At 47.2% G+C, this 115343-nt stretch carries 111 protein-coding genes, 11 tRNA genes and 1 pseudogene (2 of these 123 only partly in view); 41 read left to right on the forward strand and 82 right to left on the reverse strand.

What is annotated here, in order from left to right; genetic code table 11:
* Window positions 1-913, forward strand: the 3' portion of a protein-coding gene (locus tag OM978_RS16060; RefSeq protein WP_264343282.1) for a relaxase/mobilization nuclease domain-containing protein. The gene continues 443 nt to the left of window position 1, outside the view; the window shows 913 of its 1356 coding nt (coding positions 444-1356); its start codon lies off the left edge, out of view; its stop codon occupies window positions 911-913.
* A gap of 355 nt (window positions 914-1268) precedes the next feature.
* On the opposite strand, the gene OM978_RS16065 is transcribed toward OM978_RS16060, so the two are convergent.
* The 4 genes from OM978_RS16065 to OM978_RS16080 all read right to left on the reverse strand — a co-directional run bounded on the left by OM978_RS16065 (window position 1269) and on the right by OM978_RS16080 (window position 7771).
* The gene (locus OM978_RS16065) at window positions 1269-3017 is read right to left on the reverse strand and encodes a hypothetical protein (protein WP_264343284.1); all 1749 of its coding nucleotides are present in this window, start codon (window positions 3015-3017) and stop codon (window positions 1269-1271) included.
* A gap of 42 nt (window positions 3018-3059) precedes the next feature.
* Entirely contained in the window at window positions 3060-4712 is a 1653-nt protein-coding gene (locus tag OM978_RS16070; protein WP_264343285.1) for a phosphoethanolamine transferase, read from the reverse strand.
* Entirely contained in the window at window positions 4705-5514 is an 810-nt protein-coding gene (locus OM978_RS16075; RefSeq protein ID WP_264343287.1) for a phosphatase PAP2 family protein, read from the reverse strand. The genes OM978_RS16070 and OM978_RS16075 overlap by 8 nt, the downstream gene beginning before the upstream one ends.
* 268 nt (window positions 5515-5782) lie before the next feature.
* Complete coding sequence (locus OM978_RS16080; RefSeq protein ID WP_264343289.1) at window positions 5783-7771, reverse strand: LTA synthase family protein; 1989 nt, start codon at window positions 7769-7771, stop codon at window positions 5783-5785.
* 114 nt (window positions 7772-7885) lie between these two features.
* On the opposite strand from OM978_RS16080, the gene OM978_RS16085 reads away from it, so the two are divergent.
* Genes OM978_RS16085 through OM978_RS16095 form a run of 3 tightly spaced genes read left to right on the forward strand, consistent with a single transcriptional unit; the run spans window position 7886 to window position 10304 of the window.
* Window positions 7886-8242 (forward strand): diacylglycerol kinase, encoded by a 357-nt coding sequence (locus OM978_RS16085; protein WP_264343291.1) that lies wholly within the window; start codon window positions 7886-7888, stop codon window positions 8240-8242.
* Window positions 8243-8260: 18 nt separating this feature from the next.
* Window positions 8261-8929 (forward strand): response regulator transcription factor, encoded by a 669-nt coding sequence (locus tag OM978_RS16090; protein WP_233010363.1) that lies wholly within the window; start codon window positions 8261-8263, stop codon window positions 8927-8929.
* Window positions 8930-8942: 13 nt separating this feature from the next.
* Window positions 8943-10304: an ATP-binding protein gene (locus OM978_RS16095; RefSeq protein ID WP_264343292.1), complete on the forward strand. Its 1362-nt coding sequence runs from the start codon at window positions 8943-8945 to the stop codon at window positions 10302-10304.
* Between the two features lie 355 nt (window positions 10305-10659).
* On the opposite strand, the gene OM978_RS16100 is transcribed toward OM978_RS16095, so the two are convergent.
* The gene (locus OM978_RS16100; RefSeq protein WP_264343294.1) at window positions 10660-10887 is read right to left on the reverse strand and encodes a helix-turn-helix domain-containing protein; all 228 of its coding nucleotides are present in this window, start codon (window positions 10885-10887) and stop codon (window positions 10660-10662) included.
* A 183-nt stretch (window positions 10888-11070) separates the two neighbouring features.
* Between OM978_RS16100 and OM978_RS16105 the strand changes: the two genes are divergently transcribed.
* From OM978_RS16105 to OM978_RS16115, 3 genes and pseudogenes are all read left to right on the forward strand, one after another.
* The gene (locus tag OM978_RS16105) at window positions 11071-11409 is read left to right on the forward strand and encodes a hypothetical protein (RefSeq protein ID WP_264343295.1); all 339 of its coding nucleotides are present in this window, start codon (window positions 11071-11073) and stop codon (window positions 11407-11409) included.
* Window positions 11410-11623: 214 nt separating this feature from the next.
* Window positions 11624-12178, forward strand: a complete 555-nt coding sequence (locus OM978_RS16110) for a recombinase family protein (protein ID WP_264343296.1) — start codon at window positions 11624-11626, stop codon at window positions 12176-12178.
* Between the two features lie 838 nt (window positions 12179-13016).
* Window positions 13017-13199: pseudogene (locus OM978_RS16115) on the forward strand (UV protection and mutation protein); the annotation flags it as partial.
* Between the two features lie 135 nt (window positions 13200-13334).
* Here the strand turns inward: OM978_RS16115 and OM978_RS16120 are convergent.
* Both OM978_RS16120 and OM978_RS21530 read right to left on the reverse strand, forming a co-directional pair.
* Window positions 13335-13637, reverse strand: coding sequence for a hypothetical protein (locus OM978_RS16120; RefSeq protein WP_264343297.1), 303 nt, complete (start codon window positions 13635-13637; stop codon window positions 13335-13337).
* Window positions 13638-14030: 393 nt separating this feature from the next.
* Window positions 14031-14126 (reverse strand): SEC-C metal-binding domain-containing protein, encoded by a 96-nt coding sequence (locus tag OM978_RS21530; RefSeq protein WP_413691239.1) that lies wholly within the window; start codon window positions 14124-14126, stop codon window positions 14031-14033.
* A 71-nt stretch (window positions 14127-14197) separates the two neighbouring features.
* On the opposite strand from OM978_RS21530, the gene OM978_RS16125 reads away from it, so the two are divergent.
* Window positions 14198-14419, forward strand: a complete 222-nt coding sequence (locus OM978_RS16125; RefSeq protein ID WP_123015328.1) for a hypothetical protein — start codon at window positions 14198-14200, stop codon at window positions 14417-14419.
* 285 nt (window positions 14420-14704) lie between these two features.
* Here the strand turns inward: OM978_RS16125 and OM978_RS16130 are convergent, their stop codons facing one another.
* Window positions 14705-14941, reverse strand: coding sequence for a heavy-metal-associated domain-containing protein (locus OM978_RS16130; RefSeq protein ID WP_092797183.1), 237 nt, complete (start codon window positions 14939-14941; stop codon window positions 14705-14707).
* A 164-nt stretch (window positions 14942-15105) separates the two neighbouring features.
* Between OM978_RS16130 and OM978_RS16135 the strand changes: the two genes are divergently transcribed.
* On the forward strand, window positions 15106-17472 hold the full coding sequence (locus tag OM978_RS16135; protein ID WP_264343299.1) for a heavy metal translocating P-type ATPase: 2367 nt from the start codon (window positions 15106-15108) through the stop codon (window positions 17470-17472).
* A gap of 13 nt (window positions 17473-17485) precedes the next feature.
* Window positions 17486-17890: a Cu(I)-responsive transcriptional regulator gene (gene cueR, locus OM978_RS16140; RefSeq protein WP_147904809.1), complete on the forward strand. Its 405-nt coding sequence runs from the start codon at window positions 17486-17488 to the stop codon at window positions 17888-17890.
* Window positions 17891-17967: 77 nt separating this feature from the next.
* On the opposite strand, the gene tnpA is transcribed toward cueR, so the two are convergent.
* From tnpA to OM978_RS16175, 7 genes are all read right to left on the reverse strand, one after another.
* Entirely contained in the window at window positions 17968-18402 is a 435-nt protein-coding gene (tnpA, locus tag OM978_RS16145; protein WP_147904810.1) for an IS200/IS605 family transposase, read from the reverse strand.
* Between the two features lie 170 nt (window positions 18403-18572).
* The gene (locus OM978_RS16150) at window positions 18573-19088 is read right to left on the reverse strand and encodes a DUF411 domain-containing protein (RefSeq protein ID WP_215398801.1); all 516 of its coding nucleotides are present in this window, start codon (window positions 19086-19088) and stop codon (window positions 18573-18575) included.
* 20 nt (window positions 19089-19108) lie between these two features.
* Window positions 19109-19594, reverse strand: coding sequence for a YybH family protein (locus tag OM978_RS16155; protein WP_147904812.1), 486 nt, complete (start codon window positions 19592-19594; stop codon window positions 19109-19111).
* A gap of 38 nt (window positions 19595-19632) precedes the next feature.
* Window positions 19633-20538: a CopD family protein gene (locus tag OM978_RS16160; RefSeq protein WP_229670537.1), complete on the reverse strand. Its 906-nt coding sequence runs from the start codon at window positions 20536-20538 to the stop codon at window positions 19633-19635.
* Between the two features lie 14 nt (window positions 20539-20552).
* A complete protein-coding gene (locus OM978_RS16165; RefSeq protein ID WP_147904813.1) occupies window positions 20553-20951 on the reverse strand; it encodes a copper resistance protein CopC in 399 nt (132 codons plus the stop codon).
* 17 nt (window positions 20952-20968) lie between these two features.
* A complete protein-coding gene (locus OM978_RS16170) occupies window positions 20969-22144 on the reverse strand; it encodes a copper resistance protein B (RefSeq protein ID WP_264343303.1) in 1176 nt (391 codons plus the stop codon).
* Window positions 22141-23952: a copper resistance system multicopper oxidase gene (locus OM978_RS16175; RefSeq protein ID WP_288739441.1), complete on the reverse strand. Its 1812-nt coding sequence runs from the start codon at window positions 23950-23952 to the stop codon at window positions 22141-22143. The genes OM978_RS16170 and OM978_RS16175 overlap by 4 nt, the downstream gene beginning before the upstream one ends.
* Window positions 23953-24118: 166 nt before the next feature.
* Between OM978_RS16175 and OM978_RS16180 the strand changes: the two genes are divergently transcribed.
* Together OM978_RS16180 and OM978_RS16185 are read left to right on the forward strand one after the other, a co-directional pair.
* Window positions 24119-24805 (forward strand): heavy metal response regulator transcription factor, encoded by a 687-nt coding sequence (locus tag OM978_RS16180; protein WP_026349545.1) that lies wholly within the window; start codon window positions 24119-24121, stop codon window positions 24803-24805.
* On the forward strand, window positions 24798-26189 hold the full coding sequence (locus OM978_RS16185; RefSeq protein ID WP_264343305.1) for a Cu(+)/Ag(+) sensor histidine kinase: 1392 nt from the start codon (window positions 24798-24800) through the stop codon (window positions 26187-26189). Before OM978_RS16180 ends, OM978_RS16185 begins: the two co-directional genes overlap by 8 nt.
* 950 nt (window positions 26190-27139) lie before the next feature.
* Here OM978_RS16185 and OM978_RS16190 read toward each other — a convergent pair.
* The 7 genes from OM978_RS16190 to cadR form a co-directional block, all read right to left on the reverse strand.
* Complete coding sequence (locus tag OM978_RS16190; RefSeq protein WP_264343306.1) at window positions 27140-27493, reverse strand: copper resistance protein CopC; 354 nt, start codon at window positions 27491-27493, stop codon at window positions 27140-27142.
* A 47-nt stretch (window positions 27494-27540) separates the two neighbouring features.
* Window positions 27541-30657, reverse strand: coding sequence for an efflux RND transporter permease subunit (locus OM978_RS16195; protein ID WP_233010358.1), 3117 nt, complete (start codon window positions 30655-30657; stop codon window positions 27541-27543).
* A 9-nt stretch (window positions 30658-30666) separates the two neighbouring features.
* Complete coding sequence (locus OM978_RS16200) at window positions 30667-31911, reverse strand: efflux RND transporter periplasmic adaptor subunit (protein ID WP_233010357.1); 1245 nt, start codon at window positions 31909-31911, stop codon at window positions 30667-30669.
* Window positions 31912-31915: 4 nt separating this feature from the next.
* Window positions 31916-33193: a TolC family protein gene (locus tag OM978_RS16205; protein ID WP_147904819.1), complete on the reverse strand. Its 1278-nt coding sequence runs from the start codon at window positions 33191-33193 to the stop codon at window positions 31916-31918.
* Window positions 33194-33244: 51 nt separating this feature from the next.
* Window positions 33245-33559 (reverse strand): hypothetical protein, encoded by a 315-nt coding sequence (locus OM978_RS16210; protein ID WP_233010356.1) that lies wholly within the window; start codon window positions 33557-33559, stop codon window positions 33245-33247.
* Between the two features lie 47 nt (window positions 33560-33606).
* A complete protein-coding gene (locus OM978_RS16215; RefSeq protein ID WP_233010355.1) occupies window positions 33607-34491 on the reverse strand; it encodes a cation transporter in 885 nt (294 codons plus the stop codon).
* A gap of 68 nt (window positions 34492-34559) precedes the next feature.
* Window positions 34560-34979, reverse strand: a complete 420-nt coding sequence (cadR, locus tag OM978_RS16220; protein WP_264343309.1) for a Cd(II)/Pb(II)-responsive transcriptional regulator — start codon at window positions 34977-34979, stop codon at window positions 34560-34562.
* Between the two features lie 268 nt (window positions 34980-35247).
* On the opposite strand from cadR, the gene OM978_RS21535 reads away from it, so the two are divergent.
* A complete protein-coding gene (locus OM978_RS21535; protein ID WP_147904863.1) occupies window positions 35248-35361 on the forward strand; it encodes a DUF3703 domain-containing protein in 114 nt (37 codons plus the stop codon).
* Between the two features lie 482 nt (window positions 35362-35843).
* Here the strand turns inward: OM978_RS21535 and OM978_RS16225 are convergent, their stop codons facing one another.
* On the reverse strand, window positions 35844-36167 hold the full coding sequence (locus OM978_RS16225) for a helix-turn-helix domain-containing protein (RefSeq protein WP_264343310.1): 324 nt from the start codon (window positions 36165-36167) through the stop codon (window positions 35844-35846).
* 535 nt (window positions 36168-36702) lie between these two features.
* On the opposite strand from OM978_RS16225, the gene OM978_RS16230 reads away from it, so the two are divergent.
* The 3 genes from OM978_RS16230 to OM978_RS16240 all read left to right on the forward strand — a co-directional run bounded on the left by OM978_RS16230 (window position 36703) and on the right by OM978_RS16240 (window position 40488).
* Entirely contained in the window at window positions 36703-38892 is a 2190-nt protein-coding gene (locus OM978_RS16230) for a Calx-beta domain-containing protein (protein WP_264343311.1), read from the forward strand.
* A 372-nt stretch (window positions 38893-39264) separates the two neighbouring features.
* Window positions 39265-39480, forward strand: coding sequence for a DUF4224 domain-containing protein (locus tag OM978_RS16235; protein ID WP_264343312.1), 216 nt, complete (start codon window positions 39265-39267; stop codon window positions 39478-39480).
* Window positions 39481-39495: 15 nt separating this feature from the next.
* Complete coding sequence (locus OM978_RS16240; RefSeq protein ID WP_264343313.1) at window positions 39496-40488, forward strand: tyrosine-type recombinase/integrase; 993 nt, start codon at window positions 39496-39498, stop codon at window positions 40486-40488.
* Window positions 40489-40580: 92 nt separating this feature from the next.
* Here the strand turns inward: OM978_RS16240 and OM978_RS16245 are convergent.
* The 13 genes from OM978_RS16245 to hemA form a co-directional block, all read right to left on the reverse strand.
* Window positions 40581-40656: transfer RNA gene (locus OM978_RS16245), tRNA-Phe, on the reverse strand.
* 10 nt (window positions 40657-40666) lie between these two features.
* A tRNA-Thr gene (locus OM978_RS16250) sits at window positions 40667-40742 on the reverse strand.
* A 50-nt stretch (window positions 40743-40792) separates the two neighbouring features.
* Window positions 40793-40868, reverse strand: a tRNA-Phe gene (locus tag OM978_RS16255).
* 121 nt (window positions 40869-40989) lie between these two features.
* Window positions 40990-41841 carry a 3-deoxy-8-phosphooctulonate synthase gene (gene kdsA, locus OM978_RS16260; protein WP_233010775.1) on the reverse strand — a complete coding sequence of 284 codons (852 nt, stop codon included), beginning with the start codon at window positions 41839-41841 and terminating at the stop codon, window positions 40990-40992.
* A 46-nt stretch (window positions 41842-41887) separates the two neighbouring features.
* A complete protein-coding gene (locus OM978_RS16265) occupies window positions 41888-42673 on the reverse strand; it encodes a tetratricopeptide repeat protein (protein WP_264343314.1) in 786 nt (261 codons plus the stop codon).
* Between the two features lie 63 nt (window positions 42674-42736).
* The gene (locus OM978_RS16270; RefSeq protein ID WP_264343316.1) at window positions 42737-43111 is read right to left on the reverse strand and encodes a SirB2 family protein; all 375 of its coding nucleotides are present in this window, start codon (window positions 43109-43111) and stop codon (window positions 42737-42739) included.
* Window positions 43112-43194: 83 nt separating this feature from the next.
* A complete protein-coding gene (locus OM978_RS16275) occupies window positions 43195-44748 on the reverse strand; it encodes a response regulator (RefSeq protein ID WP_264343318.1) in 1554 nt (517 codons plus the stop codon).
* 254 nt (window positions 44749-45002) lie between these two features.
* A complete protein-coding gene (locus OM978_RS16280; protein ID WP_264343319.1) occupies window positions 45003-45986 on the reverse strand; it encodes an alpha/beta fold hydrolase in 984 nt (327 codons plus the stop codon).
* A gap of 85 nt (window positions 45987-46071) precedes the next feature.
* Window positions 46072-46476, reverse strand: coding sequence for a DUF1801 domain-containing protein (locus OM978_RS16285; protein WP_264343320.1), 405 nt, complete (start codon window positions 46474-46476; stop codon window positions 46072-46074).
* A 152-nt stretch (window positions 46477-46628) separates the two neighbouring features.
* Complete coding sequence (locus OM978_RS16290; protein WP_264343322.1) at window positions 46629-47207, reverse strand: hypothetical protein; 579 nt, start codon at window positions 47205-47207, stop codon at window positions 46629-46631.
* A 245-nt stretch (window positions 47208-47452) separates the two neighbouring features.
* Complete coding sequence (gene prmC, locus OM978_RS16295) at window positions 47453-48340, reverse strand: peptide chain release factor N(5)-glutamine methyltransferase (RefSeq protein ID WP_264343324.1); 888 nt, start codon at window positions 48338-48340, stop codon at window positions 47453-47455.
* Window positions 48327-49418 carry a peptide chain release factor 1 gene (gene prfA, locus OM978_RS16300; protein WP_264343325.1) on the reverse strand — a complete coding sequence of 364 codons (1092 nt, stop codon included), beginning with the start codon at window positions 49416-49418 and terminating at the stop codon, window positions 48327-48329. The genes prmC and prfA overlap by 14 nt, the downstream gene beginning before the upstream one ends.
* Window positions 49419-49437: 19 nt before the next feature.
* Complete coding sequence (gene hemA, locus OM978_RS16305) at window positions 49438-50685, reverse strand: glutamyl-tRNA reductase (RefSeq protein ID WP_264343326.1); 1248 nt, start codon at window positions 50683-50685, stop codon at window positions 49438-49440.
* A 99-nt stretch (window positions 50686-50784) separates the two neighbouring features.
* Between hemA and lolB the strand changes: the two genes are divergently transcribed.
* The 12 genes from lolB to OM978_RS16365 all read left to right on the forward strand — a co-directional run bounded on the left by lolB (window position 50785) and on the right by OM978_RS16365 (window position 61055).
* The gene (gene lolB / locus OM978_RS16310) at window positions 50785-51396 is read left to right on the forward strand and encodes a lipoprotein insertase outer membrane protein LolB (RefSeq protein ID WP_233010751.1); all 612 of its coding nucleotides are present in this window, start codon (window positions 50785-50787) and stop codon (window positions 51394-51396) included.
* A complete protein-coding gene (gene ispE / locus OM978_RS16315; RefSeq protein ID WP_264343327.1) occupies window positions 51384-52229 on the forward strand; it encodes a 4-(cytidine 5'-diphospho)-2-C-methyl-D-erythritol kinase in 846 nt (281 codons plus the stop codon). The genes lolB and ispE overlap by 13 nt, the downstream gene beginning before the upstream one ends.
* 80 nt (window positions 52230-52309) lie before the next feature.
* Window positions 52310-53245, forward strand: coding sequence for a ribose-phosphate pyrophosphokinase (locus OM978_RS16320; RefSeq protein WP_233010809.1), 936 nt, complete (start codon window positions 52310-52312; stop codon window positions 53243-53245).
* A 204-nt stretch (window positions 53246-53449) separates the two neighbouring features.
* Window positions 53450-54052 carry a 50S ribosomal protein L25/general stress protein Ctc gene (locus tag OM978_RS16325; protein ID WP_264343328.1) on the forward strand — a complete coding sequence of 201 codons (603 nt, stop codon included), beginning with the start codon at window positions 53450-53452 and terminating at the stop codon, window positions 54050-54052.
* Window positions 54052-54642 (forward strand): aminoacyl-tRNA hydrolase, encoded by a 591-nt coding sequence (pth, locus tag OM978_RS16330; protein WP_008899749.1) that lies wholly within the window; start codon window positions 54052-54054, stop codon window positions 54640-54642. Before OM978_RS16325 ends, pth begins: the two co-directional genes overlap by 1 nt.
* A gap of 68 nt (window positions 54643-54710) precedes the next feature.
* Window positions 54711-55802: a redox-regulated ATPase YchF gene (gene ychF, locus OM978_RS16335; protein WP_264343330.1), complete on the forward strand. Its 1092-nt coding sequence runs from the start codon at window positions 54711-54713 to the stop codon at window positions 55800-55802.
* Window positions 55803-56021: 219 nt separating this feature from the next.
* Window positions 56022-56354 (forward strand): hypothetical protein, encoded by a 333-nt coding sequence (locus tag OM978_RS16340; RefSeq protein WP_264343331.1) that lies wholly within the window; start codon window positions 56022-56024, stop codon window positions 56352-56354.
* A 222-nt stretch (window positions 56355-56576) separates the two neighbouring features.
* Window positions 56577-57632 carry a hypothetical protein gene (locus OM978_RS16345; protein WP_264343332.1) on the forward strand — a complete coding sequence of 352 codons (1056 nt, stop codon included), beginning with the start codon at window positions 56577-56579 and terminating at the stop codon, window positions 57630-57632.
* A gap of 91 nt (window positions 57633-57723) precedes the next feature.
* On the forward strand, window positions 57724-58983 hold the full coding sequence (locus OM978_RS16350) for a hypothetical protein (RefSeq protein WP_264343333.1): 1260 nt from the start codon (window positions 57724-57726) through the stop codon (window positions 58981-58983).
* A 248-nt stretch (window positions 58984-59231) separates the two neighbouring features.
* Window positions 59232-59864, forward strand: coding sequence for a DUF6058 family natural product biosynthesis protein (locus OM978_RS16355; protein WP_264343334.1), 633 nt, complete (start codon window positions 59232-59234; stop codon window positions 59862-59864).
* Window positions 59865-59986: 122 nt separating this feature from the next.
* On the forward strand, window positions 59987-60379 hold the full coding sequence (locus OM978_RS16360) for an MbcA/ParS/Xre antitoxin family protein (RefSeq protein WP_264343336.1): 393 nt from the start codon (window positions 59987-59989) through the stop codon (window positions 60377-60379).
* Window positions 60363-61055, forward strand: a complete 693-nt coding sequence (locus OM978_RS16365) for an RES family NAD+ phosphorylase (RefSeq protein ID WP_264343338.1) — start codon at window positions 60363-60365, stop codon at window positions 61053-61055. Before OM978_RS16360 ends, OM978_RS16365 begins: the two co-directional genes overlap by 17 nt.
* 91 nt (window positions 61056-61146) lie before the next feature.
* On the opposite strand, the gene OM978_RS16370 is transcribed toward OM978_RS16365, so the two are convergent.
* Window positions 61147-62694, reverse strand: coding sequence for an oligopeptide:H+ symporter (locus OM978_RS16370; protein ID WP_264343339.1), 1548 nt, complete (start codon window positions 62692-62694; stop codon window positions 61147-61149).
* A 254-nt stretch (window positions 62695-62948) separates the two neighbouring features.
* Here OM978_RS16370 and OM978_RS16375 point away from each other — a divergent pair.
* The 4 genes from OM978_RS16375 to OM978_RS16390 all read left to right on the forward strand — a co-directional run bounded on the left by OM978_RS16375 (window position 62949) and on the right by OM978_RS16390 (window position 63369).
* Window positions 62949-63025: transfer RNA gene (locus OM978_RS16375), tRNA-Met, on the forward strand.
* A 23-nt stretch (window positions 63026-63048) separates the two neighbouring features.
* Window positions 63049-63133, forward strand: a tRNA-Leu gene (locus OM978_RS16380).
* Window positions 63134-63160: 27 nt separating this feature from the next.
* Window positions 63161-63235 (forward strand) — tRNA-Gln (locus tag OM978_RS16385).
* 59 nt (window positions 63236-63294) lie between these two features.
* Window positions 63295-63369: transfer RNA gene (locus OM978_RS16390), tRNA-Gln, on the forward strand.
* A 98-nt stretch (window positions 63370-63467) separates the two neighbouring features.
* Here OM978_RS16390 and OM978_RS16395 read toward each other — a convergent pair.
* The 15 genes from OM978_RS16395 to OM978_RS16465 form a co-directional block, all read right to left on the reverse strand.
* Window positions 63468-64988 carry a glycoside hydrolase family 43 protein gene (locus tag OM978_RS16395; protein ID WP_319633880.1) on the reverse strand — a complete coding sequence of 507 codons (1521 nt, stop codon included), beginning with the start codon at window positions 64986-64988 and terminating at the stop codon, window positions 63468-63470.
* 127 nt (window positions 64989-65115) lie between these two features.
* Window positions 65116-67278, reverse strand: a complete 2163-nt coding sequence (locus OM978_RS16400) for a hypothetical protein (protein ID WP_264343340.1) — start codon at window positions 67276-67278, stop codon at window positions 65116-65118.
* Between the two features lie 4 nt (window positions 67279-67282).
* Window positions 67283-68503, reverse strand: coding sequence for a DUF3142 domain-containing protein (locus OM978_RS16405; RefSeq protein ID WP_264343341.1), 1221 nt, complete (start codon window positions 68501-68503; stop codon window positions 67283-67285).
* A 72-nt stretch (window positions 68504-68575) separates the two neighbouring features.
* A complete protein-coding gene (locus tag OM978_RS16410; RefSeq protein ID WP_264343342.1) occupies window positions 68576-69994 on the reverse strand; it encodes a M16 family metallopeptidase in 1419 nt (472 codons plus the stop codon).
* Window positions 69991-71316 (reverse strand): M16 family metallopeptidase, encoded by a 1326-nt coding sequence (locus OM978_RS16415; RefSeq protein WP_264343343.1) that lies wholly within the window; start codon window positions 71314-71316, stop codon window positions 69991-69993. Before OM978_RS16415 ends, OM978_RS16410 begins: the two co-directional genes overlap by 4 nt.
* Before the next feature lie 165 nt (window positions 71317-71481).
* A complete protein-coding gene (locus OM978_RS16420; protein ID WP_264343344.1) occupies window positions 71482-72468 on the reverse strand; it encodes a family 43 glycosylhydrolase in 987 nt (328 codons plus the stop codon).
* Complete coding sequence (locus OM978_RS16425) at window positions 72452-73396, reverse strand: SMP-30/gluconolactonase/LRE family protein (protein ID WP_264343345.1); 945 nt, start codon at window positions 73394-73396, stop codon at window positions 72452-72454. Before OM978_RS16425 ends, OM978_RS16420 begins: the two co-directional genes overlap by 17 nt.
* Complete coding sequence (gene yjfF, locus OM978_RS16430) at window positions 73393-74364, reverse strand: galactofuranose ABC transporter, permease protein YjfF (RefSeq protein ID WP_264343346.1); 972 nt, start codon at window positions 74362-74364, stop codon at window positions 73393-73395. Before yjfF ends, OM978_RS16425 begins: the two co-directional genes overlap by 4 nt.
* Complete coding sequence (locus OM978_RS16435; RefSeq protein WP_264343347.1) at window positions 74364-75482, reverse strand: ABC transporter permease; 1119 nt, start codon at window positions 75480-75482, stop codon at window positions 74364-74366. The genes yjfF and OM978_RS16435 overlap by 1 nt, the downstream gene beginning before the upstream one ends.
* Window positions 75479-77014: a sugar ABC transporter ATP-binding protein gene (locus OM978_RS16440; protein WP_264343348.1), complete on the reverse strand. Its 1536-nt coding sequence runs from the start codon at window positions 77012-77014 to the stop codon at window positions 75479-75481. Before OM978_RS16440 ends, OM978_RS16435 begins: the two co-directional genes overlap by 4 nt.
* Before the next feature lie 47 nt (window positions 77015-77061).
* The gene (locus OM978_RS16445) at window positions 77062-78009 is read right to left on the reverse strand and encodes an ABC transporter substrate-binding protein (RefSeq protein ID WP_319633881.1); all 948 of its coding nucleotides are present in this window, start codon (window positions 78007-78009) and stop codon (window positions 77062-77064) included.
* 80 nt (window positions 78010-78089) lie between these two features.
* Window positions 78090-79136 (reverse strand): aldose epimerase family protein, encoded by a 1047-nt coding sequence (locus OM978_RS16450; RefSeq protein ID WP_264343349.1) that lies wholly within the window; start codon window positions 79134-79136, stop codon window positions 78090-78092.
* 1 nt (window position 79137) lies between these two features.
* Entirely contained in the window at window positions 79138-80736 is a 1599-nt protein-coding gene (locus OM978_RS16455; RefSeq protein ID WP_264343351.1) for an aldehyde dehydrogenase (NADP(+)), read from the reverse strand.
* A gap of 62 nt (window positions 80737-80798) precedes the next feature.
* Entirely contained in the window at window positions 80799-81569 is a 771-nt protein-coding gene (locus OM978_RS16460; protein WP_264343352.1) for an SDR family NAD(P)-dependent oxidoreductase, read from the reverse strand.
* A 71-nt stretch (window positions 81570-81640) separates the two neighbouring features.
* A complete protein-coding gene (locus OM978_RS16465; RefSeq protein ID WP_264343353.1) occupies window positions 81641-83380 on the reverse strand; it encodes an IlvD/Edd family dehydratase in 1740 nt (579 codons plus the stop codon).
* Window positions 83381-83621: 241 nt separating this feature from the next.
* On the opposite strand from OM978_RS16465, the gene OM978_RS16470 reads away from it, so the two are divergent.
* Window positions 83622-84575, forward strand: coding sequence for a glycoside hydrolase family 43 protein (locus tag OM978_RS16470; RefSeq protein WP_264343355.1), 954 nt, complete (start codon window positions 83622-83624; stop codon window positions 84573-84575).
* Window positions 84576-84671: 96 nt separating this feature from the next.
* The gene (gene araD1 / locus OM978_RS16475; RefSeq protein WP_264343356.1) at window positions 84672-85667 is read left to right on the forward strand and encodes an AraD1 family protein; all 996 of its coding nucleotides are present in this window, start codon (window positions 84672-84674) and stop codon (window positions 85665-85667) included.
* A 41-nt stretch (window positions 85668-85708) separates the two neighbouring features.
* Here araD1 and OM978_RS16480 read toward each other — a convergent pair whose 3' ends face one another.
* Window positions 85709-86440 (reverse strand): FadR/GntR family transcriptional regulator, encoded by a 732-nt coding sequence (locus OM978_RS16480; RefSeq protein ID WP_264343357.1) that lies wholly within the window; start codon window positions 86438-86440, stop codon window positions 85709-85711.
* Between the two features lie 340 nt (window positions 86441-86780).
* Between OM978_RS16480 and OM978_RS16485 the strand changes: the two genes are divergently transcribed.
* The 3 genes from OM978_RS16485 (at window position 86781) to OM978_RS16495 (ending at window position 90592) form a co-directional block, all read left to right on the forward strand.
* Window positions 86781-88034, forward strand: coding sequence for an HD-GYP domain-containing protein (locus OM978_RS16485; RefSeq protein ID WP_264343358.1), 1254 nt, complete (start codon window positions 86781-86783; stop codon window positions 88032-88034).
* Between the two features lie 233 nt (window positions 88035-88267).
* Window positions 88268-89443 carry a GGDEF domain-containing protein gene (locus tag OM978_RS16490; RefSeq protein ID WP_264343360.1) on the forward strand — a complete coding sequence of 392 codons (1176 nt, stop codon included), beginning with the start codon at window positions 88268-88270 and terminating at the stop codon, window positions 89441-89443.
* A 96-nt stretch (window positions 89444-89539) separates the two neighbouring features.
* A complete protein-coding gene (locus OM978_RS16495) occupies window positions 89540-90592 on the forward strand; it encodes a glycoside hydrolase family 16 protein (RefSeq protein WP_264343361.1) in 1053 nt (350 codons plus the stop codon).
* On the opposite strand, the gene OM978_RS16500 is transcribed toward OM978_RS16495, so the two are convergent.
* Window positions 90565-91746, reverse strand: coding sequence for a serine hydrolase domain-containing protein (locus OM978_RS16500; protein WP_264343362.1), 1182 nt, complete (start codon window positions 91744-91746; stop codon window positions 90565-90567). The genes OM978_RS16495 and OM978_RS16500 overlap by 28 nt on opposite strands.
* 3 nt (window positions 91747-91749) lie before the next feature.
* The gene (locus OM978_RS16505; RefSeq protein WP_264343363.1) at window positions 91750-92769 is read right to left on the reverse strand and encodes an oxidoreductase; all 1020 of its coding nucleotides are present in this window, start codon (window positions 92767-92769) and stop codon (window positions 91750-91752) included.
* 213 nt (window positions 92770-92982) lie between these two features.
* Here OM978_RS16505 and OM978_RS16510 point away from each other — a divergent pair, with 213 nt between their 5' ends.
* Window positions 92983-93210: a hypothetical protein gene (locus tag OM978_RS16510; protein ID WP_264343364.1), complete on the forward strand. Its 228-nt coding sequence runs from the start codon at window positions 92983-92985 to the stop codon at window positions 93208-93210.
* 180 nt (window positions 93211-93390) lie between these two features.
* On the opposite strand, the gene OM978_RS16515 is transcribed toward OM978_RS16510, so the two are convergent.
* The 6 genes from OM978_RS16515 to dnaQ form a co-directional block, all read right to left on the reverse strand.
* Window positions 93391-93467, reverse strand: a tRNA-Asp gene (locus OM978_RS16515).
* A gap of 42 nt (window positions 93468-93509) precedes the next feature.
* Window positions 93510-93586, reverse strand: a tRNA-Asp gene (locus OM978_RS16520).
* A gap of 28 nt (window positions 93587-93614) precedes the next feature.
* Window positions 93615-93691, reverse strand: a tRNA-Asp gene (locus OM978_RS16525).
* A 19-nt stretch (window positions 93692-93710) separates the two neighbouring features.
* Window positions 93711-93787, reverse strand: a tRNA-Asp gene (locus OM978_RS16530).
* 108 nt (window positions 93788-93895) lie between these two features.
* The gene (locus OM978_RS16535) at window positions 93896-95323 is read right to left on the reverse strand and encodes a TIGR03503 family protein (protein WP_264343365.1); all 1428 of its coding nucleotides are present in this window, start codon (window positions 95321-95323) and stop codon (window positions 93896-93898) included.
* Entirely contained in the window at window positions 95311-96015 is a 705-nt protein-coding gene (gene dnaQ, locus OM978_RS16540) for a DNA polymerase III subunit epsilon (protein WP_264343366.1), read from the reverse strand. The genes OM978_RS16535 and dnaQ overlap by 13 nt, the downstream gene beginning before the upstream one ends.
* A gap of 65 nt (window positions 96016-96080) precedes the next feature.
* Between dnaQ and rnhA the strand changes: the two genes are divergently transcribed.
* Window positions 96081-96551: a ribonuclease HI gene (gene rnhA, locus OM978_RS16545; RefSeq protein ID WP_233011066.1), complete on the forward strand. Its 471-nt coding sequence runs from the start codon at window positions 96081-96083 to the stop codon at window positions 96549-96551.
* Between the two features lie 15 nt (window positions 96552-96566).
* On the opposite strand, the gene OM978_RS16550 is transcribed toward rnhA, so the two are convergent.
* From OM978_RS16550 to OM978_RS16560, 3 genes are all read right to left on the reverse strand, one after another.
* Window positions 96567-97313: a sulfite exporter TauE/SafE family protein gene (locus tag OM978_RS16550; RefSeq protein ID WP_264343367.1), complete on the reverse strand. Its 747-nt coding sequence runs from the start codon at window positions 97311-97313 to the stop codon at window positions 96567-96569.
* Between the two features lie 136 nt (window positions 97314-97449).
* Window positions 97450-98004: a glutathione peroxidase gene (locus tag OM978_RS16555; RefSeq protein WP_264343368.1), complete on the reverse strand. Its 555-nt coding sequence runs from the start codon at window positions 98002-98004 to the stop codon at window positions 97450-97452.
* 165 nt (window positions 98005-98169) lie between these two features.
* Complete coding sequence (locus tag OM978_RS16560; RefSeq protein WP_127025572.1) at window positions 98170-98523, reverse strand: DUF2750 domain-containing protein; 354 nt, start codon at window positions 98521-98523, stop codon at window positions 98170-98172.
* 163 nt (window positions 98524-98686) lie between these two features.
* On the opposite strand from OM978_RS16560, the gene ettA reads away from it, so the two are divergent.
* Entirely contained in the window at window positions 98687-100348 is a 1662-nt protein-coding gene (gene ettA / locus OM978_RS16565) for an energy-dependent translational throttle protein EttA (RefSeq protein ID WP_264343370.1), read from the forward strand.
* Between the two features lie 53 nt (window positions 100349-100401).
* Here the strand turns inward: ettA and glnB are convergent, their stop codons facing one another.
* A complete protein-coding gene (gene glnB / locus OM978_RS16570) occupies window positions 100402-100740 on the reverse strand; it encodes a nitrogen regulatory protein P-II (RefSeq protein WP_053425941.1) in 339 nt (112 codons plus the stop codon).
* 7 nt (window positions 100741-100747) lie between these two features.
* Complete coding sequence (locus OM978_RS16575) at window positions 100748-102361, reverse strand: NAD+ synthase (protein ID WP_264343372.1); 1614 nt, start codon at window positions 102359-102361, stop codon at window positions 100748-100750.
* Window positions 102362-102523: 162 nt separating this feature from the next.
* Here OM978_RS16575 and OM978_RS16580 point away from each other — a divergent pair, with 162 nt between their 5' ends.
* Window positions 102524-103042 (forward strand): GspH/FimT family pseudopilin, encoded by a 519-nt coding sequence (locus tag OM978_RS16580; RefSeq protein ID WP_264343374.1) that lies wholly within the window; start codon window positions 102524-102526, stop codon window positions 103040-103042.
* Between the two features lie 10 nt (window positions 103043-103052).
* On the opposite strand, the gene OM978_RS16585 is transcribed toward OM978_RS16580, so the two are convergent.
* The 16 genes from OM978_RS16585 to ileS all read right to left on the reverse strand — a co-directional run.
* On the reverse strand, window positions 103053-103457 hold the full coding sequence (locus OM978_RS16585; protein ID WP_264343376.1) for a type IV pilin protein: 405 nt from the start codon (window positions 103455-103457) through the stop codon (window positions 103053-103055).
* A complete protein-coding gene (locus OM978_RS16590; RefSeq protein ID WP_264343378.1) occupies window positions 103454-105016 on the reverse strand; it encodes a hypothetical protein in 1563 nt (520 codons plus the stop codon). Before OM978_RS16590 ends, OM978_RS16585 begins: the two co-directional genes overlap by 4 nt.
* A complete protein-coding gene (locus OM978_RS16595) occupies window positions 105003-105386 on the reverse strand; it encodes a hypothetical protein (RefSeq protein WP_264343380.1) in 384 nt (127 codons plus the stop codon). Before OM978_RS16595 ends, OM978_RS16590 begins: the two co-directional genes overlap by 14 nt.
* A 12-nt stretch (window positions 105387-105398) precedes the next feature.
* On the reverse strand, window positions 105399-106340 hold the full coding sequence (locus OM978_RS16600; RefSeq protein ID WP_264343381.1) for a PilW family protein: 942 nt from the start codon (window positions 106338-106340) through the stop codon (window positions 105399-105401).
* A gap of 1 nt (window position 106341) precedes the next feature.
* Window positions 106342-106857: a prepilin-type N-terminal cleavage/methylation domain-containing protein gene (locus OM978_RS16605; protein WP_264343382.1), complete on the reverse strand. Its 516-nt coding sequence runs from the start codon at window positions 106855-106857 to the stop codon at window positions 106342-106344.
* Window positions 106858-106896: 39 nt separating this feature from the next.
* Window positions 106897-107322: a type IV pilin protein gene (locus OM978_RS16610; protein WP_264343383.1), complete on the reverse strand. Its 426-nt coding sequence runs from the start codon at window positions 107320-107322 to the stop codon at window positions 106897-106899.
* Entirely contained in the window at window positions 107322-109685 is a 2364-nt protein-coding gene (locus OM978_RS16615) for a pilus assembly protein (protein WP_264343384.1), read from the reverse strand. Before OM978_RS16615 ends, OM978_RS16610 begins: the two co-directional genes overlap by 1 nt.
* Window positions 109658-110776 carry a hypothetical protein gene (locus tag OM978_RS16620; RefSeq protein WP_264343385.1) on the reverse strand — a complete coding sequence of 373 codons (1119 nt, stop codon included), beginning with the start codon at window positions 110774-110776 and terminating at the stop codon, window positions 109658-109660. Before OM978_RS16620 ends, OM978_RS16615 begins: the two co-directional genes overlap by 28 nt.
* A gap of 18 nt (window positions 110777-110794) precedes the next feature.
* The gene (locus OM978_RS16625) at window positions 110795-111319 is read right to left on the reverse strand and encodes a PilX N-terminal domain-containing pilus assembly protein (RefSeq protein ID WP_264343387.1); all 525 of its coding nucleotides are present in this window, start codon (window positions 111317-111319) and stop codon (window positions 110795-110797) included.
* A 2-nt stretch (window positions 111320-111321) separates the two neighbouring features.
* Window positions 111322-112254, reverse strand: coding sequence for a PilW family protein (locus OM978_RS16630; RefSeq protein WP_264343388.1), 933 nt, complete (start codon window positions 112252-112254; stop codon window positions 111322-111324).
* Window positions 112251-112673, reverse strand: a complete 423-nt coding sequence (gene pilV / locus OM978_RS16635) for a type IV pilus modification protein PilV (RefSeq protein WP_264343389.1) — start codon at window positions 112671-112673, stop codon at window positions 112251-112253. The genes OM978_RS16630 and pilV overlap by 4 nt, the downstream gene beginning before the upstream one ends.
* 12 nt (window positions 112674-112685) lie before the next feature.
* Entirely contained in the window at window positions 112686-113213 is a 528-nt protein-coding gene (locus OM978_RS16640) for a GspH/FimT family pseudopilin (protein WP_264343390.1), read from the reverse strand.
* A 160-nt stretch (window positions 113214-113373) separates the two neighbouring features.
* Complete coding sequence (ispH, locus tag OM978_RS16645; protein WP_233011051.1) at window positions 113374-114303, reverse strand: 4-hydroxy-3-methylbut-2-enyl diphosphate reductase; 930 nt, start codon at window positions 114301-114303, stop codon at window positions 113374-113376.
* Between the two features lie 2 nt (window positions 114304-114305).
* Window positions 114306-114737 carry an FKBP-type peptidyl-prolyl cis-trans isomerase gene (gene fkpB / locus OM978_RS16650; RefSeq protein WP_127688106.1) on the reverse strand — a complete coding sequence of 144 codons (432 nt, stop codon included), beginning with the start codon at window positions 114735-114737 and terminating at the stop codon, window positions 114306-114308.
* The gene (gene lspA / locus OM978_RS16655; RefSeq protein ID WP_233011049.1) at window positions 114734-115240 is read right to left on the reverse strand and encodes a signal peptidase II; all 507 of its coding nucleotides are present in this window, start codon (window positions 115238-115240) and stop codon (window positions 114734-114736) included. The genes fkpB and lspA overlap by 4 nt, the downstream gene beginning before the upstream one ends.
* Window positions 115240-115343, reverse strand: partial view of an isoleucine--tRNA ligase gene (gene ileS, locus OM978_RS16660; protein ID WP_264343393.1) — the final stretch only. It continues 2725 nt past the right edge of the window; 104 of the gene's 2829 nt are visible here — the last part of the coding sequence; its start codon lies beyond the right edge, outside the window — the gene reads right to left on this strand; its stop codon occupies window positions 115240-115242. The genes lspA and ileS overlap by 1 nt, the downstream gene beginning before the upstream one ends.

A 115343-nucleotide genomic window follows, 5' to 3' on the forward strand; every position in this document is an offset into this window, starting at 1 on the left:
CTGTATTAATAACTACCCCGCGTTAAAGAGCAAGCAGAAGACTTCTAAACTACATAAACATAAATCAAAGGTCAGTTCTAATAAACCCACCAAGCCAACTTACACGGAAATTGAATTAAAAACTGGTTTTGAAAATACGGAAACGACCCTCAGTACAATTATTGCGCCTATTGTGGACTCTTCTAGAACATGGGGCTATCTGCATCTGCAACTTCGTGAACTGGGCATGTCACTTTCGAAAACTAGGTGTGGGTTTGTAATTACTGCGGGCAGCCATTGCTTAAAAACAGAAATCATTAATCAGCGTTTTTCTAAGGAAAATCTTGAATCAAGATTTGGAACCTTCGTTAAACAATTAACGCCAATAACCACACAATTCAATTTAGAACTTCCAGAAACACCTATTCAGTTGATCACTGATGACAAGCTGAGGAGAGTTGTTTTTCAGATTTATTTGCAAGAGCGGGAAGCTTTTTTTAACCTAAAAGCGTTTCTAGACAAAAGTGACTCTGAAGCATACGAAAAAGAAATTGAAGACTACAAAATCGTTATTAATTCGAAACTTAAGCAGCTTGTCTCAGTAAGCAAGTCGAGTGGCGATGAAATTGCAAAAAATCTGAGCGAACAACTAGAATTTTATAAAATCGAACGCCAAGCTTATTGGCAAAAAAATTCAATTAAACTGTCATCGGTACAAGCTCACCACTTCGACAAATGGTGTGCTAAACGAAACATAGATTTTAAGCTATTTTATCAACTCTCTGCGAAGAAAAACTTGGACGAACAACGATTGAAAATACGGCTAGATCGAGCCAAAGAAACCCCTCTTGATAGAATAGACTATGACTTGTCAATTTTGCCCGCTCCAGAACCAGAGGTTTTATTTGGGTGGATTAATTCCAAAGTTGGTTAACCCACAGTTTTATATAAAGCTGTCTCCATGCAGATATAACTGCACTACTCACAATCACGACTGGCTTTCAATCGAACATTTTTAGTAACCAAGCGTGATTTACTCTGACAGTCATCTGAGAGTGAGAAGCCGTTTTTCAAAACTGGGGATATTGAAAAAACAAATGTCGGCTTTGCCTTATTTGCAGACATTCGATTTTTTGAGGACTGATGAGCGTATTGATCACTGCTATGGACGAATCCATCAATTTATAAGATCGAACGTTAAGATAACAACGTCTGGTTCAGTTCAAAGATAGCTTCAACTGTGCTTACAGTTGAAGCTCTGTAACATTAACTTGAAAAGTACAAATCAATTAAAACCTCTCTTCAACTTTCAACTGAATTTCCCACGAGTTCACATCTTTTGCTCCACCCACAGGTTTTGACAAATCAACATGAATGACATGATTATTGCTTGAGCGTGAGGAGTAAAAACGAGCGCCAATACCGACAGAACCAATCCACTGATCTGTGAAGTTTTCAGCCAGTAAATCGGCCTTAGAACGGAAGCCGTTCAGCTCGGCATTTTGTTCGATATCGCCACCACTGGCTCGCCCAGCATCTGCGAACGCCACAAATCCCAAATCGAGGAGTTGGTAGATGTTAATCTGTGGATACCAGCGAAGCTCTGCTGTACTTAACCAGCGCTGAGTGCCTTGCTGGTATTGAACAGGATAGCCACGCAACCCTGTTTCACCACCCAAATCAAGAGGTTGATCCAGGTAGTTGCGGCTGCGTTGATCGTATTGAAGTTTAGTGTAAAAGGTAAACTCTTTACTCAGACGATAAAAGTCCTCGGCTTTTGCTGAGGCGATGATCTGATCACCGCCGCGTACACCTAACATGGCATCCAGTTGCAGTGCGAGCAGTGTTAGGTGTTCTGAATCTCCAAAGCCTTTTTCAGAGAGCCAATGTGCTTGATAGCCAAGTGTCTCATCGTTTGCCAAATCAGATGTTTGGACACCAATCCTTGCCTGATGGTGCCAGCCTAAATTGATATCCTCACTGTGATTAATCAGATAAACATCAGACAGCACCTGGTATTTATGTTCTTTGTAGTCGAGACCTATCCAGGGGTACTGGTAACTCCTGTCCTCTGGTAAAGCCAACGAAGGTTGAAACAGGTCGTCTGTAAACTGCCATTGCTGCGAACTATAACCTGCCAATAGCCTTAAACTGGTACGCTCCCGATAATCCAGAAGCCAACCCGTTTGAAGATCAATCTCTTTTTGCAGGGTAATGAATCGGTTCTCAAGATCACCATTGTGATAAATTTGGTCTAGTCTTTCATCGCTGAGCCAGCCTGCTTTATACATCCGCTCTGTACTATCCTGATAAAAGGGCTTTTCAAGCTGGAACTGAGTTCGACGGCCATCGTTATTCTCTGTCCATTCAAGATCGACATAGCTGTGATCCAGTTCAGGATACCCGAGCAAAGACAACGGACTCGATACTTTAAATTCATAGCCCTGGCGTAAATAATCGGATTGATATTTTACGGAAGTACGAACTCCATACCCCAAGAAATTATCTTCTTTAAAACCAAAAGAGTATTTATTTTTGCCACTGGTGCGGCCCAGTCCAAGGTTGGGTAGCAAGCTCCAGTTATCCCAGGTTTCTACTTTCACGCTTTTACTGCCATCAGGATGACAAGGCTCAACCACACTAACTCGCGCATCACGTACATAGGATTTCTCACGCAGTAGACGCTCCGCTTCTGCTAAATCATCCGTCGTGACTTGTTCACCAGGTTTAATACTTAACTCTTTTCGCAGTGCAGATTCTTTACTATTGATATGTAGCCAGTTGGCAAAGTGGTGCAACCAAATCGTATCGGGTGCGTTTTCATCAAAAATAGGATTGGAGACAATTTCAATCGAATGCACCTGAAAAGGTGGTCCAGCAAGTTCCGCCGCTCCGGTCTTCTCATCCGCAGACTTTTCCGCTCCGGAGTCTTTTTTAACAAACTCACATAAGTGTTCAAAGGTGACTTCCTGAGCCTGTGCTGCGTTACCGGCTAACGCGGCCAGTAAAGCGAGACAAAGCCGACTTAAATTATGCATACCAACTCCACTGGCACCAGGCCTGTAATGGACACCTAGGGATTAGCAAGAACGGAACATATCTTTGCTTGCTTGATACAAACTGGTTTTGATTTGAAACATCCCGAGTAAGCTATGAAATACGTTGTCGTGACTGAAACTATCCTGCTGTTTGGACGCGACACATTCAGGCGTCAGTTTCGCAGAGGATGCATAAGGCTCAGACATCCACCAAAGCAGCGGAACCTGAGTTTGCGCTTTAGGTGCCATCCAATAAGGTAAGCCGTGCAAGTAGATGCCATTTTCACCTAAAGATTCACCATGGTCAGAGACGTAAAACATGGCGGTCTGGTAGTTCTTTTGGCTGTTAAGGCGCGCAATCACGGCGGCTAACAAATGGTCTGTCGCGACGATACTGTTGTCATAGGCATTGACGATGTCTGAAGGGGCACAGAGCTGAAGTTGCTTATCAGTGCATTCCGGTAAAAAGGCTTTGTCTTTAGCGCTGCTGCGTTTGAAATACTCAGGACCGTGACTTCCCAACTGATGTAATACAATCAACTTATCGGACGATTGCGGTGTTTTCAGTTGCTGCTCCAATGCATCCAACAGCACTTGATCCAGACATTGTCCTTCCTGGCACAGTGGATTTTGCTGCTGCTCAAATACAAACTGAGTTGGAACCCTATCGCATACCCCTTTACAGCCCGAGTTATTGTCCAGCCAGCTCACGTCGATACCAGCGTATTGCAGAATATCCAGCACATTGCTGCTGTTTTTAGCCTGTGACTCTTTATAGAGATCTCTGCCCATATTGGAAAACATACAAGGCACAGAATGTGCTGTAGCAGTGCCGCATGAACTTACGTTAGTAAAACTGTAGACAGGTAAATGACTGAGTTGCGGATTGGTTGAGCGAGTGTAGCCGTTGAGCTGAAAGTGATCGGCCCTGGCTGTTTCTCCCAATACCATCACGATAAGACGTGGCTTCTCTGTTCTCACGGACAAAGGCTGCATTGCATCCTGCCCCAACTGCATAAATTGAGTCGGGAATTGTTTTTTGACCAAATCGGATGACAACGATACCGCTGCGGCCACAGGACTGACAGGTAAAGCAAAATGCTTTATTTCTCTGTAGTTACGAAAGAAAGGCGCGAGTTCGGAGTAGCCAGAAGCGACCAGGCTAAACAGGCTCAGCGTCACTAAAACCAGCGCAAGCAGCCAATGCCGGAAAAATTGTTTCAGAGGCAATGCACGAACCTTCATAAGACCAATGCAAAGCAAAGGGAACAGCATGACGCCAATCACTTGCCATACCATGCCAATGGTTAATACTCCGGCCGCTTCAGCAGCGTCAGTTTCTACGGCGTTTTGCAGCATGGATTTATCGACAACAATGCCAAAACTATCGATGAAGTAATAACTAAAAGCACCGATGGCAAACAGTGCCACCACAACAGGCTTTTGTAGACGATGAAAACTAAAAATCACCAGAAGCAGCAGGTTTAGTAAAAACAATATCGCCATTAAGTTCAGCTGCAAACTATATTGTCCTGGAACTTTGGCCTGTACCGCAGCCAAAAAAGGACCATTGAGCAGTAACGTCATGCCAAGAGCAGAGATCAAAGCAAACCACAGCGGATGCCATACCCGCTCCTGTCCTGTACTCAAAACTGAAGACGTTGCTTTTGATTGCGATAAAATAGCCTCAAACATCAGGGGACTCCATAGAAGTAGCAAAGAGTACAGGTTTGGATTGTTCCAACGGCAGGTCCGCAGAGGTAGTCCGTTTAGAAGTGAAAGCTGGCTCTGATTTGAATGACAGTTCAGAGGCGCGAGCATGCTGAAATAAACCATACAGCACAGTCGACACAGTCCAGCATACCGCCGCTGTGGCGATATCGTGTGAAAGGAAATGAGCACCGCGCAGTTGCTGCACAAAGCCGAGTAACAGGCCGAGTGTTAAGCCAATTACTATGCCTCGCAGCGCTAGATGTGGTTTCAGCTCTCGCCAATAGTAATAGAGTGCTAGCCACGCAAACCCTATGCTGGCATGTCCGGCTGGGAAACATTGGTTGGGAGACATCGTCTCAGGGCGAGTATCAAACAATCCCCAAAATTCGCTGTGGCCACCAAATTGCAGCAAATCCCATGGACATTCCATAGGTAGCAACCGTTTGAGCACGGCTACAGATGCAAAGCTCATCATCAAACTAAGTAACAACACACCTAAAGCACGTTGGTTCTTGCTACTTTCGCGTATAGCAACATGCCGCCATGCCCAGTACCCGAGTAAACCCAAGACAAGGATTTCATTGATGGCTCTGACTGAGTTATGTAGTAGAGTTTCTGTCAGCCAATGATGCTGTAAAGCCCAGGTTCCGCCTTGCCAATCAAACAGCAAGGAGGCCAAACCAAAATCGAATGAAGTGCCATAAGCCAGAATAAAAAGCGCAGATGCCCCAGCGATAGGCGCAATCAGATGGGTGAATAGGCTGGGTCGTATTGGTTCCGCCACTGCAAACCTGCTTTCAATACAATTGGGTAAGTATGGCTAGACTAACGGGTGAAACTTAAGAGAGACTTAAGTCTGAAAATAATTTATCAATTCATTCGGAAGTAAGTTAAGCCTTTGTATTAGTTTGTTATTTTTAGTCAGCAAAGGTGTGAATGTCCCAATTATTATGCAGGCGGCATCGGTTGATTGTATGTGGAGTGACTGTCCTTTTGGGGCACTAGAAGCAAAAATAGAGTGTCCCAAAACCGAGTTCCAAGATTTCGCTCATTCAGTGAAGCAGACAAGCAACCTGACTGGAGTTTTTTCTTTCTCTGTACAAATACGATGGGAGTTGCACCTGAGCTAAGGCTTTTTTGTATTGGACTGCTGAGGCTTGACGATCCAACAGCTCAAGTCGTTTGGTAGGTTCATCATAGTGCGCAATGACAGTCTCTTCATTGGGTTTCAAAATCGTTAATGAGTCCGGTTGCATCAGCGCGAAGTAGTTTTCAAACTGTAGCAAGGCTCTGCCAGGACTTGTTTTGTCCAAAGTTAAATCACGGCCTGTCATGGTATGGCAGGAAGACACACCCGCCAGGCTCAGCAAAGTGGGAGCTAAATCAATCTGACTACTCAGCGTTTCGAGGACTTCAGGTGTGATATCGGCTCCTAAGATTAGTCCAGGAATACGAAACTTCTCTACAGGGATGAGGTTATTGCCATAAACACGGTTGTCATGATCCGCAACAATTAAAAATACCGTGTCTTGCCAGTAGTCGCTTTGTTTTGCTTTTTCGAAAAACTTTCCCATGGCCCAATCTGCATACTTTACTGCATTGTTTGCCGTATTTTTGGGTTGTTCATTCAGAGTGATCCGATCATCTGGAAACTCAAATGGCTCATGATTGCTTGATGTAAAGATAAGACTGAAAAATGGCTTTCCCTCTTGATGTAAAGCGTTCAGCTTTTGGTGTGCTGTATTAAATAAGTCTTCGTCACTGGCTCCCCAACTGCCTACAAAAGCTGGGTTTTTAATTTGGCTGATATCGACTATGTCATCAATGCCGTTGCCGGTAAAAAAGCTTCTCATATTGTCAAAATGTGCTTCGCCACCATAAATAAACTGGGTGTGGTATCCATTGGATTTTAATACAGAGGCAAGTGTTGTGAAGTTTTGCTGGCTATTCGAAAGCTTCACCACGCTTTGTGCGGGGGTTGGTGAAAAGCCTGCAACCACTGCTTCGATACCACGCACTGAGCGTGTACCAGTGGCATAGAGATTCTGAAACCACATGCCTTGAGTTTTTAACTGCTCAAGCTGCGGCGTAACTGGCTCGCCTCCAAGGGATTGAACAAAGGTTGCCCCCAGACTTTCCTGCAAAACAATAACAACGTTTAAGGGTTTCTCTCGTTTTTTTGTAGCCGTTTGAAAATGCAACGTCGGATAGTCTGGATCGGTAAACCTGTAGGTTTTTAACCAGGGCCAATCCAAACCGTATTGCAACATATCCTCAGTCGATAACTTGCCGTACATTTCCGTCGAACGCGCTTCATGCTTCATGCTGTATAGGGCATAAAGCACGGAATAGCCTGAGCTTATCACCAAAGAATTCACCATAGAATCTCCGGTGATCGCAAACAGGGCTGGATTAGCGGGTCTGTGATCTGTGGTTGAGCGGACGCCAGCAAAGACCAGAAATACAGCCAGAGGCCATAACACAATGGTGTGCTTGACTGACCAAATTCGAAGTTTTACGAAGGGAAGCTTAAGCAATAGAGCAAGTGCAAACCCAAACAGTGCGGTAAACAAAAAACCAGCTAAAAAAGGCAGACGAAAGCCATGCCATAAGGTAGAGAAAACTTCTTTGGGGTACTTCAGATACTCGATAAATAAGCGGTTGGGCCTGACGTCGTATTGCAGTATAAATGCCGGAGACGCAAGCTCCATAAAGAGCAATCCAATTAAACCAGCAAGACTCCACAGGTAGGTGAATTTAAACCAACTGTGTTGTAAAAAACGGTTTGCAAACAGTGGCACTAAAAGGACGGGAATCGATGCCCACAGGCACAAGACAATGAGATCAGCCCGAATACCTTGCAACAAAATCTCTGACATTTTTCCGGTTGCCAGCACCCGCTCATAATGCCACAGCACTAAACCAAGGCGACTCAGACTGAGCACTACGATGCCAAGCAGCAGCATCCTCAATAAATGGGTGTAGGGACCACAGACAATAGATGGAAAAAAAGAAGGTCGTTTCTTATTAGTATTGGTCATTACTTCGCCTTGTCATCCTAAAACGCAATGCAGAATAACGAGCGAAACTTAAGAGTCTCTTAAGAAAATAAAGTTATTGTGAGTTTCTTTATAACGACCTTGACGGACCCTGACATGAAATCGAAAGCCACTGGATTCAACCGACTTTATTTTGCGACGCTGTATTCATGGCAAGGGCTTCGCAGCAGCTGGGCCTCTGAAGCAGCCATCAGGCAGGAAGTTATTGCTTTAGCACTGCTGCTTCCCATATCCCTTATGGTGGAGGTATCCGCGGCTGAGCGGGCTTTATTGGTATTGAGTCTGTTTCTGGTTTTTATTGTGGAGTTGCTGAACACTGGCATCGAAGCTGTTGTGGACAGAATTGGCAGCGAATACCACGAGCTGAGCGGTAAAGCGAAAGATATCGGCTCTGCGGCAGTTCTGGCCAGCCTTATCACCACCGCTCTCGTCTGGTTTATTATTCTGTACTAAGTACCAACAGGTGTTGCCATGCGAATTTTACTGGTAGAAGACGACCTACTACTGGCTCAGGGACTGAGTACGGCGCTGACGCGAATGAACTACCGCGTGGAGCTATGCACGACCGGAAAACAAGCGATCCAGGCGGCCAGTGAAAGTCAGTTTGAACTGATGATTTTGGATTTAGGTTTGCCAGATGGTCTGGCACTCAATGTGATTAAATCGTTGCGAAATTTAAAGCACGGCATCCCAATACTGATCCTGACTGCCTGGGATCATTTAGAAACAAAAATAGAAGCATTAAACGCGGGGGCTGACGATTATGTGCTAAAGCCCTGTGATAGCAGGGAAATTGAAGCAAGGTTGCGTGTGCTCGTACGGCGTCATCAACAGCGCCAATTGGATCAGTTGCAATGCGCGGACTTAACGATGGATTTAACCGTGCATGAATGCCGCTACCAAGACCGTTTAATATACCTAACCACCCGCGAATTTCTGTTGCTAAAAGAGTTTATGTTGCATCAGGGTAAAATTCTATCCCGCCAGCATCTGGAAGAGCTGAGCAACGGCTGGACCGGAGAGACAGAGAGTAATTCGATAGAGGTGCATATTCACAACCTGCGAAAAAAAACTAAGCCTGAGTGTATTAAAACGATACGGGGTATTGGTTACATGATGGTAAATCAGTATGAGGATTAACAGCATACGCCGAATGATTTTACTCGGTGTGAACAGCGTTGTTTTACTTCTGATGGTGATTACTGGATTCATTACGTACTCCAGCACTCACCACGAATTGGATGAGCTTTTTGATGCCCAACTGACTCAATATGCACGTCTTTTAGACCAACTGCTGATACAAAACTCGCTCTCTCTTGACCACACAGATCCCCTGATTGTTTATGTCCCTCAGATTGCCGAAGATGGTATTGAGCGAACTTCCGCAGAGGAGCGCAGGCCAGAGGGGCACAAATACGAAAACAAAGTGGCGTTTCAGGTGTGGTCAACGGATGGGAAACTGCTGATGAAGTCAGCGAACGCCAGTGATCGGGAGCTGGCCCCCAGAACATCAGGCTATCACGAAGTGTTTCATGATAACCGGCGCTGGATTTGTTATAGCACCTACAACAGCGAGCATGGCTATTGGATATTCACAGGACAGAGAGAAGATGTTCGTGGAGAACTTAGTTTTTATCTGGCGTTAGATCAGTTGATCCCGCTGAGTATCGCGCTGCTCCCTATTACCATCCTGATTTGGATAGCTGTGTACTGGGGCATTAAACCCATTCGGGATTTATCGAAGGAACTGGCCACAACTAAACCGTCTATGCTGACTCCCATAGATATAACCTTACCTGTCGAATTAAGGCCCTTTCAAATCGCGATTAATCAGCTTTTGAAGGACTTAAAAAGCTATTTAGTCAAAGAGAAACGCTTTATAGCCGATGCCTCGCATGAACTCAGAACACCGCTCAGTATTTTGTTGGTTCATGCAGACAATATTAAAAAATCGACGTCCAAAGAAGAAACCGACGCCGCTGCTAATGCCATTCTTATCAGCACAAAACGTCTGTCACATCTGGTCAGCCAATTGATGGAAACGGAAAAGCTGGAACACTCAGGGCAACTGAAACTTACCAGTCTTAAACTGATTTCACTTATTGAAGAGAGCCTTGCTCTGGTTGACGTTGGCTTATTGGACAAAGTGGAATGGGACCTTGATATAGACCCGGCACTTGAGCTTCGCGCTGAACCTGGTTTGTTGGTAGCAGCCCTTCGAAATCTGTTGGATAACGCTGCAAAGTACGCGAAAGTACAAAGCCATGTCAGGATCACTGCGTACGTAGTTGAAAACAAACTTGTATTAACGATATGCAACGAACTACCTGAAGGTATTGATGTCGATTTAGAACGAATGGGAGAACGTTTTTATCGCCATCAGAGCAATCAACACATCAGTGGTGCAGGTCTTGGTATCTCCATTACCACAAAAATACTGGAGTTGCATAACGCTGAGCTGTCTTATGCGCTTGAGTCCAGATTCGTTATCACCACTGTGATATTTAGTGCTTAAGTTTAGATGTTTCTGAAGTCTCACAGAAGTATTGTGTTGGTTCAGATTTTGTTTGAAGTGCTTCGAAATGGATATGAGTACGTCAAGCCGATTGTCTGCTTTCAGTGAGTTCCTGATGCTCGGACTATCTAGATGCCCAGCATAGACAGTCTCATTTGCCTTAAATACGGACACTCTATTTTTCAATAACCCCGCAAGTCATTACTCTTCTAATCAGACGGCCAAATTCATTGGCGCCACTACAGTGATAAAAAACTAGGCGGAACAACTTATATGCTACAACCAGTAACTTAAATTGCCTTTTGCAGCTTACCTCTATTGAGCAATTCGTTCGATGAAAAATTATTGAAGCAATTTAACTCACATCCGTGAACCTCTGCGCAATAGCTTCCAGAGGGACAGAAAAATATTCACAGAGTTTATCTAAAACATCCGTTGTCGTGTTGTAGCCTTTTTGATTAGCAATTTTTGACAATGTTGTTCTATGAATCCCAGTCGAACTTGATATCTCCTCCAAGGTAACACGTCGGTTTTCACGAAACTCCAAATCTGCGATCAACTCCTTCAACCTGAAACGAATCATACTTTCTCCCTCTACAATTGGCCAAAGCTTACCAGAAACCACATTAAAACATCAAATGATGATTAAAAGCTACAAAACACCATTGACACGCACTCTAATCAGTATGACAATAAAAACATCAAATGAATCATTAATAAGTCAAATGACTCGTATAATCATCAAAATAATCTATGGAGTGTAAAAATGAAAAAATTTGGCGGTACTTTAGAAAATTGGTTTGAATACAAAATTGGCGATTGCACCGTAGTTTTTGGTGCAGCGATGAACGATCCACATTTCAGGTTTTATCCTGGCCAAACGATGCGGACATCAATGATCTGTGCGATCGACCGCCAGAACAGCACGCTCGAAACTTACTATTCCATATATCAGTTAGGTACCGAAGATACTTCATTTGCAAATGTACGCGCTAAGTTGAGCTTAATGTTTGGCGGTTTCGAAACTCCGATGGGCACTGTGAATGGAGATATGCATGCTGTAGATATGGACAAAGTTGTAGTTTCGCCAACCAGTAAACACTGATGCACTTATTACCGTTCTGTCGTCCCATTAAATGGAACTCCAGATAAATACATAAAATCAGTAACGAGTGTTGAAGATACTCATCTAGGGTAGTTATAAAACGGTCGTTTACTTTACATTTTGAGTGCCAAATCGATACAGCGGCTTATCACCCAGAAAAGTGTAAAGAAACTCATAAAACAATCATCGTAAAGATAAAGCAGGTTTGGTTTACATGAAGATTGGATACGCTCGAGTCTCCACTGACGAACAGAACAACAGCTTGCAAGTTGACGCCCTTAAAAAATATGGCACCGACCGTATATTCATGGAGCAAGCATCTGGCAAAACGAAGAACAGGCCAGAACTAAAACGCATGCTCGATTCGCTGCGACCGGGTGATACGGTAATTGTATGGCGGCTAGATAGGCTTGGGCGATCCCTAAAAGATCTGATCGAACTAATTGAAATTTTTCGTGTAGGACAAGTGACGTTTATATCTATATCTGAACAGATTGATACAGGTACGGCAGTTGGTGAACTGACGTTTCATATTTTTGCTTCTATCGCTCAGTTTGAACGACAGCTAAATTCTGAACGCACCAAAGCAGGCCTTGCGTCCGCTCGCGCCAGAGGTAGGGTTGGCGGACGCAAACCAGCACTAACTGATAAACAAATTAAACTCGCTCAATCAATGCTCATGGATGAAACCATAACCATAACTGAGGTTGCTAAACATTTTGAGGTGTCCCGCCCCACCCTTTATAAAGCTTTGCAAAAGTCGATTTAACTCGACTGTTAGTTACTCGTGCAAAAACAATCTTAAGGCTGGATTCGGTTTCGACAGATATGCAGCGTGGCTTAGGCGAGAAAACCCCAATATTGGGTAGAAGTTAGTGATGGCATTGCCAAGAGAGCGTGGCTGTGTTCACCCCAAAGCTACAATTCACCTCGTGTGTGGCCCACATCTAAACGGTTGTGGCCAGAATACACCTCGTGCGTGGCTCACATCTAAACGGTTGTGGCCACAATTTACCTCGTGCGTGGCCCACATCTAAAAGGTTGTGGCCAGAATTCACCTCGTGTGTGGCCCACATCTAAACGGTTGTGGCCAGAATTCACCTCGTGTGTGGCCCACATCTATACGGTTGTAGCCACAATTCACCTTGTGTGTGGCCCACATCTGAACGGTTGTGGCCACAATTTACCTAGTGTGTGGCCCACATGAAAAACCATCCTAGTGCGGTGTGGCTATAAAAGTATCTAATAATAGCCACAGAACATATCCCTATGCCGACTCTCAGCTGTTGTGGCCACAGTGCGATCACACGGCCACTACCATCATTTGTCTAATTGATCGTGTATGCGATCACGTGCAGATGAATCACCCATAGATGTTTAGTTTTGGCTGTTGTCTGAGCAAGGGGCAACTATCAAACAATTGATAAATTTAGAAATATCTGAATAATGGCTACAAGTGTGGGCCATCGGCTATATCCTTTGTCTTCTGGCAGGAAGGGACAAAGTGAATTCCGGTGGCCTTCGCTTTTGATTCGTCCACAATCCAGCATTGACATTCTGTAAAAATCAGCGATGACTGGCTGTGTTTATATACCGTAATTGGCGCTATGAAAATTCAGTTTATCGGGTTCGCAGAACCAACCATTCATTACAACATTCCGTTTTTCCAAAGCAAAATCCCTGCAGAATTCCCGTCACCTGCGCAAGATTATGTTGAGCAAACGCTCGATTTAAACGAACTCTGTATTAAGCGCCCAGCGGCCACATATTTTGTTCGGGTTGAAGGTAATTAGACGGATGTAGCAAAGCTAAGACTTCGCATGTGACGTTTTGCAGTTTGATGCCGATAGGCAAGATTGATGTGGATTTTGGGGAGAGGGCGAGCAAGTTTCACAGACTCGCCCTGAATCTTCTACATGTAGAATTCACATGTTTGCAGAAAGAAGCTCTTCCCAATCAATTTCTCTAAAATGCGTCGGCAATTCAATGTTAGCTGGATCAGGCATGTTACCTGTACCAACCAAATGCCGGGTGATCTTGCCGGTCGCACCCTCAAGCCTGATATATCTGGTTTTGGGATGAGAATCTTCATAATCAGAAAAATGAGACCTAACTAAATACTTTAAAACGAGTCGAGCCAGTGTAATGTCTGAAGCATCAATGTTGATATGAATATCAGAAAAACCAGTATCACTAAACCCTATACAAACAATGAAATGTTTTTTCATAAGAAACCCACTTAAGTTAATCAGGGTTAATTATTCTAAAGGCTTTTTTGCTATACATTTAAAGGGAAAAAAATAAAGTTCCGTCCACAAATGCTAAATGGCATTTGATTTACAACCCAACCGCTCCCTGCAACTCGTTTCGGCTGCCGAGATCAGTATTATCAACCAACTGACCACTGGCCAAAAAGTAACTGAATGCAAAAACAGACAAAGGGTCTTACTATTGTCGTCCCCTGCTTTTCACTGAAAGCGGACATTACTGGAAACAAAAAATGTCAGCTCTCGAAAATTTCGAGACGCACCTCTTACCATAACGTTAAAAAGTGAGTTATTTATTCATTTGTTGCTTCATGAAACAAGTGTTTAAAACCATACGATCCATCAAGTTAACAATTACGACTTTCCAACTGTCAAAGCACAACAACGCTTAAACTTTAGTCCTGAGCCACATTGACAGAGTTCATTTCTTCCCTGATTGACGTTTTGCAGCTAGCTTTTAAAAACATACCATTCGAGTTAAGTTTAATCATTTAGTAAAAGCTGTTACACAGAGGGATACCATGAGCTACTCCGTTGAAATTATCAATAATAACCTTCTGCCTCTGCCTGATGAGCTGTGTACTGAGCTAGGTTTTTCCGTAGGAGATATTTTGGTTTGTGAGATGAATAAAGACCGCTCAGAAATGAGGATGGTAAAGCATACAGACCAGACATTAACTGATGAACAGATCTTAGCTGCTGGGAATTTAACGCGCGTGATAAACACCATGCCTGACGAATGATGGCGGTACTAAAGACTGTCGGAAGCCAATAAACTCCAAGCCGATTTTTTCATTAAGCTCTCTTACTGGCCTTTTTGTCGCTTTTTTACTGCCTAAATTGCACTTTAATCGCGCTTAAAGTGGCTTTGACGAGTCCGGTTGAGGTCGATAACTTGAAAACTGAGTGGATGGTGGTAAAAAGACAAAAAGCGGCAGGGTAAAGATCACAGTCTTAAAAAAGCAAACCCCAGTGTTAAAAACCGGGGTTTGTCATTAATCTGAAGCCACCTTAAGGTGGCTTTTTCGTTAGGCGCTGTGGCAGGTGTTCGCCGGATTACAGCAGCTGGCTTTGACTTCTGTCGCCGGATATCCCGCCTCTGTTAAGACCTCCATTACCTCTGCAGAGCTCAGTTCCGTGCTGAGCTGCAGCGTTTTGTCGGTCAGGTTAGTCTGTATTTTTGCATCACCATCTGCTGTGAGGATGGCTTTGGTAACCATGCTAACGCAGTGGCCACATGTCATGTCAGCGATATGGAACTTCATAGTGTTTCTCTCCTGTGGTGTGTTCATGACACAAGCTAATGCTTGCCACTGTGGTACAGTCAAGCCGCTATTTTAAGTTTTTTTGAAAGTTGTTTGACCTTGCCATAATGGTAAGGTTTAGTCTTGTTATGCCTGATAACATTTCTCAACCTGGAGTTACGGATATGGCAGCAACAATACAACTTGCAATAAAGGGCATGACCTGTGCGTCCTGCGCGAATCGGATTGAAAATGCACTGCGCGCTGTGGCCGGCGTGACCTCAGCCAGCGTCAACCTGGCAACAGACATCGCAACGGTAGCAGGCGATGCCCGCTTTGACGAGCTTAGTGCAGCGGTAACCCGTGCCGGCTATGAACTGGACACGGCTAACCGGCAATATGCGGTAAAGGGTATGACCTGTGCGTCTTGCGCCGGCCGGGTGGAAAAAAGCCTGTTAAAGGTGCCTGGTGTGCTAAGCGCGTCAGTAAACCTGGCTACAGAGCAGGTAAGCCTGACCCTGTTACCCGCCACAGAAGACCGCGCCCTGAAACAGGCCGTTGCCGATGCCGGGTATGAGCTGATCCTCAGCCAGGCTTCGCCTGAGGCTCAAAATTCCCCTGCTCAACCACGACGTTTTTATCAGCGTGACAGCTGGCCAGTGATCGGTGCTGCCTTACTCACCCTGCCGTTAGTATTGCCGATGGTGGGCATGCTGTTCGGTGCCGACTGGATGTTGCCTGCCTTGTGGCAATGGCTGTTAGCAACACCGGTACAATTTTACTTTGGCGCGCGCTTTTACAAAGCCGGCTGGCATGCACTGAAAGCGAGCACCGGCAATATGGACCTGCTGGTATCAATGGGTACCAGTGCCGCTTATGGCTTATCGCTCTATCTGTGGTACAGCTTTGATGGGCATCATGGCGCACCACACCTGTACTTTGAAAGTGGCGCGGCAGTATTAACCCTGGTACTGCTGGGTAAGTTACTGGAGAAACGCGCCAAGCGGCGTACGACCGATGCGCTGCAAGCACTGGAAAACTTAAAACCGACATCAGCAAGGGTCTGGCGCAATAATAGCTGGCACAGTATTGCAGCGGCTGAGCTGCTCAAAGGTGATCGCATTCAGGTGCTGCCAGGAGAACGGATACCGGCCGACGGCATAGTGACAGAGGGCAGCAGCCACGTGGATGAGGCACTAATCAGCGGCGAAAGTGTGCCGCTGCATAAAACCTCTGGCGATAAAGTGACGGGCGGCTCGGTTAATCTCGATGGTCGGCTGGAGTTCGAGGCCAGCGCCTTAGGTGCAGAATCCACCTTGTCAAAAATTATCCGCCTGGTAGAGCAGGCTCAGGGCGCGAAAGCACCAGTGCAAGCCCTGGTGGATAAGATAAGCAGTATCTTTGTACCGGTAGTATTACTGGTCGCCTTAGCCACCGTGCTGATTTGGGGTCTGGCGTTTGCCGATTGGCAGCAAGGTATTCTTAATGCAGTAGCGGTATTGGTTATAGCCTGTCCCTGTGCTTTGGGTCTGGCCACTCCGGCGGCCATTATGGCCGGTACCGGCACAGCGGCGCGCCAGGGTATTTTGGTGAAAGATGCTGTCGCGCTGGAGCAGGCGACAAAAATTGATTATGTGGTGTTTGATAAAACCGGCACCCTCACCGAGGGTAAACCCGTATTAACGCAGCTGAATGCGCTTAACAACGAAACTGAGTTGGCCGCACTGGCCTATGCGTTATCACAGTACAGCGAACACCCACTGGCCAAAGCAATTGTTAGCTATGCTATCAACCACAATGTCGATTTATTGGCAGTATCGGATTTTGCTGTAGTGGCCGGAAAAGGCGTGAAAGCTAACGTCAAAGGCCGTGCGGTAATGCTGGGCTCAGGTAGCTGGATGAGAGAGATGGGGCTGACATTACCGCAAGACCTTATCGCAGTGCCGGGCGCCTCGGTATCCTGGCTGGCAGAGAAAACTGCTCAGGGCACGACATTGCTCGGTTTGCTGTGTTTTGCCGATAAAGCCAAAGCCCAGGCAAAAAATGCGGTACATAAATTACAAGCTGCCGGTATTCAGGTTGCCATGTTAACGGGTGATTCAGCGGCCAGCGCCGAGTATGTTGCCAAAGAGCTGGGGCTGGATAACTTTAACGCCGAAGTGCTGCCGCAGGGTAAAGCACAAGCCGTAGCGGCCTATCAGCAGCAAGGCTATAAAGTAGCGATGGTGGGCGATGGCATTAATGATGCCCCTGCTTTGGCTCAAGCTGATTTAGGTATCGCGATGGCAACAGGTACCGATGTTGCGGTCAGTGCGTCTGCATTTACGCTGATGCGTGGCGACCCGGAACTGGTTGCGACAGCACTGCTGCTCGCCAGTGCAACCTACCGTAATATTCAGCAAAATCTGTTCTGGGCCTTTGCCTTCAATACTATCGGTATACCGCTGGCGGCGCTGGGCTTTTTAAACCCGGTGATTGCCGGCGCAGCGATGGCCTGTAGCAGTGTGCTGGTGGTAACCAATGCCCTGCGTTTGCAACGCATGTCTTTTTAACAAGGAGCAGCAAATGGCGACCTTACTAACCATTGGTGATGCGGCAAAAGAGAGTGGCTTAAGCGCCAAAATGATCCGGCACTATGAGCAATCCGGTTTGCTGAGAAAATCACCACGCACTGATTCCGGTTACCGGCTTTACAACAGTGAGCAAATTAACCAGCTACGTTTTATTCGTCAGGCACGCAACCTGGGGTTTTCGTTACACGATATCCAGTCGCTGCTGGCATTATGGCAAGACCCACAGCGTGAAAGCCGGGTGGTAAAACAGCTGGCTCAGCAACACCTGGATGAAATTGCCGGCAAAATTGCCGAGCTGCAGCATATGCAGCAGGTGCTGACGGCGCTGGCCGACAGCTGCCGGGGCGATGGCAGCCCACATTGCCATATCTTGCAGCAACTGGAGAAACCCGGCTGACATTATCGTGCTTCAGTAAAGAATCCACCTTCTGAAGAAGGTGGCTTTGCGTGAAGCCCCTCAAAGGGGCCTTTTGTCTAGTCCAGTGCTAGTTCCGCCTGTTCCTGACGTTCCATTTTTTCCTGATGTCTTACATAGCGCCTAATTATATCCTCGTTGATCCCCACTGAATCTACGAAATAACCACGTTGCCAGAATCGATTACCCCACATCTTGTTCTTTCTCAAATGCGGGAATTTACTGAACAATTTCAACGCTATTTTTCCCTTCAATGCACCCATTAACTTCGATATTGATATCTTCGGTGGGACTTTTATCACCAGATGCACATGGTCTATCTGCACATTAAGTTCTACGACTTCACAACCCAACTGAGCACTGTATACCTGAATACAACGCCAGACCTCCTTGCCTACATTATCTTTCAATATCCTGAATCTGTACTTCGGCGTCCAGACTATATGGTATTGACACCGCCAGAACACATGCGATGCTTGCTGATATCTACTCATGCTTTTTACCTCTTTGACTCTGCGAAAAATCAAAGCGGCAATTAGCATGAGTAGGTCTTTACAGGCAAAGCCTTTTGGATGATAACCACCTACTGAAGTAGGTGGTTTTGGGGCTGAAAATAAAAAAACACCACTTTAAAAGTGGTGTTTTTTTAAGCGCCTATTATTGGCTACTGCATCGAAGCATCGCTGATGTGGGCGTAGACGCTGGCGCTGCCATCTTTGTTTAGCAGCAGAATGTCGTACGGCATAAAGCGGTCTTCGACCTCCATGCCCGGTGAGCCGAGCGGCATCGCCGGTACACTCAGGCCAATCGCATCCGGATGCGACTCAGCGAGGAATTGCCGGATGTATTTAGCAGGGATATGGCCTTCAAAAGCATAGCCCTGCTCCGATACGGCGGTGTGACAGGAATAATACTGTGGTGAGATACCGTAGCGGGCTTTAATGCCACTTAAATCATCATAATTTTTCGTGTGTGCAACCACTCCCTGCTGTTCAAGGTGCAATACCCACTTTTTACAGCAACCGCAGCTTGGCGTTTTGTATACCGTGAGGGTTAGTGCTGCCGCATTGCCAGCACTGTCGGACAAAGCTGTAGTTTCCGGTTTAGCCGGGCCGGCGTCTTTACAACCAGCCAATAGCGCAGTGGCTGCCAGCATTGCCGCTATCAGAGTTAACTTCATAGTGCTCTCCCGCTGTTGCCTTAGTGCGACCAGTGCACATGCACGATCTTCCAACCGTCGCCGTTATCTACCAGCACCAGCGTTTCTTTACTGATAACGTCAACCGGCTTGCCTTTATAGTCGCCAGTCAGTTGGCTGCGGCTAACCGAATAGGCCACCTTGCCCAGCACCTTGGTCTGATGTTCCAGCGCCTCTACCTGTACCGCCGCCATAAATTTCATATCGGCCAGCATATGGTGACTGGCATACTCATCTGCCGAGCGCTCTACGCCATTACCTTCGACAATCAGTACGTCATCTGCCAGCATGGCGCGGGCAGCATTGGCATCACCAGCGCGTAACGCCTGATGAAACGCTTTTACCGCCTGAGCGGCAGCGGTGCTTTCGCCGACAAACAAGGCCGGGGCGGCATGCTTTTCATTGCCGTGCGCCTGCACACTAACGGGGCATAGCAACGCCAGGCCCAGGCTGATGGCAGACAAGGTTTGAATTTTATTGCGAAACATATTAGGTATCCTGTTGTAATTATTCGAATAAGGCTGACTTATTCTGCTAAGCCAACCACAGTGGTAAAGCTGCTGCTGGTGGCCAGTACCAATAGCGCCAACAGCATTTCGATAAAAATAGACCGTGCCAGCAACCGGCTGTTCTGCTGCTGCGCCAATGCTTTGACCAGGTTAAATTTATGCCAGGCTGCCAGCAGTAACATGGCCGCGACCAACATCAGCTTTAACAGCATTAAACGACCATAGTCGGTTACAAACAGCGCTGCAGGCGAATCGAGTAGCTGCAGTAAGATCAGCACGCCACAGCTGATAAGCACTAACACCACAATTACCGCTACGCGGCCAAACTGCTGCATCAGTGCCAGTAACCTATCCGGGGCTAAGCGGTAACAGCTTTGCCACAGCGGCAGCAACGAACCTACCCAGGCCGAAATGGCCAGTACATGCAATGTCAGTAATAGCTGCCATGTCCATGTCAAACTGGCCACGTGGCCGGTTTGACTAAAGCTGGCAGCCAGCAATAAGGCGGCGATACTCACCAGCGCAATGCTACCCGCTTTACCACTGTGGCTAAAGCGCCAGGCCCAAAGCGACAGCGTCGCAAACCCGCATAACAGTAATAGCAGCTGGGTGCGCATTGCCGATTGCCAAACCATCTGCAGCATCAGGCTATCGGCCATTCCTGCTATACCGGCCTCGGCTAGTGCGCCTGCCTGTAGCGGCAGATACAGCAGCGCAAGTAGCATACCCACAGCCGACCAGCCCAGTACAAGGCGTTCTAACCACAGCCGAAATGCAAGGCAATCAGACTGTCGCTGTGATTGCCGCTGAGTTAAAGCCGGTAACAGCAGCAAAAACGCTGCAGCAATACTGCCGCTAACCGCAAGATAACTCAGCAGCTTGTGGGCAAATAAGGCTAACACCCAGGCATCGCTAAACATCATCAAACCTCGTTTATTTAGTGCTGATGTGCGTGCGCGCTATCAGCTTTCACTCCGCTGTCCTTGCTAGCGTGCAGCATAAAACTGAAATCACCTTTCATTTTATGATCATCGTTACCCAAGCCGACCCAATTCACCTGATAATTGCCCGCGGCAAGCGGCGGTAGCGGCCAGCTATATTGAGTTGCGGCTTCAAGGCTTGGCGTGAACGCAAATGCAATTGCAGTAGTCGCATCTTGCAATAGCTCAACTTTGATCAGCTTGATCGGGCCGCTAAAACTGATGCTCAGTGTGGCCGGAGCCTGCGTCAGCATGGCATTATCTGCTGGCACCGATGCAGTAAGCTTAACATGTGCCAGCACCGGCGTGGCTGCGGCCATACTGAGTACCGCCAGCAAAGTTATTACTTTTTTCATAATCATGTCCTTCACGTTTAAAACCAAAACCTGATGCCGGCAACCCAGGATGTTTCTGCTGTCGATGCATCCTGCAGGCGGGCAAAATCTGCCGTGTTACCATATTTGTTATGCCACTCTACCCCGACATAGGGTGCGAACTGGCGGGAGAATTCATAGCGCAGCCGAAGCCCTGCCCCCAGTGAAGACAGGCCTTTACCCAGCTGATTGACCTCATCGTCTTTGCCATAGGCCGTCAGTTCAGCCCGCGCCTGTAAAATCAGGCGCTGAGTTAACAGCAGCTCGTATTCGGCTTCGGCACTTAGCGCAGTGCGCCCACCACTGCCCAGATAAGCCGTTACGTCCACTTCAAACCAATACGGCGCCAGGCCCTGCACACCCAATGCCAGCCACTGCCGGTTTGTACCATCGGCAACCTGGTCAACCCGCAGCCCAAGCTGACGGTCCCAATAGGCCGCTATCGCATGACTCCAAAGCAACTCGGTACTGCTTTGCTCCAGCTTACCCTCACTGACTTCAGCTTCGGTTTTCAGCACCAGCCGCTCATAGGTTGTGCCATACCAGGCTTGCAGCTCCAGTTCGCCAGCTCCACTGTCAGTGACATATTCCAGCCGGTCGCCCAGCACCGACCACTGTGGATGTTCAACGCCGTGCTTTAAATGGCGTGAATCGGCCATGCCATAGGGCCCGTCAGTCAAGGTGTATCCGTTTGAGTAAGCATGTGGATCGCGGGCATTAGCCGGCGCCTTACCGCCTTGCATCTGCATATCGGCATGGTTCATCGTGCTGTGATCCATACTGCTGTGATCCACGGCCTGCTCAGCATGGGTCATTTCACTATGGTTCATCTCGGTATGATCCATTTTGCTATGGTCCACTTCGCTGTGGTCCATCTGGCTATGGTCTACGGCCTGCTCAGCGTGGCCCATTTTACTGTGGTCCATGCCGCTATGATCCATCTGACTGTGATCCATGTCACTAGGGTTCGTCTGGCTATGGTCAACCGCCTGCTCAGCGTGGTTCATCTTGCTATGATCCATTTTGCCGTGGTCCATTTTGCTGTGGTCCATGCCACTGTGCGTTGGTACCGGCGGTTTCTCAGTGGCGTTCTGCGCTGCCACGCCAGGGCTGAGCGCCACAGTACAGGCCAGCGCCAGCAGCGACAAGGTTAGCGTTACGTTGGCTGTTTTCATGACACCACCACTTCTCTGAACATACCCGCATCCATATGGAACAATAAATGACAATGCCAGGCCCAGCGCCCGACATCATGCGGCGTGGTTAAAAAGCTGATGCGCTGCGCCGGTTGCACCGGAATGGTATGGCGGCGTACCTGTACGGCACCGTTGTCACTTTCCAGATCACTCCACATACCGTGTAAATGCATCGGGTGGGTCATCATGGTGTCGTTTTGCAAGATCACCCGGATACGCTGATTGTGCTTCATATGCACCGGTGTGCTTTTACTAAACTCTAAGCCATCGAATGACCAGGTGTAGCGCTCCATATTGCCGGTCAGATGCAGCTCAATTTCCGCCTCCGGGCCGCCCGGTTCAATAATACCGTCCAGCGAATGTAAATCGGCCAGGGTCAGCGCGCGCCGCCCGGTATTGCGCAAACCAATGCCCGGATCGTCCAGGTTGGTTCTTGGCATATCCACCCGCATATCCACCGACGGGCCATACTCGGTGCTGGCATGACGCACAGTTGAACTGGCTTTGGCATAAGGCACCGCCGGGCCATGCTGACTGTGATCGATAGCCATAGCACCATGCTGGCTATGATCTTCCGCGCCATTGCCGTGCGCCATCGCGCTGTGGCCGTGGCTGTGGCTGTCGCTTGCGCCATGGTTCATATTGCCCATCATGTCAGCCATCGTCAGCCATTCCACCGGATCCAGCGCAGGCACCGGTGCATTTAAGCTCTCGGCCACGGCCAGGGTACCGCGGGCATAGCCACTGCGGTCCATGCTCTGGGCAAAAATGGTGTAGGCATCATTTTGCGGCGAGACGACAACATCATAGGTTTCGCCCGGGCCAAAGCGGAACTCATCTACCGTTACCGGGTGTACATTCTGGCCGTCAGCCTGCACCACAGTCATTTTCAGCTCGGGAATACGCACATCAAAAAAGCTGTTGCTGGAGCCATTGATAAAACGCAGCCGCACACGCTCACCGCGCTTAAATAGGCCGCGCCAGTTTGCCAGCGGCGAACTGCCATTGATTAAATAGGTAAAAGTGGCCGCGGAGATATCCGCCAGATCGGTGGGGTTCATCCGCATTTGCTGCCACATCTGCCGTTTCGCCAGCGCCGCGTCCAGCCCTCTGTCAGTGATATCGCGCAGCATGTCCTGCACTGTTGGCTGATTAAAATTGTACAAATCACTTTGCACTTTTAATTTGCGAAACACCGTATGTGGATCTTCATCGGTCCAGTCTGACAGCTGCACCACATATTCGCGATCGGCGGCAATTACATCCTGCGCTTTGGGTTCAATGATCAGCGCGCCATACATGCCGGTCATTTCCTGAAAGCCACTGTGCGAGTGATACCAGTACGTGCCGCTTTGCTTTAACGTAAAACGATAGACAAAGGTTTCGCCGGGCATAATGCCTCTGAAGCTCATGCCGGGTACGCCGTCCATCTGGTAGGGTAAAATAATACCGTGCCAGTGAATTGAGCTGGGCACCGACAAGGTATTGGTTACCCGTATGGTCACGTCATCGCCTTCTCGCAAGCGTAAGGTCGGTGCCGGTATCGAACCATTGATGGTGGTGGCTTTACGGACCACGCCGGTAAAATTTACCAGCGCTTCGCCGATGGTTAAATCAATCACGTTACCGCTGAGCTCAGTGGCATAGCCGGTAAAGGCATTATCTTTAAAGGCGCTACCCGCCCTGACGATATGCGGAAAAGTGGCCAGCACGCCGCCCACCGCCAGCCCCTGAACAAAACGGCGCCGTGAAACAGATAACGGCATCATGGTTTTGGCTTTTGTCATTTGGAACCTCCAATGCATTTTGTATGCTAAGCAGTGTAGTGTGCGAAACTGTCAGCAGCATGACCTGAACATGACAAAGTTGTAATCTTAGCGTCATGTTGCTGTTTGCTGCTTTATGGCGTAATACTGCCAGAGCTATGCCAGATCCATGTTTGGGGAGAACAAGGTGCGTTTGCTGATTGTAGAAGATGAACAAAAAACCGGTGACTATTTAAAGCAAGGCCTGAGCGAAGCCGGTTTTCAGGTGTCACTGGTCAGAAATGGCCTGGATGGCCATCATCTGGCGATGACAGAAGATTTCGATTTAATCATGCTGGATGTGATGCTGCCGGACGTCAGCGGCTTACGTATTGTTCAGGCGCTAAGAGAAAATCATAACCATACGCCGGTACTATTTCTGTCGGCCCGCGACAGCGTCGACGACCGGGTAAAAGGCCTGGAGCTTGGCGCCGACGACTACCTGATCAAACCCTTTGCTTTCTCAGAGGTGCTGGCAAGGGTCAGAACCCTGCTACGCCGTGGTCAGGCCGCACCGCAGTCAGAATTATTACAAGTTGCCGATTTACAACTGGATATTGCTAAGCGTAAAGCTAGTCGTAGCGGTGCCAAAATAGCGCTGAGTAATCAGGAATTTAGCTTGCTTGAACTGCTGATGCGCCGCCGTGGTGAAGTTCTGCCGCGCTCGTTAATCGCCTCGCAGGTATGGGATATGAATTTTGACAGCGACACCAATGTGATTGACGTTGCTATTCGCCGCTTGCGCGGCAAAATTGATGACGGCTTTGCGGCAAAACTGATCCATACCGTGCGCGGTATGGGCTATAAACTGGACGATGAGCAATCTGATGCATAACGCTGGCACACGCCCCCTGTCGATCACCGTTCGCGTGGTCCTTTTCGTCGCGCTGACTATTTCGATCTGCCTGTTTTTCGTGCAGCAATTGCTGCTTAGCTCCGTCGAACATCACTTTATCGAACAGGATGCCGACGAGTTAGCCGTGATCCTGCACGCGGTTGAGCACACGCTGACTACCGCTCAGGACGGCCAGCAACAGCCGGCACAGACGCTGGCCAAAGCGGTATCGGGCCATCACGGTGTTTACTATCAGGTGATGGATAGCCAAAACCGCTTACTGTACCGCAATGCCGACGTTGACTTAAGCCTGCTGGCTGCCAACACCCCGGCCAGCGCCGACTACAATGCCAAAACCATCCACCACTGGCAGCTGGACGGCAAAGCCTATCGCGGTGTGTTCAGCCGCCTGACCACGGCAGATCAGCACTATAAGGTAATTGCTGCTATTGATATCAGTTTTCATACCCATTTCTTGGCGCAGTTACAGCGCAGCCTGGGGCTGATTTTACTCGGCTCTGCACTGCTCACCTTGCTGGCGGCCTGGCTGGCGGTGCATCAGGGGTTGAATCCACTCAGAGGCCTTAGCGAACAAATGCGTGATATTCAAACCAGTAAACTGGATATTCGCTTGTCCCCGGGCGAGGTCCCGACCGAACTGCGCCACATGGTGCAGTCTTTTAATCTGATGTTAGATCGGCTGGAGCAGGGGTTTACCAAGCTGTCGCACTTTAGTGCCGACATTGCCCACGAGCTGCGCACGCCGCTGACCAATATGATCACGCAAACGCAGGTCAGCTTATCGCGCGCGCGCAGCGCCGACGAGTACCAGAATCTGCTGTTCTCCAATCTGGAAGAGCTGGAGCGGCTGAATAAAATGATTAGCGATATGCTGTGGCTGGCCAAAAGTGACAATGGCCTGTTAACACTGCAAAAGCAGCCGCTGGAGCTAAAGCAGGAAGTGGCCGCAATTTTCAACTTTTTCGAAGCCTGGGCGGCAGAAAGTCAGGTTGGCCTTAGCTATCACGGTGCCAATATTATTGTGCAGGCAGATCGCACCTTGCTGCGCCACGCCCTGACCAATTTATTATCCAATGCGCTTAGGTATACCCCGCCCGGCGAAACCATTACCGTCAGCACCACCGCAGCAGCCGACAGCACCACCATCACGGTAGAAAACCCGGGCCAGCCGATCCCGCCACAGCATTTGCCGTTTTTATTCGATCGCTTCTATCGTGCTGACGCCTCGCGCCAACGCCAGATAGAAGGCTCGGGTTTGGGCCTAGCCATTACCAAAGCCATAGTCGATGCTCATCAGGGCCAGTTAAGCGTCGAATCAGATGCGCGCTCTACCCGCTTTAGCATCAGGCTTAAACTGGCGTGACGTCGGTTAAACTCACCGCGGTGCTATGCGGTATTAGCCAAGTAACATCCACAGTCGGGATTGGCTATATCCAAAACAGAATTGATAAGTACTTTGAAAAAGCACAAATTAAGTTTCTTTGGTTACTAGCCCACAGAGCGGTAAGGGATCTTTCGACCTGAATCCAATACTCGATGTTTCCTTGTTCATTCCGCCAATCCTGTTCAATTGTCCTGACATATTCATACATTGATGCAAATGCAAAACCCTGATTAGGTAGTGGTCCAACAGTCACTGATTTGATCTAATCTGAACAGCAGCCTCTCGTTTGAGGTAGACCCTATGTTGAATTCCATATGTGACAACTCCTTTTTCAATCTTGGCGATGTCTAGGAAATAAATGGCGAGTCGGTCATCTAAACTGTAACTTAATTACAGTAATGAACACCAAGTTACAACTTAACATTTTAAGCAAAACAGAAAGTTCATTTTATGTTTAAAAAGCAAGAGTTCATTTTATGGTTTAAAATCACCTAAGCAACTGATATTTAAAGAACATAAGAGTTCACTTTATGGTTAAAACGACATCTTTAGCTCAATGAGCGATTCCCTAAAGTAACACTTTAATCACTGCTTTTCACTGAAAGCAGACAATCCTGCCAAAACTAAAGCTGAGCTCTCGAAAATTTCGAGACTTCAATACATCGTTAAAACGTAAAAAAGCGCACATTGATTTTTTCTTTTTTTACTAGTTATAAGCGTTCGGATTATAACGATGTAGCACAAAAAATTAGCTGTCCACTACAATAAACCGAGCAATGACATTTTTATGTAAAAAAACCACCATCAATGGAGACTGACAATCAGATAGCTATGTAAGGAACAATTGACTGCAAACGCTCCCCTGAACATCTTCGCTTTCATTTAGAGCCCTCGATGCTCAGTGGAGTTTCGAGGGCTCTTAAACAACGTCATTTCACAATGAAGCCAACTGTATTGGTTATCTCGTGTAAATCCCGACCCTTTACCATATAACTAATCGTATATTGGCCTGCCGGTAAACAAGACAGCTGAACACGATGCTCCCAATTCGTAGTGGTCCTTGGCCGAAACCCGACGTCAATAAGTGTCCCTTTCGCATCAGAGAGCATGAACTGCTTGAGCTTATGCTTTTGCGTGAATCGGACATAGAACGTATCTGGGCATGTTGGAAACACGTCGCCATCAGCAGGAGAGACTTTCCGGGTGATGGGGTGCGTTTCGGCCATGTTTGGCCACAACACTAAAGCCGTGGTAACTATCAACAGCAGTTTGATAAGACGCATACATCCTCCTTTGAGGATAAAACGCAGCTTTCGCTGCGTTCATTAGGTTATTTGTTTGACCGGATAAGCCGGCACAACGCGGGCAATACCACCAGGGTTAGCAAGGTTGACGAAATAATGCCGCCAATCACCACTGTTGCCAGTGGCCGCTGAATTTCCGCGCCGGTCCCGGTGTTAAATGCCATGGGCACAAAACCAAGACTTGCCACCAACGCCGTCATCAGTACCGGTCTTAAACGGGATAAAGCGCCATTTTCAATCGCCTGACGCCATCGCTGACCTTCTTCCTGCAATTGCTTAATAAAGCTCACCAGCACGATGCCGTTCAGCACAGCGATCCCTGATAGCGCAATAAAGCCAACAGCCGCAGAAATAGACATCGGCATGTCACGCAGCACTAAGGCAAAAACACCACCGGTCAGTGCCAGTGGCACACCACTGAACACCACCAATGAATCCCGCCAGGAATTTAACGCGCTATAGAGCAAGGCGAATATCAACAGCAGCGTCAACGGCACAACAATGGATAGTCGTTCCGATGCAGACTGCAGTTGCTTGAAGGTGCCGCCATAATCCACCCAATAGCCATCAGGCAGGGCAACATCGGCCATCACCTTTTGCACATCCTGGATAAAACTGCTGATATCCCGGCCATCAACGTTGGCGGTGACCACCACATTGCGTTTGCCACTTTCCCGGTTGATTTGGTTGGGACCCACAATTTCATTGATCCGCGCAATTTCACCCAGTGGGACATAACGCAGCTCTGCCGAATCGTCAACCGGCAAGGCCACAGGGATTTGCGCCAGTGCCGATGGGTCTTCCCGCAGCGATTCCGGTAAGCGCATCAATAATTTAAAGCGCCTGTCGCCTTCATACATCAGGCCCAGCTCCCGGCCGCCAATGGCGGTTTGGATCACCTGCTGCATCATCGCGACATCCATCCCCACCAATGCCAGGTGGTCACGCTCCGGCTCAATCGAAATCATCGGTAAACCACTGGCTTGTTCCATCCGGGCATCAACCGCCCCAGGTACATCGGCAAGCACAGCAGCCACTTTCGCGCCGACGGCATTCAGTGCATCCAGATCATCACCGTAAATCCGAATGGCTACATCCGCTCTGACCCCGGCAATGAGCTCGTTAAAGCGCATCTGAATAGGCTGCGTGAACTCGTAATTGTTGCCGGGGACTTTTTCCACGATTGCCCGGATACGCCGCTCTACATCCGCTTTGGTGTCCGAAGGCTCTGGCCACTGGCTACGCTCTTTGAGCATGATGAAGGTATCTGCGACATTCGGTGGCATCGGATCGGTCGCTATCTCCGGAGTGCCAATTTTAGAAAATACCCGTTCCACTTCAGGCACCTGTGCAATTTTTGCTTCCAGCGCCAATTGCATCTGAACGGATTGCGCGAGGCCGGTGCCGGGAATACGCATGGCATGCATCGCAATATCCCCTTCATCGAGCTGGGGTAAAAACTCACTGCCCATTCTGGAGGCCTGCCACACAGAGCCACCGACCAGAAGCAGGGCTGTAATGGCAACAAGCAACGGCTGACCCAATGCAAATTTCAGCATCGGATGGTATGTGCGACGCACGGCAACCATCAGACGGTTTTCTTTCTCAGAGATAGGACCACTGACAAACAAACCGATGGCCGCTGGCACAAAGGTCAGGGCCAGGATCATGGCTCCCAATAATGCCGCAATCACCGTGAAAGCCATTGGCTCGAACATTTTGCCCTCGACACCACTGAGCGCAAAAATCGGCAGATACACCAGCATGATGATAAAGACACCAAACATTGCGGGCGTGATCACCTCTTTCGTGGCGTGATAGACAATCTCCAGCCGTTCAGACAGCGTCAGTAACCGGCCATGATGATGCTGGGCCATGCCTAAGCGGCGAAGACAGTTTTCAACCACGATCACCGCACCATCGACAATCAGGCCAAAGTCAATCGCGCCAAGACTCATCAGATTACCGCTCATTTTATTAGCTGCCATGCCAGAGATAGCAAACAGCATACTCAAGGGGATCACCAGTGCCGTGATAATAGCGGCGCGGATGTTACCCAAAAATAAAAACAGCACGACAATCACCAGCACCGCGCCTTCAAACAGATTGCGCTTCACCGTATCGATGGTTTTATCAACCAACACTTCCCGGTTGTAGCTGATTTCCGTTTGCACGCCTTTGGGTAACCGCTGATTAATATCTGCAAGCTTCTGGGCAACATCCTGTGACACGGTTCGGCTGTTTTGGCCAAGCAACATCATCACCGTGCCAAGGACCACTTCCTGTCCGTCCTGCGTCGCAGCGCCGGTGCGAAGCTGTTTGCCGATAGCCACCTGCGCGACGTCTTTGACCCGGACCGGGGCATCATCGCGTTTTGTCACGACCAGCTCTTCAATCTCGGCAATGGATTGCAGCTGACCTGGTGAGCGGATCAACCATTGTTCCCCATTGCGTTCAATGTAGCCTGCACCGATATTGGCATTGTTGCGCTCTAAGGCATCGGCAAGATCATCCAGCGTCAACTTAAACGCCAGCAATTTGACCAGATCAGGGGCCACCTGATATTCGCGGACAAAACCACCAATAGTATTGATTTCCGTCACGCCTTTGACTTTCAGCAGCTGGGGTTTTATCACCCAATCCTGAATGGTCCGCAGATCTTCAGCGGTATAAGGCTTGCCATCTGCATTCAGTGCCTCGCCGGTGGCTTTAACGGTATAGGAAAAAATCTCGCCAAGCCCCGAGACAATAGGCCCCATTTCCGGCTCAATACCTGGTGGAATATCCTGACGGGCCATCTGTAACCGCTCGGCCACTTGCTGTCTGGCCCAATAAATATCGGTGCCTTCTTCAAAGACGACGGTCACCTGAGACAAACCATAGCGGGATAACGAGCGGGTGTATTCCAGCTGTGGCAGACCCGCCATCGCGGTTTCGACCGGATAGGTGATGCGCTGCTCAGATTCAAGCGGGGAATAACCAGGCGCAGCCGTATTGATTTGGATCTGCACATTGGTAATGTCGGGAACCGCATCAACCGGCAGTCGTACTGTCTGCCAAACGCCCACGCCGAGGATCAGCAGTCCGAAGACCATCATCATCCACGGGCGACTGAGCGATAGTCGCAATATATTCTGGATCATGGTTGGCTCCTAGTGTTCATGGCTGGCGCCAGACTTCAGGATGTCGGCTTTGATTAAAAAACTATTCTGGGTGACTACCTCAACTTGTTCTTCCAGACCTGACAACACCTCGATAAAGCTGTCGTCACTGGCACCAAATTCCGGCATTCGCACTTCATAAATATCACCAACCCGGATGAACACAACGGTCTCACCGTTAAATTCCTGCAGGGCTGATTTCTTCACGATTTGGCGCGCTTCCACCGAGGCCACTTCCACATCGGCTTTCACGTGCATACCCGGACGCCAGTACCCGTTGTCATTACGCACAACTGCACGGGCTCTGGCGATATGGCCACCGGTCATTTGTGGCGCAATATATTCAATCTGGCTGGAAGTTTGCTCTTCACCATGAACATCACGCACGACCACCGGATTGCCCCGCGCCATTTTGGCGGTATCCCCCGGAAAGGCCGACATTTCGACATACACGGTGGATAAATCACTGATCTCCACTAACGCCTGGTCCGATACCTTTTCTCCGGGATTCACAAACCGGTTAGTAACTTCACCGTCCGACAACGCCTTAATGCTGTAATTTTTTAATGTCGCTGCGTTTTGTACCGTGGCCACAACCTGACCTGCTTTGACCTTGTCGCCAATCCGCACCGCCACACTTTGCACGACGCCCGGATAGACCGCACTGAGCCTGCTTTGCTGCTCAGGGATCACCGATACCACACCAAACAAATGCGCCTGAGTGCGAATACGACCTGAAGTCACAGGCTCGCTGATTAAACCGGACTCTTTTGCCACATCCGCTTCAAGTTCGGTGCGTCCCTCGTAGGACTCAAAGTGCCAGGTATGATTTTGACCTTTGGCACTGAGTGCAACTTCCACTTCAAATGAATGCGGCTCTGCGACCGGCTCCTGACTGACCAGCATGTCACCACGTGGGCGCAAAGTCAGCACATCCCGACGACCTCCCAGACGCTCCAGTGTCAGTCCGGCCTGGTAAGTCCCGGGGGCCAGAGGCTCTCCATTATCAGATGTAAATAAACGAAACTCTGGTTTGCCGCCGTTTTCACTGAGGACCACTTCCAGTGTCAGCGAGCCTTTTTCCAGTAAATGCCCGCCATTGGGACCTTTTTTCTCTTCGGTTTGCGCGTGTTCGTCAGCATGATCATGCTCTTCGCTGGCTTGTAACGGGCCACAAAACCCTGTGAATGCCGTCAATAGTAAAGCCGTTGATATAAAACGGATGTAATTCATCATATTGTTATTCCTTCATGCGGGATGGTAATGCAGCGGGTCCGTTGACCACTAAAGGCATTCCCACCAGACGTTCGAGTTCGACTAACTGACGGTGAAACTGGGCCTGAGCGTCAATCATGTTGCGTTTGGCGCTAAGCAAATCTTCATGGGCAGAGAGCAAATCCGTCATATCAAAGATGCCGGTCTCATACCCTTTAAGTGTGCTTTGCACCACCGACTCCGCCGCCGGAAGAATGGCCTGTTGCTGATCATGAATTTGCTCTGAAAGCAGGGTTAATTGCTGATATAACCGGCCCGTTGAGAGCTGCAATTGCTGACGACTTAGCTTTAACTGATGCGCCGATCGCTCTGAAGTCACCCTCGCTGCCTCAATCTCACCGGCATTAGGGTTTGAAAGTGCCAAAGGCATGCTGACACTGAGCACAAACGCATTCTCATTCAGCTGCTCGTTACGGCGCACCCCAGCCCCGACCGTAAGATCGGTTTGGCCATTGGCGATCGCCAGATTTTGCAGCGTGCCCGCCAAACGCTCCTGTGTCAGATAGAACCCAAGTTGTGGCGAGCTATCAAGCGCTGCCAGCATCTCATTGAGCGATGGCAGCATCGGCAACACTGCCAACTGCCCCTGCACCGTATCGAAATCCGGTTCATTGGACCAATTGGCGGCTAACTGGCGTACTGCAACCTGCAGTTCGGCTTTGAGCGCTTTTAAATCCATCTGGCTTTTGAGCACCCGACTTTTCAGCCGCAATACATCAGCGTCAGTGACCAGTCCTGCCCGTGACCGCTCTGTCGCAACCTGCAGTGCGTTTTGCTCCATCACCAGGCGTTCAGCGGTCCAGCTGCGTACCGTTTGCAATTCCAACACATCCAAATAGTCGGTCATGGTTTTGGCCAGAACATCCACCCGGTCGAGTTCGTATTGGGCCTGTGTCAGTGCTTTCCCTGCACTTGCGCTCTCCAGGCGGCGCTGACGCTTGTCGCCGAGTTCAATAAGCTGACTCAATGTCAGCGTGAGCTCTGCGCTTTTAACGCCACTGAGGCTGCCATTTCCAAGGACGTTCTCCACAGAAACACCAAGCTCAGGGTTTGGTTTAAGACCAGCCTGTAAGGTTTTCGCTTCATCAATCCGAAGCTGATAGGGATAAAGTTGCAGTTGTGGACTGCTCGTTAACGTTCTTTCTAACGCTGTAGTGATCGCAAGCTCTTGCGCCGTCACCGAAAAAGATGCGACACACAGCAATGCCAAGGCAACAGCGCCTTTGCAATAAGGGCGAGACATAGAAATTCTCCATCAAATGTAAAATCAAGTTATTAACTAAAAACGATGATCTCAGACATTTGGCGGGGGCACTGCAGGGGCATACGTCATGCTGAAGGCTTCAGCATGGGAAAACGGGACGATGGTCTGAACAACGGACTCTGCCGATGCGCTTGTCATATAAGCGACAAAACACAGCACATGTGCATGGACCTCATGTGGGTCGTCCATATCATTGACGGCCTCATTGGCGTGCATCATTTGATGTTCATTGTGTTGGTGCGCAGCATTATCCCCGAAAGAAATCAGATTATGATGTTCTGTAGGCAAATGCACGACGATGCTGTCACAGGCTACAAAAGCATGATTAAGCATAATCGTGAGCATAAACCACAATATCCATCGGGAATAGTGAGACACAGCAAACCTTTATGTTAAGCGCGTAGCGCTAATATACGTCTTGCACCATCAAGGACAATTATCCCAATGATACCGCCAATCACTAAATCCGGATAGCCCGATCCCGTCCAGGCAACTAATCCACCGGCAACAATCACCCCGAGGTTCGCCAGAACATCATTGGTCGAAAATATTTTGGTCGCTTTCATGTGTGCACCGTCACTGCGTGACTGTGAGATGAGATAAAGGCATAAAGTGTTTGCTATAAGTGCCACACTCGCCATCACAATCATCAGCGTCGACATGGGTTCAGTGCCAGCCCAAAACCGTCGTGCTACTTCGAACAACACACCGGCTGCAAGCAACGCCTGCAACCAACCTGAAAGATGGGCAGCCCTGACTTTTTTGGTGGCGCTAAGGCCAACAGCCAACAAGGCAACGCTGTAGACGGCGGCATCGGCCAGCATATCTAACGAGTCGGCAATAAGGCCGGTGGATTGTGCCCAGACTCCGACAATAAGTTCTGTGACGAACATCACGGCATTAATCGTCAATAATCGCAGTAATAGCTTACGTTCGTCAGCATCAGCTTTGCTGTTATCAGCTGACGCAGTTGGGTCGGCCTGAAACGGCGCTGAGCTTTGCAGTACAGCACCTAAATTTAATGCTTCCAAGCGTTGGGTGATGGCGTCCGGACTGCCTTGATGCACCACATCAAGCTGCCGGTCTTGCAGGAAAAATTGCAACTGCTGCACCTGTGGCAACGCGCCAAGCGCCATCCGGATCAGATTTTCTTCTGAGGGACAGTCCATCTTGCGAATGTGGTAACGGGTTTTGTGGTGCAAATCTGATGCAGAACACTCAGGCAACTGAGCATTTTCAGAGACTTGCACCTGAGCTTTACATTGGCAATCTGACATGGTGGCCTCACTTTGAACAAGATATCTCTATTAAAAACTATAAAGCCACTTTAAGGTCAACAGTTTTTTCACCGATGTTGTACACAATCACTGGTACATGGATGCACCAGATTTTTCAGGATCTCACAGTCTTTGACCTGATGGTCATTCTGGCAGAGCGTCCGTAACGCCTGCAAATCCGCTTTTAATTGATGAAGTTGGGTTAATTGCGTGTCTAAATGCCCCAATTGCTCATCGATCAGCGTATTGACCTGCCCACAAGGTTGGCTGGGAGCTTCACGAAACTTCAGGAGTTGCCGGACCAACGACAGACTCATATCAAAGGCCCGGCAATGCCGGATAAACTGCAAATCTTCGAGATGGCGCTGCTGATAAGTCCGATATCCGGAGGCGGTCCTTGCAGGAGCGGCTAACAATCCCTGCTTTTCATAAAATCGGATGGTTTCTGTTTCACATCCGGCCAGCGCCGCCAGTTCACCAATTTTCATTGCCTTTCACCAACTCTAAAGTTACTTTAACCAGTAATGTATCATAATGCAGACAGCTGAAACTGCATTTTAATTGATCAGGGATAGTGATGGAACCAAAGGTCTTGCTTGCCTATGAGAGACGTTTTGCATATATGGAGTTTGCCCATATTCTCGGTCAGCTGTCATGTGGAGTTACTTGAAGATGCTCTGGTAGGCCCTTCGCACGGCAGACTGGCGCGAAATGGCCGGGCAAAACTATCGGTTGTTGTAAACACCTTTTGGACATATCTTTGAGCGCCTGCCATCTGGCAATACGGGGCGGTCGAACGTCAGTGCCTTTAAGCCGATGTCCATTCCGGAAGAACTCAGAGAAATTTTAACGCCTGTAGGTAAAAAGTAGGGCTCGTAGTCCTCACCCTGCGCGCGTAAATGCACTTGAGCTATTCCTGATTCACTTGCCACGACGACCCAAAAGTCAAAGCTCGTTTTTTCGCTTGCAAGCATGTTAAGCCGATCAGGATAAATCAAGCTCAATTTCGTAAGAATAGATCGTGCTAGCAATTAGCGTTAGTCGAGAAACTGAATCTGATCCAGTCAGTTGGCACTGGTTTGTGAACTACAACACCTGCTCAACGTTGACTTCAATTGGGGGCGGTGGCCAACTGAATTTAGCCAACTAATTTGGAAGAGAATCTCAGAGCTCACGAAAAAACGAATGTCCACAAATAAGGCAAAGCAGAGATTTGTTTTTTTCGTGAGCACTTTATCAGGACAACTATAATTCGCTCATAACGGTTCATAGCTGAATGCACGTAGTTGTTGGTGCCCCCCGCCACATACATTTTGGCGACATAGACTACCGAGTTAGACTTGGCCGATACATCAAGTGTCAATGTCAGGGCTTACGTTTCTAATGAGTTCAATAGCACGTAGTTTGTCTTCAGCAGTCAGCTTATCAAAAGCCTTGATCATCTCCGCCATATCGTCGGATTCACAAAACAAATAGGCCACAGGCACGTTGAGCTCTTCAGCAATTCGTTTGAGAGTTGCGAAATCAGGCATATGCCGCCCTTTTTCGTAATGGTTCATGCGACTACTGGCTGCGCCTGGCTCAATGCCGATGCGAACTCCCAGTTCCCGCTGACTGATCCCCAAACGGTCTCTCGCTTCCTTGAGCCGGATTGGAAATGGATTAATGATTTGCACGAATAATACATTCTTAATTCCTGAATACTTAGATTGTCTAAGTTTTTACACTTGCAGTATACTTAGGAATCCTAAGTGGTCAACTCGTCACAGTCAGCCCTAACCCCGGGAATACTGAGTGCAAAGATGTGTTGGTGGCTAAATTCAACAGAGCTAATTCAAAAGGTAATCAGCTTTTAGGTCGTGTCACTGCTTCACAGAGTGTGTTGATCGAATTTAAGTCACATGAAGCTGAGGTTTTGGCGGCACGAATGTGTGGCTACAACCGTTTAGATGTGGGCCACACACGAGGTAAATTGTGGCCACACACGAGGTAAATTGTGGCCACAACGTCGAGATTAATTGGGGCCACACCGAGCAAGGTTAGTTTTGCTTGTGGCCATTTTATTGCTGAATTGAGGCCAAAATAGCAAAGCGCTAGAGTACCCAGCTTTAATTCGGTTTAGACATACACGGAGCCAACTATGAAATGGATAGACTAAGTCGTTCCTAATTCGTGCAACTCTGGCTAAATCACCTAACATGGATACCCTGAATGAAATTTACAGCCCTACATGTTGTATTAAGTAGTACGTTGATGCTGCAATCATCATTATTGAGCGCAACAAATCTCAATACTGTTATCGATCACGGCCCGCTTGTCACTCCGGCAACTGAAGCGTTCAAAAAGGCGCTGGATAAGCAGTCTGCCAAAAAGTTGCTGGCTCAGGCCAACGTCATGGCGAATGCTTCTGGCGAACCTGCAATCATTGACGTAGGTGTCGTTATGCACAGTTCATGGATTGAAGCCATGAAGGACCCGATCACGACGGATGCGAATGGCAAATATTACGAAAACGGTGCGCAGTTTGCTCTGGCTCGCATTAAAGCTCAGTTCGATTACTTTAACGAAACCCTACAAATGCAGAGCGTCAACGCCAGAGTTCGTCCGGCATACTTTGCATCTGTAGATAGTGAGACCGTTGCTTCCGGCGGTATAACTCAATTAGACGAATTTAATAATGTCCTTGTTTGTGTGTTCTTCGCTGATAATCATCCGTCTTATAGCGGATTAGCCGAACGCTGTCAGGTCCAGGGCTTAACGCGGGTACGTGATATTGTTCAAGGACAAGTAGATTTGGTGTACTACATCCGCGAACAATTGGAAGGTGATGACGCCGCTGGCCGTGGAGCTTATTTCTCTGGCCCTTCTGTGTATGACTCCTATCGTATTGCAGCAAAGACCGCAAAAAGCGAAGGCGCGACTGAAAGCCGCTTAAACGACCTTCGTTTCGGTTTTTATAATGCGTCAATTTTCTCCCATGAATCAGGCCACGTTATGGGTGCTATGCACGAAGTGTGGGCAGATGAACCTACTTTCCCTGACGGTCACAACCGTGCGTATGCTTGTGGTGTTCGTGCTGATGGAGTGCCTCGCGTAGATAACGATTTAGAAAGTCGCCGCAAAACGATTATGTGGCATGAACTGGGTGATCATCACCGTTTCTTCTCTGATGAAGATATAGTTGTGGATGGTGATCACTGCGGTGTTCGCGGTGAAGCCAATAACATTGAGTATGTTCGAATCAACGCTCCTCTAGTGGCTCAAAACTTTACAATGAACGCTCCGACTTCCACTGTTGGATTTGTGATGGACACCATCATTGTTGGCCGCCAAGAAGGTAAAGCAACTCTTATGCTGCGCCGGACAGGTGATTTAACTATGCCTGCTTATTTATCAATGACAGCCAAAGATGGCACTGCATGGGAAAACCGTGATTTCACCTTCGGGCTGAAAGAAATTGCATTTGCTGCCGGAGAAGCAGAAAAGTCCGTGGATATTACCCTACTGCCTCGCAGTAAAGGACATTCTGACACCAAGTTTACTGTAGTGTTTCAAGCTGCTATGGGCGCAACATACAACGCAACTGAAGCCGAAATAACTATTCTGAGTGACAAAGCGATTCAAGCAGGTTCGGTACAATTCGCTCTTGCTAGTACGAACGTTATGGAAGGTGATACAGCTCAGATGCAAATTAACCGCCTAAACGGTACTGACGGTGATATTACGTTCAAAGTCACAGCTACAGATGGCACAGGTGTAAAAGGGACTGATTACGCGGCAGAGACTGTCGTTAAAACACTGAAAGACGGTGAAAGTTCTGCGATGTTCGATGTATCGACAACTAAACGTCAAGGTTTACAAGGTGATCGCACAGTAAGCCTGAGCATTTCAGAAGTTGCTGGTGGTGCTGTGCTGGGCCAGATTGGGCAAGCTACGCTAAATATCAAAGATGTTGCTGAAAATGGCTCACTTTCGTTCTCAGCCGCGACAGCCTCAGTGAATGAAAATGCCACTGTAACACTGACTATCAGCCGGACTAACGGTACTGATGGCGAAGTCGGTGTTCGGATGCAAAGTGTCAATGGTACAGCGTTGGCCGGAACCGATTTTACAGCAGTAGATCAAGTCGTCACTATCCCTGCGGGTCAGGCTTCGGCTACCGTAGTTATCGCCATGACGAACCGCACAGGCAGCCAGGGTTCACGTTACTTTGATGTAGTGCTGAGTAATGCAACAGGTGGTGCTGCTCTAGGTGCTACCACTACAACTCGTATCACAGTGAGCGATGTAACAACGGCCCCACCAACTGAAAGTGATTCATCTGGTGGTGGTTCACTGGGGACGTTCTCTCTGCTAGGACTGGTACTGCTGGCTATCCGCAGACTTAAAATAACCAAGTAATATAGTTCCATCTGATAAGCCGCTAGAAATAGCGGCTTTCTTGTCAGCTAGCACGCAGCGAACACCAATTAACACAAACGCAACAATCTTAAGTAAAAGCTGAGAAACTACTTTTCCAGAAATTTTTTATTCATTACTTTTATCGAACCTAAATCCGCTAAAAACTCAAATTAACCTCGAAGAAATAGGAGAATATATTTTATTGAATATATGTTAAATTTTTTTCCTGCTAAAAAATATTCTTTTGAATACTACTTAAGTTTTTCAGAACATTTCATTTACATTCAGCAGCTTGCAATCAAACACACCGCTCCATAAACTGATTACAACAAAGAGTTAATTGCTGCTAACTAGAGCAGATTCGGGAATTATATGAGTGATTTTTTTCTAACATCAGATGAGCTGAAAACACTGACCGGATACCGGAAAAAATCATTACAGATCCAGCATTTGAGGCAACACGGCATTCGCTACACGGTAAATGCCCTGGGTGAGCCGATCGTCATTCGTGAATCAATTCATGAATTAATGAGATCTCCTAAAGCCCGCACGAAAAAGCATGTTGGACTAAATCTACCTAACGAATAAATGTGGAGTTTTTGCATGGGACGACCCAGAACAGTTAATAGCAACCTGCCAAAAGGCATGTACCTAACAAAGGGGGCTTACTATTTCATTGACCATAAAAAAAAATGGATAAATCTCGGACACAGTTTATCTGACGCAATGGTTGAGTATTACAAACTACTACCAGATATACGCAACATTTCAAAACTAGGGGATCTATTTGATCGTTACATGGCCGAGATTTCGCCAAAGAAATCTGCAGCCAGCTATCAATCGGATTTAACTGCGATGCGCCAATTACGTCCTGTAATGGGAAATATGAGCCCAAACGATCTTACACCGCAGGATGTATATAAATATATTGATTATCGCAGCAGGACAGCCCCTGTGCGCGTTAATCGTGAGATTGCTCTACTATCCCATGTTTACACTAAAGGGATCAGGTGGGGAGGAGCTCAGCTAAATCCATGCCGGGATGTTGAACGCAATAAAGAACGTCCGAGAACCAGGTATATTACAGATAGCGAATTTTCCTCATTCAAGAAAATTTTGCCGTTGTGGTTGCAATTGTACGTGGAGCTGAAATACCTCACTGCATTGAGGCAAAGTGATTTACTAACGCTGAAATTTGATATGGTCACAGAACATGGTTTATTGGTTACACCAAACAAAACTGTCAATTCATCTAAGGCCTGCATTCTGATCGAATGGACCCCAGAATTACTAAATGTGATTAACTCGCTCAAATTACTGCGCAATAAACACATAGAACAGCAGTATTTTTTTGTCGGTAGAAATGGAGCCCCTTACACACCTGGCGGTTTTCGTTCGTTTTGGCGAACCTATATGAAAAAAGCATTGAGTGAAAAAATAATTGATGAATCGTTTCAGGAGCGTGATATCAGGGCAAAAACAGCGTCTGATATTGGTCTTTTATCTGATGCAAGGTTGCTGCTGGGTCACGAATCTGATAAAACGACTACAAAGTTCTATACTCGCTTGCCTCAGAAAGTCAGGCCGCTAAAATAGAGTTTTTGGAAAGCACGGATTTATTTGGAAAAAGTTATGCAGTGTTGGAAAACAAAAAGCCCCGCAAATGCTTGCAGGGCTTGATGTAATAGTGGTGCCCAGAGGCGGAATCGAACCACCGACACGCGGATTTTCAATCCGCTGCTCTACCGACTGAGCTATCTGGGCGTAACGTGAATGGTGCCGCTTATCCGAGTCGAACGGATGACCTACTGATTACAAGTCAGTTGCTCTACCAACTGAGCTAAAGCGGCAACCTAAACTGGGTGACATGATTACAAAGGAATCACATCACTAAAATTAATGGTGCCCAGACGCGGAATCGAACCACGGACACGCGGATTTTCAATCCGCTGCTCTACCGACTGAGCTATCTGGGCAACGGGGGGTATTAAACGGATTTCGGCGATTCAAGTCAACTTATTTTTTAGTTGCTTGAATCGTTAGCTTAATACTTGAACAAAGCGGACATTTTTTAAGAGTTTTGTCCGCATTTTTCCATCAATTTGCCGATGTATCCAAAGGCGCAAAAGATTTGACTAACTGATCCAATTCTTTCATTTGCTGCAGATAGGCTTCCAGTTTATTCAGTGGTAAAGCACAAGGGCCGTCACATTTGGCTTCATTTGGATTTGGATGCGCTTCGATAAATAAACCAGCTAAACCCAAAGCCATACCAGAACGAGCCAATTGAGCCGCCTGAGCACGACGGCCATCAGCAGAATCAGCACGGCCACCTGGACGCTGCAACGCATGAGTGGCATCAAAAATTACCGGAGCGTATTGCTTCATATCGTCCATGCCCAGCATGTCGACCACCAGGTTGTTGTAACCAAAGCTGGAGCCACGTTCGCAAAGGATAATTTTATCATTACCCGCTTCCTGAAACTTGGTGATGATATGACGCATTTCGTGAGGTGCTAAAAACTGTGGTTTTTTCACGTTAATCACAGCACCGGTTTGCGCCATAGCTATGACTAAATCGGTTTGACGGGCTAAAAAAGCCGGCAACTGAATCACATCCACTACTTCAGCCACAATAGCGGCCTGATAAGGTTCGTGCACGTCGGTGATCAGCGGCACGTTAAAGGTTTTTTTAATCTCTTCAAAAATTTTTAAACCTTCTTCCATGCCAGGGCCGCGGTATGAATGCACAGAAGAGCGGTTGGCTTTGTCGAAAGAGGCTTTAAAGACATAAGGAATGCCCAGCTTCTCTGTCACTTTGACGTAGTATTCCGCCACTTGCATGGCTAAATCACGCGACTCTAAAACGTTCATGCCACCAAAGAGCACAAAAGGTTTGTTATTGGCGACTTCAATAGCGCCAACCTGAATAGTATGTTGGTTTGTCACTTTCAATTCCTCAGACAAAATACCGTTGCTTGCGCTCATATTACATCTAATGGAGCCACTGTGGGTAGGACGACAGCTGACGGATTTGTTGTTTCATATGATCATTCGACGGGTCATCCGGTTTTTGATCAACAAAATACTGATAATCGCTGATTGCTAAAGACCAATGATCCAGTAACTCAGACAATAAGCCCCGCTCGCGATGTAAATAAGGATCCCCTGGCTTTTGGTCCAACAAATGCTGCACTACAGCCATAGCCAGTTCACGTTTGCCCAGCGCCAGCAACAGCTGCTTTTGCAACTGCCAAAGCCCTGCACAAAAACCAGCAAAATCTACAGCTTGTGTCGCAAGTTCCTGAGTAAGACTCAGCGCCAAACCATTTTCAGGGTTTAACAAACATTGCCAGGCGCCGGTGTAGGGGTCTACCCACACCTTCTCAGCTTTGGACAAATGCACCTGCACCAGGTATTCGCCTTTGTAACGCACTATATCGCTCTCAAAACCCGCTTGTTGCAGCCAGCATAACAGCAGCAATACCAGCACTAAGGGGTCGGCTTCACGCTGACTAATAGCGTAACTTAGCAATGTAGGCTGATGCATCTCTTCAATCAGCAAAGGTTTGATAGGTGGGGTAAAAAAGGCGTCGCGGTAGAAACTGTCCACATAACGAGCCAGAGCATTCATAGTCGGCATTTTTTCAGCGCTGGCAGGTGCCATGGCAAACCAGCTTTCTCGTGCCCGCTGAATTTCTCCGGCATCCGTCCACTGCTGCTCTATAGCTAACAATAACTCAAGCAGGGCCGAACCCTGCTGCTTTAACTCAGACTTCATGTACTACCTAAAACCATGAAAAATAAAAACAAAAATTGAGGTTATCCTAAGCAATCAGCTAGTTTAACCAAAAAGCAGTGGGGTTTTCGTAATTGCAACTTTAGCCACCAGCGCCAGCCAGCTTAAGGCTCCAATAAAACCAACCCAACGCATCAGCAAAGTACGGCCTTTTAACGCCATCACAGCCAAACCAATGTAAGCGAATAAACCAAAGAGCTTTTCGGTTAACCATGGTGTTTGAAATGGGTATTGCTGAATGGTCAACATCAGGCCTATAGCCGTCAGCAATAAAAAGGTATCGACCACATGAGGTGCAATTTTAAAGAACTTTTTTTGCAGCAAAGCTGAAGATTTTAAACTCAATAAAAACCGCACAGCCAAAAAAGACACACTGAGCGCGATAAACAACATATGAGAATGTTTTAATGCCATATACATAAAAAATAGTCCTTAAAAATGATTTAACGTCTGCAGAATAACAAAGCCACCCGCAGGTGGCCTGGTTCGCCGATGAGAATAACTCAATCTTCATCCGGGTATTTTTGCAGTATTGCTTCCAGTTTGTCGACCCGGCTTATAAAAATTTCAACCAGTTTAGGGTCAAAATGTTTGCCCGACTCACTGCGGATCTTTTCCAGCACCTGATCTAAGGTCCAGGCCGATTTATAACAGCGTCTGTGTCGCAATGCATCATAAACATCCGCTAACGCAGCAATACGGCCATAAATATGGATTTCTTCGCCTTTTTTTCCACTGGGATAACCTGAACCATCCCATTTTTCGTGATGGTCCTGCGCTATCACAGCGCCGGCCTGAATAATGGTACGTTTGGAGTTCTTTAAAATTTCATAACCTATGCTGGAGTGAGTTTTCATCACTTCCCATTCCTGGCCATGCAGCTTCATGGGTTTATTCAGTATGCCGTCCGGTATGCCGACTTTACCGACATCATGTAAAGGCGACGCAAACATCAGCTTTTCAGCTTCTTCTTCCGGCATGCCATAAGCTTTGGCCAGATCGTAACAAATAAAAGCCACCCGTTTGACATGATTGCCAGTTTCGATAGAGCGATGCTCAACCGCTTCACTTAAGCGATAGACAATTTCACGCTGCGTATCTTCAATTTCACTTTGCAGTTGCACGTTTTCATAGGCAATTTGCACATTTTGTGAGAACAGTTCAATTAAACGCTTTTGTGTGTCTGTCATCTGGTTTGGCAAACCTGACACATACAATAAAGAGCCAGAAGTAAATTTACTGGTGCAATAGGCCACCAGATAATTGTCGCGATACACAATACTGCGGCTATTTAATGCCTGATGAAAAGCATCCAGTAAAGCCGGTTCCAGCACTTCACTGATTTGTTTGCCTTCCTGCTTCTCAAACTGGCCTAAACCGGCAAACACCACTAAACGTTCGGGGTCAGCATCTTCGTTGATATTGCCAGCCACCAGTGATGAGGTCACCAGCAAGGCATTGTCATTACAGCCTAAAATAGACGTCAATTGCTGCAAAACACCATCAATAAACTGTTCCATCGAGTGGGCCGAAAACAAATCAGCAGAGGCGGTAATAATTTTCTCAAGGCCCTGACGACTATGATCAATAGCCAGAATATCGCGGTAAGAGCGTAAGCTCGACATCACCACAGTAAAGAGTTTTTGCGCCGTCAGCTCAGTTTTGGATTTGTAGTCGTTGATATCGTAATTAACGATCACCTGACGCTCAGGCGCCTGGCCCGGCTGGCCGGTACGTAAAATAATGCGCACATAATGATTATGCAGGTCTTCGCGGATGTAACGGGCCACCAGTAAACCTGCATCATCGCTTTCCATCACCACATCCAAAAGCACTATGGCCGCATCTGTATGCTTGGCCAGCATCTCTTTGGCTTCACGGCCTGAGTAGGCGCTGATAAATTCGAGGTGTTTACCCTGAAAAGAAAAGTCACTTAATGCCAGTTTAGTAACAGCATGAACCTCTGGCTCATCGTCCACTATCAATACTTTCCAACTGCCACGGGAAATATGCACTACTTCCTCGGGTTCCTCAGCAAATAAAAAATCATTTGCCATACAGCACTCCTTTAGCTTGTCGCGTTTTTATCGCTTTGTGTTTATTTATATGCGCTAAATAGAGATGGGTCAAAGCAAAGTCGTTGAAAATATAAATATTTTGGAATCGGTATCAGCGAGTACTTGAAGATACAGCATTTGGTTTAGTTCGTACTATCATGCTGCAAGGTCAGATTATTGATATGCCATAGCGGTTAAAGTTGCGCTCTGCCAGGAGCAAACTGCAAGCCCCGCAGGTGCAACACAAACGCAGGTTACTTGCCTACACTGTCAGCCATCCAGTTTTCGATCTGATCTAAAAAGGCCTGCTGCTGATCAACAAAAGGGTAATGGGAGCAATTGTCGATGAAGGCGAACTTAGTAGGCCCCGTCAGTTGTTGTAACTCTAATAACTGAGCCTCTGAGAAAATGCCATCCTGCTTGCCATACAGAGCATACAATCCGATGCCGCTGGTTTTTATCCGCTTCAAGGCCGGGGTGGTGTCGATATTCACCCGCTCTTCGTTTTGATAAAATTTAACTGGAGCCTGGTCATTACGAATGTTGTTTTTGCCCGCTGTACTGTTCTGATACTGCGCCGTTAACTGCCTATATACAGCCGTGGGGGTTGGCATACGAAAGTAACCTAATTCAGCAGCCAGTTGATAAGTTAAGCCACGGTATTGAAAAGAGTTTTTGTCCAGCGCCTGAATAGCCTGCACTTGCTGCACTATAGTCGGTTTGGTCGGCAAGCTGTCAGAAGCTACCGCAGTTTGCAAAATATGATCATAACTTTGCTGTTGATTGACCAAAGCCCCAATCAGAAACAAACTTTGTACTTTTTCCGGGTGTTTTTCACTGTACAAGCTTGCCACTATACCGCCAAAACTATGACCAAGCAGGTTCACTTTATGCAGCTTAAGGCTGCTTAAAAGCACGTTCAGGTCGGTAAATGCTTCGTCAAAAGTGAAGGTTGCCCCAGAGTCAGCTGAGCGTCCTTCGCCCCGTCGATCATAGACAATGACATAAAAGCCTCTGTCTGCCAGGGCCTGAGCTGTGGTGCCTTCAAACAAAGTGGAGTTGCCTCTGGGGCCACCATGAATATACAGCAGCGCTGGTTTGGCCGGGTTGCCGTAGGTTTTAACATAAAGTTCAGGCTGGGCTGGTGCGGCGGCTGCAGGCAGACAAAAAAGGCTGCTTGCCAAGCAAAATACCCGCAGTGTCCATAACAACAGAGGCAGAGGGTTAAGTGATTTCATTGTTAAATCCTTGTCAGTTGTTGTTTTTATTATCACAGGTTACCAGGTGTAACCTTCATGGAAAGCAGCAGGCAAAGTGCCCTGCTCAAACTCCGAGTAAAGGAAGATGTTTCAGGCTATGGTATTTCAGTGCTAGTTGCAGGCAGTGTTTTAATGGCCCGCTTTCAGCAGAGGCGTTTAAAGGAATAACGATGGCTCTTTTGCCTTGATAGTCGAATTCCTGCCGATATATCTCCCTGAAAGTTTCGATCAGGCTGGTCTGGCAATGAAAGTAAACCTTAATAACATCAGGATCTTTTGGCTTCCAGTCGATTCGAATCGCACTACCACCTTTAACCAGATAGCTGGCTTCCCCCCACTTCAGAGTTTCTTCCACTGCCCCTAGCGCATTTTCCTCTGCAACAGCAAAGATAAGTCGACGCACCTCTTCAAGCTGCTTTTGCGCCGCTAACGGATAGCTGGAGAATTTCTGCTGGATTTCAGGTTTCACTGAGCATCCAAATCAGTGACTGGCCAGGAGCAACGACTCTTGCCCGCTGTTTGCTCAATAAGATAAAGCTCCACATCAACGAACCGCTCCCACTTCAACCACTGATAAAATATCTTTGCGCTTAATCCGACAAATTTAGGTAAACCTGCTACTTATGTCGTTGCTTTGCAAGTATTTTGAATAATTGCTTCAAGCATGGCTTGGTACGAAGGGTATTTAGGGTTCCAGGTAAAAGCAGTTCCGGTAAATATTGCGTTGGGGTCCAGGTAAGTCTGCAAAGCTTCACGATAGCTTAAACAAGCGTTGGCATTATCACCTTGCTTTGAAAACGCATCACCAACACCAATCAACGCATTTGCCGCCCCCCAATACTCTCCACCTTTTTTATAGAAGTCGACGGCTTTCATAAAGCTTTGCTTTGATTTTTCGGGCGTAGGATCGAAAGTACCTAATTCACGATAATGCGCTTCAGCTGTATGATAAGCAGAACTTGAATAGAGCACACCCAACACTGTTTCCGCATTGCCGGCCCCGATAAAATTTGATTCTTTCAGATACATATTCACAGCTTCTAATGCTAACTTTTCTGCTGGTATAGCCCTGCCCGCACTGATTAGCTCATAGGCCTGCTCAATCTTTTGTCTTGGCTCTGAAGTTGAAGGAACCAATGCAGCTGAACACCCAGTCAAAGACAGACACAACGCTATAGAAGTTAATCCTGAAATTTTCATAAATTCTCCATTATTTAAACGATTGCACCTCCTACTATTTGTATAGGAAGCTGGCACGTTATTTCCTTTGCAGCGCCTGTCATTTTCTGTCATGACAGTATTAAGTCCTTAAATTATCTTAGCTTTCCTTATTCGGCAACTTATAAATAAACGTGATTAGATAACGGCGCAAACATTAGACGGGCACGGATAGACCGTGCCCCTACAACAGATTTCAGGAGAAGTAATTCAAGGAAAAACAAAACTTAAGCGGGAAGTTGCCCACCGCTAATACGCCACTGGTCGCCGTAGTCTTTTACCGATTGCACAGAAGTAAAACCTGCGTTGGTTAAAATCTGCTTTACGGCGTCGCTTTGCTGGTAGCCGTGTTCCAGCCATAACCAGCCGGATGGCGTTAAGAACTGTGGGGCTTGGGTGCAAATATGGCGGATATCAGCCAGGCCTTGCTCTGGTGCTACTAAAGCCGAGTCGGGTTCAAAGCGTACATCGCCCAAGGCTAAATGCGGATCTTCTGCATCTATATAAGGTGGGTTGCTGACGATTAAATCAAACTGCTGCGCTTGTAACGCTTCAAACCAGCTGCTTTGTTTGATGTGGCAATTAGCTAAGGCCAGCAGTTCAACATTTTGCTTTGCCAGTTCTACAGCATCTGGGTGTAAATCAACCCCAGTCACAGTCCAGTTTGGCTTTTCTTTGGCTAAAGCCAAAGCTATAGCTCCTGTGCCAGTGCCTAAATCCAGCACTTTAGCTTTCGCAGGCAAGGGCAAAGCTAAAGACTGTTCGACTAACAGTTCGGTATCTGGTCTTGGTATTAAAGTGCAAAGGGCTACAGCGAGTTTAAAATCCCAGAAATACCAATAGCCCAAAATATGCGCCAAAGGCTCGCCGGTCAGGCGCCGTGTCAGCACAGGTTCTACTAACAGCAACTGAGCTTGGGTAAGCTCGCGCTCTGGATACAACATCAACGTAGTGGCGTTAATATCCAGCACTTCCAGCAGAATACGCCGTGCTTCCTGTTTTGCATCCGCAGGAACAGGGCCGGTTTCAAGCAAGGGAGTAAGTAACGCAGTGGCGTGTTGCAGCCACTGCGTTAAAGTTGGCGTATTACCAATAGCAGTATTAACGATTTTCATCAGCCAAAGCAGCTAACAAGTCGGCCTGGTGTTCATGGCTTAGTGGGCCAATTACTAAATCTAAGTCCCCTTCCATCACATCTAATAAACGATAAATGGTCAGGTTGATACGGTGATCCGTTAAGCGGCCTTGTGGGAAGTTGTAAGTACGGATACGTTCTGAACGATCACCACTGCCGACTAAAGAACGGCGGTGTGATTCTTCCACTAAACGGCGTTTCTCATCTTCAGCAGCCTGAATACGCGACTGCAACACGCTCATAGCACGGGCGCGGTTTTTATGCTGCGAACGCTCATCCTGACATTCCACCACTATACCAGTCGGTAAGTGAGTGATACGAATGGCAGAGTCTGTTCTGTTTACGTGCTGACCACCGGCACCAGAGGCGCGGTAGGTATCTACTTTTAAGTCAGCAGGGTTAATTTCGATAGCTTCGCTTTCTGGTACTTCCGGCATGATGGCCACAGTACAAGCAGAAGTATGCACCCTGCCCTGAGATTCAGTGGCTGGTACACGTTGTACGCGGTGACCACCGGATTCAAATTTCAAAATACCGTAAGCGCCTTCGCCCTGAATGCTGGCGATCACTTCTTTATAGCCACCGTGTTCGCCGTCGTTGCAGCTAACAATTTCAACTTTCCAGCGTTTGCGTTCACAAAAACGGCTGTACATACGGAACACGTCACCGGCAAAAATAGCGGCTTCATCACCACCAGCGCCGGCACGAATTTCAAGGAAGCAGCTGTTGCTGTCGTTGGGATCTTTAGGTAACAACAGAATTTGTAAGTCCTGATCCAGCTGTTCAATCCGCTCTTTGGCCGCTTTGTATTCGTCCTGCGCCATATCACGCATATCCGGATCTGAGTCTTTCATCATCTCTTCAGCGCTGGCTAAATCATCCTGCGCCTGACGATACAAACCAAAAGCATGGCTCAGTTCTTCCAGTTGGCTGTACTCTTTTGACAACTCGCGAAAACGACTTTGGTCAGAAATTACGCCAGCGTCACTTAATAACGCCTGAACTTCTTCATAACGTTCGACCAGAGCTTCGAGTTTGCGGTACACCGATTCTTTCATGTTGTTTCTATTTACCTGATTACAGATCTAACAAAGTGTTGATCAAAGATTGTTGTTGAGGTTGCTCATCCTGCAGTAACTGCCTCAGCGCTTTGGTTGGTGTATGCATCAACCTGTTGCTGAGTTTAGTCGCAAGTTCAGCTAATACTTTTTCAGGGTCCTGCCCTGCTGCAATTTGTTTGCCCGCTTTGGCCAGCAATTCGTCACGTATGGCTTCGCCTTTGTCGCGATAATCGCGCACTACGTCCAGCTGGCCATGCAAACTCAGCCACGAATTGAACTCATTGACGCCCTGCAAAATCATTTGCTCGGCTTCAGCCGCTGCTTCCTGACGGTTCTGCAGGTTTTGCAGCACTATGGATTGCAAGTCATCCACTGTATACAAATAGGCGTCTTCCAGCTCTGCCACTTGCTCTTCAATATCACGTGGCACAGCTAAATCGACAAAAAACATAGGCTTATGGCGGCGTTTTTTCAGCGCCTGTTCCACCATACCTTTACCGACAATAGGCAAGGTACTGGCTGTAGAACTAATAACGACATCGGCATTGGCTAAAGCTTGTGGCACTTGCGCCAGACTCACTGCTTCACCATTAAACTGGCTGGCTAAAGCCGCAGCTTTGTCATAAGAGCGGTTGGCAACAGTAATTTTTTCCGCGCCCTGCTCCAGTAAATGTTTGGCCACCAGCTCTATGGTCTCACCGGCGCCAATCAGCAGCACTTTCACTTTGCCGAGCTGACCAAAGATTTGTCGGGCCAGGCTTACCGCAGCAAAAGCCACTGATACTGCACTGGCACCAATGTCCGTTTCAGTACGAACCTGCTTGGCCACTGAAAAGGTCTTTTGAAACAAACGTTCAAAAGCCGGATTAATAGTACCGGCCTGACGCGAATGGCTATAGGCCTGCTTCACTTGCCCCAAAATTTGCGGCTCGCCCAGCACTAAAGAATCCAGGCCACAGGCCACACGCATTAAATGACTGCTGGCCTGCTGATCCTGATGCAGGTATAAATGATGCTGTAATTCGGCTAAGTCCAGCTGATGAAATTTGCTCAGCCAGTCAATTACTTGTTTCGATTGTTCAGGGCTACCGCTAAAATACAGCTCAGTTCTGTTACAGGTGGACAAAATCACAGCGTCAGACACCTGGGTCGTCGTCGTCAGATCCCGTAAGGCGTCCAAAATTTGTTCAGGCGCAAAAGCGACCTGCTCGCGTAAGGAGACAGGTGCAGTTTTATGATTAATACCTAAAGCAAAAATGGTCATTCACCTGTTTGGCCCGTTTCGAAAAAACCGGCGTTAGTCAAAAGAGGGCGAATTGTACGAAAAAGCCCAAACTAAAAAAAGCGTAGAGAAGGAATTAGTGTGTTTGCAGCGATAAAAACTGGTTGTTTTGTAGTTTTCAGTCTGATTTTGACAGGTTGTGCCAGCAACAGCAGCCAGCTAAAACCAGTTATTCCCCTATCAGCCCAACAACGACAACTGCAATTAGAGCAATTGCAGGAGTTTACACTGACCGGAGCCTTAGGTGTAAAAGCGCCTCAGGAGAGCGTCAGCGGCAGTTTAAACTGGCAACAACAAGGCCCTTATTTTCAGGCCAGTATGACCAACTTTGTTGGCATCAGCATTTTTGAACTGGAAACCGACGCTTTGGGCGCCACTGTCAAAGCAGATGGTGAAACTCATAAAGCCCAGTCTGCCAGTGCCCTATTGGATTATTTATCCGGCTGGAGTTTACCTATTGAAGAAATGCCATTGTGGCTCAAAGGTGTGGCAAGCCCGGAAAGCTTTAATCATCAATGGGATGCGCAAGGCCGTTTAACCAGTTTTACCCTGAAAGACAGCCAGCAGCGTGACTGGCAAGTCAGTTACAGCGAGTTTTTCCCTGATGCCTTAGCTTTGCCAAAACGTATTCAGCTGGATTCTAAGGCCGATGGCAGCCGTATTAAGCTGGTGGTGCGTAAATGGCAACTTTAACCTTGTCAGCTCCGGCCAAACTGAATTTATTTTTACATATCACAGGCCGCAGGGCCGATGGTTATCATAATCTGCAAACCTTGTTTCAAATGCTTGATTGTGGTGACCAGCTTAGTTTCACACTCACCAGGGATGGTGAAATCCACTTTAGTTGTTCAGATAAAAGCATAGAAAACGACAGCAATCTGGTGGTTCGGGCGGCTAAGTTATTACAGCCTTTCGCCGCAGAAAACGCAGGCGTGCGGATTTATCTGGATAAACAAGTGCCTATGGGTGGCGGCTTAGGTGGCGGCTCGTCCGATGCGGCGACCACACTGCTGGCTTTGAACCAGTTATGGCAATTAAAGCTATCAAACGCGCAGCTTTGTGAACTCGGCTTAAAGCTAGGTGCAGACGTTCCTGTATTTGTATTCGGAAAAACAGCCTTTGCTGAAGGGGTTGGAGAAAAATTACAACCCATTAGTTTGCCGCAAAAATATTACCTGATTGTGACGCCAGATGTGCATGTCAGCACGGCTGAAGTGTTCGGCAACCCTGATTTAATACGCAATACGCCCGTCATGTCAGTGAAAGATCTACTAGACTCACAGTGGCAAAATGACTGCGAAACTCTGGTGAAACGGCTCTACCCCGAGGTTGCAATGGTACTGAACTGGTTGATAGAATACGCGCCGTCCCGAATGACAGGTACCGGTGCCAGTGTGTTTGCCGAGTTCCAGGATGAATTAAGTGCCCGTCAAACCCTTGCAAAACTGCCGTCACCATGGCGTGGTTTTGTTGCTAAAGGGGTCAATCAGTCTGCTGTCCTGACTGAATTGGAACAAGCCGTATGACGCACAGCAGGCGACACAAAAAGCCTGCTGCATTATTAACCGGACTCACAAACTGCCCTGAGGATCCTACCGTGCCCGACATGAAGATTTTCGCTGGTAACGCCATACCAGAACTCGCCAAGAAGATAGCCAGCCGTTTATATATCAAGCTGGGCGATGCCGAAGTCGGCCGTTTTAGTGACGGTGAAGTCTGTGTACAAATCAATGAAAACGTCAGGGGATCTGACGTTTTTATTATCCAGTCTACCTGTGCACCAACCAATGACAACCTGATGGAACTCATTGTTATGGTAGACGCCTTACGCCGCGCCTCTGCCGGTCGTATTACTGCTGTTATCCCTTACTTTGGTTATGCCCGTCAGGACAGACGCGTGCGTTCTGCCCGTGTGCCTATCACTGCCAAAGTAGTGGCCGACTTTTTATCTAGCGTAGGTGTGGACCGTGTATTAACGGTGGACTTACACGCTGAGCAAATTCAGGGTTTCTTCGACGTTCCTGTTGATAACGTCTTTGGTAGCCCGGTGTTGCTGGAAGATATGCGCAAACGTGAATTCGTTGCACCAGTAGTGGTATCTCCGGATATCGGTGGTGTAGTGCGTGCCCGTGCTATCGCCAAACTGTTGAACGATGCTGACTTAGCCATTATCGATAAACGTCGTCCTAAGGCCAACGTGTCTCAGGTGATGCATATCATTGGTGATGTAAAAGATCGCGACTGTATTATTGTCGATGACATGATTGATACAGGCGGTACGTTATGCAAAGCCGCTGAAGCCTTAAAAGAACAAGGCGCCAAACGTGTATTTGCTTACGCTACTCACCCGATTTTCTCTGGCAACGCCGCTGAGAACATCAGAAACTCAGTGATCGACGAGCTGATCATCACCGACACTATTCCGCTGAGTGCAGAAATGCGCGCAGTCAGCAAAGTAAAACAGCTGACCTTAAGCGATATGCTGGCCGAATGTATCCGTCGTATCAGCAACGAAGAATCTATCTCTTCAATGTTTGATTAATATCGAGTGGAAGATGAAGGAAGGCACCTCTGCGGTGCCTTTTTTTATACTTGCCTTTTTGTAGCTTTCATTTGCAGCCTTAAGGCTCCAGTGATACCATAGCGCGCTTTTTTGCGTCGGCTGAATTTAACTTCGCCGGGTAAAAAGGCTTCTTCCTGGGGTCAGGTCGCGGAACTCAGGGTCTATTAATTTTTGGAGAATACCATGTCAAACGCCATTTACACGTTAAATGCAGAAGTCCGCTCTGATTTAGGGAAAGGTGCGAGCCGCCGCCTACGTCACGCAGACAAAGTACCAGCTATCATTTACGGTGGTCACAAAGAAGCTCTGTCTATCACTTTAGATCACTCTAAATTGTTACAAGCTCAGGCTAACGAAGGTTTCTACACTCACATCCTGACTATCGTTGTTGGCGGTGAAGAAGTAAAAACTATCGTTAAAGCTATGCAACGTCACCCGTTCAAGCCAAAAGTTATGCACGTTGACTTCCAACGCGTAGAAGCTGGCCACGAGTTACACACTGTAGTTCCAGTACACTTCATCAACGAAGCTGCTGCAACTAAGAAAGGTGGTGTAGTTGCTCACCACATCAACGAACTGGCTATCACTGTGTTACCACAGAACCTGCCAGAATTCATTGAAGTGGATTTAGCCAACGTTGAAGTAGGTGTAACACTGCACCTGTCAGACATTAAAGTTCCTGCTGGCGTAACTATCACTGAGTTAGCCAAAGGCGCTGGTCATGACCAAGCCGTTGTTACTGTGAACAAGCCTGCTGGCAAAGCAGACGAAGACACAGCTGAGTAATGACTGAAGCAATTCAGTTAATTGTGGGCCTGGGTAATCCAGGCCCAGAATACAGCCAGACCCGCCACAACGCAGGTCAATGGTTTGTAGAACAACTTGCCCGCCGCTATAACGTTTCTCTTCGTCCTGACAGTAAATTTTTTGGCCTGACTGGTAAATTTGTCACCCAAGGTCAGGAATATAAATTGCTGGTTCCCACTACGTACATGAATTTAAGTGGCAAAGCCGTTGCAGCTATGGCGCAGTTCTATAAACTTTTACCCGAAAATATTCTGGTGGCTCACGACGAAATGGCGATAGCGCCCGGCGTAGCTAAATTTAAACTGGGTGGCGGCCATGCCGGTCACAATGGTTTAAAAGACATCACCAGTAAACTCGGCAATAATGCCAATTTTTATCGCCTGCGACTGGGTATTGGTCATCCTGGCCACAAAGATTTAGTCACAGGTTATGTGCTGGGCAAAGCACCGCAATCCGAACAGAAGCTGATCGACGAAGCTCTGGATGAGTCGATGCGTTGTTTTGAACTCTGGTTAAGCGATGGCTTAATTAAAGCGCAGCACAGGTTACATAGTTTTAGCGCGGCTTAAGCCAAAGTTTAAGCGCGTCCGGTTCGCAAACAGCACGGCTTTGCCGTCTAAGCACAAAGGATACACCCATGGGTTTTAAATGTGGCATCGTTGGTTTACCAAACGTAGGTAAATCTACTCTGTTCAACGCACTGACAAAAGCTGGTATTGAAGCGGCTAACTTCCCGTTTTGTACTATCGAACCAAATACCGGTGTGGTGCCTGTGCCTGATTTGCGTTTGCAGCAACTGGCCGACATTGTAAAACCACAACGTATCCTGCCAACGACTATGGAATTCGTCGATATAGCTGGCCTGGTAAAAGGTGCTTCTAAAGGTGAAGGTTTAGGTAATAAATTCCTGGCCAACATCCGTGAAACAGACGCCATTGGTCACGTAGTACGTTGTTTTGATGATGAAAACATTATCCACGTTGCAGGAAAAATTGATCCGGCTGACGATATCGATACCATCAATATGGAATTGGTATTGTCCGATATGGACAGCGCCGACAAAGCTATTTTCCGTGTTAGCAAAAAAGCCAAAGCTGGTGATAAAGACGCTAAAGCTGAAATGGAAGTGCTGGAAAAAGTGAAAAAACACTTAGAATCAGGCTTAACTTTACGTCAGCTGGAATTAAGCGACGACGAAAAAGCTCTGGTGTCGTACATGAACTTCCTGACCATCAAACCTACTATGTACATCGCTAACGTACTGGAAGATGGTTTTGAAAATAACCCACACTTAGACGTAGTCAAAGCCATAGCTGCCAAAGAAGGCGCTATTGTGGTGTCTATCTGTGCTGCTATTGAATCTGAAATTGCTGAGCTGGAAGATAGCGAAAAAGCAGAATTCTTAGAGTCTATGGGCTTAGAAGAACCAGGCTTAAACCGCGTGATCCGTGGCGGTTATTCACTGCTAAACCTGCACACCTACTTCACTGCTGGTGTAAAAGAAGTTCGCGCCTGGACTATTCCAGTTGGCGCAACAGCACCACAAGCAGCAGGCGTTATTCACACCGACTTCGAACGTGGCTTTATCCGCGCTCAAGTGGTGTCATACGACGACTTTATCGCCTGCAAAGGTGAAGCCGGTGCCAAAGAAGCAGGCAAACTGCGTGTTGAAGGTAAAACCTACGTCTGTAAAGACGGCGACGTAATGCATTTCTTGTTTAACGTTTAACGCTTAGGTTTTACGTTATCTTTGAAAACCGGACTTTTTAGTCCGGTTTTTGGTTTCATTCATATTTAGATTTATGTCATCTTCCTTAATTGCTTGTTTTTACTATGAATTTTCTTATTTGAGTTTATTCTTAAACTCACAGAAACTAAATCAGGAAAGCTTGTAGGGCACGCTGCGAGACCTGCCCCCAAAAATGTTCCAAAGATGGTCGTTTAAAGTATGGTTGCAGAGAGTTTGTCTCAGGTTTTTGTAAATCTTTTAGGATTGTTGTCTGGTGGCGGCTGTCTTGGCGCCCTATGTTACTTCGGCTCTTATTACGCTTTGTCCTACCTTTTTGACTGGATGGACACAGATATAATTGGCGTAATTGATGGAGTGGTAGCTTTTGTATTCTTCCTCTTGTTTATTGGCGACTGGTTAGATATGTCAGTTGTGCGCGAAAGCGTGAAAAAAGATGGTCCTATTGTTAGCATTTCTAAGTTTTTAAATTCATTATTTTACTTTATAGGAACGGCAACAGGCTTTTATTGGAGCTATAAATTACACAGATAGTATTGTTTATTCACTAAATCCGGTCCATCCTAAGAGCTAACTCAAGGACGAGAAAGCCACCGCTATGGACCAATCCATTCACGTACTCCTCTCAGTTCCACGATTCAGCATTGGTACCAGGTTACTCTGCATGCACCAGGAAGAGGCTGCTGCACACATTCGAGACACCAGAGCAATGTCGCTGCTGAATCAGAGTTTCATTACGCTGAGAAGCTGCATACTTTGAAGCAAATTACACAGTATCTGCTGTCTGAAGATTTGGCTGTTAGTGAGGCTGAGTTTGTTGAGGCGGTTGGGTCATTTGAGGGATATTATGTGTTAGAGATTTTGCAGAAACTACCTGTTGACTGGTTTAGCGCAGTTGTTACAGTTTTGTTCGTATTGGTCATGTTGCTAATCTTAATTTTTCGAAATAAAGAATGGTTTCCAGTTAGTACACCTTTAGCTATATTACTTGCAATTCTGGCAGTCTTTGTTCTTTATGTTATCAGTGCGTTTTTGGAGATGTTTTCCAAATATCCTTTTGCTACATCAGTTGAAAAATGGGGGCAGGTAGGGGATTTCTTTGGCGGGATGCTGAATCCAGTACTGGCATTCGCATCGTTTATGGCTCTGCTGTACACGATAAAGTTACAATCAGCAGAAATGTCTCAAACGAGAGATGAGATGTGCCTGTCGAGAGAGGAAATGGCTCGCTCTGCTTCTGCTGCTGAACGCACTGCTTTACTTGAAGAGCAAAATCTTAAGCAGCAAAAAGAGAATGTAGACTCTCAGGCAAGACTGATTAAATACCAATCTATTTCTACACAACTGAATGGCAAGATAGAACTTGCTAGAAGGATTATTTCAGACCCTTTTATAGTCGTGTCTCATCAGCTAACCTATCCAAAAAGTTCTCTTTTGGGACTATTGCACGCTGTAATTAAAGGTTATTCCTCAATTAATGAAAATGATAGTTTGGAAAAACGACAACAGTATATAAATTTTCTGTCTCATGAGTTTGTTCAGTTGGGAAACGTTACACCTTCTCTCGGATCGAGAATAAACGAACTCGTCGAACTAGTTTATAGTTCTGAACTTCTTTTGCGCCAACTTGTAGTAATCGGGTTTATTGATGAAGTTGCATTCTATAAAAATGAACTTAAAACTGCTGTAGGTATATTGTGGCTTCAATCGAGAATCACTGAAGAAAAATTAATAGTCATTCTGAACTCTACTTTCGGTAGTAGCTCTCTGAATCAATTTTTTGACTCTGTAAAAGATGCTTATGTTCAGTAAATTTGTTGCTTCAGTCCTCATCCGAAGGCTGTGCTGTTACCGAGGCTGGTTTGTTCAGGCCGCGGGGTATTTAGAAGGTGAATGAGGATCAATGATTATTTCATCATGCGAAGGTATTAATAATGACTTTTGTAGGTTTGTTCTAAGCAACAAACAGCATTTAAGCTTTTATGACACAGTTTTTGTAGTTCTGTTTATTACTTTGACTGTGTTCTGGGGATATAGGTATTTTAAAAGAATACATGAAGAAGTCAGAAAAACGAAAGATATTAATACAGTATTTAAAGTCATAGGTAAAAGTTTTGCCTGGCTGTGGTTGTACGTAATTGTTGCATCGTCTGTTTATTCCGTATTTGCTTACCTAGCGATGTTTTATTCGTCTCATATCGGAGAAGGTTTATCAACTGATCCTGCTGTCTGGGGACAAGCTGGAGATTTTTTTGGCGGAATGCTCAACCCTTTCTTGGCGTTTTGTTCTTTCATGGCTCTGCTCTATACCATTCGCATTCAGTCCGAAGAGCTAAGGCTTACAAGGGACGAGCTTGCGAAAACATCCAAAGCAAATGAGAAATTGAGCGAAGCCAATGAATCTCAGCTTCTTTTATCTAAGCTACAAAATTTCGAGCAGTTATTTTTAAAAGCCCTTGATCAATTTGAGAATGATTTAAAGGTTTTGCAAGGATGTAGATTTACAGTGAAATATTACTTTCCTGACATGGAAAAACGATTGCAGTATTCAAATGGGTATCCAATATATAAGGATATAGTTGCTCAATCCCCTGCATTGTCGAGTATCGACTTAGGTCTTTTTGGAGATTTTTTTAAAAATAAAAGTGGAAGTGTATCATGTGACTATGTGGGACGAAGTGAACATAGGGAGGCTGTTATTATTTATGGAGAGAGTGTTACTTCTACACTTGATAAATATGTTTTTTGTGACACACAAGACGACTCGGCGCTTACGAGGCTTATTATAGAAAACTACGTATTATTTGAGAAACTTATTTACTCTTTGAAATATTCGCTACATGCAATTTACCAGTTAAGATGGTTGGCCGCGGAAGGTAAAGATTTTAGTGACTTCTATTGCGCTCAGTTTAAAAGAAAAATCCCTCATGATTTATTAATTTTTCTGTGCGTTATCTGCAGTCATTACAAATCTGTTCCATACCATGTGTTAAGTGAATGCAAATTCTTTGAAGATCTGGTGTTTGATGAAGATGGTTTTGTCGCAGGAGGATTGGTTAACATCAAAAACCTAAAGCTACCATATAGCTCATATGGCAATAGTAAATCGTACTTAGCATTTAAAGCGTATCATGAAGATGCTAAGGCGCAAGGGGCCGCTTGACATAAGCCCCCAGTAAGTGAATCTGTCTCTAATCCTTGGCGCAATGGAAACGGGGGTCAAGTCTTGCGTCTTGCCCCCAGATTTTTTGAAGCAAATCTTAAGTTTCAAATTACTAAACACCGCAGTACTATTGATGCGGATTTTGGCGAATCTATGCATCTAATCTCATATGAAACCTCGTAATTTTTGCAGAACACCACAGCCAGAATGTGTGGCGAAAACCTCATCCCCATAGTTTGGAGTAACCTGTGTTGTTAAAAACTTATTTGCAAAAACACTTCGTTGATAAGCCAACCTTCGTTTCGCTTTTGGGCATCACAGTCGAGCGTCTGGATCAGCTTATTGCGGCCAAAGCGGTGCCACAACCTACGTACGTTTGCGATGGAAACACTATAAGTTCCGCAGTTTTTGGGGTTATTGAAACTGAAGAATCTATTTATGGCGATTACTTTCGTCCCGAATGCAGCAGATGGGTCAAAATTGCAGATCAAGCCGCGGCAGGCCAAGAGCGTGATGCAGTGTTCTCAGTATTAAGCCATGAGCTGGAGCTTGGCTTGCGGGACTACTTCAAAGAGCCTGAAATGATTGAAAAAAAGATCCAGGATTTCCTGCCCTACTTTTTGAATGGCACTTTTGGCCTTTGTATTGCCGATCCTTCCAGCGGAACCAACATAGCCCAAAAGGAAGTACTGCAGCATAAACTGACAGAGCTAACAGAAAACGGCAGTAATCCCTCACCAGCAGGCATCAGCAACAGTGAGCTTCTACAACTGATTGACGACTACGCTATCTCGAGCATGCCTTTTTCACCTGCTGAGTACCAGCGTAGCAGCAGAAAACGCCTGGTCGATGATTTACGTCCTAAAGTTGCCAAAGCCTGACTTTTCTGAAAATAGCCCCCAGACAGCTCAGTTCCAGGCCCCAAACCACTGCAAAATAATAGTAAAAATTGAATAAACTCCAATTATGAAGTATTCTTTTACCAAAGAAATAGCGGAGAGCCATGATGTCGGCAAATACACAGGCGGTATTACAACAAGATCCAGAGAAAACGGCTCAGGTTGCGCTTAGCGTGTTTTTTAACATCATGAATGCATGGCAGGTGAAAGCCAAAGACCAAATGGTGTTACTGGGCAAACCTGCTGAATCCACCTTTTATAACTGGAAGAAAGGCAAAATAGCCAGTTTGTCGCCCGACACATTGGAACGGATCTCCTACGTCATGGGGATTTACAAAGCTCTGGGTATTTTATTTGCCAGCCGCGAGCAAGCCGACGCCTGGCTACAGAAACCCAATGCGGCCTTTAACAACGAAACGGCTTTGGATTTTATGCTTAAAGGCAGCGTGATGCATTTGAGTGATATGCGCAGGTATCTTGATGCACAACGAGGTTAATACCTGCCTGCCTGACTGGGAAAAGTTATACCGGCTGGTTCCCAGTCACTTCCCGCCCATCAATTTATTTGAAGAGGTCGCGAGCCCGGCAGAGCTGGACATCGTATTTGCGCTGGAATCGCTTACCAACGACAGGCTGCGTCAGCAAGCAGGTGATTTGGCGCTGGTGTCTTTAGAAGATAGAATTTCCGGCCCAGGCAGCTCTCCTGTGATGGCCGCTTTTACTCATATCAGAACCGCAACCCGATTCAGCGATGGCACAGCATATGGGGTGTACTACGCTGCAAATAGCTTAGCCACAGCCTTTGCAGAAACTATCTATCATCGGGAGCAATTTTTAGCCGCAACCCGTGAGCCTGATACCGAACTGACGATGCGCTGTTATATCAATACAGTCGTTTTGCCCCTGCACGATATCCGCGGCCCTGAATTTGGCGCTCTACATAACAGCCATGATTATGCAGCGCCACAACATTTCGCAAAAACATTGCGTGCTTCAGGCAGCAATGGCTTGGTATACAACAGTGTTCGGCACCCAGGCGGGCAATGTATTGCTGCCTTTAAGCCTAAGGCTGTCAGCATCCCTGTTCAGGCCGGACACTACAAATACGTCTGGAGCGGCAAAAAACAAAAGATTGAACATGTACTTGAGGTCAGTCTGGTAAAGCTGTCTTAGCTGTTGGGTCGGATCACTTCACAAACAAACCCGGTATTAAAAGCCGGGTTTGTTTTATATCAGAGAAAGTAACGCTTAAACCGCAGCCCTATTATACGGCTCGATAATTATCCAACATGGTATAACTGCGGGCATAAAGCGCAAAAATAGCAGCAGCCAGCAAAGCAAAGCCCGCGAAGAAGAACATTAAGAAAGCGGTTTGCGACAAACCTGTGGAGGCTACATGCGACAACACTGTTTCGCTTCGAATACTGTTATTCGCCAGCAGCACCCATAAGTTACCCACCGTCACCGACAACTGCCAGAAACTGGTAATAGTGCCTTTCATAGCAGCTGGTGCCTGACTGTACGCAAACTCCAAACCAGTGGCCGAGACCAGTACTTCACCAAAAGTCAGCAGTGCATAAGGCAATACCTGCCAGACAATAGACATTACTGTGCCACCGTCCATCGCCAGTTGTACTGAACCAATTACAATCCAGCTTAAGCCCGCAAAAGCAATACCGGCGCCCATACGGCGTAACGCGGTAATACGCACACCACAACGTTCCAACAGCGGATACAAGACTATATGGTTAAAAGGGATCAGCAGCATCACCAGCAGCGGGTTTAATGCCTGCATCATGGCGGGTTCAAACCAGTTTGGTTTGCTCATATCATTAGCCTGCAAAATCCAGGTCGAGGCTTTTTGATCAAACAAAGACCAGAAAGGCGTAACCAGCGCAAACAGGATCAAAATACGCAACACGGAGCGCACACCATCTACGGCTATATCAGGGTGCACACCTCGTGCCCTTTCCAACTGAATAGCTGCACCAGCACCACCAAAACCCATCACCAGCACTAAAGCTAAACAAAAGGCTGCGACAAAACCTAAAGTTGGGGTTTGGCTTAAGCTAAACAACGCTAACGCAAAACCTACTAAAGCCAGATAAAGGCCGCCATTGGCTTTGCCTTGTTCTTTCGATAATAAGGCAGTTTTCACTACTTTTAAAAAGCTATGCGGGTCTTTAGGTTCAGGCGCTATATGCACATAACGTTTTCGGCCGAGCCAGAAAAACAAGGTAGCTAATGCCATCAGCACGCCTGGTATACCAAAAGCAACGGCAGCACCAAAGTACTTCAGTGTCAGCGGCATTAATAAGGAGGCGAAAAAGGACCCGAAGTTAATAGTGAAATAAAAGATATCAAAGGCTTTTTGCGCCAGCTTTTTATTACTCTGGTCAAACTGATCGCCCATAAAGGCTGAAACCAGAGGTTTAATGCCGCCGGACCCCAGCGCTATCAAAAATAGCCCGGTGTAAAAGCCTTCCTTACTGGTTTCGAACAAGGCCAAAAACAAATGACCAATCACATAAACAATGCTCAGCCATAAAATAGTGTTGTATTTACCAAGATAACGGTCGGCTAACCAGCCGCCTAATAAAGGAAAAAAATACACGCCTATCACAAAAGAGTGAAATACGTCCTTGGCTTCACCTGCTCTTAAATGCTCAGGCACAGCAAGCAGTAAAGCCGTCATTAAAAAAGGCGTTAAAATATTACGCATACCGTAGAAGCTGAAGCGCTCACAAGCTTCACTGGCAATAATGTAGGGGATTTGTCGTGGCCAACGGGCCTGTTTTACATCTGTGGACATTGGTTTTCCTCTGGCTTGCTCTGTACAGAAGCCGCTTATTTTTTAGTTTTAAGTACAAACCGATACTACCGGAAACCCCGTATAAGACCAAACAAGCAGCGGAAAAAGCGAAAAAACTGGCTGTGTTGACATCAACTTGCATAGAAAACCAGCAAACAAACCGAATAGACAAAGATGTGGTAAAAAAACGGTTGACGCAAAAAAGCCTGATGAGCATAATACGCGCCACTTGCTTAGGACAACTAAGACACAGTGGCTACATAGCTCAGCTGGTTAGAGCACAGCACTCATAATGCTGGGGTCGCAGGTTCGATTCCCGCTGTAGCCACCACTTAATTTGTTCGTCCAGTGTTTGCGGAAATGGCGAAATTGGTAGACGCACTGGATTTAGGTTCCAGCGCCGCGAGGCGTGAGAGTTCGAGTCTCTCTTTCCGCACCAAGCAAGTAAGAATTCTGCAGTTTCTGCAGGGGTATAGCCAAGCGGTAAGGCAGCGGGTTTTGATCCCGCCATTCTGGGGTTCGAATCCCTGTACCCCTGCCATTTAATTGAAGTGGCAGTGTAATCATCACATTACACAATTTTAGTCACAACAGTTCTGCAGGGGTATAGCCAAGCGGTAAGGCAGCGGGTTTTGATCCCGCCATTCTGGGGTTCGAATCCCTGTACCCCTGCCATAAATTGAAACCCAGCCTCGGCTGGGTTTTTTCTTTTGGGTTGGGGTCAGGCCTTGCATGTTGCAGCAGGCCGCAACATGCAAGGCCTGACCCCGGTGTTAGTTCTTCGAACCCCAGACTGTTTTACCTTCGGTCGACAAAGCACTAAAAGTCACAGTCCATTTGGCTGGTGTTTCATGCCACTGCCGTGATACCACACCTTCAAAGCTGCCACTGCCTTCCAGGTTGATACTGATCTGCTGATTAGTCCCATACACCCAGCTGCCGGTTTTATCACCACTTATACTGCCATTGGCTAACAGATTAATACTGACTGAGTTTTTAATTTGCGCCGAAATATCTTTGCCATGCTCAATCAGCTTGTAACTGCCCGCCAACTGCTCTGCCGTTACTGTTTTGTCAGTGTTGGCGGCATAACGATGTGGCGCTACTACAGGCCAGCCGTTTTTGTTGATAAACATCTGATGCACCCGTACCTGATGCTGTTCGCCCTGCTGTGGAAAGCGGGTATGAAATAGCAGAAAATACTGATCAGAGTTTTCATCGTAATAAGCCGAGTTATGACCAGGCGACACATAACCAGTGCCAATGCCTGTGCCCGCCTCGCTGCTTTGGCGTTCAAACAAAAAGTTACCCATGAGTTTTTCGGCATAGGGCGCTATGCTGGCATCATCAAATAAAGGCAAAGCCGGGTTGGATTTTACGTCAGCCATCGAATTCCCCAGCGCATCAAAATAAGGCCCTTCAGGGTTACTGGAACGCGCTACACGGATGTTGTAGCCGCCATTGGCATCCAGGCCACCAAAGGATACAAAGAGGTAATAATAATCGCTGTCAGGGCTGTACAGCACGTATCCACCTTCTATCCGACTGTGATTACCCCCCATCAGGTGTTTGCCGTAGCCTTGCCCCGGCAATGGCACACCGGTGGTTTTGTCCAGCTCCATCATAAACAAACCACCCGAATAGGAGCCATACAGCATCCATAAGCGGCCGTTCTTATCAAAAAACACATCCGGATCCACCACATTAGGATGAATGGTGGCATCGTAAATCAAACCATCTTCACTGGGTTCGCCCCACATCCCGGATTTCAGTAGCAGTTGCTGGTTCTTGTAGGGACCTTCCACTGAGTCTGCCACTGCAATACCTAAAGCAGAACGCGGTGAATCCCCTTTGCAGGCGTTGTAGTACATATAAAACTTGCCACCGATTTCAATCACATCAGCAGCCCAAAGGGTGGACGTTTGCGCCCAGTCAAAGGTTTCTTTGATTTCAGTCGCGGCATTAGGCATCAACTTATTGTTAGCATTTACACCATCAGCGACTAAGGTCCAGTTCTGTAAATCGGCAGATTTAGCCGCTGCTAAGTGAGAGCCAAAGATATAAAACTCTGAGCCAACTTTAATCACTGAAGGGTCGTGCACTGCCACATTAGTAAAAGTGGGTGCATTAAGAACTGGCGGAGGTATCACCACTGGCGGTGGATTGCCTGTTGTTGGTGGAGTTACAGCGGGTTCAGAACCACCTGAACCTCCACAAGCGGAAAGCAACACCAAATTCAGCGCCAACCATAGTGGCGCCCTTTTAGAAGTATGATTAAAACTATTAGTCGTCATAAAATCCCCTGTCGTTGTGGATAAAAACGCCAGCTATGCTGCCAGCTCGTCTTCAATAGACAGGGTTAATAATAATTCAATATTATTGTATTACAAATATAGTTTTCCAAAAGAAGTCCGTCAGGCGTTATGAAGCCCTGCCCTGCTTTTGTGTTCTACGCCGCCAAAACGGATAAGCTAAACCCAATAGCGCTATTACAGCAGCACTATAAATCGGCAGTTTAAAAGGCCTGACGGACTGGCGTATTTGCTGTTGCCAGTTGTCTTGCTGCCGCTTTTTCGCCGCCATAAAATCTGGTTCAGGGCAGGTCTGACCGAATTCAGCACCCCAACGGACATAAGGCCCTTGTTGCAGATACTGCTGATAATAACCTTTTGCCAGTTCTGGCTGGCGTAGTAGTAGCCATTTTGTTGAATGGCACAAAGTAGCAGCAAAAGCCTGACTGTTGTGTGGCACAAGCTTCGCTGCTTCTGCGGACAGTTCAGCTGCCAATTGCCGGTAATGAAATCTGTTGTTGTAGGTTGAAGCTGAACTCTTTACACGTTGTAACTCTGTAGTAGGTAAAGCCGGTGTGTTCGCCTCAATTTCATAAGGCTCATACTGACCATAAAACACCTGATAGTCCGGTGCCAGTTCAAAACCCAACAACTCCAGGCCATGCTCTCTGGCTAGCTTTGCCTGTTCAAATAAGGCCTGAGCTTTAGTATTGTCAGTCCAGCTGCTTGCCGCTTTTTCTGCATGCTGCTGATAACGCTTCGCCAGCTGCTTTAATTCGGGGTCAACAAAATAGGCCTGAGCTTGCTGGTATTCACCTGCACGCATTAATCGTCTGGCGGTTAAGTGATGCAATAAAACTTCGACTGCTGTATCACCAAAATAATGCCACTGCGCTTTTTCCGGTACTGCTGTCACAGGATGCAAAGCGGTAAAACTTATTAACTCATCCAGCGTCAAAACCCGCTCTGCAATATAAGCCGTATCCTGCCAATATTCAGAGCCTGCCGCTGTCAGCAAAGAGATGGCCTGCAGATAATCACCACGGCTTAATTCCAGAATACCTTGTTCTGCCTGGATCCTGCAGTGCTGTTGTGTTTGTAATTCGTCTATGGACACTTTGCTGTAGTAGTCCTGTTGCACTGCTGGCTTTTCCGCCTGTTTTGCCAATGGCGCAAAAGATTTACTGGCTTTGGCATAAAACTCTGCCGCTTTACTGCTATCCCCTGCTTTTAAAGCCATTTTTGCCTGCAGCCACCAGGCCTGCGGGCTTTGATCCAGATGAGGCAATAACAGCTTTACCAAAGCAAACTGGCCCTGCTGATAAGCCACTGTGGCAAGTTGAGTCGCATTTTTCAGTTGAATGTCCGGCAGTTGATTCAGCACCGCCAGTAATCGCTCTAGTTGCTCTGGCTGCAGATAACTTAAAGCACTGAACTGTGTCATCAGGTAACGACTTAATAAAGCCGCCACTGCAGGAGTTTGTGCTAAAGGTATTAATTGCTGATCCGGCATAGCGGCCAGTTCTTTACTCAATAGCAATAAAGAAGCGCGGCCACTTTCACTCCAGCGGCTTTGTGCTGCATATAAACCAATAGCGCCCGCCCAGTCGCCTTGTTGTTTAGCCAGTTTGGCCTGCTCACCTAAACTGGCCACTGCCAACTGCAAAGGATCAGGAAGTCCAGCCGCTACTTCCTGTTGTAACTGGCTATACAAAGCTGAGACTTCAGTATTTTGGTTCTGATCGTTTTGCTCTACTACTTTTTGCTGCAATAAGGCCCGGGCCAATGAATACAAAGCCCAGCTGCGCCTTTGCTGTTGTTGCTCTAAAGGCAAAGCCAGCAACTGACGAAATAAATGAATGGCCTGCTGATAGTCTTTTTGGGCAAAAGCCACAGCCGCCGCAGTATAAAAACGTAATTCAGCGGGTAAAGCTTCACCCACAGACAAAGCCTGCGGCACTGTACTGCTTTGCCTCATCTGCTGGACTATCTTTGCCTGATCATTGCTCAGCAACTGCTGCTCAGCTTGTGTTGTGGCGCTTACCCAACGGTCATTCTGATAATCGTATGAGTCTTCAAATACAACAGCTCCGGGTTTGGCTAATACAGCAGAAAGATCAGGCACTACAGAGGCTAAAGTCTGAACCTCCACTAAAAACACAGGTTCAGGCAGTACAGCAAAAGTCTGGGCTCTGTCCGAACTCAGCATCATTGGAAAATCCGGGCCGCAGGCCATAACACTGCTCGTCAATGCAAGGCTAGTCAGCAATAAGGCTTTGTTAAATTTCAACATAAAATCATCCTTGAGATTTTGATTCAGTTATTTTTGCGACAGACAGCTTTTGGCATAAAGCCCAACCCAACACCAGGCGTTGCCCAGGTTGCAGCACAGCTTCAGCTTTGGATAACATAAACTGCAGCTGATTTTTGTCTTTTGAAAAGTTGAGCTGGTACCCTGATACGGCATCAGCGGCACTACAGGAGTTGCCTGACAAGTGGATCTCTGCAGGCAATTGAGCCGCAACAAAACCATGGTTTTCGGCCACTAATTCAAACTGTGGTGATTTATCTTTCACGCTGATGTTTAAATCGGCAACCAGAGGTTTGCCCGAGCTAACTGCCTGTAATTGAGCATAAGACCAGCTGCGTTTATCCGATGGCAAAGGCAAACGGAACCAGACCAACCCCCGCAGAAGCGGCCAGTTTTGTTGCTGCAGCCACAGACTAAAATCCTGCACTTGCTGAGCATCCAGCCATAACTCTTTTCGTTTGGCCTGACTTTGCAGTGGCAGTTCACTTTCCACCAGCCAGCCATCACCTTGTTTCAGCAAGGCCGAATGATACGAGGGTACAGCAATATAAAATGGCTTCTGCGCCTCTGCTGACATTTGTTGTGCCCAGCTTTTGGCAAGTTCAGCCTGAAATAAACCTTGCTGTGGTGATAATACTGAATGCACTTGCAAGGTCAGTTGATCGGCCTGCTGTTGCAGCTCATGCCAACCAACTTTACCTAACCAATCCGGTAAAGCAGTAATGCTCAAAACTATTTTCTGAGGCAACATCTGACGTAAGTCTTTTAGCCATGCAGCATAAGCACCGAGCTGGCTGCTGGCGCAGTCATAATCCAACTCAAGTTGAGTGGCCTTCACACCTTGCTGTTGCCATAATTGCAGTAGCGTCAGCAGTTTTTGCTGCAACACAGTGGTTGGCAGTTGTTTGAGCTGACCATCAAGCCGCACCACCATATGCACAGCTCGTCCATCAGCAGCAAGCAGAGGCAAATCAACGGTAGCCTGAGTCCAGACAGGACCATTTTTTGCCTGATGCAGCTGCAAGGCCAATACCCTGAGTTCTGTGAAATCTGTTTTGCTTTGTGCTAAAGCAACGGCATGCTCAGCAGTCCAAATCCGCTGCCAGATATAAATATGCTGGCTAAAAGCTGACCTGGTCTGTGGTGTACAAGAGCACAACAAACAAAGGCTTAACAACAGAATGACGAGTTTGGACTGAAGCTTCAAGCGAAGTACTTATCTAAAGAGGCTATGGCTTAAGTATAAGGCCCTGCGTTGCTGCAGGGCCATAGCTTTTGACTAGAAACTATCTGCAGTGATTTCCACTTGTGTGACTTCACCATAACTTTTGGCGATGTCTTTAATGGCTTCAGCTTTGCCAATCAGCACAAATTGCAGCTGATTTTTAGGAAAGTAGTTATTGATCAGACGTTTGCTTTCAGCCACTGTCAGTTGATCCACCTTACTTTGGAAACTGTTGATAAAGTCCTGATTAAAACCATACAGATACATATCGCCTAACAAGCCAGCTAAGGCTGTATTGGTTTCAAAACGAGGTGGGAACTGGCCTTTGACATAAGCTTTGGCGGAGTCCAGCGTGGTTTGATCTATGCCCTTATCCCATAACCGCTGGTAGGTTTTCAGCGCTAAATCTACAGCTGCTTTGGTGCTTTCAGTTTTGGTAAAACTACTGATAGTAAAAGTACCACTGGCCGAATAACGTTCGAAACCAGAACGGGCGCCATAAGTTAAACCAGAGTTTACCCGCAACTCGTCATTCAGCCAGGAGGTAAAACGCCCTCCCAGCACAGTGTTCACCACGCTGATACCGACATAATCCGGATTATCCTGCTTAATGCCAACACCACCAATACTGAAGGTGGTTTCTATCGCATCCGCTTTATTGACTAACAACACTTTGGCTTTACTGGCTTCAGGTAAAGCCGCAACTAAATCAGGTTGTGTCGCCGCAGCGCTACTTTTCCAGCTGGCAAAAAGTTTTTGCAGCTGTGCTTTCATCACTGCGGGCTTAAAATCACCCACTATGCTGATGGCGGTATTAGCTGGTTGATAAAAGCTCTGGTGGAAATCTTTCACTTGCTGCTGGCTGATGCTTTTTAACGACTCTGCAGTACCAGAAATGCTATTGCCATAAGGGTGAGCACCAAATACTAACTTATTGAAGTATTGATCCATCACCATACGTGGGCTCTCTTTGGCCTGAGCCACAGCGGCAATCTGACGGGCTTTTAATTTTTCAAACTCAGCCCTATCAAAACTGGGTTGAGTCAGTACGCTGTGCAGCACAGAGAGCATTTGTTCGGTGTCTTTAGCCATAAAGTTGGCTTGCAGACTGGAGCCTTCCATAGAGCCATCGCTGTTTAAGCTGGCACCTAAAAAGTCGACCAGTTGTTCAATCTCAGCTTTGGTTTTACCACCTGCTCCCAGTAATAAGGCCTGACTGGTCAGTTGCGCTAAACCTGCCATTTTGTCGTTGACTGCACCAGCACGTACTGTGGCTTGCACGGTAATTAACGGTACTTCATGTTGTGGTAATAAAAACACAGTTAAACCATTATCGAGTTTTAACTGCTCATAGGCTGGTAACTGGAAGCTATTTTGGCTCTTTGCTTGATCTGCCATAGTAGGCAAAGCAAACACAAAAGAGCTTAATAAAACCAGCGCAGCTGCTTTTGAAGTTTTAGTTAAAACATTCATAGGTCTTTATCCTCAGCAGAGTCCAGCACGGCAACAGTGCGGTTGGATTTTTTCAGGTAACTTTGTGCCACCCGCTGAATGTCAGCAGGAGTGACTTTTTGATAATTTTTCGGCGCATCAAACAATTTCTGATAGCTGCCAAAATACAGCTCGTAGGTACCGATAATATCGGCTTTACCATTGATAGTTTCCATTTCACGGTAGAACTGCATCAGCTTCTGGTTTTTGGCTTTTTCCAGCTCAGCTTGAGTTACACCTTCTTTGGCTACTTTATTAATGACGCCAATCAACGCTGTCTCGAGATCCGCAGCTTTGACGCCAGGATTGGCGACAGCCATCAGATAAAACAGGTTCGGGTCAAAGGACATAGGCAAATAGCTAAACACATCCACTGCCAGTTCTTTGTCAACCAGGCCCTGATACAAACGTGAGCTGTTGCCTTCACCTAAAATATAGTTCAGCAAATCCAGCGCATAATAATCCGGGCTGGAACTGGCCGGAATATGAAAACCTAACAACAAGTTAGGGCTGGTTACCGAAGCTTTTTGTACATAAACACGACGTTCGCCTTTTTGCTCTGGCTCGACAGTGCGTACAGCTTCAGGTTTAGGCTGGGCCGGAATAGGTTCCAGATACTGCTCTGCCAGCTTTTTCACTTCGGAGAGTTTGACATCTCCAGCCACCACCATCACCGCATTATTCGGCGCGTAATAGGTTTTGTGATAACGCTTTAAGTCATCCAAAGTCCAGGCTTTGATGTCCGACTCATGACCAATCACAGACCAGCTATAGGGATGGGCATGAAAAGCTACGCCTTTCATTTCTTCCTGAATAGTGCGGAAGTTGGAATTTTCAAGACCAGTAGTACGTTCAGAAGCCACTACGCCTCGTTCGCTTTCAACCATTTTGGCATTGATATCCAAATGGCCTATACGGTCAGCTTCTAAATCAAAAATAGTCTCCAACGCATTGGCAGGGAACCAGTTGGTATAAACAGTTAAATCTTCAGTGGTATAGGCATTGTTAGCGCCACCAGCTGCTTCCATAGTGCGGTCAAACATCTTTGGGCCGTACTTTTTCGCGCCGTTAAACATCATATGTTCAAAGAAATGCGAAATACCTGTAATGCCTGGGTATTCGTTGCGTGAACCTACTTTCCAGAATAAATAGCTGTTGGCATTGGGAATAGATGCATCTTCCAGCACCAGAATTTTCATACCGTTCTTAAGCGTAAAGCTTTGGATGTCTTTAGCTTCTGTCGCCTGTGCTGAACTGAAAACCAGCCCCAGCATCAGCGCCAAAGCTGAATGTTTTAACTTCATACCTTCTCCCTGCCTGTGTTTTGTCAAAGCTTTGCCCTGCAATCCCTTCTTGGCATCAGGGAATAAGCAAAGCAAAAGATTAAGACTAAACGAAAAACAAAAACGCCCTGCAACAAAATTGTTACAAGGCGTGTATTTTTTGATGACGTGCACTAGCTCAATAGGTTAGTCAGGCTTATCCTGCGCAAAGTCTAACTGGCCTTTGTCTGTCCAGTACACAGGCCGCACACGAGTATGGCGATTGCCATCCTGCAATGGATTGCCCTGAATTTCTTTGTAATCACGGGCGTGATACAGCATTAAATAAGTAGCACCATCTTCGGCCAACACAAAGCTGTTATGGCCAGGGCCAAAACGTTTGAGGCTGTCGTTGGTGTAAAACACCGGTTTGGCCGCTTTGGTCCAGCTTTCGGTCTTCAATAAATCTGCATCTGCAGAAGCGCTCAGCAAGCCCATAGCATAGCGGTGATCGGTAGCACTGGCTGAATAGGCAAGCCAGACTTTGCCGTTTTTAATCAGCACTGCAGGCCCTTCATTGACCTTATAGCCCAACCGCTCCCAATCCAGAGTGGGTTCTGCCAGTAAAGTAGCGGGTAATTCAAGCTCTGTGGCGCTACGCATTTTAGCTATCCACAAAGCGCTGTTATAACTTTTGTTTTTATCCTGCTGTGCCCAGACCAGATAATGCTGGCCCTGATGCTCAAAGTGAGTGGCATCCAAATTAAAACTATCCCAGCCGGTGTTCAGTGGCCCCAGCTCTTGCCACTCCCCTTGCAATGGATCAGCAGAGCTGTTTTTCAGGACATAAGTGCGGATATGAAAAGCTTCTTCACTCTTTCCAGCAGCACAGTATATATACCAGCTGCCGTCTATACGGTGCAGTTCAGGCGCCCAGATATTAGCACTCATAGGGCCTTTGTCTTTTTTACGCCAGATCACTTTAGGTGCTGCCTGTGCTAAACCTTTAATGCTTGAGCTGTGGCGTAACTCAATACGATCAAATTCAGGCACTGAAGCTGTGAAGTAGTAAGAATCTGCTGCAGCGCGATAGACCCAGGGATCGGCACGGTTTTTAATGAGTGGATTAGCATCTTGCGCCAACAGATTAAAACTCAGCAGGCTTATCAGCAAAAGACTACAGAGCTTCCACATAACCACCTCCGTTTTTTTGCAAAGCAACCCAATCCAGCACCGCCAGTTCTGACTCAGGCAAGCCCTGATAAGGTGACTGATATATCAATAAACTACCGGCATCTGGTTCGGCCATTAACTGTTCTTCCGTTAAACCTTGTCGCGCTGTGGTAATAAACAGTAGGTCTAAATCAGGGCCAGCAAAAGCCAGACAAGTGGGCTGACTGACAGGTAAAGCGTGTAATGCAGTTTGCTGTCCGGAAGGCGAAAAACGGGCTATAGCAGCGCCGCCCCATAAAGCGCAAAGTAGATGATCCTCTGCATCTATTACTGCACCATCAGGTTCTGCGCCTGCAGGTACTTTGGCAAAAAACTGCGGCTGACTTACAGAACCTTGAACCGCATCAAAGCCATAAGAATAAATCACACCAGTGGGTGAATCGGCGTGATACATCAAGCTGCTGTTTTTATTCCAGCACAGGCTATTTGGAATGTGTAAATCAGCAATCATCGCATGACAGCCTTGCTGATCCAGCCGGTATAAGGTGCCATGCTGGCCGTGATCCTGCTCTTTCATAGTGCCAGCCCAAAACCTGCCCTGACGGTCGATTCGGCCATCGTTCATGCGATTGCCGGATAAATGAGTTTCAGGTTTAACCAACCAAAAGATGTCTTGAGTTGCAGGTTGATACAAAGCAAAACCCGACTCAAAAGCCACCAGCATGGAATAGTCAGAACGCATTGGGTCATGTGCATTTAATAACGCAAAACAGCTGATGCGCTCAGGCAGCGGATAGGTATTTAACTGCAGTGAAGGCCAGAATAACTGATACAAAAAGCGGCCATGAATGTCGGTCCACCAGACCGACTCGCTGGCGCCATGCCAGATTATTCCTTCACCTAATTTGTTTTTAAGCGGGATGCTATGCAATAAGGTGAACTCGCTCATGCGTGGCCTCCGGCTTTATTTTGTAATTTTTTACTTAGTAGCTTTTGCAAAGCAATAAAGAAAAACAGCAGACCCCCTATTACTATTTTGCTCCACCAACTGCTTAAGCTGCCGTCAAAATTGATATAGGTTTGAATAAGGCCCATCAGCAATACACCCAAAACAGTGCCAATAATAAAACCACTGCCGCCCGTGAGTAAGGTGCCGCCTATCACCACAGCAGCTATCGCATCCAGCTCCACACCTACAGCAGCAAGCGCATAACCTGAGTAGGTATAAAAACTAAAAATAATACCAGCCATAGCAGCCAGCATACTGCTTGAGGCATACAACAGAATGGTAGTACGGGCGACAGGAACCCCCATCAATTGGGCTGATTGGCTATTTCCGCCCAGGGCATAGACATAAGAGCCAAAGCGGCTGTAGTGAGTAAGTACCAACATCAGTAGCACCAAAGCTATAGTGAGCAAAGAAGTGGCGCCCAGCCAGCCACCGTCCGGCAGCTCCAGCCCAAACTCGGCCACTGCATCATAAAAAGGATGTTCAATAGCGACAGACTCTTCACTTAATAAAGTCGCCACACCCCGGGCTAAAAACATGCCCGCCAAAGTGACAATAAAAGGCTGTAGCTGGTAATACTGAATTAAAGCGCCCATACCAGCGCCAAACAGCGCGGCACAAGGCAATATCACGGCAAAAGCCAGTAGTGGATGCCATTGATAGGGCCCAATCAGCAAGGCTGCCGCCACACCGCTTAACGCAATAACAGAACCCACTGATAAATCTATACCGCCAGATAAAATCACCAAAGTCATGCCCAAAGCAGTCACCAGCAAAAAGGCATTGTCGCTAATTAAGTTAGTAACCACTCGCAGACTGGCAAAACCATCAAACTGGCTGGCACCAGCGCCAAACATCAACAGCACCAGGGCAAAAGTGATCCACAAAGGTAAATAAGTGCGGGACATCAGGCTTTTCCTCCACCCAGCTTGCCAAAACTAAACAGGCTTTTAAGCTGCTGACGAAACAGTTCAGACTGCAGCATCAGCACCAGCAATATCACTAAAGCTTTGATCAATAAGTTAAATTTGGAAGGTAATCCACTGACGACTATGGTGGTGCTTAAGGCCTGAATAATCAGCACTCCTATCACAGCACGAGGCAGAGAAAAACGCCCGCCTGTTAAGGCTGCGCCTCCTATCACTACAGCTAAAATCGCATCCAGTTCTAACCATAAACCTGCGTTATTGGCGTCCGAGCCCTGAATATCAGCTGTAGCTATAATACCGGCCAAAGCTGCGCAGCCACCAGCCAGTAAATACACAGTCAGCTTAATGCCTCTGTCATCTATGCCCAAATAACGACTGGCTTTGGCGTTGCAGCCTACAGATTCAATAAATAAGCCCAAAGCTGTACGTCGAAGCAGCAATTGCATAATCAGCAGCGCCAGCAATACCAGCCAGACTGGCACAGGTAAGCCTAAAAAAGAACCTGAACCTAAAGCGGCAAAGTCAGGATTCTGAAAGGTGACAATCTGGCCCTGGTTTAATAGCTGCGCCACACCACGACCCGCCACCATCAGCACTAAAGTCGCCACTATAGGCTGAATGCCCAGATAACTGACCATAAAGCCATTGACCAACCCACAAGCTAAACCTGTCAGTACAGCCAGACCTATCACAGCAGGAATAGACCAGTCACCCAGCACTAATAAGTTAGCGCAGACTGCGCCGCAAATAGCCATCACAGCGCCGACAGAGAGATCAATACCACCTGTGGCTATAACTAAACTCATACCGATGGCCAGCAAAGCCACAGGCGCACTGCGATTTAAAATATCAATCAAAGGCCCATACAAACGGCCATCCTGCCATTGCAGTGAAAAAAACTGTGGGTCCAGCAGTACATTCACCAGCAATAACAAAGCTAAAGCCACTAAAGGATAGAGGTATAAGCTGAATTTATGCGCCGACTGGCCCGGGCTATAACGCGCCTGCCTCGCGGTTTTTAGTTGATCCGCTTTTAATTGGTTAGCTTCTAATTGATCAGAATGGTGTGAGTTCAAAACTGTTGCCTCGTTCGTCATACGCTGGCTCCCGCAATAGCAGCCATAATGCGATCCTGGTTCAGATCCTCACCACTTAGCTCTGCTACTTTTTTCCGGTCACGCATGACCACTATTTTGCTGGAAAAGGCGGTGAGTTCTTCCAGCTCGGACGACGTCACCAATAAAGACATACCCTGCTGACAGAGCTGCCGGATCAGCTGCAAAATTTCGGCGTGAGCGCCAATATCGATACCCCGGGTAGGCTCGTCCAGTAACAACAGCTTTGGCTCTACCGCCAGCCAACGCGCCAGAATCACTTTTTGTTGATTGCCACCACTCAATTGACCTATAGCTTTGTCGGCGTCAGGTGTGGCTATTTGCAGTTTCTCAATATAAAAATCAGCCAGTTGCTGCTGTTTCTTTTTCGAAATCACCCGCCACCAGCCTTGTTTAGCCTGCAGCGCTAAGCTGATATTTTCACGGATTGATAAAGGCGCAATCATGCCCTGGGATTTACGATCCTCAGGACAAAGCGCAATACCAAGGGCTATGGCTTGTGCCGGATTATTCAGTTTAATAGGCGAACCTGCAAAACTTAAAGTGCCGCTATCGGCTTGATCCAAACCAAACAGCAGACGACAAATTTCAGTACGACCTGAACCTAATAAACCCGCTAACCCCACAGCCTGGCCTTGAGGTAAATCCAGATCGAGCTGCTGCACAGACTGGCCAGAACTTAACTGCCGTGCTGTTAAAATGGATTCAGAGTGTTCCACTGCCAGACAAGGCGCCTGATGACGCTGCTGACACAGCTCTTTACCGAGCATAGCGGCAATCAATTCGGCTTTATTTAAATGAGCAGTCTGGTATTCACCGACAAAACAGCCGTTACGCATGACCGTAATGCGGTCGCTGATTTGATACACCTGATCCAAAAAGTGGGTAATAAAAACAATGGCCACACCTTGTTGCTTCAACTGGCGCAACACCTGAAATAAAACCTGAACTTCATCGGCATCTAAACTGGCGGTGGGTTCATCCAGCACCAGCACTTTGGTGCAAGCTGCACCACGTTTTGGCGCTATACCACGGGCAATGGCCACCAACTGCTGCACTGCGACTGAGAACTCAGACAAAGGCGCTGTGACATCAATATCAAGGCCAAAAGTGCTTAATAATTGTCGAGCCTGATGTGCCATGGCTTTTTTATTAATTAAGCCAAAACGCTTAGGTTCTGAACCTAAAAACAGGTTATGAGCTACGGATAAATTCGGCAGTAAATTCACTTCCTGATACACAGTGCTAATGCCAGCTTGCTGTGCATCTTTGGGCGTAGCAAAACTTAAGGCTGTTGAATCCAGCAGCAGTTCGCCAGCATCCTTTTGCAGCACACCTGTCATCACTTTGACTAAAGTGGATTTACCGGCGCCATTTTCACCTAATAGGGCATGCACTTCACTGGCATATAAACTCAGCTGGGCTTGCTGCAACGCTTTTACACCTGGGAAGTTTTTATCAATCTGCCGTAATTGCAGCACTGGTTGTGCCGCAGTGTTTATCTGATCTGACATCAGGACCTCCTGAAAACCAGCCATTCAGGCTGGTGTTACAAAATGAATTACTTCAGGCGTCTTTTTTCATATTCAGCAGCAGCCGTATCCTGCAGGAATAAATCCCCTGTGGTACGGATCAGCTTTTCTGTGTCTTTTTTACCTTTCAGATAAGCTTCAATCACATCAAAAGCCGGGCCACCTAAATGCGGGTTCAGCTCCACTGTGGCATTGGCATCACCATCAGCCATGGCTTTAAAGTAGTCCGGTACAGCGTCCACAGACACTACCAGCAACTCTTTACCTGGCTTTAAACCAGCTTCTTTAATGGCCTGAATAGCGCCTAAGGCCATTTCATCGTTATGAGCCCACAATGCACAAATGGCTTTGCCACCCTGCTCGGCTTTTAACAAAGATTCCATGACTTCTTTGCCTTTGGCACGGGTAAATTCAGCGGTCTGACTGCGGACAATTTTGGCTTGTGGGTGTTTCGCCAACACTTCGTTAAAACCTTTAGCGCGGTCTATAGCAGCTGTAGCGCCCACTGTGCCTTGCAGTTCGATGATATTGCACTGCTTTTGAGCCTGGGGTTGGCTCATTAACCAGGTCGCGGCTTTGCGGCCTTCTTCAACAAAATCAGAGGCGATACGGGTCACAAATAACGACTCGTCCTGCACTTGCACGTTACGGTCGACTATCACCACAGGAATACGGGCCCGTTTGGCTTCTTTTAACACAGGAGTCCAACCGGTTTCGACTACAGGGGCTATGATAATGGCGTCCACACCCTGAGCGATAAAACTGCGCACCGCTTTGATTTGGTTTTCCTGCTTTTGCTGCGCATCAGAAAACTTCAGATCGATGCCGCGTTTTTTCGCTTCAGCTTTTACAGACTCTGAAAAACTGGTACGCCAACCGCTTTCCGAACCCACCTGAGCAAAACCTACAGTGGTGGCAAAACTGCTGTGACAAACTAAACACAGGCCAAGACCTGCAACTATGGATTTAATTTTCATACGCTAACTCCCCTTGTCGAACAGACCCTTGTAATATTTATATAAAGAAGGTGGCCTGCTTTGATTAATATTTGATTGCTTTAGCTATACCCCAATACAAAACGGCTGCACTGCCGGTACAACTGCCCTGCTTTAAGCAAAGCCGTTGGAAAATTTGGTTTATTGACCGCATTTGGATACCCATGAGGCTCCAGGCATAAAGCGTCGTATTTCTCTATTGGCGAGCCTTGGTTACCCACTATGCTGCCATCTAAAAAATTACCGCTGTAAAACTGCAGTCCAGGCTGGTCAGTAAACAATTGCAAAAAACGCCCTGAAACAGGATCTCGCACTAAAGCCGCTGCTGTGTTCTGATCGCGCTCTTTATTCAATACAAAATAATGGTCATAGCCGTTTTCAAGCTGGCCAATATCCTGACCTATCCGCTTACCCGCTTTAAAATCAAAAGCACCTGTTGCCGGCACTAACTCGCCTGTGGGCACCAGTTGTTTATCCAGTTGCAGAATAAAATCGGCATCGAGCTGCAATTGCTGCTGAAGTACAGTGCCTTGACCTATTCCGCCAATAGCCCAATAGGCATGATTGGTCAGACTGACCGGCGTGTCTTTATCTGATACAGCGCTGTATTCCAGCACCAATTCATGATGCGCCAGCAAGGTGTAACGCAGCTGCACATCCAACTGCCCAGGAAAACCTTGATCGCCCTCTAAGCTGGTGATCCGAAAAGTGACACTGACTCTGTCTTTTTGCTGGTCTATATCAAAACTCCAGAAGCGACTGCCTAAACCATCCGGCCCACCATGCAATTGATTGGGCCCTTCATTGGCAAGCAACGACTGCACTTGGCCTTTATGCATATAAGCGGCAGCACCAATGCGGTTCGCCACGCGGCCTATAGTTACGGCGAAATAATAAGGGTTGCGGGAAAAATGGCTTGGATCCTGGTAATTTTGCAGAAGCTCTGTTTTTTCAGTTGAATCAGGATCTGGCATCAACACCGACCATAAACCAGCGCCTAAATTACTTAAGGTAACACTGAGTCCGGCCGGATTCGTCAGCTTAATCAGCTGCAAGGGCCGCTTTAAAGCAGCCACCTGCAAAGTGTCGGTAGTGACCACAAAGCCCATGTTAAGCGTCAACCTCTGCGCTGGTTTTTACCCCATTCACCAGTCGAGGCAAGCCCCATGGATTGGCGTTTTGCAGCTCTGGTGGTAATAACTCAGCCGGGTAATTCTGGAAACAAATAGGACGGACAAAACGGGCAATAGAAGCTGTTCCTACCGAAGTAAAACGTGCATCAGTAGCGGCAGGGAAAGGTCCGCCGTGCATCATGGCATCACAGACTTCAACACCTGTCGGGAAGTTATTCACCACCAGACGGCCTACTTTTTGTCTCAATACACTAATCAGTTCAACCTGAGTAGTAAGCTCAGCTGCTGTGGCCTGTAAAGTGCCTGTTAACTGACCTTTTAAAGTGCGCACTACGGCCAGCAATTGCGCCTGATCGGCACAGCTCACCAGCACAGAGACATGGCCAAAGACTTCTTCCTGCAAATGTGGATTGGCTAAAAAGGCTTCGGCTGTGACTTTAAAGAGTTTGGCCTGAGTGCAGAACCCTGCTTTGTCGCCCACAGCTTCACCGCTGCCGACCAATTCAACACCGGACTGAGCAGACAAATGCGCCGTGCCTTTTTGATAAGCCGCAGCTATGCCTTCGTTCAGCATGACACCAGCTGGTACTTTGGCTAAAGCAGCGGAAGCTGCAGCGCAGAATCTGTCTAAAGCCGGGCTTTGAATAGCCACTGCCACACCAGGATTGACGCAGAACTGACCCACACCCAAAGTTAAAGAACCCACAAAACCAGTTGCTATAGTTTCAGCATTTTGCTCCAGCGCTTCTGGTAATAACACCACAGGGTTAACGCTGCCCATTTCGGCAAACACTGGAATAGGTTCAGGCCTGTTATTCGCCAGTTGAAACAGCGCCATGCCACCTGCTAAAGAGCCGGTAAAACCTACAGCTTTTACTTCTGGTGCTACCACCAGTTCAGAGCCTACTTCACGACCCGCGCCCATAATCAAAGAAAATACACCAGCAGGTAATCCGGCTTTTTGCACCGCTTTATGTAAAGCACGAGCGACCAGCTCGCAGGTTCCAGGGTGTGAGTTATGACCTTTGACTATGACAGGACAACCCGCTGCTAAAGCCGCAGCTGTATCACCACCAGCCACAGAAAAAGCTAATGGAAAGTTACTGGCACCAAACACCACTACAGGACCTATAGGCTGATTGGTGTAACGTATATCAGGACGAGGCAAAGGCTGGCGATCAGGCAAAGCGGTATCAATACGGATATTCAGGTATTCACCAGAGCGGATAGAAGATGCAAATAACCGCAGCTGATTGACGGTACGGGCACGCTCGCCTTCACCGCGGGCTTTGGGATAACCTGTTTCTAATGCGACACGTTCAGGCAACTCATCACCTAAGGCCATTATTTCATCAGCGCATAATTCTAAAAACTCAGCACGCTGTTCAAGTGTTGTAGCAGCAAAACCCGTTGCAGCTGCTGCAGCCGCAGCCACCGCCTGATGCACCTGAGCTTTGCTGGCATAACTCATCACAGGTTCAATAAAAGCTGCAGCAGCTGGGTTGACCGCCTGGTACTGACCCGCTTCGCCTTGCACCCATTGCCCGTTAATCAGTTGTTGGCCTGTAATCATCATTATAAAACCCTTGTTCGTGGTAACAGATTCAAAAAAAGCGGCTGGAGTCACTGCGTATGCAGTTAAATCCAGCCACCGTCCACAATAAAGTTTTGTGCTGTACACAATTTGCTGTCGTCGGAAGCCAAAAACAGCGCCATAGCTGCCACATCTTCCGGCATCAGGCTGTCTTTGACGCATTGATTTTTTTCAATATCCCGTGCCGTTTCTTCATTAACCCAGTACTTCAACTGACGTTCAGTCATCACCCAGCCCGGCGTTAAGGTATTGACGCGGATTTTATCCGGCCCTAAATCACGGGCTAAACCACGGGTTAAACCCAGCACTGCAGCCTTAGAACTGGTGTAGCCCGGCATACCACCCTGACTTTCGTACCAGCTCATTGAACCTAAATTGATAATGGAACCGCCGCCCAGTTGTTTCATCTGCGGATACACCGCCTGAATGGCAAAAAACTGATGGCGTAAATTGATATTAACCCGCTGATCCCAATACTCTGGCGTCACTTCAAGGAAGTTATGCCGGGTATCGCTGGCAGCGTTATTGATTAATACACTGATAGCGCCAAGTTGTTGTTTGACCTGCTCTATCACCTGCTTTAAATCATCAATATTCAGCAAGTCACAGGCATAAAACCTCAGCTGAGCGTCCTGATATTTTGCAGTTAAATCAGCCACTAAGGCCTTAGATTCAGCCTCTAAAATATCGACAAAAGCCACTTTAGCGCCCTGAGCAATAAAAGCTTCCACCAGACAAGCACCAATGCCTGAACCACCTCCACTGATAAATACGGTTTTGTGGCGCAGACTTGGATACTGATTGCTTAACGTCATAAGGTGTCCTCGAATAAAATAATCGGCCCAGTTGGCACCACCCACAGGGCCGATCCGGCGTAAAGCCTAAACTAGTGCGAATGGGCCGGCACGTCAGCACCACGACAACCGACTAAAAAGTCGAAGTCGCAGCCTTCATCGGCCTGTAATACCCGTTCGCGATAAATTTCCATATAACCACCAGTGCGCATAATCACCTGCGTGGCTTTTAATTTCTCTAAACGTGCGGCGATTTCTTCGTCCGACACTTCCAGATGCAATACACCATTGTGTGCATCCAGCTGAATATAATCGCCTTCCTGCACTGCTGCTAAAGGCCCTAATTCCATTGCCTCAGGTGTTACATGCAACACCACAGTACCAAAAGCTGTGCCACTCATACGAGCATCTGAAATACGCACCATATCTTTAATGCCTTTTTGCAGCACCTTAGGCGGTAAACCCATATTGCCGACTTCGGCCATGCCAGGGTAGCCTTTTGGTCCACAGTTTTTCAGCACCATCACGCTGTTTTCATCTATATCCAGTTCCGGATCATTAATGCGGGCTTTGTACATATCAAAGTTTTCAAACACCACTGCTTTACCACGGTGTTTGAGTAAATGCGGGCTGGCGGCTGAGGGCTTGAGCACTGCACCACGAGGTGCTAAGTTGCCACGTAAAATACAAATGCCACCACTGGCCACCAATGGGTTGTCCATAGTGCGGATCACATCGTCGTTGTAACATGCAGAGTCTTTGACGTTTTCCCAAATACTTTTGCCATTGGCTGTTAACGCATCGTTATTTAGCATGCCGCTTTCACCTAAACGGCGCAGCACTGCAGGTAAACCACCTGAGTAATAAAACTCTTCCATCAGGTACTTACCGGACGGTTGCAGGTTCACCAGAGTCGGAACACCTTTGCCATGCGACCAGTCATCCAAAGATAAATCCACACCAATACGACCGGCTATGGCTTTTAAGTGGATCACCGCATTGGTGGAACCACCAATAGCAGCGTTAGTGCGAATGGCATTAATAAAGGCATCTTTAGTCAGGATTTTCGACAGTTTTAAATCTTCATGCACCATATCGACAATACGCATACCGGATAAATGCGCCAGCACATAACGGCGTGAATCCACAGCAGGAATAGCTGCATTGTGAGGCAAACTGGTGCCTAAAGATTCCGCCATACAGGCCATAGTAGAAGCAGTGCCCATGGTGTTGCAGGTACCGGCAGAACGCGACATGCTGGCCTCCATATCCATAAACTGCTCCAGCGTAATACGGCCAGCCTTGTATTCTTCATGCGCCTGCCAGACCAGGGTGCCTGAGCCGACATCTTTTCCATGGTGTTTACCGTTTAACATAGGACCACCTGTGACTACTATGGTCGGTAAGTCACAACTGGCAGCGCCCATTAGTAAAGCAGGTGTGGTTTTATCACAGCCGACCAGCAGCACCACACCATCTATAGGGTTACCACGAATAGCTTCTTCAGTGTCCATAGCGGCTAAGTTGCGCGTTAACATGGCGGTTGGACGTAAATTCGATTCACCGTTGGAGAACACCGGAAACTCAACCGGAATACCACCAGCTTCACGGATACCATTTTTCACCCGTTCAGCGATTTGACGAAAATGTGCATTACAAGGCGTCAGTTCAGACCAGGTATTACAAACCCCAATCACTGGCTTGCCCTGAAAGTGATGATCAGGAATACCCTGATTCTTCATCCAGCTACGATACATAAAACCGTTTTTGTCGTTAGTACCAAACCAGCTGGCAGAACGAAGCTGCACTTTTTTCTTTTCGTCTTGGGCCATAGTTGAATCCTGAAGCAAACTAATTTAATAATATTGTATTACTAATACATCAAGCTGAAGCCGAAGTTCAAGCAGTTCGTAAAAAATTTTCACCAAAGCAGTGCAGATTTATTCGCTCCACATTGATTTGATTGATCTTTTTTTCTTGCTCCTGAAACGTGCAAATTTTGCACATCCGGCTCAAATTGGTTAGATTAGTAATACTATAAGATAATTATTATTAAATCACGACAGGGGTATTATGAAAAACGTTCAGATTTTTACCATGTTACTGTTGGCCGGATTACACAATCTGGTGAGCTTCAGCCTGTGGGCTGCTAATCCAATTTTTACTGATGTACGCACTGCAGATCCTGCAGCTTTAGTGGTCGGTGATACCGTCTATTTGTACACAGGCCATGATGAAGCCAAAGACAATAAAACTTTTTTTGTCATGAATGACTGGCTGGTGTTTTCATCCAAAGACATGAAAAACTGGCAGGCCCATGGCGCTAAACTCAAGGCCAAAGATTTCAGCTGGGCCAAGGGCGATGCCTGGGCTTCTCAGGTGATTGAAAAAGGTGGCAAGTTTTATTGGTATGTCACAGTGCGTCACGCCAGTATCAATGGTTTTGCTATTGGTGTTGCTGTAGGTGATACGCCGCTTGGGCCTTTTAAAGATGCCCGCGGCACTGCGCTTATTACCAACGATATGACAACCGACATCAAAATCGATTGGGATGATATAGACCCGTCGGTCTTTATCGATGACGACGGTCAGGCCTATTTGTTTTGGGGCAATACCAAACCCCGTTACGCCAAACTCAAAGCCAACATGACAGAGCTGGATGGCCCTATTCAGAATTTGGATCTGCCCAATTTTACCGAGGCCATTTGGCTGCATAAAAAAGCCGATTTGTATTACCTGTCGTATGCTTCGGGTTTTCCGGAAAAAATTGTTTATGCCACCAGTAAAAAAATCACTGGCCCTTGGGTCTATCAGGACATCCTAAACGAAGTAGCGGGCAACTCTCCTACCAACCATCAGGCCATTATTGAATTTAAAGGCAAAGATTATTTTATTTACCACACAGGAGCGGCTCAGCCTGATGGTGGTGAATTCCGCCGTTCTGTGGCAATAGATCGGTTGTACTACAACAAAGATGGCACTTTGAAAAGGGTCATTATGACCAGTGAAGGGTTAAGCAAAGAGTAAACCCGTCCGCGATTTTATGGTTCTGCTTGACAACAGAAAGTAGAAAACAGATATTAATCTTATTGTAGTACAAATAAAAATTAACGAGGATGTGCGATGCGTTTAATTCAATTTGTTACACCAGAGCAGCAACGCGCTGTGGCTCTGGTGTTATCCAGCACAGAGGTTCAGCTTTTAACTGGTGTCCAGACTGTCTATCAGTTGGCAAATCAGGCGTTGTCTGCAAATAAACCATTGCAACAACTGGTAAAAGAACTGGTCAGTGAACAGCGATTAGATTATCAGGCCATTCTGGCGGAAGGACGTTTATTGGCGCCTTTTGATCATCCGGATCAAGCGCATTTGCTGGTGACAGGCACAGGCCTGACCCACTTAGGTAGCGCTGATACCCGTGCCACTATGCATGCCCAAACCAGCGGCAAAGCCGTAGCTGAACTGACTGATACGATGAAAATGTTTAAGTTGGGTCTGGATGGCGGCAAACCTGCAGCAGGTGAAACCGGCGTGCAGCCTGAATGGTTTTATAAAGGAGATGGCAGCATAGTGGTATCCCCCGGTGCACAGTTGTTATCTCCTTCTTTTGCTTTAGATGGTGGCGAAGAACCTGAAATTGTTGGGGTTTATATCAATGACGCTGAAGGTCAGCCCTGGCGTATTGGTTTTGCTTTAGGCAATGAATTCTCCGATCACAAAACCGAACGGCTGAATTATTTATACCTGGCACATTCCAAATTACGGCCTTGTGCAGTAGGTCCGGAATTGCTGCTTGGCGATTTACCTACTCATATTGAAGGCACCTCACGTATTTACCGCGACGGTAAACTACTGTGGCAAAAAGCTTTTGTCAGCGGCGAAGACAATATGTCGCACAGCATCAGTAATCTGGAGCATCACCACTTTAAATACTCATTGTTTTGCCGCCCAGGTGATGCGCATCTGCATTACTTTGGAACTGCAACCTTAAGTGTGGGTGATGGTATTGAAACTCAGACCGGTGATGTATTTGAAATTGAAGCACCGGCATTTGGTTTGGCGCTGCGTAATACCTTAGCTGTGGATACCAAACAGCCTTTGAAAGTGAAGATGCTTTAAAACGTTAGGCAGGCAGAGTCTCAGACCCTGCCTGTCATTACCTATTCCGGCTGTTTGGCCAGATTTTTCAGCGCGTATTCTAAGTTTTCTTTCGATTTAGCCAACAGCTGAAACATCTCTATTTTAGCTTTAGCCGCATCACCTGCCGCTATCGCCTGATACACAGCTTTGTGGCCCGGCAACGAATCGACATACTCTTCAGCAATAGCACTGCTTAAACGGAATAAACCCATTAACGCCGTTTGTATTGTCATACCCAACGAAATCATAAATTCATTATTGGTGGCATCTAATACCGCCATATGAAATTCTAGATCGCTTGAAAACACCGCATCTGTGCCAATTTCAGCTTTTTCCATCGCATCGTAAGCAGCGCCTAATACTCTGGACTGTTCTTCGCTGCGGTTTTTCGCGGCCAGTTCAGCAGCAGCTGGTTCAAAAATTTCGCGAATTTCAAACAAGGAGATAAAAAACTGCGGTGATGGTTTGGATTCAAAGCACCAGCTTAAAATTTCGCTGTCGAACATATTCCAATGCTTGCGGGGCCGAATTCGGGTGCCCAGTTTAGGCCTGGATTCGAGTAAACCTTTGGAGGTAAGAATTTTAAAGGCTTCACGCAGCGCAGTGCGGGATACCCCCAGTTCTTCACCTATAGTGGTTTCGTTGGGAATATATTCACCTGGTGAATATATGCCACTGACAATACGGGTACCCAATTCTTCCGCAACCCAGCCATGAATACTTTGAGGCCGGCTTTTTAACTGATTTGCCATGCAGATCCCCTAAACATCGACCTGCAATTCAGGTCAAAAACGAATTCTTACTACAATAGGATATATGTTAACCGATTTATCGTGTTAAAGCCTAACAGCTGTCTGATTTCATTAGTTTTTCATAATAATGAAAAAAAATCATAGGCATTGCCCGATTAAATAGCAATACAGATGCCATAGCAAAGGAGCTGCCCGCTCCCTATAATTTATTTCTTGCACGCGCATAAGCGACAAATGAAATTGATAAAAACTGTAATTCAATATTGCATTTATACTGGTTATTCTTTATAAGTCGTTCCGTTTTGCCATAGGGTAAAATTCAGCAGAGGTTGTTGTTCAATTGCCAGTAAAAATAGCGCCAAAAGATATCAAGCTCGGCTACGCCATTAAGTTGCCTGTAGGCTGGATGAAACATCCCTTTCTGACCAATAAACTGGTAGTAGAATCAGTGCAACAGATCCGAATTATTCAGTCACTCGAACTGGATTATGTCTATTTTTATCCGGAGCGCAGCTCAGTTATTCTTGATACTTCAACTGACACAACTGAGTGCTCTGTTACACAAGATTTGGAAGATGTGCAGCTGCGTACTCAAATGCAGCTGGATAAAGAGCAGCGTATAGAGCAAGCCAAAGCGCACAGACGAGAGCTGCAAAAAACCGAAAAAGCTTTTGCCCAGTCTATGGCGCAAGTCCGCAATCTGATGACCAAAGTTCAGGGCCGTCCACTTAACGCCATTGAAGATGCAACCCAACTGATCAGCAATCTGGCCGACACCATTCTGAGTGAAGATGCACTGGTGTTGCACCTAATTTCTCAGGCGGGCAAAGAGCAGGAGTCGATGTACTTTCACGTACTGAACGTATCCATTTTGGGAATGATGCTGGCAAAAAACTTAAAATACAGCGCAGACGAAGTGAAATGGGTCGGTTTAGGTGCCATGTTTCACGATATAGGTAAGTTGAAAATCCCGAGCCAGATCCTTCGAAAAACCACGGCATTAACAACGCCCGAGCAAAACTTTATCAAACTTCATCCAAAACTTGGATTGGAGCTGCTGGGTTTGACCCAACAATTCCCCACTGAAGCCAAAGCTATAGTAGAGCAACATCACGAGTACCTGGACGGTACTGGTTATCCTGCTGGTTTAAAAGCGGATGCTATTAACAAGCTGGCACGAATTGTCGCTGTAGTGAACGAATTTGATAACCTGTGCCATCCGACAGATATGACACAGGCCCGCTCGCCTCATCATGCCTTATCAGTGATGTTTAAAACGATGAAAGGCAAACTTGGCGATCTGGAAATGAAAGTCATGATTAAGATGATGGGAATTTATCCGCCAGGTACCGTGGTAATGCTATCGGATAAAAGAGTGGGCATAGTGATGGCGGTCAATTCCGAAGCCATGCTCTACCCGGAAGTACTGATTTATGATGCCGATGTACCGCGACTTGAAGCAGCCATCGTCACTTTAGAAGCCAATAAACTTTCGATTGAAAAAGTGATCAAACCCAAAGCCTTACCGCCTGAAGTCTTTGCCTATTTAAACCCAAGGGCCCAGGTCAGTTATTTTGTACAACAAAAAAACTGAGTCAGGTCAAATGCTTCTGGATATTGGCTAAAATTGTGGCATTTTTTGCTACGTGAATATCCTGTTTAGCTTTATAATGTCCGACCAGTTGTGAAGCTTTGTTTTACTTCTGTATACAAATCAATGATCAGCTGTCAGGATGTAGTACGCTGAATTTTTAAACTGCCTTTCGCAGACGACTTAAAGCGCTCAATAAAGTGGTTTTATTGCCCGCCGGACAGAACTAAAAATTTATGAATAGTCATCCTGGATCAGAACTTCTGATCTCTTTTATCTTGTTGTTAGCTTTGGTCGCAGGGATCGCCTGGGGTTTTATGGCAAGACCATTGCGTATAGCGCCTAAAGCCAGTATTCGCTTTTTTTTCGCCAATATGTCGTTAAGCCTCGGTATCTACTTACTGACTTTACGCACAGCAAGCGCTAGTTTACTCAGCAGCTTTTTGGCTGATATCGCCATATTGTCCAGCTTTATGCTGATGGGCTGGGGTATTCAACACTTATTTAAACTGCATTCAAGCCTAAAACGCGATGGCCTGCTGCTTCTGCTCACCAGTCTGTTGATGCTGGCAGTTCATTTACAACAGCTGGATCCTGTCTTTTTGGCCGTCATTTTTTCAGTCACTGCCACTGTGTTTTTATACGTCGCCAGCCAAAACAACTTTCAAGCCATACAAAAAGATTTTGGTTTTGCTGCCGCTTGTCTGATGTCAGCCCCGCTTTTTATTGTGGCCGCTGTCTTTTTCGTCCGGAGCCTAATCTTGCTCTGGCCAGGAACTGATGCCGACCGCTTTGTGACCACAGTCACAGCTGAAGCTATCCCCTTTTTATGGTGCTGTATCGTTCTGACGCTGACTGTTAATATTGTGATGATCGGGGGCGCTTTAGCCCGCCTGGTTGCCAAAATCCGTCAGTTTGCTGAGCGGGATCAACTCACAGGTTTATGGAATAGAAGAGCGGTATTAAAAAAGCTGCAGGAAATGCATGAGCAATGGCAAAAACAGCAACAAAGTTACAGCCTGATTTTGCTGGATTTAGACCACTTTAAACTGATTAATGACAGCTTAGGTCATGATGCAGGAGACGCAGCACTGCGCCGCTGTGCCACAACTTTGTCTGCTGTTGTGCGCACTCAGGACTTAGTCAGTCGTTATGGTGGCGAAGAGTTTTTATTATTATTCCCGGGCGTTGCCGCAACAGAGCTTCCTCTCATCGCCGAAAAAATCCGGGCGACTCTTGCTGGCTGCCAGTTGATTTGGCAAAACCAGCCAATAGAGCTCAGCGCCAGTCTGGGCTACATCACTGTGTACACTGGTGCAAAGGCAGAGCATCTGCTGACATTAGCAGACCATGCGATGTACAAAGCGAAAGCAGAAGGCCGTAATAAAGCCTGCTCTGCCGTGATCAGTTAACCCGCTCCAATTCAATTACACAACTGCGAGACTACTTGTCAGCCCGTCAGATTCTGCTATAGATGAAAGCACTTTCAGATAGACAAGGTTGGACGGATGCACCACAAGCTCTCTTATTATGTTGTAAGCCCAGTCGCTGCTTTGCTGTTGGGCGGCTGCGGTACCAGCGACTCAGCGAAAGTAACTTCGACAATTGAAAAGCCACAATGGCAATTAGTCTGGCAAGATGAGTTCTCCGGCCATCAGCTCGATTTAACTAAATGGAGCTTTGAAGTGAACTGCGCCGGGGGCGGTAATAACGAGCGCCAGTGTTATACCAACAGAGTTGAAAACGCCACAGTCAAAGACGGTGTACTCAGCATCACCGCGCTTAAAGAAAACTTCTCTGGCCCAGCAGCTCAGGACGATACAGCCCACTACGATCCAAAGGTGACCACTCAAGGTGAATTTACTTCAGCACGCCTTCGCAGCAAAGGGAAAGGGGACTGGACCTATGGTCGCTTTGAAATCAAAGCGAAATTACCATCAGGACAAGGTAGCTGGCCTGCCATTTGGATGTTACCTACAGAGTGGCGTTATGGTGGCTGGGCTTCTTCCGGTGAAATTGACATTATGGAAGCAGTGAATCTTGGTACTGTCACTGATGATACAACGGCTCCGGGTCAAAGCGAGCAAAGGGTTCATGGCACTTTGCATTATGGCAGGCGGCCTCCGGGCAATCTCTATTCAGGCTCCAGCTATAAAGCCAGCCACTTTAAGCCCACGGAACAATTTCATGTTTACGCGCTGGAATGGGAAGAAGGAGAAATTCGCTGGTATGTCGATCACGTACACTACGCCACTCAAACCCAACAAGGCTGGTATAGTCAGTCTTTATCTAAGGACGGCGTCTGGCAGCAAGCTGCTGGTGCAGCACCTTTTGATCAGCCTTTTCATTTACTACTGAATCTGGCTGTAGGCGGCAACTGGCCGGAAAACGTCAACGAAAAAGGCGTGGATCTGACCATCTGGCCACAACAGATGCAGGTCGATTATGTTCGGGTTTACCAATGCTCAGCTGACACATCAGATGGTAAAGGCTGCGGCACGAAAAGCACTGCGGCAAAACTGGTTCCTGGCTATCAGCCGCCGGTTTTACCCGCAGGCTGAGCTTGGGTACTTAAAATTAACTGCTGAATAATACGATCGGCCTGGGCTTTATAGACAGGCCATTGCAGGTAATTACCTTGTGTCAGCACCAGCACCATATCCAGAGTTGGAAATACTGCAATGTACTGACCACCATCGCCTTCAGCTGTGTAATAAGCGACTCCATCCTGCTGTCGTAGCCAGAAATAGTAGCCGTAATCGCCAGCAGGGCTAGTTGCCTGGCGGCTGGTCATGTGTTGCACCCAGCCAGAGGGCAGCAATTGCTCTCCTTGCCACTGGCCTTGCTGCAAATACAAAACTCCTAACTTGAGCATATCGCGGGGTCGAAGCCATAAACGAGCCGAGCCTTCAGGTACGCCATCCGGCTGAATGTCCCAGCGATACTGGCTAAATCCTAATTTATCAAACAGTTGCCGTTTAGCCCAAGGCTGCAACGGCTGCTTTAGCTCACGCTGTATCAGGTGTAACACCAGATTGGGTAAAGCACTGTTATAAGCCCAGCTTTTGCCTGGCCCGGTATTCGACTGTTGCAGCAGGTAATCGACAAAATTTCGCTGCTGCCACAGTTTTACCAAATCATCGCCTGTCCATTCATCCCAGACAAAACCAGCCTGCATCGACAATAACTGATGCAGGCTAATACCGGCTTTGAGCGGGTCAGCTTTGATCATGGGATGCTTGGGTAATAGCTGCGCCAACGTACTGTCGACAGTCAAACCTGTTTGCTTTAAGGCGATTCCCGTTAAGGTGGCTGTCACAGCTTTTGTCACTGAAGCAACATAATGGGGTTGATCAATAGACCAGACAAAATCCTGCTGACCTTTGACCAACTTTATCCCTTGTTCAAAGTTGATAAAGTCGTTATTGCCCTTTTGATAGTGCTCAACTACCAAAGCACCGGATTTATACAACAGTAGGCTATGTACCTGCTGATAACCAGGCTTGGCTTTATTCTGAATTTGCAGCAGAAGTTGCTGCAACACCAGCTCATTCAGCCCTTGCTCTACTGGCTTTTTCTGCACTAAAAAAGCATCGGACGCGGCACTCACGTGGAGCTTAGTCTGTTGTGCCTGCTGGCTCTGTGCCAGCACAGGAAAAAAAACACAAAACAACAGAGCACCATAGAACAGCTGTTTGCCTGCAGCAGAGAACATAGCTCAGAACTCCACTGTGCAGCCACGCTGCTGACTATGCAGCGCCAGTTCTATCAACCGAATGCCTTGCAAAGCTTCGGTTGCAGAAACAGGGCTGGTTTTGCCATGCTGCAAAGCGGCCACCAGTTGCTGATAAAACAGCTGATAATTGCCGGCTAAAGTTGGATAAGTTTTTTGTCCATCGGCATTAGCCACTACCCCATACATGGTTTGCGGCTCCAATCCCCACTGTGCACCAACAGGTTTTTGACCTGCTCTTAATGCATCTTCCTGTGGATCCAAGCCTGTTTTATGGTAACAACCTAAATCACCCTGCAGAATAAAACGAGTGGTTGGCAGCGCACAAAAAGGGCTGGAATGCAGCACGACTTCTTTGTCGGCGTAGTGCAACATCAAATGAAAATAGTCCACAGCGTCACTGCCCTGACGTAAAGCGCGACAGCGTGCCGTTAATGCTGCTGGGGCACCAAATAAGGCGATGGCCTGATCAATCAGATGTGGCCCCAGGTCATATAAAATCCCGGTCCCCTCTCCTTGCAATTCACGCCAGCGTGGCCTTGGTACAGGCCGGAAACGGTCAAAGTGCGATTCAAAATAACGGATAGATCCCAGTTCAGCCGACTGTAGCAACTGCTGTAGCGTCAGAAAGTCGCCGTCAAACCGCCTGTTATGGTAAACAAAAAGCTGGCGTTGTTTTTGGTCAGCCAGCTCAAACAGCTCCCGCCCCTCCGCCTCCGTCAACACAAAAGGTTTTTCCACCAACACATGTTTTCCGGCCAGCAAAGCTTGTTTTGCCAGCGGGTAATGACTGTCATTAGGTGAGGTGATGACTACAAGCTCTGCATCCGATAAACGGATAAGCTCATCAGCATTTTGGTAATGCTTTATATCCGGATAATCCAGCCGCAATTCGGGCTGGCTACTGCTGATCGCCACCAGCTCAAGCTCTGGTTGTAGCAAAATAAAAGGCAAATGAAAGGTTTTGGCAGACAAGCCATAGCCAATAACGGCAGTTTTGATCATAGAGGCTCCGGCATAAGTAGAGGCATGATGATGCATTCTAATACGGTAAACGCAGCTAAAGGACAAAAAGGTCAGAAAAAGCAGAAGTTTATAGAGGACCGTAAGCAATAGACTGAACTGCTGCCGGCAGATGACCGAATTTTAAGAGTACAAAATTGCCCGGAGCAATTTTGAACAACGCGTAGCGTTGGCCCGACAGGGTGAGCGCCATGGATGGCTGCGAATAAAAAAACCAGCTCAAGGCTGGTTGATCTTATTACTGGTCTTTACACCAGTAAAATGGCGGAGCGGACGGGACTCGAACCCGCGACCCCCGGCGTGACAGGCCGGCCATTCTTTAACAGAGAGCAACCGACGGAACTGCTGTCGTCAGACAGCTTTGTGAATTTGAAATATAAAAAAACCAGCTCAAGGCTGGTTGTTTTGTTTACTGAGCAATAAACCCAGTAAAATGGCGGAGCGGACGGGACTCGAACCCGCGCCCCCCGGCGTGACAGGCCGGCCATGCTTTAACAGAGAGCAACCGACTGAACTGCTGTCGCCAGACAGCCTTTTAAATTTCAAATAAAAAAACCAGCTCAAGGCTGGTTCATTTTTTACTGAATTTAGAACCCAGTAAAATGGCGGAGCGGACGGGACTCGAACCCGCGACCCCCGGCGTGACAGGCCGGTATTCTAACCGACTGAACTACCGCTCCGCGCTGGAGTGAGCTTGCGCTCTAATGGCTTGTTTGCTGAATTGGCGGAGCGGACGGGACTCGAACCCGCGACCCCCGGCGTGACAGGCCGGTATTCTAACCGACTGAACTACCGCTCCGGAATCAGACAAACTATAAATGCTTAAGTGGCGGAGCGGACGGGACTCGAACCCGCGACCCCCGGCGTGACAGGCCGGTATTCTAACCGACTGAACTACCGCTCCGAAGAAGCATTTATTAAATTGGCGGAGCGGACGGGACTCGAACCCGCGACCCCCGGCGTGACAGGCCGGTATTCTAACCGACTGAACTACCGCTCCGCGCCAATACACCGCAGCATTTTCAATTGGGTATGCTGCGTTGCGGCGGGAATAATACGGATTCACCGGAGGGCCGTCAACGACTTTTTTGCCGCTTTTGTTTATTCCTTAATCATCCGGCAAAGAAAGTTCCATAATGTCGTTTTTCCTGGCGTTTTTTTGTGCCGCGCTGCTCATTTTTGCTTCAGAAGCTCCCGGCATCGCCAGGCTATCTAAATCCATCGAGTTATTCTTTTTCGAGAACAAGGTCTTAAATGAACGATCCGTGGCAACCATCCAGATAGCAAAACCACCACCACCCAGAATGATTATATTGCTCAGGATCACTAATACCCAGGGAAAGGATTTCTCTTCTTCCACTACAGGCTCAATAGCTGGTAAAGCTGCTGCAGTTTTCGCAAGCTGCGCCGCTTCTGTGGATGCAGCACCTTCTTCAGTGACGGCAGGAGCAACAGGCACAGGTTCAACAACTTCAGCGACAAAAGAAGTCATAGGCAATGTGATCACCACATCACGCCCATTGACAGTTTGAGCAAACAAGGTGCTCTCTACTTTATAGGTGCCGCTGGCGTAATTAACAATTTTCAGCTTTTTATCCACTTCGGCACTTTCGCCCAAAGTAAAACTTTGCACTTCATTGTTAGGGAAACGGACTTTCCCCTGCAAGGCAACAGACTGAGGGTTAATCATTGGATCTGTCACTTTAAAGGTCAGCCAATGCAGGTCTTCAGCTTTTGTTGCCTGTGCAACCTCATAGCTGATTGGGCTTTTATGTAAAATCACTGGCTCCTGTGTCACTTCTCGAGTGTACAAAGGTGTCTTTACAACAAATTTAGGTTGCCACAACCCTGGCTTCATCTCTAACTTAAATTCGCCGGTGAAAATACCATCCCGTGGCCGTTCATCAAAGTTACGGCCATCATCAGTCAAAGTCGTCAGTTCAATAACACCGGCACCAAAGTTCTCGTACTCTGCATCATTGCTACTGATAAAAAGTACATCCAGACGTAATAAATCACGGAAGTCCTTGGCAACTATGGGCTTACCGCCATTGGTCAGTGTCGCTGTGACTTTAATGGTTTCGCCTGTCATTAAATGATCAGGCAATGGATCCACTTTCAGTTCGATATCCGTCAGCACCATAATTTTGCTTTCTGGCAAAATTTGCCCTAATGCTTGCCATGGACCCGGAGTAGGTTTTTTAATTTTAATCAAATCATAAGTTTGATCGTCATACCAGTCGACGTCCTGTTTGCTGGCATTCACCACATTGATTTTGCTGCCATCAGGCCTGACCAAAATAATGGAAGGCGAGCCCCTTTTACGGAAAAACACCATGGTAATTTCCTCCACTTCGTAATCGATGCGGAATCTGTTATCAAAGAGCGGGATCTGGTTTTTGGCAGCTAAGTCCGGTAACAGACTTAAGCCTGTTGGATCGTCAACAGCTTGTTTCGCTTCTGTTGTTGTAGTGGCATCCTGCGCCCAAAGCTGCAGGCTAAAACAGAGCATCAACAGATAAATTAATTTCGCCACAAGCAACTCCCTCCTTTTTTCTGCACCAGATCCAGACGTTGCTCGTGAGACTGCAATTCCGCTTCAGAGGCAAACACCACAGGTAAACGACTGGTTCGTTTGAGTTGCCCTACCACTACATTTTGTTGCGCTGCGGCTTGTTCATCATTGGCTAAATTTAAGCTCACCTGACCCCCTGTCATCGCCAGATAAACATCAGCCAGAATTTCAGCATCCAACAAGGCGCCGTGTAAGGTACGGTGGCTGTTGTTGATGTCGTAACGACGGCACAGGGCATCGAGGTTATTTTTCTGCCCAGGATGCGCTTCCCGTGCCATTTTTAACGTATCCAGCACACCACATATATCGGTTACAGGAGCAAGTGCCGGGCGTAGCAGATTAAACTCGTGATTAATAAAGCCGACGTCAAACGCCGCGTTATGGATCACCAGTTCAGCGCCAGCTATGTACTGGCAAAACTGCTGTGCTATTTCGGCAAAACGTTGTTTACCAATTAAAAACTCATTGGTAATACCGTGAACCGCTATAGCTTCCTGATCAATCAGCCGGTCGGGCTGCAAATAGACATGGAAGTTATTGCCAGTCAGGCGGCGGTTAATCAGCTCCACGCAACCAATTTCAATGATGCGGTGGCCTTCTTGCGGGCTTAAACCTGTGGTTTCGGTGTCGAGTACTATCTGTCTTTTCAGCATTCTGATTCGTGTTCTTAGCGCTTTTACGTTAGATTATACGCCGATTTCAGTTGTGGGAAGCATCGATGCGTAAAACAGTAGCAATCTATACAGACGGGTCTTGTCTTGGAAACCCGGGACCTGGTGGTTACGGCGTAGTTTTACGCTATCAACAGCATCAAAAAGAAATGTCTGGTGGCTACAAGCAAACCACCAATAACCGCATGGAATTGCTGGCTGCTATTGTCGGTCTGGAAAGTTTAACTCAACCTTGTGATGTGGATTTAACCACAGACAGCCAATATGTTCGTTTGGGTATTACGCAGTGGCTGGCCAACTGGAAAAAAAACAACTGGAAAACCAGTCAGAAAGAACCTGTAAAAAACCAGGATTTATGGCGCCGTTTAGATGCAGCCTGTCAGGGGCATAAAGTAAATTGGCATTGGGTAAAAGGGCATGCCGGGCATCCTGAAAACGAGCGTTGTGATGAATTAGCGCGGGTTGCTGCAACCCATCAGGCGACAGAAGTGGATGAGGGTTTTCAGCCATCCGCCTGAACTATGAACACACTATCAGCGGACTATTGGCCAGAGCAGCGAAACTGCTGTACCAACCAACAGTGCGGAAAAGGTTTTCCGCACCCATAACTGGGGAATGTAAGCGGACAAGATAATGCCGAGCAGGCTACCACAAGCACCTATCAAGCCTAACCAACCAATCAGCTCCAGCGGTAAAGTTTCGCCCTGGGCAGACATCAACCAATAATGGCTGATAAAACCCGTGCTGCTTTGCAGGAAAATAAGCGCCAGACTACAGGCTATAGCTCCAGACATTGGGATCACAGTAACAGCCAGCAACAACGGCACTATTAAGAAACCACCGCCAACACCAACCAAACCAGTTAACATACCTAAAGACATCGCCAGAGCAGCCAACAGCCAGGGAGACTGGATTTGCCACTGCCAAATGGTCTTGCGCCACATATTAGCCGCGCTGCCTAGCATCAAAACGGCTAGGATCAGCAGTTGCACAGAAGAGTGCAGCCATTGAGCTAAAGCAACACCCAGTAGAGTCCCAAAAAAAGCCGGAACCGCAAAACGTTTAAATAAAACAAAGTCGAGATGACGACGCCACAGATAAGGCAATAAAGCGATAAAGCTGATTTGAGCCACCACACCCAAAGACGAGACTATGGCCACTTTTTCTGGTAACTGCACTAAATGCACCAGCACAGGTACGGTCAGAATTGAGCCGCCTGAACCTAACAAACCCACACTTAAGCCGATAATTAAGGCTGAAATCAGTACCAGAGCCGACATAAAAAACCAGATCGTTTTAATAACTAAAAGAAATATTAAACTTCACTAAAGGAATAAGCAAGCAGGCTTCATACTGAACAAACAGAATAAAAAAAGGCCAGCATCAGCTGACCTTTGGTATGTAATAGCAACGGACTTAGTCAGCTTTTAATAAAGCTTCTACTTCTTTCAAAAAATCAGCATCATCTGGTGAGACTTTACTGCCAAAGTGTTTGACCTGCTGCTCATCTTTGCTAACCAAATACTTGTTGAAATTCCAGGACGGCTTTTCACCTGTTTTGGCGATTAAAGCTTTAAATACCGGGTTCACGTCATCACCACGCACAGCGCTGGTGGCAAACATGGGGAAAGTCACACCGTAGTTGATGTAACAGACTTCAGCCGTTTTTTCCGCGTCATCATGCTCCTGCATAAAATCATCTGACGGGAAACCTAATACTACTAAACCTTTATCCTGATATTTTTCGTATAACGCCTGCAGAGATTTAAACTGCGGCGTAAAACCACATTTACTGGCGGTATTCACAATCAGCAAGGTTTTACCTTTGTAGGTTTCACATAAATCCAGAGTTTCTTTTTTACGTAACTGCGGCAGTGAATGGCCCAAAATTTCGCCACAGCTATTGGCAAAGGCGACGCCGCTCGCGCTGAGCAACAGTGCTGCAGTCAGCATTTTCTTCATTGTTTTCATTATTAGCTCCTGTGATTAAAGGATATGAACTGATACGGACCAAGTCAGATGCTGGATCTGAGCTATAACAACAGACCGTCCATCAGAGGCTGTTATTTCACGCCGATATAAAATTCATGCAGATACAAAAAAGGCGACTTGCGTCGCCTGTTTCATTTGAAAATTTTATTGCACTAAAGCCAAAGCTTCTAAAATTTCACGCGGCTCAACTTCAGGGCCATTTAAAGATTCATCCCAGTTGGTGCCAATCAGTACGCCGTCGTCGTACATTTCTTGTAACCAGCCTTCACAGAATACATCCAGTGGAATAGCTTCAGGTTTGTAATCTGACCATTCTTCAGAACAGTGCACTAAAGCCGCTTCCTGACTAGACCAGAATGGCATCACGTCTGTATCTTCAAAATCAACAGACTCGACCACCAGCAAATCTTCGCCGTTTGCTAAAGTCCAAACCACGCCATGAGTTTTGGCTTCAGCAATAAAATTTTGAAACACCGGATCATGTGAATATTCGCCCATGGCAACCACCTTTAATATGAACTGTTAGTTTAATTGGCACTATTAGACCAGAAAACCAGATTAAAGACGAATTAAAATCCCCTTTACTGTCTGGTGCTGTTCCCCTGTTTTTTAAAAATAACGTACAATTGCCGCATTCTAAACAACAAGATGAGTGACTCTTATGGCTCAGTATATTTACAGCATGTACCGCATGTCGAAAGTAGTGCCACCAAAACGCACTATTTTAAAAGACATTTCGCTGTCGTTTTTCCCAGGTGCAAAAATTGGTGTTTTGGGTTTAAACGGTTCAGGTAAATCCAGCTTGCTGCGCATTATGGCTGGCGTGGACACAGAGTTTGACGGTGAAGCCCGTCCTTTAGCTGGGATCAATATTGGTTATCTGCCACAGGAACCTCAGCTTGATCCGGAAAAAACTGTGCGTGAAGTGGTTGAAGAAGCAGTTTCCGATGTGAAAAACGCGTTAACCCGCTTGGATCAGGTCTATGCTGCTTATGCTGAAGAAAATGCAGACTTCGACGCTTTAGCCCGTGAACAAGGTGAGCTGGAAGCTATTATTCAGGCTAAAGAAGGTCATAACCTCGACAATATTCTTGACCGTGCTGCCGATGCTTTGCGTCTGCCAGCCTGGGATGCGGTGATTAAAAATTTATCAGGTGGTGAACGCCGGCGTGTTGCGATTTGTCGTTTGCTGTTAGAAAAACCAGACATGTTGCTGCTGGACGAACCGACTAACCACTTAGACGCTGAATCTGTGGCCTGGTTAGAACGTTTCCTGCACGATTACACAGGCACAGTTGTGGCTATTACCCACGACCGTTATTTCCTCGATAACGTGGCAGGCTGGATTTTAGAGCTGGACCGCGGTGAAGGTATTCCATGGGAAGGTAACTACTCGTCCTGGTTAGAGCAAAAAGATGCCCGTCTTGAGCAGGAAGAACGTAGCGAAAACGCGCGTCAGCGTTCTATCAAACAGGAATTGGAATGGGTTCGTACCAATCCAAAAGGCCGTCATGCCAAGAGCAAAGCCCGTATGGCCCGTTTTGAAGAACTGCAAAGCCAGGACTTCCAGAAACGTAACGAAACCAACGAGCTGTTTATTCCGCCAGGACCACGTTTAGGCGACAAAGTGCTGGAAGTGAAAAACCTGCGTAAAACCTTTGGCGATCGTGTCTTGATTGACGATTTAAGCTTCAGCATTCCAAAAGGTGCCATTGTAGGTATTATCGGCCCGAACGGTGCTGGTAAATCGACACTGTTTAAAATGATCACCGGCATGGAACAGGCTGATGGCGGCACTATTGAAGTCGGCGATACAGTTCAAATCGCCAGCGTTGATCAGTTCCGTGACAGCATGAATCCTAAAAACACTGTGTGGCAGGAAATCTCCAACGGTCAGGATATTCTGCAAATTGGTAACTTCCAGATTCCAAGCCGTGCTTATGTCGGTCGCTTTAACTTTAAAGGCAACGATCAACAGAAGTTTATCGGTGAATTGTCCGGTGGTGAGCGTAACCGTGTGCATTTAGCTGCGCTGTTAAAAGCTGGCGGCAACATGCTGTTACTCGATGAACCAACTAACGACCTGGACGTTGAGACATTACGTGCACTGGAAAACGCCATCCTCGACTTCCCTGGCTGCGCCATGGTGATCTCGCACGACCGTTGGTTCCTTGACCGTATTGCCACTCATATTCTGGATTACCGCGACGAAGGCAAAGTGAACTTCTTCGAAGGTAACTATTCAGACTACGAGACCTGGATGAAGGCCACCTACGGCTCAGATGCAATGCAACCGCACCGCATTAAATACAAAAAGATCTAACGAAAAAGGGGGCAAAGCCAATGGCTTTACCCCCTTTTTATTAACGCCTGGTTTTATACTGCGTCTTCGTTTTCTTCGCCTGTGCGGATACGGATCACTCGTTCCACATCAAACACAAAAATTTTGCCATCACCAATGCGGCCTGTTTGAGCTGTTTTGATAATCACATCAATACAACGTTCCACCTGTTCATCCGGCAGTACCAATTCAATTTTTACCTTAGGCAAAAAGTCGACCATATACTCTGCACCACGGTACAGTTCGGTATGACCTTTCTGACGGCCAAAGCCTTTGACCTCAGTCACTGTCATGCCGGTGATATTAATTTCGGCCAGAGCTTCCCGTACGTCGTCTAATTTAAAAGGCTTAATAATAGCTTCAACTTTTTTCATGACTTCCTCAGCGCTGTTTCCGCATCCACGATGTGATGGGGTATCTTCTGTCTTTACCAAAGTTGCGGCTGGTCACTTTTGGACCCACGGCCGACTGGCGTCTTTTGTATTCGTTGATATCAATCAGGTTTAAAACCCTGCGAACTGTGGCTTCATCATAGCCCATAGCCACTATGGCGGGCAGTGACAGGTCCTGTTCGACATAAGCTTCAATCATTGCATCTAAATCATCATAAGGCGGCAGATTGTCCTGATCGGTTTGATCCGGCGCCAGCTCAGCAGATGGTGGTCTGTCTATAACCCGTTGTGGGATCACAGGCGAAATGCTGTTGCGATACTCTGCTAAACGATACACCAGGGTTTTTGGCACATCTTTAATGACGGCAAAACCACCACACATATCCCCATACAAAGTGCAGTAGCCTACAGCGTTTTCACTTTTATTGCCTGTAGTGAGTAGCATACGGCCAGTTTTATTCGACATCGCCATCAACAACACACCCCGAATACGGGCTTGCAGGTTCTCTTCTGTGGTGTCTTTAGCACGGCCTTTAAACAACGGTGTTAACTGCTGCATAAAGCTGTTGTACATAGGCTCAATAGACACCGAATCAAACTCAACGCCCATCACGTCTGCCTGAGCTTTGGCATCTTCCACACTCATAGAGGAGGTATAAGCAAAAGGCAGCATCAGAGCTTGAACTTTGTCAGCGCCTATCGCATCTGCTGCTATCGCCAGCGTTAAGGCTGAATCGATACCTCCGGATAAACCCAGCACTGCGCCAGGGAAACCGTTGTGCTGAATATAATCACGGGTGGCCATCACTAAAGCAGCATAAACTTCAGCTTCGACCGATAAGCGTGGTGCAAGCTCTACATGACCATAATGCTGACCACGGGTCGCTAAATTGACCGTTGCAAGTTCGCTCTCGCAGGCTTTACCACGAAACAGCAGTTGAGCTTCCGGACTGACCACTAAGGACTGGCCATCAAACACCAGCTCGTCCTGACCTATCACCTGATTGACATAAACAAAACCTAAATGCAGGTGTTTGGCCAGGGTTTGTAATAAGTCTTCGCGCTGCTGGGCTTTACCTATTTCATAAGGGGAAGCGTTCAGCACCAAAGCCCAGTCTGCACCTTGTTCTTTGGCCAAAGCGGCAGGAGCACCTTGCCAGACATCTTCGCAAATCAGTACAGAAAAACGTTGGCCCTTCAGCTCGAAACAACAGGCTTCAGTGCCTTCAGTAAAATAACGTTTTTCATCAAAGACACCGTAATTGGGCAGCGCTTGTTTGTAATAACGCGCTATCACTTCACCTTTTTGAATCACAGAAGCTGCGTTATATAAGGCTTCGCCATCGCGCCATGGGTGACCCACAACCAGTGTATTTGGCAGCTTAGCCGCACAAATCTGCTGCAGACTTTGCTCGACCAGCAACTGAAAGTCGCCGCGCAGCAATAAATCTTCTGGCGGGTAGCCTGTTAAGGTTAGCTCAGGAAATAACAACAAATCGCTTTGACTGCCTGTGGCAATCTCCAGCACTTTGGCGGTGTTTTGCGCCACAGCAGCCACAATAAAGGGCTGCTGCACCAGGGTAATAGAGACAGCAGAGGACATCTGAACCTGCACTAAAGGATGAAAAAACTGCCGCTATGGTAGCGATTTTTGCCGCCGGACTCAATCGAGCATCTTCATAAGCACGATCCCACGGCAATTTTAGATATTTAACATAAATGCAACTAAACTTAGTCAGACAAATCCATAGGGATGTTTTCGCATATGAATGCACATCGCCTCCCCAGAACATCTGCTGCCTTTAGCCTGATCGAGGTTTTATTAGTACTGGCTATTATCGCCATAGTATCGGCTGTGGGTATGCCAAATCTGCGGGAACTTTGGCAGCGTTTGCAGGCTGAATATTTTATGCGACAACTCAGCCAACATTTAGCCTATGCCAGAGTACATGCGATAGCTCAGCAACATCCGGTGCAGATTTGCCCACGTCATGGCGTAGTCTGCAGTTCAGACTGGAATTCTGCTCCCATTCAATTGCATCAAAAAGCGTTAAAAAACTGGCAGGATCTATTGCTGCGGGAACTTAAGCATCCAGTCCACAGCCATCAACTGTTTTATAGCAGGCCGTCACTGCAATTTCGCAGTGACGGCAGTCTGGATTTATTAGAGTCCGGTACCTTTGTCTATTGCAGCAAAGAGCCATATCACTGGCATTTCAGATTAACGGTTAGCCAAGCCGGACGAAGCCGTTTATGGCAAGAAAATACGTCATGCCCTTATTAGTATTATTGGCTTAATAAGTCCAGCAGACTGAGCCTGGTTCACTACTTTTTTGACCATAATTATTAAGCAAAAATACCTGACAACTTTTATCTTCTGTCTGAGCTTGTTGGGCCTGAGCTTTCAGTTGATACCCTTGTTCTGTGACCACTGCACTAATTTTATAACGGCCTGATTCGGTCAAAAACTGCTTCGTCGCAAACCCCAGTTCTGTCAGATCTGCGCTGTATCGCCGCTGATCCACCAGCAACATTTCCTGCAAACCTGCCACTTTCAACAAGGCTTGCATGGCTTCGGCTCTGTAGCTTTTCAGCACATGATCCTGATAGCCTGGTAATAACACAGAAGCTAAAATCCCCATAATAGCCAGCACGACCAACAGCTCAATAATACCTATACCCCGCCCCCTGAATTTCATTCATAAGCTCCTTCTTCATTATGATAAGTGCCCATCAACTGCCAGCGCGGGAAGCTGCCTTGCTGAATAGTCTTGCTGCAATGAGTGCAGTCAGGACTGATCTCCAACATATTCTCAATCAACACCTGCTGACGATTTTGCTCAATCAAAGCAAAACCACCTTGGGTGTTTGCTTTCACCTTAAGCGGTCCCACAGCCTCATCCAGAGGTAAAATCGGGTCGCGATAAACAGCAGAAGCATGATGTAAATGCAAAGCCATCAGGGCTGAAGAACTATGTTCGAGGCTACAGAGATGCTCAGCACTCTGATCTAATAACGTGAGGTAAACCACACCAGCTGCTACAACAGGCATATGGGTCAGACGCCCGGTTAATTGACTGTACCAGCCATTTTTTTGCTGAATGAGTTGCCAATGCTGTGGTGTTAATACCGCAAGCTCAGGCGCCTGAGGTAAAGTTCTGTCGACCAAATCAGAGGAGTTCGAAAGCTGTCCGTCTTGCTGTTTCAAAACAACAAAAACACTGTTTTGTTGTTGCAAGGCCCCCAATAGCACCAGCCACTGGCTGCGCCGTGAATGAAAGTCGCTGCCTGAACCACCTACAGGCACAGCTGCATATAAAGTGCGGATAAACTGGATATCGCTGAATTTCAGCCCGGATAAGTCAGCGACAGCTTTGACATCATAAAACTGGTTATTCTCCATATGAGCCTGCCAGATTTGACCCGCTTTAGTGCTGAAAATCAGGCTTTCTGCATTGGAATCTCTATTGTGATCATACAGCGTCATTGCCCCTGACAGCATAGATACATTCTGATCCGTCGTTAATCTGGCTTGCACAGATCCCGTGTTCAGATCCACTTTGTACACCAGAGTTCGCTGCTCAGTATCTGCCGTATTGGGCAATAAAAGCGACAAAGCAGGTAATGCTGGTTTATTGGTCGCATGCAGCACTAACAAGGGCTGTGCCATAGATCCGGCTAAATCGTCAAAACCCGCTGTGGCTGAACTTACAGACCACAAAAGTTCAACCTGTTCAAGGCTACGAAGCTCTAACGCGAAATACAGAGGGCTGCTGTTACTGCTGCCACTGACCATAATCAGCTGACCCTTAATCCCGAGCTGTTGCTCCGTGAGCAGTAAGGGTTGATGCGTCTGTTGATCGAGATCAGTCAGTTGAGCCTTTAGTTGCGACAGTACTGGTAACAAACCCCATGGCAACCACCAAATGGTCTTTTTCGCCTTGTCATCTGTAAAGAGTTTTAGCACACCGGCATAGCTCACCAGCTTATAACTGGCATCAATATAGGCAGGTAAGGCCTGGGCTTGTACATCCAGTGTGCTGCAAGACAAAGCGTCCAGCAGTTCAGGCAACTCCGTAAGCCACTGTGTTGTTTCTTCTGCACTGAGTTTCAGATGATCCGAAAGCAAATCATGCTGCTCAGTGGTAAGTTCAGTCAGCTGCACAGAACCCACTTCTGGAATATGGCTCCAGTACAGCTCTGCCAAAAGGGGATGGCTGCATAACAATAAACATAAGCCCAGCCTATAAAACTCCATCCCTGCCTCCTTCAGGCAAAGATTGCCTGACCAGAAAGCTGGTGACACTATGTTGATGATGGACAGATCGCTCCGTCGTCTGAACCTGATGCCACTCGCACTTCAGCGAGATATCACTCCAGGCGGCATACAATGCAGGGCATGGCACCAGAACAAAAATACCTGCTTCCGCAGCTCCTTGCTTAAGTTGCAGTATTTGCTGTGCATGCTTACTTTGGGTTTGTTGCTTTAATTGAGAAGATAAAGTGGCACTGCCTGCCAACTTTTGACTTAATTGTGTCTGCACTAGCATAGGTAAGGTCATGCAACTTAAAATCAGCATTAGTATTAAGGTGGTGACCAGAATAAAACCTTTAGAACTCAACATCATAACGACCTCCTTTTATAAGCGTGTGTTGCTAAATGCCACAGAACTGCTGACTAACAGGCGTCGAAACGGATCAGAAGGAGCTTTAAACCACTCTTGCCCCATTTGATAAAGCTGATTGTTTTGGTAACTAAAATCCTCGTCTAAACTGCGTAACAGCAAGTAAAACTTAATATTGATAATGCGATGCTTTTGTTGTTGCCAATGCTCTGGCTGCATCTGTGCTGTACTCAGGTAATAGTCAACCTGACCATCTAAATTGGCATCAAGACCAAATTCAAAATGCATCCTCTCAACCCCATCCATCACAGAATCTGTGCTCATAATGCTTTGGCCGGCAGCATTGCGGATCAAACGTTTACGCATCAGCACCGGCACTATGTCGCCAGCATGTTTTTGTTCACTGATATAAAAAACCTGATGGGTAAAAGGCCAATACATAGAATCAGGCACCAGATCAGCGCTTGAGCTGGTGACAAATTGACTGCCTGCTGCTGAAGTTTCAAAATAAAACCGGTTTGAGCGCATCTGAGTCGCAGCCAAACTGCTGCCGACAATACGTTTGAACTGCAATAATTCAGAGCCGGGTTTGGGCTGGCTTAGACAATCCAGATGATTGTATTGCTGCACCAACTCAGCATACAAACTCAGATAGGGCTGACCTTTAACAGGAAAACTACCAGCATCAGTTTCTGCAACACAGTCGCCCAGTACAGGAGCAAGCTGATGGGAAGCTGACGCCACATCAGCCAGACTACGACCGGCAAAAAACATCAGATTGGGTAGCTCAGCCTGAAACAGACTCATCAACATCTGACTATTCTGCTGCAATTGTACCAACTGCTGAGTTTGACGGTTGGACTGCTGAGTCGCTAATACAGTCCCAATCAAAAAGGTCATCAGCACTAACCCCAAAGTCAGGCTGACCAACAACTCCAGTAAAGTGAAACCGCGCATTTCAAGGCACTACCATAGAAACTTGCAGCCGGTTGGGTGATACATCACAAACGGATGACGGACGTTGAATTTGCACTTTAGCCAAAGAGCGCCAACTTAACTGTATAAGTTTTTGATCGGCCTGCTGACGAATGCAAAGCGCGGGTTGCTGTAATAACTGCAAGCTTTGCGGATGACCAGAAGCACTTAAGGTACTGTATAAATGGTACTGGCTCAATTGCTCTGCATCACAAGAATAGCTTTCGGTGCAATCGGCGGGCTGTTCTGCAGTCCAGAGTGGATGTATACCCTGGTAAAGTTCAGCTGAGTTGTTATGGCTTGCCATTCGTCCGGCTAATTCAGTGGTCAGGGCCAAAGCTATGGTTTGCTGTGTCGCCATAATCACTTGCTGACGGGCAAGCAAAGAAGCGCCTAAGGCTCCAAGCCCCGTCAGGCACAACAATAATAAACTGATCAAAACTTCGGTTAAGGTGAAACCAGAGGCATTTGGCATATCCATGTGCCCATCAAAGTCCATTTACCTTAAATTTACCTCTGTTCCTCAAAAGGTCAAATCCTACCAGCACTTTTTCACAATGGTCGCACCAGTGCCACCGTTGGCGCCTTTAATACCGGCCTGGTTGTAACTTAACGAGTCGCAGTCGTCACTTGCTTGTGCGCCAGTCGCCGTTGCGGTTAGCGTAAAAGTGCGGCTGTCTAAATCATCCAGATCAAAGCTAAAACGTTCAGATAAATCATTGCTGCATTGCAATTCAGGCAATTCAGTAGCGTCACCATTGTTGGTGGCGTAGGTCATATTGGTGGTATACACCCTTTCCATAAACTGAGCGTATTCCAACAAACAGGCGGCGGCGCTTGCTCTGGCGCTGCTGAGCATATAGCCCTGATAAGAAGGCACAGCTATGGCGGTTAATGTACCCACTATGGTAATAGCGATTAACAGCTCAATCAGGGAAAAGCCACGATTTTTGCTTGTTTGCATTAGTTGTCTACCTCGCGCCATGACACCCGGCCACGTCTGATTTGGGTGTTTACGTCTAAATTCACCACATTGGTGTCGGCTAAACCCACCGCCATTTTGTCTTCAAAAAACAGCGGTTCAGTGGGCATACTGTCAAAACGTACGCCGGATAATTCCACCACCTCATCGCCTTCGTTCACGCCATCGTCCTGATTAAAATCTTCGTCGCCTGAAATATCAAAGAAATGGTATTTCAAGCGGCCGCCGTGAAAAGGGTCTATTGCCATCACGTAGCCATCCCCTTCCGGATTACACACATTACTGTCGGGAATAATACTGTTGACCACTAAGGTCGTGCCGACCAAACGGGGCGAAGACACTATGCGCTCGCGCTCATCGGGTAAGTCGATAAACCAGCCTTTAAAACCCGCCATGTCGTTGGCTGCAGAAGAAGATACAGTACGCCCTTCGGTGCCATTGCTGTGGCTGACATTGGTTAAAATGCGCTCTTTAAGCAAAGTGCGGCCAGATAAAGCCGTGCCATCCATAATGCCGTACCAGCTTTGTTCGTCGTCCAGTTGAGGATCCGGGGTTTCCAGATAACGGCCTGTGCCAAAAAACACCCACAGCTTGCCGGTTTTAGGTTCAGAGCCAAGCGCTATGCCACCTGTGATGGATTGTGGATCTCCGGCTGCATTTTCAGCCTGATACAGAGGGCCGCCGCCATAAGCTACAGCCCAATTGCTGGGGTTATTGGACGATAAATCAAACTTCCAGACATTACCCTGTAAATCTCCGGCAAAAATCCAGTCGGTATTGCCGTTTTTGCTGTAATCCCAGCCTTCAATCTGCCCCAGACCATTATCGCCAGAACCGCTAGCGATCTCTAAATCATCCCCGCTGACCATAGATTCGCCGGTTTCAATATCCAGCACTAACAAACCCGGCCGGCCCGTGCTGTTATTGTAACCATACCCAATCACCACCCCCCATTTACCGTTATTTAAACGGGTGATAATAGGTTTGGTTGTGGTGATCCCTAACTGCGGATAACTTTTATCCCACAATAAACTGGCCTCGCTGATTTGAGCCGGGTTGGTAATATCCAGAGCAAAGATACTGTTTCCTCCGCGCCCAGTGCTGCCCACTAATACTGTGCGCCAACTGCCGTCAAAATACACATCGGCCGACACCGCTGTGCCATCCACAAAATAGTCTTTTTGAATCACACCACTGACATTGGGTTCACTTAAAGCTTTCAGGTTTGTCGCGGCGGTCAGCATTTGGCGTGGTACATAAGCAAAAGCCTCAGCTCCGGTCGTCGCATTAAACGCATGCAGCATACCGTCATTGGCGCCGACATAAATCAATGGCTGACGGGCTCTGTAAGCGGCCACATGAGCCTTGTAACTGCTGGCTTCAGGCCAGTTGTACGAGTGGTAATTAAAATTAACAGGAGCGCCAACATAGACTGGCGAAGAGTTGGCTATATCACCTAAAGCTGTGGATCTATTGCGATAGCTGCCGCCATTTTGTTGCTCCAGTGCCGGATTGCCTCGCAGATAATCCACCACATTACTGCTGCCCAAAGCAGCCTGCTGGCTCCCGACGCCACTGGTTAAATTCGCCCAGATAAATACGTCCGCAGAGGTTTCGGTTTTACCAAAATAAATCACTCTGTCGTCCCAGTCCGGCATTTCTTCAGCCGCACTCCAGACATAACTGGTGGTGTCTTCAATGTTGTAATTCACCAAATCACCACTCCAGTCACCGCTGTTAAAACGGCCCTGATACACGCTTTGCTCAGCCTGTAATGAAGTGGTGGTGCCGGCTAAATTTGAACCAGAAGCAACGCGGGCAATAATAGCGGATAAGGTATTGGATAAGCCTGTGGCAAAAGTATCAGGGTCAGCGGCACTAAAAAAGCCGCCTCTGCTGTTCACCGCCGCATGCAATAAATCATCAATTTTTGCCGGTTGTGTTGCCAGAGGATCAGGCCAGGAAATAGCACTGCTTGCGCCTATGGCGTTAAAAGCTGTCGCTGAACTTATGGTGCCTTCCACGCCAAGCCCAACACCAAAAGTCACCATATGTTGCCAAAATGCAGGGTTAATCGGGCTGGTCGGCACTAAGTTATCCAGATCGGTGCGTAAATCGCGCTTCCAGTAGTACATAGCCACATCGGCCAGTGTATTGCTGCGACCGTCAGAAAAAGGCCCGGTTGCTGCGTACACATAAGAGATTCCACCGGGCTTAGGAATGGTTTGGTTGTTGGTGGTACTGCCATCGTTATTCGAGCGTGCAGCCGCTGTTTGGGCCTGCGAAGCGCTGTCCTCACTCCAATAGCCGTCTGTCATCAGTATGCTGTAACTTTGACGACACATAATATGCTGGGTGTCATCGTCTGTACCTGGGGTCCCCCCCAAGGCCCTTTGTTGTCAGTTCTGGAGTAATACAGTCCTGCATCATTGAGCGCCTTACGCAAAGGCGTGCCGTTGTAGGCATATACCCGCTCGTACAGCTGATCGTAAAAACTTTGTTTGTCACCACCGGTAAAAGGCCGCACCCCGTTGATCACAGTACTGACAGCTGCACCATCGACAGTACTGCTGCCTTTGTTTATCGCGCCAAAACCAACCCGTAAAGCTTCAGTTTGGGTAGAAAAAGCCCGGCCTATACCGGCCTGCGAAGCCAACAAACGGGAGCGGTAATACGTATACCAATTGGCAAAATTCTGCATTTCCTGCACATAACTGCAGGTTCCTGCAGTACAGTCGGTGCGATTGTCACGTCCTTCGCCGCTATAACTTAAAGTCGCTGCGTTAATTTCTATACGCTGGTAATTGGTGTAGGTAAATAAACTGCCGCCTGTATGGTTGTAATACACAGCGGGATAAAAAGTACGGCTAGCCGTCACATTCTGGCAGCTGCTTTTAGCTGTGGCGGTAATAGTGCAATACCGCCATCCTGCACTGGAAGTTTCATTCACCGTCAGGTTGCGACTGCCTTTGAAGGTTCGAAACGGATGGTGATAAGCAGCTGCCGGATTAGAGTTTGGATAGGAAGTTCCGTCTGCTTTGATCCAGGGTTTATAGGTAATAGACGGATTATAGTAGGACTTGTTCAGTGCATAAGAGCGCAGCGCTCTGGCAAATAAAGCTTCGTTGTTATTGGCTGCGTTGAGGTTAGTTGCGTTACTTTCATCCCGAAATGACACCACCTGATGAGTTGCATCCGAATCACCATAAAGCCCTGTGACTCTGGGATACACATAATGCGGATCATCCGCATACAAATCAGGTGTAATTTCCCAGTGCATAGAACCCGAATCATCAATCATAAACATGATATTGGGTTCTACCGAGCTGCCGGTTTGCAAGGGTGGCGAAGTTAAATCCAAGGCTGCAAAACTACAGGAGCTGGTGAGCATCAGGCTGACCAGCATAATTTTTGTGCAGGATGTTTGTATTTTCATTACATCAGCCTTTGCAGTTTAGCGTCTGAACAAACTTTGCAGCATGACAGCAGCTCTGCCGTTGTCCGACACTGTGCGTGCCGTAATACGGAAAGTAGGTGATAAACACCCTACTGAAATTTTATCTTTACTGGCGACATCAGCACATTCAGGCGGATAGGGCCAGTCGCCCATGTATTCAATCAGGTACTGCGCACCGGTTTCGTTGTTGTCGTTCAGTGTCGTAGCAGACAACCAGAGTAAACCATTGTCATTCCAACGGTCGTCAGCACCAGCGACAGGCAAATCATAGACACCTGCGCCATCAATCAAAGCTACAGGGTCATTGACGTTTAGCATCACCTCAGCTTCCAGCAAAGCAGCTTCAACCTGCTGATAAGACACTTGTCTGTCGTACAAATTGGCACTCATACGTTCCTGTAATAAGCTTGACTGCATACTGCTGACAGCCACCAGCGTAATGGCCAATAACAACAATAAACTGATCACCAGCGCTATACCTTGCTGTTGTGCGGGATAAGAGAACCGGGCTGTAGTTTTCATAGCTAAATCCTGTTCCTGATGCTGATCTGGTAGTTCATCCGGCTCATTTGTTCAGGTAACTGCAGATCCGAAGATCCGGTAGCAATAAACTGCAGCGAAATACGCACTGAAATAATATCCATCCAGTCCACCACCAGATCAGCATCACGCCAGCTTCTGCTGCGCTCATCCATAAATTCCAGCTGTAAATCGCTGACGCCATAAAGAATTTCTTCAGCAGCGCTGTTATTTCTGACCCGAAACAAAGATGTACTTTGCTTATCGCTACTGGCAGCTATATACCAGCTGACTGAATCAAAATTCATCAGCATCGCATTGACCGCATACTGTTTTACAGTGCCGCTGGCACCATCACACAACAATGGAAAGCCCATGCCTGAGGTGCAATTGCTGGCACTAACTTCGTGGAACACGCTGGTCAAATCTGTACTGCTTGCACTGAAAATGCTGCTTAATGCTTCGTCACAGAGGATCAACAAGTCGCCGCTTTGAATTTGATGTTCAGAGCTCAGAACCAACTGACTCAAAGCGGCATCATGCGATTCGACACTGTAGCTGCGACCAGAGCCAAACATCAGCCGGATAGCGTCTGTATCGGCCAGCGGATTGACTCCGTTGATAGCAGGAGCAGGTTGCTCAAAACCTTCAATACCGCCATTCCAGATAGCCCAGGCAGAACCCGCTACATTGGCCGCATTGAGCACATTGACGACCCGGGAAGAATTGCCACAGCCAATATAACCGGAGCGCCGGATGTCATTCGCCATTAGCTCAAAGGTGGTGCGGCTTGAATTTTGCAACTCGCCAAGCACAGCATTCAGTTCGGCCGTTTTACTATTGGATAAGTAGACACCTATCACTGCACCCGTCAGTAACAAGCCCAACACCATGGCGATCATCAGTTCGGATAAGGTAAAACCCCGTTGCTGCTTCATGGCCGCACCTGAATGGCAAAATTGGTGGCCCCTGTAACCTTCTCATCTTGCCAGCTGATGCTGATGGTATAAACACCAGCCCCTGCATCCCATGCAACTTCAGGGCAGGCTGTTGTGCCTGTTGCGGTTTGCAACTGCAGTGCCCATTCGGCCAGCAATTCGGATTCGCAATCTCCGGCGTAAGAGCCAGAACGCGCCACGTCAGGGTTTGATCGCATGATTTCAGTTAAAGTGCCAGCCAGAATCAAAGCTGTAGTGCGTTCCTGCGCACTTTGGCTATAGCGCACTGAACTGCTTTGCAAAGCGGCTATCCCCAATAAACCTATGCCCAGCACCAGCACTGAGATCAGAATTTCTATCAATGCAATGCCTTGTTGGCTGTAGCTCTGAGGATAGCTTTGGTTGCAATGGCTAGGCATCAATGCTCCTTATCAACTGCCGCACTGGGACAGCTGAATACTGCTGCGCCCACCGGATAAGAAAGTCAGGGTTCTGCCATTGTCGGCAAATTCAGCGCCATCGGCACACAACTCAAAAGCTGAATTCAACGGCTGGTTGTTTTGACTTCGGATTAAACCCTGCCCACTAAAACGCAGCTCAGTAAAAGCAGCGCTGATGATCAGCCTGCCGTCAAAACGCCCAGCCCGGATCACAGTAGCCGGAGAGGCTGTGTCGATCAGCACCCAGCCGTCCCAGGCACCAGAGGCAGCAGAACAGTCATCCAACTCTGCATTGGCTTTACATAAACGTATGGTTTGATTTTGTTTGATCGCTTCAGAGCGAGCCAGCTGGATCACGGTGAGCAGTTCATTGGCCTGACCCGACAAGCGGTTTCGGGCCAATAAATCAGTAAACGAAGGCACAGCGACAGCCACAAGTACTAACAGCACCAGAATGGAGATCATCAGTTCTATCAGGGTAAAAGCTTTTTGCCGCTGCAACAAAGGACGGTCATCCATTTGTTTACTACTCCCATAGGCCACCTGCTGATATGGACCAAGGGTTTAAGCATAGCAAAAGATCTGAAGGACGCTAGGAAGGCAATACCATAGCTATCCCCAAAGCCTGAACTTTAGGGATAGCTGGTTAACAAGAGGAAAAGTATTTGAAAACAGACGATTAGCGAAGCTCTGCTGGCACCGCAAAAATAACGTTTTCTTCACGGCCAGGGTGCTCAATCACTTGTTTGCCACCCCATTCAGTCAAACGCTGTACAACCTGCTGCACCAGCACTTCAGGTGCTGAAGCCCCTGCAGTGACACCGACAGATTTGACGTCTTTTAACCACTCCTGCTGGATATCAGCCGCGGTATCTATCAGGTAAGAGCGACAGCCCATCTTTTCGGCGAGTTCTCGTAATCGATTCGAGTTACTGCTGTTTTTAGCGCCCACCACCAGCAACAATTCTGATTTGGCAGAAAGTTCACGCACCGCATCCTGACGGTTTTGTGTGGCATAACAAATGTCGTCTTTACGTGGCCCTTCGATATCAGGGAAACGTTTGCGCAGCGCATCAATCACATCAGCGGTATCATCCACAGATAAGGTCGTCTGGCTGCTGAAACACAATACTGCCGGGTTTTTCACCTGCAGCTTTTCAACATCATCCACCGACTCGACCAGGTAAATACCACCTTCAGCGTTGTCGTATTGGCCCATAGTGCCTTCCACCTCAGGATGTCCGGCATGGCCAATCAGGATACATTCAATACCTTTACGACTGGCACGGGTGACTTCCATATGCACTTTGGTCACCAGCGGACAAGTGGCATCAAACACCTTCAAACCACGTTGTTTCGCATTTTCACGTACGGCCTGTGACACACCATGGGCACTGAAAATGACGATAGCATCGTCCGGCACTTCGTCCAGCTCGTCGACAAAGACTGCACCGGCGCGACGTAAGCCATCAACCACAAATTTGTTATGCACCACTTCATGGCGCACATAAATAGGCGGTTCGTAAATTTCCAGCGCACGGGACACTATGCTGATAGCACGATCGACACCGGCACAAAAACCACGTGGATTGGCGAGTAAGATATCCATAATTAATTGATAACCTGTACGATTTCAACATTAAAGGTCAGAGTCTGACCTGCCAGTGGATGGTTAAAATCTACTGTAACAGACTCCCCCACCACTTCACGAATAAGACCCGGCAATTCAGAACCGTCTGGCATAGCAAAACCTACGATCATGCCGACTTTTGCCGGCGCGTCACTCGAGAACTTACTGCGGTCGACATAATAAATATTGTCGGGATTAGGCATACCGTAAGCATCTTCAGGCGCCAGGGTAAAAGTACGTTTATCGCCAGCCGCCATGCCACCTAACTGAGCTTCAAAAGCGGGCGACAAGCTGCCATCACCCATTTGCAGTTTGGCCGGTTTGTTGTGCACACGGGTGCTTTCGGCGGCGCTGCCATCGGATAACTTAATATCAAAGTGAAATATCACAGTACTGCCTGGACCTATGATCACTGCTTGTCTCCTGAAGTCGCTTTCTGGGTTTCGCTACTGAAGCTATCCCAGATTAATAAAACAGCGCCAATGCTAATGGCACAATCGGCGATATTAAAAATAGGGTAATGCCAGCTCTGATAAAACACATGCAGAAAATCAACCACATAGCCATACAGGCTGCGGTCGATTAAATTACCAATAGCACCGCTGATAATCAGGCTCAAAGCTAAAGACAATTTCAGCTGGGTTTTCGCTAAACGGCTTAACCATATGGCTAATACGATACTGACCACCACAGCGATCAGGGTGAAAAACCAACGTTGCCAGCCACCTGCATCACCTAAAAATGAAAAAGCAGCGCCATAGTTGCGGGCGTAAGTGAAATTAAAAACCGGCAACAAAGACACAGATTCGCCTAAGCTGAAGTTCTGAATGACCCAGACTTTACTCAATTGGTCAGCGACCAGCACCAATAGCACCAGCCACCACCAGCGCCAGCCGGTTTCTTTAAATATATGCATCAGGCAAACTTCCTTACTTCACCAGCGCCTTCGACGTTATCAACACAGCGGATACAAATCAGCGGATGCGCCGGATTCAGACCCACATCGTGTCTATGGTGCC

The sequence above is a fragment of the Rheinheimera sp. MM224 genome, from assembly GCF_947090785.1.
Taxonomy (GTDB): Bacteria; Pseudomonadota; Gammaproteobacteria; order Enterobacterales; family Alteromonadaceae; genus Pararheinheimera.

Excerpts from the sequence above, each read along its gene's own strand:
- OM978_RS16065 (WP_264343284.1), bottom strand. The coding sequence starts at position 3,017 with ATGCATAATTTAAGTCGGCTTTGTCTCGCTTTACTGGCCGCGTTAGCC.
- OM978_RS16070 (WP_264343285.1), bottom strand. The coding sequence starts at position 4,712 with ATGTTTGAGGCTATTTTATCGCAATCAAAAGCAACGTCTTCAGTTTTG.
- OM978_RS16080 (WP_264343289.1), bottom strand. The coding sequence starts at position 7,771 with ATGACCAATACTAATAAGAAACGACCTTCTTTTTTTCCATCTATTGTC.
- OM978_RS16085 (WP_264343291.1), top strand. The coding sequence starts at position 7,886 with ATGAAATCGAAAGCCACTGGATTCAACCGACTTTATTTTGCGACGCTG.
- OM978_RS16090 (WP_233010363.1), top strand. The coding sequence starts at position 8,261 with ATGCGAATTTTACTGGTAGAAGACGACCTACTACTGGCTCAGGGACTG.
- OM978_RS16095 (WP_264343292.1), top strand. The coding sequence starts at position 8,943 with ATGATTTTACTCGGTGTGAACAGCGTTGTTTTACTTCTGATGGTGATT.
- OM978_RS16100 (WP_264343294.1), bottom strand. The coding sequence starts at position 10,887 with ATGATTCGTTTCAGGTTGAAGGAGTTGATCGCAGATTTGGAGTTTCGT.
- OM978_RS16105 (WP_264343295.1), top strand. The coding sequence starts at position 11,071 with ATGAAAAAATTTGGCGGTACTTTAGAAAATTGGTTTGAATACAAAATT.
- OM978_RS16110 (WP_264343296.1), top strand. The coding sequence starts at position 11,624 with ATGAAGATTGGATACGCTCGAGTCTCCACTGACGAACAGAACAACAGC.
- OM978_RS16120 (WP_264343297.1), bottom strand. The coding sequence starts at position 13,637 with ATGAAAAAACATTTCATTGTTTGTATAGGGTTTAGTGATACTGGTTTT.
- OM978_RS16125 (WP_123015328.1), top strand. The coding sequence starts at position 14,198 with ATGAGCTACTCCGTTGAAATTATCAATAATAACCTTCTGCCTCTGCCT.
- OM978_RS16130 (WP_092797183.1), bottom strand. The coding sequence starts at position 14,941 with ATGAAGTTCCATATCGCTGACATGACATGTGGCCACTGCGTTAGCATG.
- OM978_RS16135 (WP_264343299.1), top strand. The coding sequence starts at position 15,106 with ATGGCAGCAACAATACAACTTGCAATAAAGGGCATGACCTGTGCGTCC.
- cueR (WP_147904809.1), top strand. The coding sequence starts at position 17,486 with ATGGCGACCTTACTAACCATTGGTGATGCGGCAAAAGAGAGTGGCTTA.
- tnpA (WP_147904810.1), bottom strand. The coding sequence starts at position 18,402 with ATGAGTAGATATCAGCAAGCATCGCATGTGTTCTGGCGGTGTCAATAC.
- OM978_RS16150 (WP_215398801.1), bottom strand. The coding sequence starts at position 19,088 with ATGAAGTTAACTCTGATAGCGGCAATGCTGGCAGCCACTGCGCTATTG.
- OM978_RS16155 (WP_147904812.1), bottom strand. The coding sequence starts at position 19,594 with ATGTTTCGCAATAAAATTCAAACCTTGTCTGCCATCAGCCTGGGCCTG.
- OM978_RS16160 (WP_229670537.1), bottom strand. The coding sequence starts at position 20,538 with ATGATGTTTAGCGATGCCTGGGTGTTAGCCTTATTTGCCCACAAGCTG.
- OM978_RS16165 (WP_147904813.1), bottom strand. The coding sequence starts at position 20,951 with ATGAAAAAAGTAATAACTTTGCTGGCGGTACTCAGTATGGCCGCAGCC.
- OM978_RS16170 (WP_264343303.1), bottom strand. The coding sequence starts at position 22,144 with ATGAAAACAGCCAACGTAACGCTAACCTTGTCGCTGCTGGCGCTGGCC.
- OM978_RS16175 (WP_288739441.1), bottom strand. The coding sequence starts at position 23,952 with ATGACAAAAGCCAAAACCATGATGCCGTTATCTGTTTCACGGCGCCGT.
- OM978_RS16185 (WP_264343305.1), top strand. The coding sequence starts at position 24,798 with ATGCATAACGCTGGCACACGCCCCCTGTCGATCACCGTTCGCGTGGTC.
- OM978_RS16190 (WP_264343306.1), bottom strand. The coding sequence starts at position 27,493 with ATGCGTCTTATCAAACTGCTGTTGATAGTTACCACGGCTTTAGTGTTG.
- OM978_RS16195 (WP_233010358.1), bottom strand. The coding sequence starts at position 30,657 with ATGATCCAGAATATATTGCGACTATCGCTCAGTCGCCCGTGGATGATG.
- OM978_RS16200 (WP_233010357.1), bottom strand. The coding sequence starts at position 31,911 with ATGATGAATTACATCCGTTTTATATCAACGGCTTTACTATTGACGGCA.
- OM978_RS16205 (WP_147904819.1), bottom strand. The coding sequence starts at position 33,193 with ATGTCTCGCCCTTATTGCAAAGGCGCTGTTGCCTTGGCATTGCTGTGT.
- OM978_RS16210 (WP_233010356.1), bottom strand. The coding sequence starts at position 33,559 with ATGCTCACGATTATGCTTAATCATGCTTTTGTAGCCTGTGACAGCATC.
- OM978_RS16215 (WP_233010355.1), bottom strand. The coding sequence starts at position 34,491 with ATGTCAGATTGCCAATGTAAAGCTCAGGTGCAAGTCTCTGAAAATGCT.
- cadR (WP_264343309.1), bottom strand. The coding sequence starts at position 34,979 with ATGAAAATTGGTGAACTGGCGGCGCTGGCCGGATGTGAAACAGAAACC.
- OM978_RS16230 (WP_264343311.1), top strand. The coding sequence starts at position 36,703 with ATGAAATTTACAGCCCTACATGTTGTATTAAGTAGTACGTTGATGCTG.
- OM978_RS16235 (WP_264343312.1), top strand. The coding sequence starts at position 39,265 with ATGAGTGATTTTTTTCTAACATCAGATGAGCTGAAAACACTGACCGGA.
- OM978_RS16240 (WP_264343313.1), top strand. The coding sequence starts at position 39,496 with ATGGGACGACCCAGAACAGTTAATAGCAACCTGCCAAAAGGCATGTAC.
- OM978_RS16265 (WP_264343314.1), bottom strand. The coding sequence starts at position 42,673 with ATGAAGTCTGAGTTAAAGCAGCAGGGTTCGGCCCTGCTTGAGTTATTG.
- OM978_RS16270 (WP_264343316.1), bottom strand. The coding sequence starts at position 43,111 with ATGTATATGGCATTAAAACATTCTCATATGTTGTTTATCGCGCTCAGT.
- OM978_RS16275 (WP_264343318.1), bottom strand. The coding sequence starts at position 44,748 with ATGGCAAATGATTTTTTATTTGCTGAGGAACCCGAGGAAGTAGTGCAT.
- OM978_RS16280 (WP_264343319.1), bottom strand. The coding sequence starts at position 45,986 with ATGAAATCACTTAACCCTCTGCCTCTGTTGTTATGGACACTGCGGGTA.
- OM978_RS16290 (WP_264343322.1), bottom strand. The coding sequence starts at position 47,207 with ATGAAAATTTCAGGATTAACTTCTATAGCGTTGTGTCTGTCTTTGACT.
- prmC (WP_264343324.1), bottom strand. The coding sequence starts at position 48,340 with ATGAAAATCGTTAATACTGCTATTGGTAATACGCCAACTTTAACGCAG.
- prfA (WP_264343325.1), bottom strand. The coding sequence starts at position 49,418 with ATGAAAGAATCGGTGTACCGCAAACTCGAAGCTCTGGTCGAACGTTAT.
- hemA (WP_264343326.1), bottom strand. The coding sequence starts at position 50,685 with ATGACCATTTTTGCTTTAGGTATTAATCATAAAACTGCACCTGTCTCC.
- ispE (WP_264343327.1), top strand. The coding sequence starts at position 51,384 with ATGGCAACTTTAACCTTGTCAGCTCCGGCCAAACTGAATTTATTTTTA.
- OM978_RS16320 (WP_233010809.1), top strand. The coding sequence starts at position 52,310 with ATGAAGATTTTCGCTGGTAACGCCATACCAGAACTCGCCAAGAAGATA.
- OM978_RS16325 (WP_264343328.1), top strand. The coding sequence starts at position 53,450 with ATGTCAAACGCCATTTACACGTTAAATGCAGAAGTCCGCTCTGATTTA.
- pth (WP_008899749.1), top strand. The coding sequence starts at position 54,052 with ATGACTGAAGCAATTCAGTTAATTGTGGGCCTGGGTAATCCAGGCCCA.
- ychF (WP_264343330.1), top strand. The coding sequence starts at position 54,711 with ATGGGTTTTAAATGTGGCATCGTTGGTTTACCAAACGTAGGTAAATCT.
- OM978_RS16340 (WP_264343331.1), top strand. The coding sequence starts at position 56,022 with ATGGTTGCAGAGAGTTTGTCTCAGGTTTTTGTAAATCTTTTAGGATTG.
- OM978_RS16350 (WP_264343333.1), top strand. The coding sequence starts at position 57,724 with ATGATTATTTCATCATGCGAAGGTATTAATAATGACTTTTGTAGGTTT.
- OM978_RS16360 (WP_264343336.1), top strand. The coding sequence starts at position 59,987 with ATGATGTCGGCAAATACACAGGCGGTATTACAACAAGATCCAGAGAAA.
- OM978_RS16365 (WP_264343338.1), top strand. The coding sequence starts at position 60,363 with ATGCACAACGAGGTTAATACCTGCCTGCCTGACTGGGAAAAGTTATAC.
- OM978_RS16370 (WP_264343339.1), bottom strand. The coding sequence starts at position 62,694 with ATGTCCACAGATGTAAAACAGGCCCGTTGGCCACGACAAATCCCCTAC.
- OM978_RS16395 (WP_319633880.1), bottom strand. The coding sequence starts at position 64,988 with ATGACGACTAATAGTTTTAATCATACTTCTAAAAGGGCGCCACTATGG.
- OM978_RS16400 (WP_264343340.1), bottom strand. The coding sequence starts at position 67,278 with ATGTTGAAATTTAACAAAGCCTTATTGCTGACTAGCCTTGCATTGACG.
- OM978_RS16410 (WP_264343342.1), bottom strand. The coding sequence starts at position 69,994 with ATGAATGTTTTAACTAAAACTTCAAAAGCAGCTGCGCTGGTTTTATTA.
- OM978_RS16415 (WP_264343343.1), bottom strand. The coding sequence starts at position 71,316 with ATGAAGTTAAAACATTCAGCTTTGGCGCTGATGCTGGGGCTGGTTTTC.
- OM978_RS16420 (WP_264343344.1), bottom strand. The coding sequence starts at position 72,468 with ATGTGGAAGCTCTGTAGTCTTTTGCTGATAAGCCTGCTGAGTTTTAAT.
- OM978_RS16425 (WP_264343345.1), bottom strand. The coding sequence starts at position 73,396 with ATGAGCGAGTTCACCTTATTGCATAGCATCCCGCTTAAAAACAAATTA.
- yjfF (WP_264343346.1), bottom strand. The coding sequence starts at position 74,364 with ATGTCCCGCACTTATTTACCTTTGTGGATCACTTTTGCCCTGGTGCTG.
- OM978_RS16435 (WP_264343347.1), bottom strand. The coding sequence starts at position 75,482 with ATGACGAACGAGGCAACAGTTTTGAACTCACACCATTCTGATCAATTA.
- OM978_RS16440 (WP_264343348.1), bottom strand. The coding sequence starts at position 77,014 with ATGTCAGATCAGATAAACACTGCGGCACAACCAGTGCTGCAATTACGG.
- OM978_RS16445 (WP_319633881.1), bottom strand. The coding sequence starts at position 78,009 with ATGAAAATTAAATCCATAGTTGCAGGTCTTGGCCTGTGTTTAGTTTGT.
- OM978_RS16450 (WP_264343349.1), bottom strand. The coding sequence starts at position 79,136 with ATGGGCTTTGTGGTCACTACCGACACTTTGCAGGTGGCTGCTTTAAAG.
- OM978_RS16455 (WP_264343351.1), bottom strand. The coding sequence starts at position 80,736 with ATGATGATTACAGGCCAACAACTGATTAACGGGCAATGGGTGCAAGGC.
- OM978_RS16460 (WP_264343352.1), bottom strand. The coding sequence starts at position 81,569 with ATGACGTTAAGCAATCAGTATCCAAGTCTGCGCCACAAAACCGTATTT.
- OM978_RS16465 (WP_264343353.1), bottom strand. The coding sequence starts at position 83,380 with ATGGCCCAAGACGAAAAGAAAAAAGTGCAGCTTCGTTCTGCCAGCTGG.
- OM978_RS16470 (WP_264343355.1), top strand. The coding sequence starts at position 83,622 with ATGAAAAACGTTCAGATTTTTACCATGTTACTGTTGGCCGGATTACAC.
- araD1 (WP_264343356.1), top strand. The coding sequence starts at position 84,672 with ATGCGTTTAATTCAATTTGTTACACCAGAGCAGCAACGCGCTGTGGCT.
- OM978_RS16480 (WP_264343357.1), bottom strand. The coding sequence starts at position 86,440 with ATGGCAAATCAGTTAAAAAGCCGGCCTCAAAGTATTCATGGCTGGGTT.
- OM978_RS16490 (WP_264343360.1), top strand. The coding sequence starts at position 88,268 with ATGAATAGTCATCCTGGATCAGAACTTCTGATCTCTTTTATCTTGTTG.
- OM978_RS16495 (WP_264343361.1), top strand. The coding sequence starts at position 89,540 with ATGCACCACAAGCTCTCTTATTATGTTGTAAGCCCAGTCGCTGCTTTG.
- OM978_RS16500 (WP_264343362.1), bottom strand. The coding sequence starts at position 91,746 with ATGTTCTCTGCTGCAGGCAAACAGCTGTTCTATGGTGCTCTGTTGTTT.
- OM978_RS16505 (WP_264343363.1), bottom strand. The coding sequence starts at position 92,769 with ATGATCAAAACTGCCGTTATTGGCTATGGCTTGTCTGCCAAAACCTTT.
- OM978_RS16510 (WP_264343364.1), top strand. The coding sequence starts at position 92,983 with ATGGCTGCGAATAAAAAAACCAGCTCAAGGCTGGTTGATCTTATTACT.
- dnaQ (WP_264343366.1), bottom strand. The coding sequence starts at position 96,015 with ATGCTGAAAAGACAGATAGTACTCGACACCGAAACCACAGGTTTAAGC.
- rnhA (WP_233011066.1), top strand. The coding sequence starts at position 96,081 with ATGCGTAAAACAGTAGCAATCTATACAGACGGGTCTTGTCTTGGAAAC.
- OM978_RS16550 (WP_264343367.1), bottom strand. The coding sequence starts at position 97,313 with ATGTCGGCTCTGGTACTGATTTCAGCCTTAATTATCGGCTTAAGTGTG.
- OM978_RS16555 (WP_264343368.1), bottom strand. The coding sequence starts at position 98,004 with ATGAAAACAATGAAGAAAATGCTGACTGCAGCACTGTTGCTCAGCGCG.
- OM978_RS16560 (WP_127025572.1), bottom strand. The coding sequence starts at position 98,523 with ATGGGCGAATATTCACATGATCCGGTGTTTCAAAATTTTATTGCTGAA.
- ettA (WP_264343370.1), top strand. The coding sequence starts at position 98,687 with ATGGCTCAGTATATTTACAGCATGTACCGCATGTCGAAAGTAGTGCCA.
- glnB (WP_053425941.1), bottom strand. The coding sequence starts at position 100,740 with ATGAAAAAAGTTGAAGCTATTATTAAGCCTTTTAAATTAGACGACGTA.
- OM978_RS16575 (WP_264343372.1), bottom strand. The coding sequence starts at position 102,361 with ATGTCCTCTGCTGTCTCTATTACCCTGGTGCAGCAGCCCTTTATTGTG.
- OM978_RS16580 (WP_264343374.1), top strand. The coding sequence starts at position 102,524 with ATGAATGCACATCGCCTCCCCAGAACATCTGCTGCCTTTAGCCTGATC.
- OM978_RS16585 (WP_264343376.1), bottom strand. The coding sequence starts at position 103,457 with ATGAAATTCAGGGGGCGGGGTATAGGTATTATTGAGCTGTTGGTCGTG.
- OM978_RS16590 (WP_264343378.1), bottom strand. The coding sequence starts at position 105,016 with ATGGAGTTTTATAGGCTGGGCTTATGTTTATTGTTATGCAGCCATCCC.
- OM978_RS16595 (WP_264343380.1), bottom strand. The coding sequence starts at position 105,386 with ATGATGTTGAGTTCTAAAGGTTTTATTCTGGTCACCACCTTAATACTA.
- OM978_RS16600 (WP_264343381.1), bottom strand. The coding sequence starts at position 106,340 with ATGCGCGGTTTCACTTTACTGGAGTTGTTGGTCAGCCTGACTTTGGGG.
- OM978_RS16605 (WP_264343382.1), bottom strand. The coding sequence starts at position 106,857 with ATGGACTTTGATGGGCACATGGATATGCCAAATGCCTCTGGTTTCACC.
- OM978_RS16610 (WP_264343383.1), bottom strand. The coding sequence starts at position 107,322 with ATGCAAACAAGCAAAAATCGTGGCTTTTCCCTGATTGAGCTGTTAATC.
- OM978_RS16615 (WP_264343384.1), bottom strand. The coding sequence starts at position 109,685 with ATGTGTCGTCAAAGTTACAGCATACTGATGACAGACGGCTATTGGAGT.
- OM978_RS16620 (WP_264343385.1), bottom strand. The coding sequence starts at position 110,776 with ATGAAAATACAAACATCCTGCACAAAAATTATGCTGGTCAGCCTGATG.
- OM978_RS16625 (WP_264343387.1), bottom strand. The coding sequence starts at position 111,319 with ATGAAAACTACAGCCCGGTTCTCTTATCCCGCACAACAGCAAGGTATA.
- OM978_RS16630 (WP_264343388.1), bottom strand. The coding sequence starts at position 112,254 with ATGAAGCAGCAACGGGGTTTTACCTTATCCGAACTGATGATCGCCATG.
- pilV (WP_264343389.1), bottom strand. The coding sequence starts at position 112,673 with ATGCCTAGCCATTGCAACCAAAGCTATCCTCAGAGCTACAGCCAACAA.
- OM978_RS16640 (WP_264343390.1), bottom strand. The coding sequence starts at position 113,213 with ATGGATGACCGTCCTTTGTTGCAGCGGCAAAAAGCTTTTACCCTGATA.
- ispH (WP_233011051.1), bottom strand. The coding sequence starts at position 114,303 with ATGGATATCTTACTCGCCAATCCACGTGGTTTTTGTGCCGGTGTCGAT.
- lspA (WP_233011049.1), bottom strand. The coding sequence starts at position 115,240 with ATGCATATATTTAAAGAAACCGGCTGGCGCTGGTGGTGGCTGGTGCTA.